Source organism: Methylophaga sp. (assembly GCF_048266885.1).
Lineage (GTDB): Bacteria > Pseudomonadota > Gammaproteobacteria > Nitrosococcales > Methylophagaceae > Methylophaga.
The window spans coordinates 1-115,343 of sequence record NZ_JBLWYR010000007.1; the positions used below are offsets into that span (position 1 = coordinate 1).

The 115,343-nt window shown below is 44.3% G+C and carries 117 protein-coding genes, 2 tRNA genes and 1 riboswitch (1 of these 120 running past the window's edge); of the genes, 80 read left to right on the plus strand and 39 right to left on the minus strand.

Features of this window, described 5'->3' with window-relative positions; translation table 11 throughout:
* The 4 genes from ACN0V2_RS04600 to ACN0V2_RS04615 form a co-directional block, all read left to right on the plus strand.
* Positions 1 to 281, plus strand: a 281-nt coding sequence (locus ACN0V2_RS04600) for an undecaprenyl-diphosphate phosphatase (protein ID WP_417549618.1), incomplete at its 5' end; no start/stop codon positions are given.
* An 86-nt stretch (positions 282 to 367) separates the two neighbouring features.
* Entirely contained in the window at positions 368 to 796 is a 429-nt protein-coding gene (rplM, locus tag ACN0V2_RS04605) for a 50S ribosomal protein L13 (RefSeq protein WP_014705973.1), read from the plus strand.
* Positions 797 to 808: 12 nt separating this feature from the next.
* On the plus strand, positions 809 to 1,198 hold the full coding sequence (gene rpsI, locus ACN0V2_RS04610) for a 30S ribosomal protein S9 (RefSeq protein WP_014705972.1): 390 nt from the start codon (positions 809 to 811) through the stop codon (positions 1,196 to 1,198).
* 126 nt (positions 1,199 to 1,324) lie between these two features.
* Positions 1,325 to 1,813: an acyloxyacyl hydrolase gene (locus ACN0V2_RS04615; RefSeq protein WP_417549619.1), complete on the plus strand. Its 489-nt coding sequence runs from the start codon at positions 1,325 to 1,327 to the stop codon at positions 1,811 to 1,813.
* On the opposite strand, the gene lpxL is transcribed toward ACN0V2_RS04615, so the two are convergent.
* Complete coding sequence (lpxL, locus tag ACN0V2_RS04620) at positions 1,803 to 2,657, minus strand: LpxL/LpxP family Kdo(2)-lipid IV(A) lauroyl/palmitoleoyl acyltransferase (RefSeq protein ID WP_417549620.1); 855 nt, start codon at positions 2,655 to 2,657, stop codon at positions 1,803 to 1,805. The two genes, ACN0V2_RS04615 and lpxL, sit on opposite strands and share 11 nt — an antisense overlap.
* A 201-nt stretch (positions 2,658 to 2,858) precedes the next feature.
* Here lpxL and waaA point away from each other — a divergent pair, with 201 nt between their 5' ends.
* The 3 genes from waaA to mltF all read left to right on the plus strand — a co-directional run bounded on the left by waaA (position 2,859) and on the right by mltF (position 6,015).
* Positions 2,859 to 4,082 carry a lipid IV(A) 3-deoxy-D-manno-octulosonic acid transferase gene (waaA, locus tag ACN0V2_RS04625; RefSeq protein ID WP_417549725.1) on the plus strand — a complete coding sequence of 408 codons (1,224 nt, stop codon included), beginning with the start codon at positions 2,859 to 2,861 and terminating at the stop codon, positions 4,080 to 4,082.
* Complete coding sequence (gene tadA, locus ACN0V2_RS04630; RefSeq protein WP_417549621.1) at positions 4,069 to 4,518, plus strand: tRNA adenosine(34) deaminase TadA; 450 nt, start codon at positions 4,069 to 4,071, stop codon at positions 4,516 to 4,518. The genes waaA and tadA overlap by 14 nt, the downstream gene beginning before the upstream one ends.
* A gap of 102 nt (positions 4,519 to 4,620) precedes the next feature.
* Entirely contained in the window at positions 4,621 to 6,015 is a 1,395-nt protein-coding gene (gene mltF / locus ACN0V2_RS04635) for a membrane-bound lytic murein transglycosylase MltF (RefSeq protein ID WP_417549622.1), read from the plus strand.
* A 57-nt stretch (positions 6,016 to 6,072) separates the two neighbouring features.
* Here the strand turns inward: mltF and ACN0V2_RS04640 are convergent, their stop codons facing one another.
* From ACN0V2_RS04640 to ACN0V2_RS04655, 4 genes are all read right to left on the minus strand, one after another.
* On the minus strand, positions 6,073 to 6,714 hold the full coding sequence (locus ACN0V2_RS04640; protein ID WP_417549623.1) for a thiol:disulfide interchange protein DsbA/DsbL: 642 nt from the start codon (positions 6,712 to 6,714) through the stop codon (positions 6,073 to 6,075).
* 21 nt (positions 6,715 to 6,735) lie between these two features.
* Positions 6,736 to 7,884, minus strand: a complete 1,149-nt coding sequence (gene ccsB, locus ACN0V2_RS04645; protein WP_417549624.1) for a c-type cytochrome biogenesis protein CcsB — start codon at positions 7,882 to 7,884, stop codon at positions 6,736 to 6,738.
* Positions 7,885 to 7,927: 43 nt separating this feature from the next.
* Positions 7,928 to 9,934, minus strand: a complete 2,007-nt coding sequence (locus ACN0V2_RS04650; RefSeq protein WP_417549625.1) for a cytochrome c biogenesis protein ResB — start codon at positions 9,932 to 9,934, stop codon at positions 7,928 to 7,930.
* Positions 9,935 to 10,004: 70 nt separating this feature from the next.
* A complete protein-coding gene (locus ACN0V2_RS04655) occupies positions 10,005 to 10,613 on the minus strand; it encodes a c-type cytochrome (protein ID WP_417549626.1) in 609 nt (202 codons plus the stop codon).
* An 85-nt stretch (positions 10,614 to 10,698) separates the two neighbouring features.
* Here ACN0V2_RS04655 and yihA point away from each other — a divergent pair, with 85 nt between their 5' ends.
* From yihA to ACN0V2_RS04670, 3 genes are all read left to right on the plus strand, one after another.
* The gene (yihA, locus tag ACN0V2_RS04660; RefSeq protein ID WP_417549627.1) at positions 10,699 to 11,310 is read left to right on the plus strand and encodes a ribosome biogenesis GTP-binding protein YihA/YsxC; all 612 of its coding nucleotides are present in this window, start codon (positions 10,699 to 10,701) and stop codon (positions 11,308 to 11,310) included.
* A gap of 209 nt (positions 11,311 to 11,519) precedes the next feature.
* Positions 11,520 to 14,027: a glycogen/starch/alpha-glucan phosphorylase gene (locus ACN0V2_RS04665; RefSeq protein WP_417549628.1), complete on the plus strand. Its 2,508-nt coding sequence runs from the start codon at positions 11,520 to 11,522 to the stop codon at positions 14,025 to 14,027.
* A gap of 120 nt (positions 14,028 to 14,147) precedes the next feature.
* A tRNA-Arg gene (locus tag ACN0V2_RS04670) sits at positions 14,148 to 14,224 on the plus strand.
* Positions 14,225 to 14,254: 30 nt separating this feature from the next.
* Here the strand turns inward: ACN0V2_RS04670 and ACN0V2_RS04675 are convergent.
* From ACN0V2_RS04675 to ACN0V2_RS04705, 7 genes are all read right to left on the minus strand, one after another.
* Positions 14,255 to 15,604, minus strand: coding sequence for a sigma-54 interaction domain-containing protein (locus ACN0V2_RS04675; protein ID WP_417549629.1), 1,350 nt, complete (start codon positions 15,602 to 15,604; stop codon positions 14,255 to 14,257).
* A 123-nt stretch (positions 15,605 to 15,727) separates the two neighbouring features.
* Complete coding sequence (locus tag ACN0V2_RS04680) at positions 15,728 to 16,189, minus strand: hypothetical protein (RefSeq protein ID WP_417549630.1); 462 nt, start codon at positions 16,187 to 16,189, stop codon at positions 15,728 to 15,730.
* A gap of 7 nt (positions 16,190 to 16,196) precedes the next feature.
* The gene (locus tag ACN0V2_RS04685; protein WP_417549631.1) at positions 16,197 to 16,760 is read right to left on the minus strand and encodes a BON domain-containing protein; all 564 of its coding nucleotides are present in this window, start codon (positions 16,758 to 16,760) and stop codon (positions 16,197 to 16,199) included.
* 255 nt (positions 16,761 to 17,015) lie between these two features.
* Positions 17,016 to 17,207, minus strand: coding sequence for a CsbD family protein (locus ACN0V2_RS04690; RefSeq protein ID WP_417549632.1), 192 nt, complete (start codon positions 17,205 to 17,207; stop codon positions 17,016 to 17,018).
* Between the two features lie 410 nt (positions 17,208 to 17,617).
* Complete coding sequence (locus ACN0V2_RS04695) at positions 17,618 to 18,466, minus strand: OmpA family protein (protein ID WP_417549633.1); 849 nt, start codon at positions 18,464 to 18,466, stop codon at positions 17,618 to 17,620.
* Between the two features lie 170 nt (positions 18,467 to 18,636).
* Positions 18,637 to 19,779, minus strand: a complete 1,143-nt coding sequence (locus ACN0V2_RS04700) for a PilT/PilU family type 4a pilus ATPase (protein ID WP_417549726.1) — start codon at positions 19,777 to 19,779, stop codon at positions 18,637 to 18,639.
* Between the two features lie 9 nt (positions 19,780 to 19,788).
* A complete protein-coding gene (locus ACN0V2_RS04705) occupies positions 19,789 to 20,826 on the minus strand; it encodes a type IV pilus twitching motility protein PilT (protein WP_417549634.1) in 1,038 nt (345 codons plus the stop codon).
* A gap of 90 nt (positions 20,827 to 20,916) precedes the next feature.
* On the opposite strand from ACN0V2_RS04705, the gene ACN0V2_RS04710 reads away from it, so the two are divergent.
* Genes ACN0V2_RS04710 through pyrE form a run of 6 tightly spaced genes read left to right on the plus strand, consistent with a single transcriptional unit; the run spans position 20,917 to position 25,480 of the window.
* Complete coding sequence (locus ACN0V2_RS04710; protein ID WP_417549635.1) at positions 20,917 to 21,615, plus strand: YggS family pyridoxal phosphate-dependent enzyme; 699 nt, start codon at positions 20,917 to 20,919, stop codon at positions 21,613 to 21,615.
* Positions 21,616 to 21,662: 47 nt separating this feature from the next.
* On the plus strand, positions 21,663 to 22,502 hold the full coding sequence (proC, locus tag ACN0V2_RS04715) for a pyrroline-5-carboxylate reductase (RefSeq protein ID WP_417549636.1): 840 nt from the start codon (positions 21,663 to 21,665) through the stop codon (positions 22,500 to 22,502).
* Positions 22,492 to 23,067: a YggT family protein gene (locus ACN0V2_RS04720; protein ID WP_417549637.1), complete on the plus strand. Its 576-nt coding sequence runs from the start codon at positions 22,492 to 22,494 to the stop codon at positions 23,065 to 23,067. The genes proC and ACN0V2_RS04720 overlap by 11 nt, the downstream gene beginning before the upstream one ends.
* 24 nt (positions 23,068 to 23,091) lie before the next feature.
* On the plus strand, positions 23,092 to 24,240 hold the full coding sequence (gene metX / locus ACN0V2_RS04725; protein WP_417549638.1) for a homoserine O-succinyltransferase MetX: 1,149 nt from the start codon (positions 23,092 to 23,094) through the stop codon (positions 24,238 to 24,240).
* Complete coding sequence (gene metW / locus ACN0V2_RS04730) at positions 24,240 to 24,842, plus strand: methionine biosynthesis protein MetW (RefSeq protein WP_417549639.1); 603 nt, start codon at positions 24,240 to 24,242, stop codon at positions 24,840 to 24,842. The genes metX and metW overlap by 1 nt, the downstream gene beginning before the upstream one ends.
* On the plus strand, positions 24,839 to 25,480 hold the full coding sequence (gene pyrE / locus ACN0V2_RS04735) for an orotate phosphoribosyltransferase (protein ID WP_417549640.1): 642 nt from the start codon (positions 24,839 to 24,841) through the stop codon (positions 25,478 to 25,480). Before metW ends, pyrE begins: the two co-directional genes overlap by 4 nt.
* 262 nt (positions 25,481 to 25,742) lie before the next feature.
* Here the strand turns inward: pyrE and ACN0V2_RS04740 are convergent, their stop codons facing one another.
* Positions 25,743 to 26,501, minus strand: a complete 759-nt coding sequence (locus ACN0V2_RS04740) for a sulfite exporter TauE/SafE family protein (RefSeq protein ID WP_417549641.1) — start codon at positions 26,499 to 26,501, stop codon at positions 25,743 to 25,745.
* 26 nt (positions 26,502 to 26,527) lie between these two features.
* On the opposite strand from ACN0V2_RS04740, the gene ACN0V2_RS04745 reads away from it, so the two are divergent.
* The gene (locus ACN0V2_RS04745) at positions 26,528 to 27,196 is read left to right on the plus strand and encodes a DUF4124 domain-containing protein (RefSeq protein WP_417549642.1); all 669 of its coding nucleotides are present in this window, start codon (positions 26,528 to 26,530) and stop codon (positions 27,194 to 27,196) included.
* Here ACN0V2_RS04745 and hisC read toward each other — a convergent pair.
* The 10 genes from hisC to ACN0V2_RS04795 are packed head-to-tail and all read right to left on the minus strand — an operon-like array spanning position 27,193 to position 34,716.
* Positions 27,193 to 28,248: a histidinol-phosphate transaminase gene (gene hisC, locus ACN0V2_RS04750; RefSeq protein ID WP_417549643.1), complete on the minus strand. Its 1,056-nt coding sequence runs from the start codon at positions 28,246 to 28,248 to the stop codon at positions 27,193 to 27,195. The two genes, ACN0V2_RS04745 and hisC, sit on opposite strands and share 4 nt — an antisense overlap.
* Positions 28,248 to 29,552 (minus strand): histidinol dehydrogenase, encoded by a 1,305-nt coding sequence (gene hisD, locus ACN0V2_RS04755; RefSeq protein ID WP_417549644.1) that lies wholly within the window; start codon positions 29,550 to 29,552, stop codon positions 28,248 to 28,250. Before hisD ends, hisC begins: the two co-directional genes overlap by 1 nt.
* The gene (gene hisG / locus ACN0V2_RS04760; protein ID WP_417549727.1) at positions 29,549 to 30,181 is read right to left on the minus strand and encodes an ATP phosphoribosyltransferase; all 633 of its coding nucleotides are present in this window, start codon (positions 30,179 to 30,181) and stop codon (positions 29,549 to 29,551) included. The genes hisD and hisG overlap by 4 nt, the downstream gene beginning before the upstream one ends.
* A 1-nt stretch (position 30,182) precedes the next feature.
* Positions 30,183 to 31,469 carry a UDP-N-acetylglucosamine 1-carboxyvinyltransferase gene (gene murA / locus ACN0V2_RS04765; protein WP_417549645.1) on the minus strand — a complete coding sequence of 429 codons (1,287 nt, stop codon included), beginning with the start codon at positions 31,467 to 31,469 and terminating at the stop codon, positions 30,183 to 30,185.
* Positions 31,470 to 31,499: 30 nt separating this feature from the next.
* Positions 31,500 to 31,724: a BolA family protein gene (locus ACN0V2_RS04770; RefSeq protein ID WP_417549646.1), complete on the minus strand. Its 225-nt coding sequence runs from the start codon at positions 31,722 to 31,724 to the stop codon at positions 31,500 to 31,502.
* Positions 31,725 to 31,744: 20 nt separating this feature from the next.
* A complete protein-coding gene (locus ACN0V2_RS04775; protein WP_417549647.1) occupies positions 31,745 to 32,041 on the minus strand; it encodes an STAS domain-containing protein in 297 nt (98 codons plus the stop codon).
* Positions 32,038 to 32,664, minus strand: coding sequence for an MlaC/ttg2D family ABC transporter substrate-binding protein (locus ACN0V2_RS04780; RefSeq protein WP_417549648.1), 627 nt, complete (start codon positions 32,662 to 32,664; stop codon positions 32,038 to 32,040). Before ACN0V2_RS04780 ends, ACN0V2_RS04775 begins: the two co-directional genes overlap by 4 nt.
* 1 nt (position 32,665) lies before the next feature.
* Positions 32,666 to 33,130, minus strand: a complete 465-nt coding sequence (gene mlaD / locus ACN0V2_RS04785; RefSeq protein WP_417549649.1) for an outer membrane lipid asymmetry maintenance protein MlaD — start codon at positions 33,128 to 33,130, stop codon at positions 32,666 to 32,668.
* Positions 33,131 to 33,913, minus strand: coding sequence for a lipid asymmetry maintenance ABC transporter permease subunit MlaE (gene mlaE, locus ACN0V2_RS04790; protein WP_417549650.1), 783 nt, complete (start codon positions 33,911 to 33,913; stop codon positions 33,131 to 33,133).
* Entirely contained in the window at positions 33,910 to 34,716 is an 807-nt protein-coding gene (locus ACN0V2_RS04795; protein WP_417549651.1) for an ABC transporter ATP-binding protein, read from the minus strand. The genes mlaE and ACN0V2_RS04795 overlap by 4 nt, the downstream gene beginning before the upstream one ends.
* A gap of 203 nt (positions 34,717 to 34,919) precedes the next feature.
* Here ACN0V2_RS04795 and ACN0V2_RS04800 point away from each other — a divergent pair, with 203 nt between their 5' ends.
* From ACN0V2_RS04800 to ACN0V2_RS04810, 3 genes are read left to right on the plus strand one after another with little or no spacing between them, the layout of a single operon-like run.
* Positions 34,920 to 35,483, plus strand: a complete 564-nt coding sequence (locus ACN0V2_RS04800; RefSeq protein WP_417549652.1) for an SRPBCC family protein — start codon at positions 34,920 to 34,922, stop codon at positions 35,481 to 35,483.
* Entirely contained in the window at positions 35,483 to 36,475 is a 993-nt protein-coding gene (locus tag ACN0V2_RS04805) for a beta-propeller fold lactonase family protein (protein ID WP_417549653.1), read from the plus strand. Before ACN0V2_RS04800 ends, ACN0V2_RS04805 begins: the two co-directional genes overlap by 1 nt.
* Before the next feature lie 6 nt (positions 36,476 to 36,481).
* The gene (locus tag ACN0V2_RS04810) at positions 36,482 to 37,237 is read left to right on the plus strand and encodes a class I SAM-dependent methyltransferase (protein WP_417549654.1); all 756 of its coding nucleotides are present in this window, start codon (positions 36,482 to 36,484) and stop codon (positions 37,235 to 37,237) included.
* 6 nt (positions 37,238 to 37,243) lie between these two features.
* Here ACN0V2_RS04810 and ACN0V2_RS04815 read toward each other — a convergent pair whose 3' ends face one another.
* Genes ACN0V2_RS04815 through ACN0V2_RS04825 form a run of 3 tightly spaced genes read right to left on the minus strand, consistent with a single transcriptional unit; the run spans position 37,244 to position 41,562 of the window.
* Positions 37,244 to 38,566, minus strand: coding sequence for a replication-associated recombination protein A (locus tag ACN0V2_RS04815; RefSeq protein ID WP_417549655.1), 1,323 nt, complete (start codon positions 38,564 to 38,566; stop codon positions 37,244 to 37,246).
* Positions 38,566 to 39,198 carry an outer membrane lipoprotein chaperone LolA gene (gene lolA, locus ACN0V2_RS04820; RefSeq protein ID WP_417549656.1) on the minus strand — a complete coding sequence of 211 codons (633 nt, stop codon included), beginning with the start codon at positions 39,196 to 39,198 and terminating at the stop codon, positions 38,566 to 38,568. Before lolA ends, ACN0V2_RS04815 begins: the two co-directional genes overlap by 1 nt.
* Positions 39,199 to 39,258: 60 nt before the next feature.
* Entirely contained in the window at positions 39,259 to 41,562 is a 2,304-nt protein-coding gene (locus tag ACN0V2_RS04825) for a DNA translocase FtsK (protein WP_417549657.1), read from the minus strand.
* 134 nt (positions 41,563 to 41,696) lie between these two features.
* On the opposite strand from ACN0V2_RS04825, the gene trxB reads away from it, so the two are divergent.
* The 4 genes from trxB to ACN0V2_RS04845 are packed head-to-tail and all read left to right on the plus strand — an operon-like array spanning position 41,697 to position 45,461.
* Positions 41,697 to 42,635, plus strand: a complete 939-nt coding sequence (trxB, locus tag ACN0V2_RS04830) for a thioredoxin-disulfide reductase (protein ID WP_417549658.1) — start codon at positions 41,697 to 41,699, stop codon at positions 42,633 to 42,635.
* 54 nt (positions 42,636 to 42,689) lie between these two features.
* Positions 42,690 to 43,136 (plus strand): universal stress protein, encoded by a 447-nt coding sequence (locus ACN0V2_RS04835; protein WP_417549659.1) that lies wholly within the window; start codon positions 42,690 to 42,692, stop codon positions 43,134 to 43,136.
* Between the two features lie 7 nt (positions 43,137 to 43,143).
* On the plus strand, positions 43,144 to 44,397 hold the full coding sequence (locus ACN0V2_RS04840; RefSeq protein WP_417549660.1) for an MFS transporter: 1,254 nt from the start codon (positions 43,144 to 43,146) through the stop codon (positions 44,395 to 44,397).
* 26 nt (positions 44,398 to 44,423) lie between these two features.
* Positions 44,424 to 45,461, plus strand: coding sequence for a GGDEF domain-containing protein (locus ACN0V2_RS04845; RefSeq protein ID WP_417549661.1), 1,038 nt, complete (start codon positions 44,424 to 44,426; stop codon positions 45,459 to 45,461).
* Here ACN0V2_RS04845 and ACN0V2_RS04850 read toward each other — a convergent pair whose 3' ends face one another.
* Positions 45,462 to 45,737, minus strand: a complete 276-nt coding sequence (locus ACN0V2_RS04850; protein WP_417549662.1) for a hypothetical protein — start codon at positions 45,735 to 45,737, stop codon at positions 45,462 to 45,464.
* A 3-nt stretch (positions 45,738 to 45,740) separates the two neighbouring features.
* A complete protein-coding gene (locus tag ACN0V2_RS04855; protein ID WP_417549663.1) occupies positions 45,741 to 46,988 on the minus strand; it encodes a M48 family metallopeptidase in 1,248 nt (415 codons plus the stop codon).
* 109 nt (positions 46,989 to 47,097) lie between these two features.
* Between ACN0V2_RS04855 and orn the strand changes: the two genes are divergently transcribed.
* The 6 genes from orn to ACN0V2_RS04885 all read left to right on the plus strand — a co-directional run bounded on the left by orn (position 47,098) and on the right by ACN0V2_RS04885 (position 52,674).
* Positions 47,098 to 47,649: an oligoribonuclease gene (gene orn, locus ACN0V2_RS04860; protein WP_417549664.1), complete on the plus strand. Its 552-nt coding sequence runs from the start codon at positions 47,098 to 47,100 to the stop codon at positions 47,647 to 47,649.
* Positions 47,650 to 47,734: 85 nt separating this feature from the next.
* Positions 47,735 to 47,887 (plus strand): DUF2256 domain-containing protein, encoded by a 153-nt coding sequence (locus ACN0V2_RS04865; protein WP_417549665.1) that lies wholly within the window; start codon positions 47,735 to 47,737, stop codon positions 47,885 to 47,887.
* A complete protein-coding gene (locus ACN0V2_RS04870; protein WP_417549666.1) occupies positions 47,884 to 49,332 on the plus strand; it encodes an exonuclease domain-containing protein in 1,449 nt (482 codons plus the stop codon). The genes ACN0V2_RS04865 and ACN0V2_RS04870 overlap by 4 nt, the downstream gene beginning before the upstream one ends.
* Positions 49,329 to 49,742: a DUF3429 domain-containing protein gene (locus tag ACN0V2_RS04875; RefSeq protein ID WP_417549667.1), complete on the plus strand. Its 414-nt coding sequence runs from the start codon at positions 49,329 to 49,331 to the stop codon at positions 49,740 to 49,742. Before ACN0V2_RS04870 ends, ACN0V2_RS04875 begins: the two co-directional genes overlap by 4 nt.
* On the plus strand, positions 49,735 to 51,267 hold the full coding sequence (locus tag ACN0V2_RS04880; RefSeq protein ID WP_417549668.1) for a cryptochrome/photolyase family protein: 1,533 nt from the start codon (positions 49,735 to 49,737) through the stop codon (positions 51,265 to 51,267). The genes ACN0V2_RS04875 and ACN0V2_RS04880 overlap by 8 nt, the downstream gene beginning before the upstream one ends.
* 9 nt (positions 51,268 to 51,276) lie before the next feature.
* Positions 51,277 to 52,674, plus strand: a complete 1,398-nt coding sequence (locus tag ACN0V2_RS04885) for a cryptochrome/photolyase family protein (RefSeq protein WP_417549670.1) — start codon at positions 51,277 to 51,279, stop codon at positions 52,672 to 52,674.
* 163 nt (positions 52,675 to 52,837) lie between these two features.
* Here ACN0V2_RS04885 and ACN0V2_RS04890 read toward each other — a convergent pair whose 3' ends face one another.
* The 3 genes from ACN0V2_RS04890 to queG are packed head-to-tail and all read right to left on the minus strand — an operon-like array spanning position 52,838 to position 57,819.
* Positions 52,838 to 54,721, minus strand: a complete 1,884-nt coding sequence (locus ACN0V2_RS04890) for a PhoX family protein (RefSeq protein WP_417549671.1) — start codon at positions 54,719 to 54,721, stop codon at positions 52,838 to 52,840.
* A 28-nt stretch (positions 54,722 to 54,749) separates the two neighbouring features.
* Positions 54,750 to 56,687, minus strand: coding sequence for a methyl-accepting chemotaxis protein (locus ACN0V2_RS04895; RefSeq protein ID WP_417549672.1), 1,938 nt, complete (start codon positions 56,685 to 56,687; stop codon positions 54,750 to 54,752).
* 58 nt (positions 56,688 to 56,745) lie between these two features.
* Positions 56,746 to 57,819: a tRNA epoxyqueuosine(34) reductase QueG gene (queG, locus tag ACN0V2_RS04900; RefSeq protein ID WP_417549728.1), complete on the minus strand. Its 1,074-nt coding sequence runs from the start codon at positions 57,817 to 57,819 to the stop codon at positions 56,746 to 56,748.
* 48 nt (positions 57,820 to 57,867) lie between these two features.
* Between queG and ACN0V2_RS04905 the strand changes: the two genes are divergently transcribed.
* The 5 genes from ACN0V2_RS04905 to ACN0V2_RS04925 all read left to right on the plus strand — a co-directional run bounded on the left by ACN0V2_RS04905 (position 57,868) and on the right by ACN0V2_RS04925 (position 64,186).
* Positions 57,868 to 59,358: an NAD(P)H-hydrate dehydratase gene (locus ACN0V2_RS04905; protein ID WP_417549673.1), complete on the plus strand. Its 1,491-nt coding sequence runs from the start codon at positions 57,868 to 57,870 to the stop codon at positions 59,356 to 59,358.
* Positions 59,354 to 59,812: a tRNA (adenosine(37)-N6)-threonylcarbamoyltransferase complex ATPase subunit type 1 TsaE gene (tsaE, locus tag ACN0V2_RS04910; RefSeq protein WP_417549729.1), complete on the plus strand. Its 459-nt coding sequence runs from the start codon at positions 59,354 to 59,356 to the stop codon at positions 59,810 to 59,812. The genes ACN0V2_RS04905 and tsaE overlap by 5 nt, the downstream gene beginning before the upstream one ends.
* 101 nt (positions 59,813 to 59,913) lie before the next feature.
* Entirely contained in the window at positions 59,914 to 61,320 is a 1,407-nt protein-coding gene (locus ACN0V2_RS04915; protein ID WP_417549674.1) for an N-acetylmuramoyl-L-alanine amidase, read from the plus strand.
* 46 nt (positions 61,321 to 61,366) lie between these two features.
* Complete coding sequence (gene mutL / locus ACN0V2_RS04920) at positions 61,367 to 63,043, plus strand: DNA mismatch repair endonuclease MutL (RefSeq protein ID WP_417549730.1); 1,677 nt, start codon at positions 61,367 to 61,369, stop codon at positions 63,041 to 63,043.
* Between the two features lie 27 nt (positions 63,044 to 63,070).
* Positions 63,071 to 64,186, plus strand: a complete 1,116-nt coding sequence (locus ACN0V2_RS04925; RefSeq protein WP_417549675.1) for a hypothetical protein — start codon at positions 63,071 to 63,073, stop codon at positions 64,184 to 64,186.
* 39 nt (positions 64,187 to 64,225) lie between these two features.
* Here the strand turns inward: ACN0V2_RS04925 and ACN0V2_RS04930 are convergent, their stop codons facing one another.
* A complete protein-coding gene (locus tag ACN0V2_RS04930) occupies positions 64,226 to 67,348 on the minus strand; it encodes an efflux RND transporter permease subunit (RefSeq protein ID WP_417549676.1) in 3,123 nt (1,040 codons plus the stop codon).
* 45 nt (positions 67,349 to 67,393) lie between these two features.
* On the minus strand, positions 67,394 to 68,467 hold the full coding sequence (locus ACN0V2_RS04935) for a hypothetical protein (RefSeq protein WP_417549677.1): 1,074 nt from the start codon (positions 68,465 to 68,467) through the stop codon (positions 67,394 to 67,396).
* A 135-nt stretch (positions 68,468 to 68,602) separates the two neighbouring features.
* Here ACN0V2_RS04935 and ACN0V2_RS04940 point away from each other — a divergent pair.
* The 9 genes from ACN0V2_RS04940 to dhaL all read left to right on the plus strand — a co-directional run bounded on the left by ACN0V2_RS04940 (position 68,603) and on the right by dhaL (position 77,221).
* Positions 68,603 to 68,678, plus strand: a tRNA-Phe gene (locus ACN0V2_RS04940).
* Positions 68,679 to 69,153: 475 nt separating this feature from the next.
* Positions 69,154 to 70,356 (plus strand): porin, encoded by a 1,203-nt coding sequence (locus tag ACN0V2_RS04945; protein ID WP_417549678.1) that lies wholly within the window; start codon positions 69,154 to 69,156, stop codon positions 70,354 to 70,356.
* A 434-nt stretch (positions 70,357 to 70,790) separates the two neighbouring features.
* Entirely contained in the window at positions 70,791 to 71,756 is a 966-nt protein-coding gene (locus ACN0V2_RS04950; RefSeq protein WP_417549679.1) for an ABC transporter substrate-binding protein, read from the plus strand.
* Between the two features lie 118 nt (positions 71,757 to 71,874).
* Complete coding sequence (locus tag ACN0V2_RS04955) at positions 71,875 to 72,819, plus strand: ABC transporter permease (protein WP_417549680.1); 945 nt, start codon at positions 71,875 to 71,877, stop codon at positions 72,817 to 72,819.
* A 9-nt stretch (positions 72,820 to 72,828) separates the two neighbouring features.
* On the plus strand, positions 72,829 to 73,737 hold the full coding sequence (locus ACN0V2_RS04960; protein ID WP_417549681.1) for an ABC transporter ATP-binding protein: 909 nt from the start codon (positions 72,829 to 72,831) through the stop codon (positions 73,735 to 73,737).
* Positions 73,738 to 74,502, plus strand: a complete 765-nt coding sequence (locus ACN0V2_RS04965) for a creatininase family protein (protein ID WP_417549682.1) — start codon at positions 73,738 to 73,740, stop codon at positions 74,500 to 74,502.
* 26 nt (positions 74,503 to 74,528) lie between these two features.
* On the plus strand, positions 74,529 to 75,899 hold the full coding sequence (gene glnT / locus ACN0V2_RS04970) for a type III glutamate--ammonia ligase (RefSeq protein ID WP_417549683.1): 1,371 nt from the start codon (positions 74,529 to 74,531) through the stop codon (positions 75,897 to 75,899).
* Between the two features lie 115 nt (positions 75,900 to 76,014).
* Complete coding sequence (nikR, locus tag ACN0V2_RS04975; protein ID WP_417549684.1) at positions 76,015 to 76,464, plus strand: nickel-responsive transcriptional regulator NikR; 450 nt, start codon at positions 76,015 to 76,017, stop codon at positions 76,462 to 76,464.
* A 127-nt stretch (positions 76,465 to 76,591) separates the two neighbouring features.
* Positions 76,592 to 77,221 (plus strand): dihydroxyacetone kinase subunit DhaL, encoded by a 630-nt coding sequence (dhaL, locus tag ACN0V2_RS04980; RefSeq protein ID WP_417549685.1) that lies wholly within the window; start codon positions 76,592 to 76,594, stop codon positions 77,219 to 77,221.
* Here dhaL and dhaK read toward each other — a convergent pair.
* Together dhaK and ACN0V2_RS04990 are read right to left on the minus strand one after the other, a co-directional pair.
* Positions 77,218 to 78,207: a dihydroxyacetone kinase subunit DhaK gene (gene dhaK / locus ACN0V2_RS04985; protein ID WP_417549686.1), complete on the minus strand. Its 990-nt coding sequence runs from the start codon at positions 78,205 to 78,207 to the stop codon at positions 77,218 to 77,220. The two genes, dhaL and dhaK, sit on opposite strands and share 4 nt — an antisense overlap.
* An 18-nt stretch (positions 78,208 to 78,225) precedes the next feature.
* Positions 78,226 to 79,059 (minus strand): HAD-IIA family hydrolase, encoded by an 834-nt coding sequence (locus ACN0V2_RS04990; RefSeq protein ID WP_417549687.1) that lies wholly within the window; start codon positions 79,057 to 79,059, stop codon positions 78,226 to 78,228.
* 205 nt (positions 79,060 to 79,264) lie between these two features.
* On the opposite strand from ACN0V2_RS04990, the gene hxlA (ACN0V2_RS04995) reads away from it, so the two are divergent.
* The 7 genes from hxlA (ACN0V2_RS04995) to prmB all read left to right on the plus strand — a co-directional run bounded on the left by hxlA (ACN0V2_RS04995) (position 79,265) and on the right by prmB (position 85,419).
* Complete coding sequence (gene hxlA / locus ACN0V2_RS04995; protein WP_417549688.1) at positions 79,265 to 79,906, plus strand: 3-hexulose-6-phosphate synthase; 642 nt, start codon at positions 79,265 to 79,267, stop codon at positions 79,904 to 79,906.
* Between the two features lie 274 nt (positions 79,907 to 80,180).
* The gene (locus ACN0V2_RS05000; protein WP_417549689.1) at positions 80,181 to 80,498 is read left to right on the plus strand and encodes a hypothetical protein; all 318 of its coding nucleotides are present in this window, start codon (positions 80,181 to 80,183) and stop codon (positions 80,496 to 80,498) included.
* Positions 80,499 to 80,632: 134 nt separating this feature from the next.
* Entirely contained in the window at positions 80,633 to 81,616 is a 984-nt protein-coding gene (locus tag ACN0V2_RS05005) for a transaldolase (RefSeq protein ID WP_417549690.1), read from the plus strand.
* Between the two features lie 158 nt (positions 81,617 to 81,774).
* On the plus strand, positions 81,775 to 82,410 hold the full coding sequence (gene hxlA / locus ACN0V2_RS05010) for a 3-hexulose-6-phosphate synthase (protein ID WP_417549691.1): 636 nt from the start codon (positions 81,775 to 81,777) through the stop codon (positions 82,408 to 82,410).
* Between the two features lie 11 nt (positions 82,411 to 82,421).
* Positions 82,422 to 82,961, plus strand: coding sequence for a 6-phospho-3-hexuloisomerase (hxlB, locus tag ACN0V2_RS05015; RefSeq protein ID WP_417549692.1), 540 nt, complete (start codon positions 82,422 to 82,424; stop codon positions 82,959 to 82,961).
* Positions 82,962 to 83,086: 125 nt separating this feature from the next.
* The gene (gene leuC, locus ACN0V2_RS05020; protein WP_417549693.1) at positions 83,087 to 84,490 is read left to right on the plus strand and encodes a 3-isopropylmalate dehydratase large subunit; all 1,404 of its coding nucleotides are present in this window, start codon (positions 83,087 to 83,089) and stop codon (positions 84,488 to 84,490) included.
* On the plus strand, positions 84,490 to 85,419 hold the full coding sequence (gene prmB, locus ACN0V2_RS05025; protein WP_417549694.1) for a 50S ribosomal protein L3 N(5)-glutamine methyltransferase: 930 nt from the start codon (positions 84,490 to 84,492) through the stop codon (positions 85,417 to 85,419). Before leuC ends, prmB begins: the two co-directional genes overlap by 1 nt.
* On the opposite strand, the gene ACN0V2_RS05030 is transcribed toward prmB, so the two are convergent.
* Positions 85,410 to 86,729, minus strand: a complete 1,320-nt coding sequence (locus tag ACN0V2_RS05030) for a diguanylate cyclase (protein ID WP_417549695.1) — start codon at positions 86,727 to 86,729, stop codon at positions 85,410 to 85,412. The genes prmB and ACN0V2_RS05030 overlap by 10 nt on opposite strands.
* 46 nt (positions 86,730 to 86,775) lie before the next feature.
* Entirely contained in the window at positions 86,776 to 87,468 is a 693-nt protein-coding gene (gene mutH, locus ACN0V2_RS05035; protein WP_417549696.1) for a DNA mismatch repair endonuclease MutH, read from the minus strand.
* 45 nt (positions 87,469 to 87,513) lie between these two features.
* Here mutH and ACN0V2_RS05040 point away from each other — a divergent pair, with 45 nt between their 5' ends.
* Together ACN0V2_RS05040 and ACN0V2_RS05045 are read left to right on the plus strand one after the other, a co-directional pair.
* Positions 87,514 to 88,440 (plus strand): ABC transporter ATP-binding protein, encoded by a 927-nt coding sequence (locus ACN0V2_RS05040; RefSeq protein ID WP_417549731.1) that lies wholly within the window; start codon positions 87,514 to 87,516, stop codon positions 88,438 to 88,440.
* On the plus strand, positions 88,437 to 89,216 hold the full coding sequence (locus ACN0V2_RS05045) for an ABC transporter permease (protein ID WP_417549697.1): 780 nt from the start codon (positions 88,437 to 88,439) through the stop codon (positions 89,214 to 89,216). Before ACN0V2_RS05040 ends, ACN0V2_RS05045 begins: the two co-directional genes overlap by 4 nt.
* 221 nt (positions 89,217 to 89,437) lie before the next feature.
* Here the strand turns inward: ACN0V2_RS05045 and dusA are convergent, their stop codons facing one another.
* Positions 89,438 to 90,427, minus strand: a complete 990-nt coding sequence (dusA, locus tag ACN0V2_RS05050) for a tRNA dihydrouridine(20/20a) synthase DusA (RefSeq protein WP_417549698.1) — start codon at positions 90,425 to 90,427, stop codon at positions 89,438 to 89,440.
* Between the two features lie 77 nt (positions 90,428 to 90,504).
* On the opposite strand from dusA, the gene ACN0V2_RS05055 reads away from it, so the two are divergent.
* From ACN0V2_RS05055 to cysK, 25 genes are all read left to right on the plus strand, one after another.
* Positions 90,505 to 91,206, plus strand: a complete 702-nt coding sequence (locus ACN0V2_RS05055; protein WP_417549699.1) for a M48 family metallopeptidase — start codon at positions 90,505 to 90,507, stop codon at positions 91,204 to 91,206.
* Between the two features lie 47 nt (positions 91,207 to 91,253).
* Positions 91,254 to 91,330: riboswitch (S-adenosyl-L-homocysteine riboswitch) on the plus strand.
* A 92-nt stretch (positions 91,331 to 91,422) separates the two neighbouring features.
* Positions 91,423 to 92,586, plus strand: coding sequence for a methionine adenosyltransferase (gene metK / locus ACN0V2_RS05060; protein WP_417549700.1), 1,164 nt, complete (start codon positions 91,423 to 91,425; stop codon positions 92,584 to 92,586).
* A gap of 15 nt (positions 92,587 to 92,601) precedes the next feature.
* The gene (ahcY, locus tag ACN0V2_RS05065) at positions 92,602 to 93,912 is read left to right on the plus strand and encodes an adenosylhomocysteinase (protein ID WP_417549701.1); all 1,311 of its coding nucleotides are present in this window, start codon (positions 92,602 to 92,604) and stop codon (positions 93,910 to 93,912) included.
* Positions 93,913 to 93,974: 62 nt separating this feature from the next.
* On the plus strand, positions 93,975 to 94,826 hold the full coding sequence (gene metF, locus ACN0V2_RS05070) for a methylenetetrahydrofolate reductase [NAD(P)H] (protein WP_417549702.1): 852 nt from the start codon (positions 93,975 to 93,977) through the stop codon (positions 94,824 to 94,826).
* 19 nt (positions 94,827 to 94,845) lie between these two features.
* Positions 94,846 to 95,538, plus strand: coding sequence for an ABC transporter permease (locus ACN0V2_RS05075; protein ID WP_417549703.1), 693 nt, complete (start codon positions 94,846 to 94,848; stop codon positions 95,536 to 95,538).
* Positions 95,535 to 96,524 (plus strand): ABC transporter ATP-binding protein, encoded by a 990-nt coding sequence (locus ACN0V2_RS05080; protein ID WP_417549704.1) that lies wholly within the window; start codon positions 95,535 to 95,537, stop codon positions 96,522 to 96,524. The genes ACN0V2_RS05075 and ACN0V2_RS05080 overlap by 4 nt, the downstream gene beginning before the upstream one ends.
* Positions 96,525 to 96,611: 87 nt before the next feature.
* Positions 96,612 to 98,066, plus strand: a complete 1,455-nt coding sequence (locus tag ACN0V2_RS05085) for an RNA polymerase factor sigma-54 (protein WP_417549705.1) — start codon at positions 96,612 to 96,614, stop codon at positions 98,064 to 98,066.
* A gap of 35 nt (positions 98,067 to 98,101) precedes the next feature.
* Positions 98,102 to 98,428, plus strand: a complete 327-nt coding sequence (hpf, locus tag ACN0V2_RS05090) for a ribosome hibernation-promoting factor, HPF/YfiA family (protein ID WP_417549706.1) — start codon at positions 98,102 to 98,104, stop codon at positions 98,426 to 98,428.
* Positions 98,429 to 98,443: 15 nt separating this feature from the next.
* On the plus strand, positions 98,444 to 98,905 hold the full coding sequence (locus ACN0V2_RS05095; RefSeq protein WP_417549707.1) for a PTS sugar transporter subunit IIA: 462 nt from the start codon (positions 98,444 to 98,446) through the stop codon (positions 98,903 to 98,905).
* A 6-nt stretch (positions 98,906 to 98,911) separates the two neighbouring features.
* Positions 98,912 to 99,430, plus strand: coding sequence for an HPr kinase/phosphorylase (locus ACN0V2_RS05100; RefSeq protein ID WP_417549708.1), 519 nt, complete (start codon positions 98,912 to 98,914; stop codon positions 99,428 to 99,430).
* Between the two features lie 97 nt (positions 99,431 to 99,527).
* Positions 99,528 to 99,932, plus strand: a complete 405-nt coding sequence (locus ACN0V2_RS05105) for a PTS sugar transporter subunit IIA (RefSeq protein WP_226071461.1) — start codon at positions 99,528 to 99,530, stop codon at positions 99,930 to 99,932.
* Positions 99,929 to 100,201 carry an HPr family phosphocarrier protein gene (locus ACN0V2_RS05110; RefSeq protein ID WP_417549709.1) on the plus strand — a complete coding sequence of 91 codons (273 nt, stop codon included), beginning with the start codon at positions 99,929 to 99,931 and terminating at the stop codon, positions 100,199 to 100,201. Before ACN0V2_RS05105 ends, ACN0V2_RS05110 begins: the two co-directional genes overlap by 4 nt.
* Positions 100,198 to 101,949 carry a phosphoenolpyruvate--protein phosphotransferase gene (gene ptsP / locus ACN0V2_RS05115; protein ID WP_417549710.1) on the plus strand — a complete coding sequence of 584 codons (1,752 nt, stop codon included), beginning with the start codon at positions 100,198 to 100,200 and terminating at the stop codon, positions 101,947 to 101,949. Before ACN0V2_RS05110 ends, ptsP begins: the two co-directional genes overlap by 4 nt.
* A gap of 89 nt (positions 101,950 to 102,038) precedes the next feature.
* Entirely contained in the window at positions 102,039 to 103,397 is a 1,359-nt protein-coding gene (gene mgtE, locus ACN0V2_RS05120) for a magnesium transporter (RefSeq protein ID WP_417549711.1), read from the plus strand.
* Between the two features lie 13 nt (positions 103,398 to 103,410).
* Positions 103,411 to 104,508 carry a chorismate synthase gene (gene aroC, locus ACN0V2_RS05125; RefSeq protein ID WP_417549712.1) on the plus strand — a complete coding sequence of 366 codons (1,098 nt, stop codon included), beginning with the start codon at positions 103,411 to 103,413 and terminating at the stop codon, positions 104,506 to 104,508.
* A gap of 11 nt (positions 104,509 to 104,519) precedes the next feature.
* The gene (locus ACN0V2_RS05130) at positions 104,520 to 105,683 is read left to right on the plus strand and encodes an MFS transporter (protein WP_417549713.1); all 1,164 of its coding nucleotides are present in this window, start codon (positions 104,520 to 104,522) and stop codon (positions 105,681 to 105,683) included.
* A 112-nt stretch (positions 105,684 to 105,795) separates the two neighbouring features.
* A complete protein-coding gene (locus tag ACN0V2_RS05135) occupies positions 105,796 to 107,145 on the plus strand; it encodes a Na(+)-translocating NADH-quinone reductase subunit A (RefSeq protein ID WP_417549714.1) in 1,350 nt (449 codons plus the stop codon).
* A 2-nt stretch (positions 107,146 to 107,147) separates the two neighbouring features.
* Positions 107,148 to 108,356, plus strand: coding sequence for an NADH:ubiquinone reductase (Na(+)-transporting) subunit B (locus ACN0V2_RS05140; protein WP_417549715.1), 1,209 nt, complete (start codon positions 107,148 to 107,150; stop codon positions 108,354 to 108,356).
* A 2-nt stretch (positions 108,357 to 108,358) separates the two neighbouring features.
* On the plus strand, positions 108,359 to 109,186 hold the full coding sequence (locus ACN0V2_RS05145) for a Na(+)-translocating NADH-quinone reductase subunit C (RefSeq protein ID WP_417549716.1): 828 nt from the start codon (positions 108,359 to 108,361) through the stop codon (positions 109,184 to 109,186).
* Complete coding sequence (locus tag ACN0V2_RS05150; protein WP_417549717.1) at positions 109,186 to 109,848, plus strand: NADH:ubiquinone reductase (Na(+)-transporting) subunit D; 663 nt, start codon at positions 109,186 to 109,188, stop codon at positions 109,846 to 109,848. Before ACN0V2_RS05145 ends, ACN0V2_RS05150 begins: the two co-directional genes overlap by 1 nt.
* Positions 109,849 to 110,457 (plus strand): NADH:ubiquinone reductase (Na(+)-transporting) subunit E, encoded by a 609-nt coding sequence (gene nqrE / locus ACN0V2_RS05155; protein WP_417549718.1) that lies wholly within the window; start codon positions 109,849 to 109,851, stop codon positions 110,455 to 110,457.
* Positions 110,457 to 111,674, plus strand: a complete 1,218-nt coding sequence (gene nqrF / locus ACN0V2_RS05160; RefSeq protein WP_417549719.1) for an NADH:ubiquinone reductase (Na(+)-transporting) subunit F — start codon at positions 110,457 to 110,459, stop codon at positions 111,672 to 111,674. Before nqrE ends, nqrF begins: the two co-directional genes overlap by 1 nt.
* A gap of 1 nt (position 111,675) precedes the next feature.
* On the plus strand, positions 111,676 to 111,879 hold the full coding sequence (gene nqrM / locus ACN0V2_RS05165; protein ID WP_417549720.1) for a (Na+)-NQR maturation NqrM: 204 nt from the start codon (positions 111,676 to 111,678) through the stop codon (positions 111,877 to 111,879).
* A gap of 20 nt (positions 111,880 to 111,899) precedes the next feature.
* Positions 111,900 to 112,364: a CBS domain-containing protein gene (locus ACN0V2_RS05170; RefSeq protein WP_292356702.1), complete on the plus strand. Its 465-nt coding sequence runs from the start codon at positions 111,900 to 111,902 to the stop codon at positions 112,362 to 112,364.
* Positions 112,365 to 112,503: 139 nt separating this feature from the next.
* Entirely contained in the window at positions 112,504 to 113,460 is a 957-nt protein-coding gene (gene cysK / locus ACN0V2_RS05175) for a cysteine synthase A (protein ID WP_417549721.1), read from the plus strand.
* Between the two features lie 15 nt (positions 113,461 to 113,475).
* On the opposite strand, the gene ACN0V2_RS05180 is transcribed toward cysK, so the two are convergent.
* Positions 113,476 to 114,201, minus strand: a complete 726-nt coding sequence (locus tag ACN0V2_RS05180; RefSeq protein ID WP_417549722.1) for an alpha/beta hydrolase — start codon at positions 114,199 to 114,201, stop codon at positions 113,476 to 113,478.
* A gap of 126 nt (positions 114,202 to 114,327) precedes the next feature.
* On the opposite strand from ACN0V2_RS05180, the gene ACN0V2_RS05185 reads away from it, so the two are divergent.
* On the plus strand, positions 114,328 to 114,696 hold the full coding sequence (locus ACN0V2_RS05185) for a cupin domain-containing protein (RefSeq protein WP_417549723.1): 369 nt from the start codon (positions 114,328 to 114,330) through the stop codon (positions 114,694 to 114,696).
* A gap of 124 nt (positions 114,697 to 114,820) precedes the next feature.
* On the plus strand, positions 114,821 to 115,343 hold the 5' end (the start) of the coding sequence (locus ACN0V2_RS05190) for a diguanylate cyclase (RefSeq protein ID WP_417549724.1). 983 nt of this gene lie beyond the right edge of the window; only the first 523 of its 1,506 coding nucleotides appear in the window; its start codon is at positions 114,821 to 114,823; its stop codon lies beyond the right edge, outside the window.

Below are 115,343 nucleotides of genomic sequence, written 5' to 3' on the forward strand. Positions count from 1 at the left end.
CAGCCCTCATGTTAGGTTTAACACGTGAAGCCGCTGCTCGGTTTTCCTTTTTACTTTCGATACCCGTTATTTTTTTAGCTGGTGGCTTAGAAACAATTAAACTAATAAAAGCCGATCAAGCAACAGACTGGTTTGCCCTGACAGCCGGAGCAATTTTCTCAGCGATTAGCGCTTATATCTGTATATTTTTGTTTCTTAAATTACTCGAACGCATAGGCATGTGGCCTTTTGTAATTTACCGCCTAGTACTAGGCGCCATGCTGCTGTTTATATTTAGTTAATTGCAGTTGACATATATCGCGTGAATCCGTAACATTCCACCTCTTTATTTGACCGCATGCGTATATTTTCAGGAGCACCCCGCGGAATGAAAACCTTAAGTGCAAAACCAGCAGAAGTTCGTCGCGACTGGTTCGTTATTGATGCCGATGGCAAAACACTGGGCCGTATGGCAACAGAAATCGCTCGCCGTCTGCGCGGCAAACACAAAGCTATTTATACTCCTCATGTTGATACCGGCGATTACATCGTTGTTGTTAATGCTGAGAAACTGCGTGTTTCTGGCAACAAAATGAAAGATAAAATTTACTACCACCACACAGGCCACATTGGCGGTATTAAATCTATCTCGCTGGAAAAACAATTGGATAAAGCGCCTGAGCGTGTTATTCAAACAGCAGTGAAAGGCATGTTGCCTAAAAATCCTCTGGGCCGTGCAATGTTTAGCAAGCTGAAAGTTTATGCTGGTACTGAACATCCACACGCAGCTCAACAACCTAAAATGCTGGAAATTTAATCGGATATCGTCATGGCAGATTCTTACTACGCTACAGGCCGTCGCAAAAGTTCAACCGCTCGTGTATTCATGAAGCCAGGCAGCGGCAACATCACCATCAACACACGCAGCCTTGAAGATTACTTCGGTCGTGAAACATCTCGCATGGTTGTTCGTCAGCCACTTGAACTGGTTGAAATGCTTGACAAAGTTGACTTAAAAATCACCGTTCGTGGTGGTGGTAACAACGGCCAAGCCGGTGCGATTCGTCACGGTATCAGCCGCGCGTTAGTTGAATATAACAGTGAACTGAAAACTGACCTACGTAGCGCAGGCTTCATCACTCGTGATGCACGTGCTGTTGAACGTAAGAAAATTGGTCTGCATAAAGCACGTAAGAAACCACAGTTCTCAAAACGTTAATACGACGTTTTTATCGAACACAATAAACCACCTTCGGGTGGTTTTTTTGTTTTTAACCTTCTCAAACTGCTTGAAACATGTTATCTAATAAACTGATTTTGATAAGTTTAAAAAGGATAATAAAAAATGAAAAAACAGGGCATTGTCGGACTTTTAGGATTGCTGGCCTGCTTTAGCGTTGAAGCACAATCTCCGGAAGTGGCTATCTCTGCAGGCAGTTTTGAAGTTTTTGAGAGTGATAATTCACTCGAGCTGGGCGTTGAATATAGATTTGCCTCACAGGACTCATTCTTTAATCTCATTCCAGCCGTTGGGATCAGTGCCAATTCTGACGGCGGCTACTGGGTACATGCTGGCGCTCGCTACGATATAAACATGGGAGAAAAATGGGTGTTAACACCTCAGTTGGCCGGTGTAGCGTATGAAGATGGTGGTGGTCAGGATTTAGGTAGTGGCTTTTTATTTCGCACAGGCATTGAACTGGGTTATCGAATTAGTCCATCTTCACGTTTAGCTTTAAGCCTTTACCATATGTCAAATGCTGATCTGGCAAAAAATAATCCTGGATCTGAATCATTAATGGTCAGTTATAGTTTTTCGCCATTTAATCGCTAAGCTTTTTATAGAATAACCCCTTACCTTCTGGTTGGGTTTTAAATCGCCGATGTACCCATAAATACTGCATCGGCGATTTTCTTATCTCCGATTCGACCCAATCATTGACTATCTGAGCATCTGCCAATTCATCACCTGATGGATAATTTTCCCATGCAGGCCCAATATCGATTGAATAATTACCATTGGCTAAGCGTCTTGGCACATATGGCACAATGCTGGTTCCACTCATTTTTGCTAAACGGGCAGTGGCTGGAATTGTCGCGGCGTTTATACCAAAGAATTTGGCAAAGACGCTCGTTCTACGACCAAAATCTTGATCCGGTGCGTACCACACCACTTTATTCTTTTTTAATGCCCGTAACATGCCTCGCATATCTGCCTGCAATATCGTGCCTTCACTATGTCGTTGCCGTTGATGCATCATGACAGCATTAAATAAAGGACTTTTAAGCTCACGGAACATGACATAACACGGTTGTTTCAGCATGATTAACCGGCCACCTAATTCCATACTGGTAAAGTGTCCAGTTAGCAATAAAACCCCTTTGCCTTTAGCCAGCGCATTTTGTATATGTTCAAGCCCACGGTATTCGACACGTTTCTCAAGACTTTTATCGCTGGCCCACCAGCTTATAGCTGTTTCAATCGGCATCATGCCCATTGTCAGCATATTTTCACTTAGCAAGTTTTTACGTGCTTGAGGAGTCATGTCAGGGAAACATAATTCAAGGTTTCGCTTTGCGACACGCTCGCGATCCTTCATAAACAATCGCATCAAACGACCTAAACTGTGGCCAGCAAACAATTGCCAGGATTTGGGCAAATAAACTGAGATGCGCATTAGCCCCAAGCCAAGCCAATTAGGCCAAAAGCGTGGGTGAAGGAATTTTTTACTGAGAATTTTCATCTGTTCAATAACAATACAAAACAGCGTCTATGCTATCATCCCAACTCGATTTAAGCTTAAAAAACTGCCTCCGGTGAGTCCAATTTGAAAGTCTTTTACTCAACATTATTTTATCTGGCATTGCCCCTCATATTGATGAGACTGATTTGGCGAGGCTTTAAAGCTCCAGATTATTTCAAACGCTGGAATGAGCGTTTTGGAAATATATCTCCCCGTACATCTAACCAAAAACTTATCTGGGTGCACGCTGTTTCAGTGGGTGAAGCAGAAGCCTGTAGACCATTAATTAAAGGTTTGCAGCAACGTTATCCCGAGCATCAAATCCTGATCACCACCATGACGCCGACCGGTAGCGCCCGGGTGAAAAGTTTATTCGCTGATACTGTTTTGCATGTTTATTTGCCTTACGATTTACCGTTCGCAATTAAACGTTTCTTAAAAGCGATGCGACCAGAATTTGGCATTATTATGGAGACCGAGCTGTGGCCAAACCTGATTCTTATCTGCGCAGAACAATCCATCCCAATTATTATTGCCAATGCAAGACTATCGGCTCGAAGTGCGCGTGGTTATCAGAAAGCCAGCAAATTGACTCATCAGATGCTACAAAGTATTCCACTCATCGCTGCACAAACTCATAGTGATCGGGACCGCTTTGTTCAACTTGGTGCACATAAAGAAAAAGTACATGCTGTAGGGAATCTAAAATATGAGATTACCTTGCCTGCCAGCTCTATGGAGCGTGCAGAAGCAATACGTGCTTTATGGGGAAATCGTCCAGTATTTATTGCGGCAAGTACCCATGAAGGTGAAGAAGAGAAAATCATTGATGCAGCTCGTAAAATCCGTGGCCAATTTCGTGATCTATTATTAATTATTGTGCCTCGTCACCCGGAACGTTTTGATCGGGTGGCCGCATTATGTCGCCGGGCTGGATTGAATACACTTCGCAGGAGTGAAGGTAAACCTTGTAGCAGCCAAATTCAGGCCTTGGTTGTAGATAGCATGGGTGAATTATCCATTTTTTACGGTACAGCTGATGTGGCATTTGTTGGCGGTAGCCTTATCCCACATGGTGGACATAATTTACTAGAACCTGCCGCACTTTCAAGACCGGTGATTACCGGGCCGTATTATTTCAATTTTCTCGAAGTCACAAAGCAGTTCCTCGAACACCAAGCTGCAATTGAAGTAAAAAATCCTGAACAATTAGCGGATACCGTCATTGAATTATTAAAAGCCCCACAGCGTCGCGCGTTAATGGGTGATGCCGGTAAACAGTTAATAGAACAAAGTAAGGGAGCCAGCCAACGTTTGCTCAACCTTATTGATATTCATATTACGCATGTTAAACGATGAATACTGGATGCGTCAGGCATTGATGCTGGCGCAACAAGCTGAACACAATGGCGAAGTACCAGTAGGTGCAGTCATTGTATTAAATGACCAACTCATTGGATCTGGCTGGAATCAACCTATTAGCCAGAATGATCCAACAGCACATGCTGAGGTTGTGGCCTTACGCGCTGCGTGCTTGCAACAACAGAACTATCGACTACCTAACTCCACGATGTATATCACTCTTGAGCCCTGCATCATGTGTGCGGGTGCAATTGTTCATGCCAGAATTGAGCGAGTTGTTTTTGCCGCCACTGAGCCAAAAACTGGTGCCGCCGGTAGTTGCTTTGATATTTTTAACACCACCCAACTAAATCATCGTGTTAACTGTGACCAAGGAGTACTCGCCGAGGAAAGCAGCATACTGCTAAGAGATTTCTTTCGCTCAAAGCGATAGATATCACATTTTCCAGCTTTTTAAATGTAAGTTTTGGGAAATTTGATGTGCAAACTATTCCTTATGTTGCATAATTTGCTGTCCGACTGACAGAGTGAAGTTTTGAAAAAACCACCTTTCCTCATTCTCATGCTCTGCGTGTTAAGTTCTTGTAACACTCCCAGCAATCAACTTGAGCAGATTCTGGAACGGGGTGAACTTCGCGTAGTAAGCCGCTATGGTTTGACCAGCTATTATAATAATGGTGATGAGCTGGCTGGTTTTGAATACGAGTTGGCACAACGTTTTGCCGATTATCTTGGTGTGACACTCAAAGTGACTGTTCCCGAGAATCTCAGTAAAACGCTAGACATGATTGAGAATGGTCAGGCAGACATTGCTGCTGCAGGGCTAACTATCACCCGGGCCAGACAAAACAGGTTGCGTTTCGGGCCTATTTATCATGAAGTTACCCAACAGCTTATTTACCGTCATGGCAGCAGCCCTCCCCGAGATATCACCGAAATTAGTAGTGGGCAGTTAGAAATTGTGGCGAATAGCAGTCATGCTGAGCAACTTGCCGTATTACAACAGGAAATCCCCCTACTATCCTGGATAGAAAACCCGAATATAGATACCAGTGGTTTGTTAGAGCTGGTTCAGCTTGAATTAATCGATTACACCGTCGTTGATTCCAACGAAATGGCTGCCAGTCATAGCCTTTACCCCGAATTACGAGTCGCTTTTGATGTGTCGGATCCTCAACCACTGGCCTGGGGAATGCGGCGAAGCGATGATATGAGTTTACAAGTAGCGGTAAATACCTTTTTTGAAGACATCGAAAATTCCGGCTATCTGGATCAATTAATCGAGAAGTATTTTGGGCATATTCGACGCTTTGATTATGTTGATTCTCGTGCCATTCACCGCCGCATCCAAACCCATCTTCCACAATACCAATCGATTCTTAAAGCTGCTGCGTTAGCCTATGATTACGATTGGCGATTACTGGCAGCTATAGCCTATCAAGAGTCACATTGGAATCCAGAAGCTGTTTCCAGCACTGGGGTTCGCGGTTTGATGATGCTGACTCAGGGTACTGCAAATGAAATGGGCGTCATTGACCGGGAAGATCCAGAGCAAAGTATTTTTGCAGGCACGGCTTATCTGACCATGATGAAAAATCGTTTACCTGAGCGTATTGATGAACCCGATCGAACTTGGCTTGCATTAGCCGCCTATAATATTGGGCTTGGTCATCTAGAAGACGCAAGAGTTCTCACCGAAAAAAATGGCGGAAACCCAGACCGCTGGGCCGATGTTCGAGAAAATTTGCCGTTGCTGGCAAAACAACAGTGGTTCAGCCAAACGCGTCACGGTTATGCGCGTGGGGCGGAACCAGTACGTTATGTCGGGAATATTCGTCGTTATTACGATATTATGTTGCACCACGATGAAGTCAATCAAACTTCAACACCGCCAGCTGAAGTTAATCAGACTCTTCCCGCCGCCTTGTAACAGGCAAAAAAAAGCCGGTTAAATTTGCTAACCGGCTTTGATGATTAAATATATGCTTTATTTTTCTGCTTCAACTTTTTCAATCAAATATTCAACCACATTTAGCATTTCTGTCATGCCACCAGCCTTAGGTGCATCAGTATGATAGCGACCATCAACAATGATTGAAGGTACACCACTGACACCAGATGTCTGACTAATTACCAAGGCTTTTTTCACGTTGGTTTTGACTGTAAATGAATTCATCGTTTCGGCAAATTTATCACGATCAATGCCCTGCTCTTCGACAAAATCGAGTAACCGTTCTTCGGTATCTAGACGACGCTTATCGATATGAATGGCATTAAATAATGCTTTATGCAGTTTTTCAGAATCTCCAGTCACTTGAGCTGCATAAAAAACTCTTGCCAGTTGTAACCAACTATCACGGAAGACCGCTGGTACCTGAGTAAATTTTACATTTTCAGGCAACGTTTCTTTCCACTGCATGATTTGCGAATCTAGGTTAAAGCAATGAGGACAGGAATAGGAAAACAATTCCATCACCTCAATCTGTTCGCCAGAAGTATTTTTGGCCATACGCTGAGAGGTCGCTTCATAATGCTCTCCCTCTTTATAATTAACTGAATCAGCTGACACAGAAAATGGTATGAGTGCTACCGCTGTAGTCAGTAATAAAGCGCGTATTGATCTTGTCATTTCGATATCCTTAATTTTTATTTACAAAGTGCCGTAAGAGTGAAGACCGGACAGAAACATATTGACACCCAGAAAGGCAAATAAAGTCACAAATAACCCAACAATTGCCCACCAAGCCATTGGTGCACCAGTCCAGCCTTTTGTCATTCGCATATGCAACCAGGCGGCGTAATTTAACCAGACAATTAATGCCCATGTTTCTTTTGGATCCCATGACCAATATCCACCCCAGGCTTCCGCAGCCCATAAAGCGCCCAGAATAGTTGCCACTGTAAAAAAGGCAAAGCCCAAAGCAATGCTTTTGTACATTAAATCATCCATCATCGTCAGTGGTGGCATAGCTTTCACCAAACCACTGTTGGGATTCTTTTCAGCACGCCAATTGACCAGCACATAAGCAATACCAATCATGGCTGCCATGGCAAACGAACCATAGCCAATGAAGTTTGCCGGTACGTGAATTTTCATCCAGTAACTTTGTAATGCAGGCACCAAGGGCTGAATTTCATGCGCATTGCGTTCAAAGGCATACCAAAGTTGGAAGATAACAGCAGCAGAAATAACTAATAAAACAAAGCCTCCCAAACTGCGGACTTGATAGCGACGTTCGTAAAATAAATAAATCAGTGCTGTTACAACGGCAAACAGAATAAATACTTCATATAGATTGCTGACCGGAATATAACCAATATCAGCCCCCATCATATGCGTCTCGCGCCAACGCACCATCAGCCCGGTCATACCAAATGTCGTGGCGATCCAGGTAAATGCGCTGCCAAGCTTTTCGGTGTAAGCAGAACGGAAAATCAAGCCACCAAAATAAGTGAATGTTGCCGCGATAAAAAACACACTCATCCACATAATCGCAGACTGACTGGCCAACATGTATTTCAGCAAACCATTGGTTTCAGCAGCGCCCAAATCTGACCCATAAAGTTGCAACGCTATTAAGCTTAAAATCGCGACAGCAATAGAATGTCCACGAAATCCAGGCCATTGATTACCGACCAATGCCATGCTTATAGCGGTAAAAATCAGAATGGACACTTCATATACATCCAGCACTTCACGGTAAATCGTCAAAATACCGATGGTTGCCAGTAATAAAAGGCCATACCACCACCACGTATGTGCGGCCGGTTTTGTCATTATTTCAGTATTTGTTGTCATTGGTCTCTCATACTCATTATTGCGCTTTCAATTAAGAACCTAGCTACAGGTTGGAGTTCCCCGTTTTAGCCGCTAACACTGTTTGTTGTTCATTGAAAAATGTATCAAATTCACGTGCATTTCGATTGGTTGAGCCTGCCAGAATAATGTGCGTCTGATCAGTACCTTGCTCAATCCATGCCCAAAGACGTCTTTGCGGTAGATAGAACAATAAAAACACACCGATAATCAACAAAGCACAACCGAAATACACCACATTTTTACCGGGTGCTTTAGCTATTTGCAGACCTGTTGATTGTATATGGTCAAAATCTGTTAAATGTAAAAATACCGGTGAGCCATAACGTGACAGCGTTCCAATGGCGTCTACCGTATCTTGTAAAAACAATAACTGATCGTTCGTGACGGTTTGCGGATCAATACCGTCCATACTGAAATAAATCCGCGCCAACATTTCCCGTAACATGCCTAGATAGGCCGGAGCTAAGTTATCACGCTCAGCATCAGGTAGATTGTTGTCAATAAAATCTCTGACTTCATCAAAGCCTCCCCTAACAAACATTTTGATCAATGTTTCCAGCGTCTGTTGCAAGCTTCCTTCCAATGCTTCATCACGTTCAGGCATCACCGCAAGTGCTTCTTTCATCATTGAGTTAGCAATACTAGAAATCAGTTGCTCATCACGCAACAAGGCTGAATATTGCAAAAACTGCTGCAAGCCACCCTCTTCATCAACCGGTAAATAAAGATAGGCAAAGGACTCTGCTGGACTATTACGTACACCACTCAAAAAATATTCCCGTCCATCGCGCTCCACCGGAAACATATAGTTTTCATATTCTCGAGCTTCGCCAGTCTCGGTTCGCAATTTAAAGGTAAAGTTGGGGCCAAAATCACGTAAGTTTCGCGGATCAGCTTCCGTCGGATCCGGATTAATATTAAACGGGCGGAAACTGGTCATTTCCAATTGCATGCTTTCCTGACCCCAAAGCATTTGCCGATTTTCAAATACTTTAGTTTGGATAGATACAGGCTCCGTTCCAGCGCGACTATCCAACGGCCATGCATCTAAACTTAATTCTGAGCCGCCATCACTAAAACTGGCCTGATAAATAGCGTGTCCTCGATAAATCAACGGATGATTTACCGCAATAGTAGCTTCAAAGGGAGCTTCTAATTGATCATCGTGAATCACTAAATCGGACTCAAAAGATTTCGGTTGTCCGTTGGGGTAATGTTCAATACGAAAATCTTTTACTTCAATACGAAAGGGTAAAGCTTGTAACAAGTAACCATCACGAACCGGTAAAAAAACCACTTCAGAGGCCTTGCCTTCAGGAATACTAACAGTGCCTCTAAACCCTTGATTACCTTCAGACAATCTACTTTCTGCGGGGATCTCACGAATAGAAAGATCGCGCGTTTCAATTTTGATATCGCCCCGCCATTCTGCAAGCTTAAGCGGCATATTGCTGTCAAATAAACCGCCTACACAAATCACGACAATTGCGATATGAGTGAATAAATAGCCTAAGCGATTCATACCGCCACGCATTGCAGAAATTAATACTGCATCGTCTTGTTTGAGCGTTTGTCGACTACGAAAACCCAGTTTTTTGAATTCCTGCTGCAGGTTATTGGCAACAGTCTGTAGAGTGTCATTTGATTGCCATTGTGCATTGTGATGCATGGCTCTTAATGATTTTTTCTGTACGTTGGTTCGCAGTTGCCACATTTCTTTAAGCATGGCGGGGAAATGGCGGATCACACAAACAGAGGTAGAGATCACTAATAACGCAAGGATAGCGATAAACCATAATGCGCTATAAACATCATAGAGTCCCAACTGATCAAACACTTCGAACCAGTATGGGCCGAACTTAATGACATAATCGGCATACGGTTGATTCTGTTGCAAAACCGTGCCGATAACAGAAGCTACCGCCAACGTCAGCAATAAGGTTATTGCCAGCTCCATGGAACCGATAAATAAAAATAAGCGGCGGGAAAAGCTGTGGTTAGAATGACCTTTAGTGGTAGCTTCAGACATTAAATTGCTCAAACAGGAGCCGATTTCAATCCGGCGACAACTTTCATTGTCGCCGAAGCATTATCAGCAATTAGTGCAGGCCGGATACATAAGCGGAAACCGCTTTAATCTCATCTTCCGTCAGCTTAGAAGCAATATCACGCATCATCCCATTCGGGTCGTTATGACGTTCGCCCTTAGCAAAAGCGTGTAATTGCGCTTCAGTATAGGCACGATATTGTGCAGATAGTTTCGGCCATTTCGCCGCAGGCATACCGCTGCCATTTGGACCATGACATGCCATACAAGCCGGCACACCAGACTCGCTATTGCCACCACGATAAATTTGTTTACCAAGTTCTAACAAGTCTTCACTTACCGCACCTGGAGTAGCTTCTTTACTAGCGAAATAAGCCGCTAAGTCGGCCATATCTTCTTCAGATAAATTCGCAACCATTGGGGCCATAAAGGCATTTTCACGTTTACCGCTTTTAAATTCGACAAGCTGTTTGTAAATATAACTGGCATGTTGTCCAGCCAGCTTTGGATACATGTCAGAAGGACTGTTGCCATCTGCACCATGACAAGCTGCACAAACCGCTGATTTTGCTTTACCGGCAGAAACATCACCCGCAGCAAAAACGTGTGGTGAACTAGTTGCTCCCAAACCCAACACCACTGCAAAAATAAATTTTTTCATTGTAGTTCCTAGTCACTAACTTTCGGATACAAAACTTCCGGTATGCTACTCTTATTGGCACTTTTTTGCACCTGGAAAGACTGTCATGTCAGAGTTATACCGTAGCGCGCATTATACTGTCAGCGCGACACAATTGTCCCAACTGCCACCTGACTTAGGTTATGAGGTTGCTTTTGCGGGTCGTTCAAATGCCGGAAAATCCAGTGCAATCAATACGATCACCGGAATCAAAGCATTAGCACGCATCAGTAAGACACCAGGACGAACACAAATGATCAATTTTTTTCACCTGGATGATGAAAGAGCTTTAGTCGATCTTCCTGGTTATGGTTATGCCAAAGTCCCGGAAAAAATGAAGCTGAAATGGCAGGCAACCTTGAGTAAATATTTAGAAACGCGCCAATCCTTACGTGGATTAATGTTGATGATGGATATTCGTCATCCGTTAAAAAACTTTGATTTGCAAATGTTAGGTTGGGCTAAACAGGCAGAACTTCCTATTCATATACTGCTGACAAAATCTGACAAATTAGGTCGTGGCGCAGGAGGAAATGCCCTGCAACAGGTTCGTAAAGAATTAAAAGAGGCTGGTTTGGAAGCTTCGGTACAATTGTTTTCGTCTTTAAATCATCAAGGTCGTGATGAAGCGATACAGGTTCTGGATGAATGGTTTGAACTTTCAACGCCTGCTCAATAATAGAAATTTCTGCTAATTACATTTATTTAAAAATTTATGCTTCAGGTGATGGCAGATGTCGTCACTCTCTGCTAACGTTAACCGCAATGGGTGAGGTCTTACCAAACCATATTCAGTTTCAATGCTGAGAGCCGTTTCGTGGCAACGCAGCCAAAGCCCCTCACCTACACCTGTTTTTTCCATAACGATGCCCATTCAAGGATTCCGCTATGACGCCAAGATATACTGCGATTACTACCCCTTTGCCTGAACTTTATCAGACGTCAAAACTGGGAATGAACACCCTCGCTTTAACTGAAGATTTTAAACGCTATTTCGGCATTTATCTGGGACAAGACAAAGGTTGTGCCTCTGGTCATTACTTGTACTCAGCCATGGCTCACACGCTTCGTGATCGGTTGTTTGAAAGAATGAAAAATACCAAACATACCTATGCTGAATCAGGTTGCAAACAAGCCTATTACCTTTCTATGGAATTTTTGATGGGCCGTGCCACAGGTAATGCCGCATTAAATCTAGGTATTGAAGAACCATTGAAAAAAGCCTTGGTTAACCTGGGTCTTGAATATGAAGAGCTCGCAGAGTTTGAGCACGACGCGGGCTTAGGTAACGGCGGTCTTGGCCGCTTGGCAGCGTGTTTTATCGATAGTTGTGCCACTTTACAGCTGCCCGTTACTGGATATGGTCTTCGCTATGAATACGGCATGTTCCAACAAAAAATACAAAATGGCCATCAACAGGAAATGCCCGATCATTGGTTACGGGATGGTAACCCTTGGGAACTGGAGCGTCCTGAGTTCACTCAGCGGGTGAAATTTGGCGGACATACTGAATTACGTCGTAACGTCAGTGGGCAAATGGAAATCCAATGGGTGGATACCAATGATGTGCTGGCAGTGCCATACGACTTACCAGTCCCCGGTTACCAGAACGGCACCGTGAACCGCTTACGTTTGTGGAAAGCAGCTGCCACTGATGAATTTAATCTTGAAGATTTTAATGCCGGTTCTTATACCGAAGCGGTGGCCGCTAAAAATGAAGCTGAAAATATCAGTATGGTGCTTTATCCTAACGATGCCAGTGAAAATGGAAAAGAGCTTCGGTTACGCCAACAATATTTTCTGGCATCAGCCAGCTTGCAAGACATTCTAGATTATTGGGTTAACACCCATGGCGAAAATTTTGAACTGTTTGCTGATAAGAATGTATTTCAGTTGAACGATACCCATCCGACCGTTGCCGTTGCAGAATTAATGCGCTTACTGATGGATGAACATCAATTGGGTTGGGATAAGGCTTGGCAAATCACCACTAAAACGATGGCTTACACCAACCACACTTTGTTACCTGAAGCCCTTGAACGTTGGCCGGCAAATCTGTTTGGTCGTTTATTACCGCGCATTCTGGAAATTATCTATGAGATAAATGCACGCTTCTTGCGTGAAGTGGCTAATCATTGGCCCGGCGATAAAGATCGTTTGGCTCGTATGTCGATCATTGAAGAAGGTGCTCAACAGCAAGTTCGCATGGCCCATTTAGCGATTGTTGGCAGTTTTTCAGTTAACGGCGTTGCCGCGTTGCATTCCGAGTTATTGAAGAAAGGCTTGTTTGAAGATTTCTATCAATTGTGGCCGAACAAATTTAATAATAAAACCAACGGCGTCACTCAACGGCGTTGGATGGCCTGGTGCAACCCGATTTTGAGTCAGCTAATTACAGAAACCATTGGTGATAAATGGATAACCCGGCTGACTGAGCTGGAAAATCTCGCTCCACTCGCTCATGACAAAGATTTTCAAAAATCTTGGCATGAAGCGAAATATGAAAACAAAAAACGTTTGGCTGCTTTGGTCGAAAAAAATTGTGGCGTAACGTTTAATCCTGATGCCATGTTTGATATTCAGGTCAAACGCATCCACGAATATAAACGTCAACTGCTCAATGTATTACATGTTATTCATTTATATGATCAGATCAAACGTGGTCATACCGATGGTCTGCCCAAACGCTGTGTCTTATTTGGCGGTAAAGCGGCTCCAGGTTATTTGATGGCCAAACAAATCATTAAACTTATTAATAACGTCGCAGATGTGGTTAATAACGATCCTGATGTGAATGACTGGCTTAAGGTAGTCTTTTTCCCTAATTATCAAGTATCTGCCATGGAAGTCATCTGTCCTGCAGCCGACCTATCTGAGCAAATTTCTACCGCTGGTAAAGAAGCGTCTGGTACCGGCAATATGAAATTTATGATGAATGGTGCCATTACGATTGGCACGCTGGATGGGGCTAATATAGAAATACGTGAAGAAGTGGGTGATGACAACTTTTTCCTGTTTGGTTTATCCGAAGAAGAAGTCGCCGAAAAACGTGCAAGCTATAACCCTCAGGCTATCATTGAAAATGATGCTGATCTAAAACGTGTAGTAGAGCTGTTAAGTGGTGGGCATTTCAACCAATTTGAACCCGGTTGTTTTGACAACATTATTCATGCATTTACTAGCCCAAATGATCCTTGGATGACCGTTGCTGATTTCCGTAGTTACATTGATGCACAGCATCTGGCTGGACAAGCGTATTTAGATAAAGAACGCTGGACGGCAATGAGCATTACTAATGCGGCGCAAAGCGGTAAGTTTTCAACTGATCGGACCATGGATGAATACAATCAAGATATTTGGAAACTTGAAAAAATAGCGCCACATCCTGATAGCTAATATCACGTAATAAAATCCCATTGTCAGTCTAGTTATGCTTAGGCTGACAATGGTTTCAGTTTTTCCGGTGGTTTAAGACTATTAAAGTCCGTATAATTCGCGCTGTTAGAAAGTATCAAAGCGCCTGTAGCTCAGTTGGATAGAGTATCGGTTTCCGAAACCGAGGGTCACAGGTTCAATTCCTGTCAGGCGCACCACTTCTCCCACCTCATCTGTACATTAAGCTACTAATTGACTTCTGAGCCAATATGCAGTGTTGGCTCTATTTGGCCGTATTGTTCAAGTTTGTTATATAACGTTTTAACCGTAATTCCAAGTTGCTTGGCAGCTTGAGTTTTATTTTGCTTACATGCATCAAGCGTTGACAGTATCAAGCTTTTTTCTGCTTCTTTTATTGATGTACCCGGCCCTATTTCCCCTATTGAGGCTAGCTGAATAGTTGAAAAATCGGGCAAGTCCGATACCGTAATGACCTCTTCTGCCAAAATATGTGCCCGTTCAACACAATGTTTAAGCTCTCTGACATTGCCTGGCCAAGAGTATTGGGCAAAAATTTCCAATACTTCATCTGCGAACACTTTCCCTGTATTAGTGGCTTCATTACGATAAGCAAGAAAATGTTTGGCTAACTCAATAACATCATTATCACGATGACGTAAAGGAGGAAGTTTTATTGGAAAATGTGCAAGGCGAAAATAAAGATCTTCACGCAAAAATCCCGCTTCAATAGCCTCTTCAGGTTCGCGATTTGTTGCAGCAATCACTCTGACTTTAGATTGACGTACCACATCGCTACCCACTCGACGAAACTCTCCACTTTCTAACACTCTGAGCAATTTGCTTTGTAAAGCCAGGGGCATTTCAGTGATTTCGTCTAACAATAACGTACCATTACCACCTTGTTCAAAAAAACCAATATGTTGATTTACCGCGCCGGTGAAAGCGCCTTTTTCATGGCCAAATAATTCACTTTCGACCAGATCTGCTGCCAAAGCGGCACAATTAACAGAAACCATGGGTTCATTGGCTCGTTCACTTTGTTCATGGATAGTTCTGGCTGCAACTTCCTTCCCACAACCACTTTCACCAATCAGAAATACATTTGCATCTGTTTGGCTAACCCGTCGTATCAATCGATATAATTTGTGCATCACCGCAGAAGAACCAAGCAATGAGCCATATTGGTCAAGGCTGGAGGAAAGTGTTGCGGTCTGTCGGTTTTTTCTCAGCTGTTTAAACTCTTCCGCAAATTCCTGAGCTATCTCAACCAGCGGGGAAAAGTCTTTCATCTGGCGAAAATGATAAGCAATGCCTTGAGTCATCATCATGTCTAACCACTTATTGGGTAGACCATCGCTTAATAAAATCCAGTCGGCAGTACTTTGTAATGGATGGGTTTCAAACAATTTATATTCTGTTTCAGAAGTTTGCTTGGGTGCAAAAATAACCAAGTCAGCCTGATGACTATGATCGGTTAGATCTGCAGCCTGAATCATACTAAATTCGCAGGCCGCGAGGAGCTTGCTCAATTTCTCTGCAAGATTGTCATCCGTGGTAATCAATAATAATTTTGGCATAAGACTCGCTATCAAATAATGGTTGATTTTGAGTCTAACATGGGGGATTTATGGATTTCTTAACATAGATAAAGAGGATAGAACTAATGTTCTACCCTCTTTAATTTGATGGCTAGGAATGTATTAACTTACTCGGCGATGTTGTTGTCGATCATTTTTCAATCTTTGTAAACGATCCTGACTTAATTGAATATTAGCCAAATGCCCAGCTAAATAAGATGACATTCGTCGATTGCTCATTCTTCTCACACAGATTTTAAAAATCTCTAATGAACGCATTTCCATTGCTTCTAAATCAGCAAGACACTCTTTATCAATTATGTCGTTACACATTCCATATGTAAGCTTGTAAATCGCCCGTACAGTTATGGCTAACTCTGTGTCACAGGGCTCTATATTCTTCAGCCCGGTAAAACGCTTGTTAATATCATTAACAATTTCTGCCCGCACCTGAGCCATCTCACGAAACAACATTCTTATTTCACTACTGACCGCCTTTCTTGCAGTCATATTATAGAAGCTGTGCCCATCGGCACAAATACTCTTCAATTCGTGAATAATTTGTTGATCTCTGCTATTTAACATATGAAACTCAATTTGTTACAACAAGTTCGTCTTTCACATCAACTACTTTGTCGTAACCTTTAGCCATTTCAATAGCAAGGTCTCGCTCGGTTTCATTTTTTACTTTTCCCTTCAAGGTCACAACACCATTGTCAGTTGATACGTTAATAGAGGTTGCTTCAAGCTCATCATGCGCCGCAAGCTCCATTTTGAGTCCAGCAGTGACCGTCATATCGTGCCATGCACGGCTAAAAGATTTATCATCGTTATCAGCAGTATCTTCATTCCGATAGTTTTCATCAACTGTCAGATTATTTTTTACGTTCGTTATACCTTTGATATTTTTAGCGATTTCACCTGCTAATTCTTTTTGGGTTTCATTGTTAACTTCACCACTTAAAACAGCAACACCATTCTCAATGTCGGTATCAATTTTAAAATTATTTAATTCCGTATTTAGCAACAGGGACGTTTCCAATTTACCATCCAACCACGCATCACTTGCTTCCCCTTGCCAATCATTCGCTAAAACTGGAGTTGCGATTAAGGTTGATGCTGTCAAAATAGCTAAACTTTTCATTTTAAATTTCATATTTATCTCCATATTATTTCTAGATGTCACAAATCACCTGTTGCCATAACTGTGCCAACTATAAAAAATAATAAAAATCATACACTTATATATAACAAACTATTAGTAAGTGTTGAATATCATGAATAAATTACAAACATTAACGGGAAAAAGTTCATGTTTGTTAATACAACAATAAAAAAGGAGCCTTACGGCGCCTTCTATTAATTGCGTCAGAACTAAGCGATCTACATCGCTAAATCACACACATGAAAGCTATTTGTTAAGCGCTTCAACTTGCTTCTCAGCCTCGTCTTTCGCAAGGCCATAGCGCTCTTGCAATAAGCCTGCTAGCTGTTGAGCATTACCTTTAGTTTCTTCAATCTCATCATCAGTCAACTTACCCCAATTCTCTCTCATCTGACCTTTGAACTTAGTCCATTTACCCTCTGCAATATCTTTATTCATAACTTTCTCCTCACTTAATACCAAGATCAATCTGATATTCACTTACATACCAAAACTTATCTTTTGAAAACAGAAAATACTTTCTGCATTATCAATTCAGACAACACTCCTTGATGATGAATTATTCAAAGAGAGATGACTCAGTATAGTTGTTTACAGAAATCATGCCAAAACCATAAGCATTTGATTTTATTTAAATATATTTACAAAACGAGATAGTGCAAAAAATAAATTCTGGTAGAAATAACATGGTGAGATGTAATTTTTTCAAGAAGCAAAAGGTTATAAAATAAGGCTCACGGATAGGCCATCTAGCAATACTCAATTCTATAGTTATTGATTATTTCAACATCAATAGATACAAAAAAGGCCCAATTAAGGGCCTTTTCTGAAACAACTATAGCGGGTTGTTATTGTGTGTTAACAATAAAATCAACACGACGGTTCAACGCGCGACCTGCATCAGTAGAGTTGGTTGCAATCGGTGAAGTTTCACCCATACCAACTGGGATGAGGTTATTACCATTTACACCTTTAGAAACAAGGTATTCAACAACTGATTCTGAACGTTCTTGAGAAAGTTTTTGGTTGTACTCTTCAGTACCGATGCTGTCAGTATGACCTTCAACACGTACTTCAACAACTTCATCAGAATTTAACAGAGCTTCTACTGCTTCATCCAAAGTATCTTGAGCTTCGGTAGTCAGTGTAGATTTATCAAATTCAAAGTTAACGCCAGTCAGAGATAAAATAGTTTGACCAGCAATAGGGCAACCATCTTCATCAACAATTACACCTTCTGGAGTATTAGGGCACAGATCTTTGTAATCGGCTACGCCATCTCTGTCTGAATCAATTGGGCAACCAACATCATCAACAGTTACACCAGCTGGAGTGTTGGCACACATATCAATGCCATCAACAACGCCATCGCCATCTGAATCCATTGCACAGCCATTGGCATCAAGCAAAGCACCTGGAACTGGTTCATGTTCACACATGGTTTTTTCTGCTACTTTTTCTTCTGCTTGTACATCATCGTTAGAGCAAAGTAATAATGCTAATGCGGCACCAACTGCTGCACCACCGATGGCACCTGAACCACCACTAGCTGCTGCACCAACTGCTGCACCACCCACTGCACCACCAAGTGCCGAACATAAAGTATAGTCTTGATACGCACGTTGATTTGGGCCTGCACAACCAGCCAGCAAACCAATCGTCAGCAGTGCTGCGGTTAATTTTACTGAAATATTCATAGATATAGTTCCTTTAGATTTATTGCTTAGTTTTGGTAATCGTTCGTTAATGATTTGGCTGACACCGTAGATAATCCATGTGTTCAGACTCAGGCATCATAATAATACGATTTACATTTCAAGTGTAACATATTAAAAAATTGGTATATTTACCTTTTAAAACCCTAGCTCTAAAAACGTGACCCCATCGGCTCATTTTCCATTTCTAAGGATAAAGCTTGGGCACCAGCTTCAGCGGGGAGTTCACCAGTTTCCGATCCTAACTTGATCATCAACCTGACTTCATTACTTGAATCTGCATTTCGTAATGCATCTTCGTAAGATATTTCACCAGCTTTATACAAGTCATACAAAGATTGATCGAAAGTTTGCATGCCCAGTTCACGTGAACGTTTCATAACGTCCTTAATTTCTGCTACTTTTCCTTTTTCGATCAAATCGCCAACCAGCGGCGTATTGAGTAAAACTTCAACAGCAACCGCTCGTCCAGATCCATCTTTTTTTGGAATTAACCGTTGCGCTACAACCGCTTTCAGATTTAAAGACAAATCTAGAAACAATTGTTGGTGTCGGTCTTCCGGGAAAAAGTTAATCACCCGCTCCATAGCCTGGTTAGCATTATTAGCATGGAGGGTGGAAAGACACAAATGACCGGTTTCAGCAAAAGAAATACCGTAATCCATAGTATCTCGACTACGGATTTCACCGATCATAATGACATCAGGTGCTTGCCGCAATGAATTTTTCAAGGCAATTTCATATGAGTCTGTGTCGACACCAACTTCACGCTGTGTCACCACACATCCAGCGTGTTTATGATCAAATTCGATCGGATCTTCAATGGTTAAAATGTGACCCGTACTATTTTGATTACGATAACCAATCATTGCCGCCAAGGTGGTGGATTTACCACTACCTGTAGCACCTACAAACATCACCAAGCCGCGTTTGGTCATGGCAAGTTCTTTAATGATCTCCGGAACATGGAGTTCTTCAATGGTGGGGATTTCGCCTTTGACCAAACGTAAAACCATGGCAATACGACTACGCTGATAAAGCGCGCTGACCCGAAAGCGGCCTGCTCCTTTGGTATCAATAGCGTAATTACACTCTTTATCCCGTTCAAAAGTCCGTTTTTGTTCATCGTTCATGGTGCTCAACACCAACTCTCGTGCTTCTTCCTCCGTTAACGGCTCCTGAGAAAGTGTTGCCATACGTCCGTTAACTTTCAATGTGGCTGGACGGCCCGAGGTAATAAAGATATCCGAAGCTTCGTGTTTTACCGCCGCTTTTAATATAGTGACAATTTCCATCATATTCTCCTAACGGAACAAATCCTTGTTCACAGCGCGTGGCAATGCTTCGTGTTTGGTTATTTGTTGTCTACGCAGTAAATCCTGCAAACATTGATCTAATGTCTGCATACCCAATGCGCCACCTGTTTGGATAGAAGAGTACATCTGCGGTACTTTGTCTTCGCGAATCAAATTACGAATAGCCGGAGTACCAATCATGATCTCATGTGCGGCAATTCGGCCGCCGCCAACTTTCTTCAATAATGTTTGTGAGATAACTGCACGTAACGATTCTGACAACATCGAACGTACCATATCTTTTTCCGCTGCCGGGAATACGTCGATAATACGGTCGATGGTTTTTGCCGCTGAGGAAGTATGCAACGTACCAAAGACCAAATGACCCGTTTCAGCGGCAGTCAATGCCAGACGAATCGTTTCCAAATCACGTAACTCACCGACCAGGATAATGTCGGGATCTTCACGTAAGGCACTGCGAAGGGCTTCACTGAACCCATGGGTATCGCGATGTACTTCACGCTGATTAATTAGGCATTTCTTGCTGCGATGAACAAATTCAATAGGATCTTCAATAGTCAGAATATGTTCATTATCTTTTTCATTACGATAATTGATCATCGCCGCCAAAGTCGTTGATTTACCTGAGCCAGTGGGCCCGGTTACTAAAACAATGCCTCGATTATTATCAGAAATTTGTTTGAAAATTTCGGGAGCGCCTAACTCTTCAAGTGTCAAAACAGTTGAAGGAATGGTCCGAAAAACAGCTGCCGCCCCTCTATTCTGATTAAACACATTGACCCGAAAACGTGCCAAGTTAGGAATCTCGAATGAAAAATCCGCTTCCAAAAATTCCTCAAAGTCCTTGCGCTGTCGATCATTCATGATGTCATACACCATGGCATGAACTTCTTTGTGCTCCATAGACGGCAAGTTAATACGTTTTATATCGCCATCAACACGTATCATCGGTGGCTCACCAGCCGAAATGTGCAAATCCGACGCATTGTTTTTTGCACTAAAGGTCAGCAATTCAGTAATATCCATGCACATTCCTTATTCGATAACTACGGCTACCTGTCACTGACAACATAGCGGATACCGCTAAAGGTAGCGCGCTCCACACTGGCTTGCAACATGACAAATTCAAAAACACGCCTGCAATCTGTGATGAACTTCATCAAATTGGCAGAACAACAGGCTAATCGCCCTCAAGACTCCGTTCAATTATTGGCGGTCAGTAAAACCTGGCCAGCATTTAGACTTCGTGAGTTAGCCGAAGCGGGACAAACCCGTTTTGGTGAAAATTACTTGCAGGAAGCATTGGAAAAAATTGCGGCATTAACGGACTTAGCTTTGGAGTGGCATTTTATCGGCCCAGTTCAATCCAATAAAACCCGTGAAATTGCGGCTCATTTTGATTGGGTAGAAAGTGTCGATCGATTAAAAATTGCCCAGCGTTTATCTGACCAACGTCCAGCAAATCTGCCACCACTGAATATTTGTTTGCAGGTTAATATCGATAATGAATCCAGCAAGTCTGGTGTTCAGCCCGATAAGTTAATGGAACTCGCTGCGGCCGTAAGTCAGCTGGATACTATTCGCTTGCGAGGCTTAATGGTCATACCAGCCATTGCAGAAACTATTGAACAACAACTGGATGCTTTTGGCCGAGCGCAACAGCTTTTTTCACAACTAAAAACAGCACATCCCGACGTCGATACATTATCAATGGGTATGTCAGCAGATATGCAAGCGGCTATTACTCAGGGCAGCACAATGGTGAGAATAGGTACCGCTTTGTTTGGTGAGAGGCATACACCCGATAAACAATAACCAGTACACTACACCGATAAGAAGATGTCTCAATGGAGAATGATTAAATGATACCTTGTAAGCTCGCCTTTATCGGCGGTGGAAATATGGCGCGTAGTCTGATTGGCGGTTTAATTGCCAATGGAATGTCTGCTGACAATATCCATGTAGCTGATAAGCAGCCGGACACGCTCAATTCTCTTACCAGTCGCTATCCAGTGCAGACATTCACTGACAATCGCAAAGCCATTGAAGGCGCCGACGTGATTATTGTTGCTGTGAAACCTCAGCAATTACAGGATGTAGTAAAACAACTCAATCCTTACTGGCAAGAACAGCAATTACTGATTTCGATTGCTGCCGGTATTCGCATTGATGACATCAGTCGCTGGTTAGGAAAATCAAATTCTTCCATCGTACGCGCTATGCCAAACACTCCCGCATTAGTCGAAGCGGGTGCTACCGCTCTATTCGCCAATCAATATGTTACTCATCAACAACATGAACTAGCAGAATCCATTTTACGTGCCTGTGGCTTGGCCATCTGGTTGCAAGACGAAAAACATATGGATGCTGTAACTGCTTTATCTGGCAGTGGACCTGCCTATTTCTTTTTGGTGATGGAAGCAATGGAAAAGGCTGCTATTGAACTGGGCCTACCGGAAGAAACGGCCCGATTATTATGTTTGGAAACAGCTTTTGGTGCCGCTAAAATGGCGCTCGAAAGTGGTGAATCTGCGAGAACTTTGCGAAAACAGGTCACTTCCCCTGGCGGCACTACCGAAAGAGCCATTCATGAACTTGAAGATGGGGGGCTGCCCGGCTTATTTGAAAATGCATTAGTGGCGGCAGCATTACGCGCTCGTGAACTGGCCAATGAATTGGGACAAGACCATCATGCCGAATAGTTATTTTTCCAATCCGTTAATGTTTCTGATTGAAACATTATTTCAGCTCTATATGTATATCGTGGCGATTCGTTTACTTTTACCGCTGATTAGAACACCGTTTACGCATCCATTAATACAAACCATTATTCGTATTACCGAACCCTTATGCGCGCCACTTCGCAGTTTTATGCCAAGCTCACGCAAATTTGATTCTGCTGTTTTATTGTTATTAATTCTGGTTACCGTAATCAAACTGACTTTATTGCTTAGTCTGGCAGGAGCCTGGCCGGCATTGACGGGATTAATCTTGTTGACTGTTGCAGAGTTGTTTTCGCTGTTTATCGGTTTATTTACCGTCACCATTATTATTGAAGTTCTGCTCAGCTGGCTAGCGCCTCAAGGTTACAATCCAGTGGCGAGTTTGATTCAGGCAATTAATGCTCCGTTGTTGGATCCAGTGCGCAAAAGAATGCCGTTATTAGGGGGGATTGATTTGTCACCGTTAGTCGTCATATTGGGGCTGCAGGTTCTGTCGATGCTAGTGATGCCCTTATTGCTCGGCCCCGCGTACCCCCAGTATTAATTTTGTTATAGGACACAGTACATTATGTCGGACTCCCTGCCAGCTGACTCTGTCGGATTGGTAATCCCCTCCCATTTGCACATTGATACGCCTTTAGCCTTGGATTGCGGGCGGACGCTGCCACAGTTTGATTTAATTTATGAAACCTATGGCACGTTAAATAGCGATAAAAGTAATGCCATTCTTATTTGCCATGCTCTATCTGGAGATCATCATGCGGCTGGTTTTAATTCTCTAGAAGAACGTAAACCGGGTTGGTGGGATAGCGCTATAGGGCCGGGTAAAGCAATTGATACCAACCATTTTTTTGTGGTGTGTCCGAATAATCTGGGAGGCTGTAAAGGCTCTACTGGCCCAAATACGATTAATCCCGATACGGGTAAATTATATGGGCCTGACTTTCCGATTGTGACAGTTGCGGATTGGGTTAAAAGTCAGGCAATTCTGGCCGACTCATTAGGCATTCACAAATGGGCAGCAGTTGTCGGCGGCAGTTTGGGCGGCATGCAAGCTTTATATTGGGCTATTTCATTGCCGGACCGGGTTGGTCATGCACTAATAATAGCCGCCGCCCCAAAGTTATCTGCTCAGAATATTGCGTTTAATGAAGTGGCGCGCACGGCGATTAAATCGGACCCTGAATTTCACGATGGCCGTTACCAGGAATTTAATACTGTTCCAAGACAAGGATTAGGCCTCGCCAGAATGTTGGGACATATTACCTATCTATCCGATGAGGCGATGGGTGAAAAATTTGGTCGTGAACTACGTAGTGGCAAAATCCAATATGGTTACGATGTTGAATTCCAGATAGAGAGTTATCTGCGTTATCAAAGCTCCAGCTTTGTTGAACGGTTTGATGCCAACACTTATTTGTTAATGACCAAGGCCTTGGATTATTTTGATCCAGCTAAGGAATTTAATGACGATTTAACACAAGCTGCGAAAGCGATTCAGGCTAAATCATTGATCATTTCATTTACTAGTGACTGGCGTTTTTCACCTTTGCGCTCACTAGAAATCGTTGATGCATTGCTCAGTGCAGGAAAGTCCGTAAGTTACGCTGAAATTGAAGCCACCCAAGGTCATGATGCCTTTTTAATGCCGATACCACGCTATATGGAAATCTTTGCCAGCTATATGCAGCAAGTTGCAAAAGAGGTGAAGGGCTGATGACTTTACGTGTTGATTTACAAATAATCAGTGACTGGATTCCCGATAATGCGCATGTTTTAGATCTGGGCTGTGGCAATGGTGCATTGTTGAAACATCTGCAACAACGGAGCGTTACCGGCTACGGACTGGAAATTGATAACAGTAAATTTGCTGAATGCATCAACAGCGGCGTTAACGTAATACAGGCCGATCTGGATGAAGGACTTACGCAATTTTCTGATCAAAGTTTTGATTTCGTCATTCTGTCCCAGACCTTACAGGCGGTAAAAAGACCAGACTTTCTGCTCAGAGAAATTATGCGGGTCGGCAAGCAAGGTATTATCGGTTTTCCTAACTTTGGTCATTGGCAATGCCGATTTCAACTAGGCCTCGGCGGCATGATGCCAGTCTCCAAGAATTTACCGAATGCTTGGTTTGATACCCCGAACATTCATTTATGTACCTTGAAAGATTTTGAAAAGCTCTGTGATCAATATGGTTTTAGTGTGATAAACCGCAGCGTGGTTAATCACGAACATAAAGATACCCTTGGAATCCGCTTGTTACCGAACCTGTTTGGCCAGATTGCTGTTTATTTGATTCATAACGGAAACCCATGAAAGATTACCAACACGCTTTTATCGAATTTGCTTTAGAGACTGGCGTTTTACGCTTCGGCGAGTTCACTTTAAAATCCGGCAGACTCAGTCCATATTTTTTTAATAGTGGTTTATTTAAGAGTGGTGCAACACTGGCGCGTTTAGGCCGTTTTTACGCTCAGGCGATTAGTGAATCGGATCTTGATTATGACGTGTTGTTTGGTCCGGCCTATAAAGGTATTCCATTAGCCTCAACCACGGTTGTCGCACTGGCCGATCAGCACAATCGCGACGTGCCCTATGTGTTTAACCGCAAAGAGAAAAAGGATCATGGCGAGGGCGGACAATTAGTGGGTGCCGAGCTTAAAGGCAAGGTCTTGATTATTGACGATGTGATTTCCGCCGGAACCTCTGTAGGTGAGTCCGTCGATATTATTCTCGCTGCAGGGGCAGAACCAGCAGGTGTCATCATTGCTCTGGATCGTCAGGAACGTGGACAGGGGGAGTTATCCGCTATTCAACAGGTAGAACAAACTCATGGTATTCCTGTTGTGAGCATTATCTGTCTGAACGACTTACTCAGTTATCTGCAGGACAACGCCGAATTAAAACAATACTTACCTTCGGTAAAAGCTTACCGGGAACAATATGGGGTCTAGGGTCTGTTGATCTTTCATATCCGCCTCTGTTGTGACTGAAAATGCACCAATCAAGGCGCGAGGAATGCAGTTTAGTTGTTCTAAATAAATAACTAGTAACGCTGAGTGGTGCATTTTCAGCCACAACCCGAAGGGCTGGGACTATTTTTCCGCCCCACAGAGTTGGAAATGACTTATGTAGAACAACTACATCGCATCATTTCCGCCTTGTGAGACAAAAAAATAGCCTCCAGCAGTGATGGCTCTGAAAGATCAACAGACCCTAGGGCCCCCAAATCAATCTAACAGCAATTAATAAGGTGACAATTTCAAAGCTACGTTTGATCCAGCGGTTGCCCCAGCGTAGTGCTAAATGGGATCCCAGATAACCACCTAGTAACGACCCTAACAATAATGCCGGTAGCCAGTCCCAACGAATTTCACCCAGAATTCCCAAGGTAACAGCACCGGCACCGTTCCAGAATATTCCAACCAGAATCAGCGTATAAGCTACTGCGCGTTGATAATCCATACCAAACCATAGTATCAGCCATATGGTTACAAATAATCCGGTTCCTGACGTCAATGAACCATTAAGAATTCCTAGAAGAAATAACACCGCTGCGCCAATTAGATAGCCACGGCGCTCACGATGAACTGGTAGATAGGTTTGTCCTAAAGCAGGTTTGAATAACGAATAAATACCCAGCGAACCGGTCAATAAGCCCAATGCAATTTCTGCTATTCGGTCTGGAACAAGCAAAATCACACTGCCACCAATAACAACGCCGGGCAAACCAGCCACTAGTATCAATATTACAAAATGACGTTCCAAACGGCTGGTCGACATATAACGCAAGGCCGCACCTAAACCCAGAGCAACACTGGCTACCTTGTGAGTGGCTAAGGCCACTGAAAAGGTTAAGCCAAGAAAGATCAGCACCGGAAACTGGATGAGTCCTGCACCGCCACCACTTAATGCCGAAAAAGTATTTGCCAGCAAAGAAATGACAAACAGAATAAAATGTTCAACAAGGCTCAAATTAACAAGGCTCTCTGGGAAATATAATGATTTCAATACGTTTTGTTGTGATGCTTCTACTTAGCACAACTGTATTTATTGCGACTTCCGTTTCATCGGCACAACTTTACCGCTTTACCGATGAAAACGGTATTCCGACGTTGAGCAAAACATTACCACCAGAAGTTGCCCAGCAAGGTTACGATATTCTGGATGAGAAATCGATGCGAGTGATTGAACGGGTGCCGCCAGCTCCAACAGAAGCTGAGATTGTTGAACGGGAAATACAAAAAAAACTGGATTTAGAATTACAAAAACAGGCTGAAGAAGACGCCAGAAAACAAGCCGAAAAACGTCGTAAACAGGCTATTTACGATCATAATCTGTTATCAGCATATAACACAGAACAAGATTTGCTCGATAAACGTGACAAAGATCTGCAATATCGTGAGAAGCGTATCGATATATTAAAAGCGAAACGTAAAGGATTGCAGCAACGATTGCAGCAAGTGCAAAAACAAGCAGCAGATAATGAATTAAGTGGTGTGGGTCTTAGTGAAAATCTAAAAAGTCGTCTGCAAGCTGCACAACAAGAATTGGACAACAATCAATCTAATATTGAACAGCTACGCACTGAAGTTGAAACACTCAAGATGCAATATGAACTGGATCAACAGCGCCTGCGTGAATTACTGGGAACGACTACGTCTAATTAAACCAACAAATCCAACTGACTCATTAACAATTGGTTCTCGGTACGATTACCAACGCTAATGCGCAAAAACTGATCGATTCTGGGCTTTTTAAAATGACGCACAATGACGCCTTTTTCCCGTAAACCAGCAGCTAGAATAGCTGCATCCTGTTGAGGATGACGGGTAAAGACAAAATTTGCAGCTGAGGGTAAAACTTCAAAACCAAGTTCTATCAACGATTGTGTTAACCACTCACGTTCAGAAATGACTTGTTGCTGACATTGCTTAAAGTAAGCCTCATCTTTATATGCAGCAATGCCTGCTGCAATCGCCAAACTGTCTAGTGGATAAGAATTAAAGCTGTCTTTTACTCTGATCAACGCTTCAATCAAGTCCGGATGCCCTACGGCAAAGCCAATGCGCATTCCAGCTAATGAACGAGACTTCGATAACGTTTGAGTAACCAATAAATTTGGGAAGCGCTGCGTTAATGGAATAGCTGTCTCACCACCAAAATCAATATAGGCCTCATCAATGACCACCACTGAGTCGCGGTTAAACTCAACTAATCGGCGAATATCGTCTAGAGATAATAAACAGCCAGTTGGCGCGTTTGGATTAGGCAAAATAATGCCGCCGTTATCACGCTCGTAATCAGTAATATCAATTTGGAAATCAGCATTCAGCGGTACTAAAACCGAATCTATGTCGTATAGCTGACAATACACAGGATAAAAACTATAGGTAATATCCGGAAACAACACCGGCTTGCCATGTTTGAACAAGGCATTGAACACATGCGCCAATACTTCATCTGAACCATTGCCAACAAACACACATTCTGCCGGCACATTATGATAATCAGCAATCGCCTGCTTTAATGGCCCACCGTCCGGTACCGGATACAACCGTAACTGATCTGTGGTGGCCATACGGATCGCTTCCAACACCTTAGGCGACGGACCAAAGGGATTTTCATTGGTATTGAGCTTAACCAGATTATGGCCACGCGGTTGTTCACCAGGCACATACGGTTGTAACGAATGAACAAAATCACTCCAGAAGCGGCTCATTATTTTTCCTGTAACCGATACTCAGCACTGCGAGCATGTGCCGTGAGACTCTCACCACGCGCCAATACCGATGCAATTTGTCCCAAACTTTGGGCACCTTGTGGAGATACCTGTATTAAGCTTGAACGTTTTTGAAAGTCGTAAACACCCAAAGGTGAACTGAAACGCGCAGTACGCGAAGTCGGCAACACGTGATTTGGTCCAGCACAATAATCACCTAATGCTTCAGGCGTATAACGACCCATGAAAATCGCACCAGCGTGACGTATTTGCTTGGCCATTTCCATTGGTTCGTCGACAGATAGTTCCAAATGCTCTGGGGCAATGTAATTACATACTTCTACTGCCTGTTGCATATCATCAACCAGAATCATTGCACCACGGTTTTTTAGTGACGTTTCAATAATCGCTTTACGTTCCATGGTCGGCAGCAAACGAGCAACTGATTCTTTCACTTGCTGAAGAAATTCAGCATCAGGTGAAATCAGAATAGATTGGGCGTCTTCATCATGTTCGGCCTGTGAGAACAGATCCATGGCAATCCAGTCTGGATCGGTCTTACCATCACAAATCACCAAAATTTCTGATGGCCCGGCAATCATATCGATACCAACAGTACCAAATACCATGCCCTTGGCCGTGGCAACAAAGATATTGCCCGGTCCAACAATCTTATCAACCTGCGGAATGGTTTCAGTACCATATGCCATAGCAGCAACAGCTTGTGCACCACCAATCGCGAAAATACGATCTACACCAGCAATGGCAGCAGCAGCTAGTACTAAATCATTCACTTCATCATCAGGTGTTGGTACCACCATGATTAATTCCTGCACCCCCGCCACTTTGGCTGGAATAGCATTCATCAAAACTGAGGAAGGATAAGCAGCTTTGCCACCTGGTACATATAACCCGGCGCGATCCAGTGGTGTGACTTGCTGGCCCAACAAAGTGCCATCGGCCTCCACGTAATGCCAGGATTCCTGCTTCTGATGTTCGTGATATTGACGTACACGTTCAGCAGCTTTTTCAAGCGCCTGACGCTGTGCAGCAGGGATAGATTCCAGGGCAGCAGCAGCTCGAGACAATGGAATTTCCAGTTCAGCCATCGCAGTTGCTTTAACGCGATCAAATCGTTGACTGTATTCAACTACGGCCTGATCACCACGCTGTTTTACATCTGCCAAAATATTTCGAACTGTATCGGTAATCGCTGCATCAGATACACCTTCCCACGCCAATAGCTCGGATAGCTTGGGCCAGAAGTCAGCTTGCTGAAAATTCAATTCACTAATTTGGGTCATTTTTGCTGCTCTTTTACTGCTTTGCGGATCTGTTCAATAAACTGCTGAATCCGCGCATGCTTGGTTTTCATGGATGCCTTATTGACCACCAAACGCGAACTTATATCCGCGATATGTTCCATGGGAATCAAACCATTCGCGCGCAACGTATTACCGGTATCAACAACATCAACAATACGGTCAGCCATACCCACCAGCGGTGCCAACTCCATGGAGCCATAGAGTTTGATGATCTCGACTTGCTGGCCTTGCTCTGCGTAAAAACGTTTAGTGCTTTCGACAAACTTGGTTGCCACTTTCAACCGGCCTTGCGGTTGTTCTGCATCTACTTTTCCGGCTGTCATCAACTTGCAGCAGGCAATCTTCAGATCCACCGGTTCATAGAGCTCGGCTTCTGGATGTTCCATCAACACATCTTTACCCGCCACACCCATGTCAGCACCACCGTATTCCACATAGGTAGGTACGTCTGAGGCACGTACGATAATGAGTCTGACATCTGGCAAATTGGTTTCCAGAATCAGTTTGCGGCTTTTTTCAGGATCGTCCAATGGCTCAATACCAGCCGCCTTTAATAACGGTAAAGTTTCCTCAAAGATTCGACCTTTGGATAATGCCAGCGTTAACATTTCAGCCATTCGAGGCTACCCTCGCCTGCGTCGGAATACGACGAATGCGTGCGCCTAACTGCTGCAGTTTTTCTTCAATACATTCGTAACCACGGTCGATATGGTAGATACGTTCGACTTGGGTTTCTCCTTCAGCCACCAAAGCTGCCAAAACCAGACAAGCCGACGCCCGTAAATCGGTCGCCATCACTGGAGCTGCAGTCAGTTTTTCCTGGCCTTTGCAGACTACGGTATTACCTTCGATCTGCAAATTAGCGCCCATTCGCTGCATTTCTTGCACATGCATAAAGCGGTTTTCGAATACCGTTTCGACGATGGTTGCCTGACCTTCAGCAATACTATTCAGCGCAGTAAACTGGGCTTGCATATCCGTTGGGAAAGCGGGATAAGGGGCAGTACGAATATTGACGGCTTTCGGACGTCTACCTTCCATATCTAAGGTGATCCAATCCTCACCTACTTCAATTTTTGCACCCGCCTCTTCCAACTTCAGTAACACAGCTTCTAATTGGTTGGCATCAGTATCTTTTAGTTTGACTCGGCCCCGAGTAATCGCGGCAGCAACCAGATAAGTTCCAGTTTCAATACGATCCGGCAGAATCGCGTAATGAGTGCCATTAAGTTTTTCGACACCTTCAATCTGAATCGTTGTTGAACCGGCGCCAGTAATTTTTGCACCCATTTGATTCAGGTATTTAGCCAAATCGACTACTTCGGGTTCACGGGCAGCATTTTCAATAATTGTTGTGCCAGAGGCCAATGTTGCTGCCATCATCAGGTTTTCAGTACCGGTCACGGTAACTTGATCCATAAAGATGTGTGCGCCTTTTAAACCTTTACCGCTGGTAGCACGGATATAACCGTTTTCCACTTTGATTTCTGCACCCATTTGCTCTAGACCACGCAGATGCAGATCCACTGGACGCGAACCAATCGCACAGCCACCAGGCAAAGAGACATCAGCTTTACCAAATTTGGCTAATAAAGGCCCCAAAACCAAGATTGAAGCACGCATGGTTTTGACCAAATCATAAGCTGCTTCGGTAATAGTCAACGTTGAGGGGTCAATCAACACTCCGGAGCGTTCATCTACCGTCAGCGTCACGCCCATGCGGCCTAACAACTCTAGCGTGGTGGTTATGTCATGTAAATGCGGAACATTGCCAATACGCACTGGTGAATCCGCTAACAAGGCGCCCATCAAAATAGGTAACGCTGCGTTCTTTGCACCAGAAATACGGATCTCGCCATCCAGCGCGACACCACCTTTAATAATTAATTTGTCCATGAATTTGCTCTGGAAGAATAAGGGAGTGGATTAGCGAGAGACACCTGTTTTAAGCGATAAGGCATGAACAGCACCACTACTAAAACTGTCGCCTAAAGTCGCTTTAACCATACGGTGTTGTTCAATCAGGGTTTTTCCAGAGAATGACGGACTAAAAACCCGTGCATCAAAATGCTGGCCATCTTCACCAAACACTTCTACATCAGCATCAGGTAAGCCTGCTTCAATCATTACTTTGATATCTGCTGCTTTCATGTTTCACCACTTATATAAATTTATTGCAGAGGAAGAAGTTCTTCCAATCCGCTTGCTTCGGCCATCGCTAACATTTGAGAGGGCATATTAAAATAACGAATCGGCTTGTTTAACTTCTCGGCCTGACGTATCCATTCAATTAATAACGCCAAACCGGCACTATCACTACGAGTTACTTCGCTGAGATCCATATCAAGATTTGCGGTTTCAGCAAATAACTCTTCGGTCATATCAATACCGCTAGCTGCTGTCTTAAAAGTCAGCTCACCCGATACCAGGATGCGTTTAGCTACATCATCAAAAATCAGATTCATCATCTGGCTTTATCGTTGCGTTTTGAAAGGCTTTCAATCAAGGCGTCCATTCCGCTGGTTCTGATATCACGATTGAAAGATGAACGATAATTGGTCACTAGGCTAATGCCTTCAATCTTAACGTCATAAACTTTCCATTCATTGTTTTTATTTTTATAAAGCGCTAATGACATAGGGACAGATGGACCATTAGGCTGAACCACTTCCATCGGTACACTTACCCGGCCTTTTTCGACATCATCACGAAACGGCAGAAAGCGGATTTCTTCATTGGTATATTCCAACATCGCTGTTGCATAAGTTCTAACCAACAACAAACGGAACTCTTCAACAAATTTAGTTTGTTGTTCAGCAGAAGCATCTCTCCAACTCCGCCCTAACGCCAGTCTTGCCATACGTTCAAAATCAAAATGTGGAAACAGAATTTCCTGCACCAGGGTATAAATTTTCTGCGGATCAGTTTCTAATTCGGCTTCATGATCTTTAAGTGCCTTAAGCATATTATCTGATGCTTCTTTCACTAAAGCCTGAGGTTCGGGCATCGCTTGAGCTGACGCACTAAAGGCCAAAAAGCTCAGCATCATTACTGCGAATAACTGGATAACGTTTTGTTTAAGCTTAATCATACTATTCACCTTCTGCAGTACTGTATAAGAACTGACCAATCACCTGTTCCAACACCACCGCCGGTTGAGTTAAATCAATCACATCGCCGTCTTCTAAGAAGAAATCATCCGCGCCTGGTGACAAACTGATGTATTGCTCACCTAAAAGGCCAGCAGTAAAGACACTAGCTGAGGTATCTACCGGTATGTTGTCATACTGTGGATAAATATTAATGGTGACTCTGGCATCATAGGTATCCGGATCCAGTGATATTGATGTCACACGACCAACCCGCACACCAGCCATTGTCACTGGAGAACGTGGTTTTAAACCACCGATATTCTGAAAGTTAGCAACAACTTCATAGCCTTTTTCATCAGTAATATCACCGAGATTACTCACCTTCATCGCCAAGACAAATAAAGCAGCCATACCCGCAGCAACAAACAAACCGACCAGGATCTCGGTACTTCTTTTCGAATTCATTTAAATATCTCCAAACATCAACGCAGTCAGAACAAAGTCCAGGCCTAAAATAGCAAAAGCGGAATGGACAACTGTCCGCGTTGTGGCACGCCCCACTCCTTCAGAAGTTGGTGAAGCATCATAACCTTCAAACAAAGCAATCCATGTAACAACAAAGCCAAAGACAATACTTTTAATAACACCGTTCAGAATATCTTCATACCAGTCGGTTTTAGCCTGCATCTGAGACCAAAAAGCACCATCATCGACACCAAGCAAACCATGACCAACCAGAAATCCGCCTAAAATACCGACAGCACTAAAAATAGCTGCCAGTAATGGCATTGAGATCAGACCAGCCAAAAATCTTGGTGCAATAATGCGACGCATGGGATCAACTGCCATCATCTCCATACCAGACAACTGTTCCGTACTTTTCATTAAACCTATTTCAGCAGTCAGTGCTGATCCTGCTCGCCCAGCAAACAACAAAGCACTCACGACCGGACCAAGCTCTCTTACCAGCGATAATGAAACCAGCACCCCTAGGGATTCTTCGGCACCGAAATCAACCAGCGTATTATACCCCTGCAGGCCTAACACCATGCCGACAAATAAACCGGATATCAAAATAATTAGAATCGATAAAACACCGACGTAAAATAACTGCTGAACAACCAGAGAAAAACGAAATACTGAGCTTGGAATACCTGCCAGCATCTGTATCAGGAACATATGGCCCCGACCAAGTCGCTGAAAGGTATTCAATCCCCAGCGACCAAGGCTACGTAGCAGCTCAATCATTGTTTTTCCTCTGAATTCAACAGGTCTTTTTTAAAGTCATTACCTGGATAATGGAATGGAACGGGGCCATCAGGCAAACCTTGTAAAAACTGTTTCACCCAGTCTGAACCAGAGGTTTTAAGTGTTTCCGGAGTCCCTTTTTCAACCACTTTCCCGCCAGACAATAAGTAAATCTCATCTGCTATTTTGGTGGTTTCAGCCACATCATGTGAGACGATAATACTGGTTAGCCCCATTGCATCATTAAGTCTGCGGATAAGATTAACCAGCGTCCCCATCGAAATGGGATCCTGTCCGGTAAACGGCTCGTCATACATAATCATCATGGGATCCAGCGTAACTGCACGTGCTAAAGCTACCCTTCGAGCCATACCTCCAGACAATTCAGCTGGCATCATATCCCGAGCATTTCGCAAACCAACGGCCTGTAACTTCATTAACACTAAATCACGAATCATCGATTCAGGTAATTTGGTGTGTTCACGTAACGGAAAAGCCACATTTTCGAAAACATTGATATCGGTTAGCAGAGCGCCACTTTGAAACAACATTCCTATGCGCTTGCGCAATTCATATAGTTTTGAGTGGGAAAGTTTATGCACATCCTGACCATCAACTTCAATAGTGCCACGATCCGGTTTAAGCTGGCCGCCGATCAATTTAAGCAGTGTGGTTTTGCCGGTGCCGCTCGGCCCCATGATTGCAGTTACCTTGCCTTGGTAGATATCAATATCCACGCCACTGAAGATAACTTTGTCGCCACGGTTAAAATGCAAATCCCTGATTTTGATCAGTGGTGCCATTATTTTTTGCCGATATCAAATATAAAGACCGCTAATTTTCTTGAATCGCTGATGCTAAGTCAAATCGCTGTGTGGAAAAACCGACGGGTATCGGCTAAAGTGTTGTCGCCATGTTCAATTTCAGGAACTTGTTCAGCCATTGTTGGTTCAAACTTCCTGCAAATGCTTTGGTTAATAACCGAATTAAACGGAGACTTTTAAGAATGAAGAAATTTTTGCAAATTGTTGCGGCTACCGTTATTGCTCTGCCTTTGGTAGCAACTGCTCACGGCCCAACTCGCCAAGAAGTTGATGAGAAAATTATTATTAACGCTGCTCCCGATAAAGTATGGGGTATGCTCAAAGACTTCAGTGCTATTGATAAATGGCATCCAGCAGTAGAAAGCGTTGAAATGAAGGATGATAAGGTTCGTGTTTTAACCTTGAAAAGTGAAGGCAACCCGACCATCACTGAAGAGTTAGAAAAACTGGATGACGAAAAAATGTCTTTGATTTATAAAATCACTGATATGAGTGTTGTCAAAACCATTACGTTCAACAGCAAAGATACTCCTTATTACACCCTGCCAGTTTCTACTTATAAATCTTGGATGTTTGTAAAAGAAGTCGATGGCGGTACAGAAGTAAGATGGCGTGCTAAGTTTTATCGTTCTTTCATGGACAATCCTCCAGTACCAGAAGGTCAATCTGATGCTGAAGCCGTAGAAGCAGTTACCGCTGTTTACAAAAGTGGCTTGGAAAACCTGAAAAACATTATGGAGAAATAATGCGATTTTCTGTAAACGAAAACGCATTTCTGAAAGCGGCCCTTAATCGGGTCGCTTTTTTTGTGCTCACTACTTTTAGCCTGATAGCGTGTGCAGAGCCTGCCAATTATGCGTTTATTACTAATCAACTCAGTAACGATATCAGTGTCATTGATATCGATAAACAAGTCGTTGTCACTACAATTGCCGCAGGTAAAGCCCCTGCAGGGATTGCCCTAAGTCAAGATGGACAAAGAGCCATTGTGACCAACCCCGACAGTCAGAATATTTCCGTATTGGACGCGAGACAATTTACTGAGATCAGTCAGATCCCGGTCGGCCAAGGACCAGTTGGTGTCGCGACAAACCATGATGGCAGTATTGCCTATGTTGCCGATTGGTATGAACATAAAATCAGTGTGGTGGATGTTGATAAGCAACAGATTCGGCAACGCATTGATGTGGGAAAATCTCCGGCTGGCATAATTTACGATGAACCAAGAAATCGTCTTTACGTTGCCAACCGTGATGATAATACGGTGAGCATCATTGATTCGGTTACTGAACAAGTATTGGCAACAGTCAACGTGGGTAAATCACCATTTGGCCTTGCATTGACAGCGGATGGAAAACGACTTTTCAGTGTTAACGTTCAAGATAGCAGTGTAACGATGATTGATACTGAAAGTTTGACCGCTGCAGCAACTATTGAGGTCGGTGAATGGCCGTATTGTGCCGTCAGCAGTCCCGATGGTAAATTTCTTTATGTGACCAATCAGGATGAAAACAGTGTATCTGTTGTGGATATTGCTGCGGGAAAGAGCATCAATACCATCGAGGTTGAAGACAGTCCCGAAGGCATAGATATCACCGCCAATGGTAAGCATTTATATGTATCTAACTGGGGTGATGATAGCGTTTCAGTTATCGACACCACCACCGGGGAACGAATTACCGATATTAAAACTGGGAAAGGTAGCCGCTCTTTTGGTGATTTTATTATCAGCCAATAATCTGCCATGGCAATTCAGATAAATACGCTGGCAGTCACTGATGCTAAATTGAGCGATGAGGCCAGTTTAATCGCTGAAAAATATCAGCTTGAATTGAATATTCTGGATTCTGAGAAAGCACAATTGGTCCTTACTGCTTCCCGGTTGGAAATTCGAGTGCCCCAGCTCGGTGGGCCGGTTTTTATTGATTTTACTGCTGGTAAAAATCAACATCGCCGTCAATTCGGCGGTGGCCGCGGCCAACCGATAGCAAAAGCCGTTGGACTGAAAAAAGGCGCAAATCCCAGTATTATCGATGCAACGGCCGGTTTAGGCAGAGATGCTTTCGTATTTGCCAGTCTTGGTTGTCAGGTCACCTTAGTTGAACAACAACCATTAGTCGCTGCCTTATTGGCTGATGCGATGAAACGAGCACAGACCGATGCAGAGACTGCTGAAATTATTGCGCGCATGCAATTACATCATGGCAATGCTATGGATTATTTAGCCAGCCTCAGCGAAGCAGAAAAGCCAGATGTGGTTTATCTGGATCCAATGTATCCGGCAAGAGAAAAATCGGCTTTGGTGAAAAAGGAAATGCAGCTTTTACATCAGCTGGTTGGGCCTGATAGCAACAGTGAAGATTTACTCAACCTCGCGCGTAAAGTTGCTTTAAAACGGGTGACTGTAAAAAGACCGAAAGGCGCTGATTATTTCGCCAATCAAAAACCACATGTAAGTATTGAAAGTAAAAACACCCGTTACGATATTTATACTGGTTGATTTCTATTAGCGGCGTTGTTTATCCAGCTCTCTCAAATGCGCCAGTTTCTCGGCGATTTTAATTTCCAACCCGCGATTGACCGGCTGATAATATTGCCGTTGCGGCATAGTTTCCGGGAAATAATTTTCTCCCGCCGCATAGGCATCCTGTTCGTCATGGGCGTAGCGGTATTCTTTGCCATAATCTAGTTCTTTCATCAGTTTGGTCGGTGCATTTCGCAGATGTAATGGCACCTCGGCTGAACCAAAGTTTTTGGCATCCTGCATTGCCGCTTTAAAGGCAGTGTAAACAGCATTACTTTTCGGGGCGCAAGCTAAATAAACCACAGCTTGAGCAATCGCTAGCTCGCCTTCCGGGCGGCCCAATTTATCAAAGCTTTCCCACGCATCCAAAGCGATACGTAATCCTCGTGGATCAGCATTACCGATATCTTCCACCGCCATGCGAACAATGCGGCGCATCAGATAAACCGGATCACAGCCACCATCCAACATCCGGCACAGCCAATACAAAGCTCCGTCCGGTGACGAGCCACGGACTGATTTGTGTAACGCCGATATCTGATCGTAAAACGCTTCGCCACCTTTATCAAAGCGTCTCAAGGTGCCGGATAACACCTCAGCCAGATCAGTTTCATCAACTTCGGTTTGCTGTTTACTATCAGCTAGGTCTATGGCGATTTCCAGCAGATTCAATACCCGCCGCCCATCGCCATCAGCAGCTTGTGCTAATTGCTCTCGCAACCTGTCATCCAGTTTGATATCACGTCCTGCCAAACCACGAATACCATCCTGCATTGCACGATCAATGATTAACTTTAAATCGTTGACCTCCAGTGATTTGAGTACGTAAACCCGTGCTCGAGATAACAAGGCATTGTTCAATTCAAAGGAAGGATTTTCAGTGGTGGCACCGATAAAGGTAAAAGTACCATCTTCAACGTAAGGCAAAAAAGCATCTTGCTGAGACTTGTTAAAACGATGCACTTCATCAACAAATAACATGGTGCGTCGACCACGTTCTTGTTGCAGTTGCTTGGCTCGAGTAACAGCTTCACGAACTTCTTTAACGCCAGCTAATACAGCAGAAATACTGATAAATTCTGCATCACAATATCCGGCGATCAGCCGTGCTAAAGTCGTTTTACCGGTACCGGGTGGTCCCCAGAAGATCATTGAGTGTGGCTGACCAGTGGCAATCGCCTGCCTTAAGGGTTTACCTTCGGCCAGTAAATGCTGTTGCCCGATGTATTCATCCAGTGTTTGTGGCCGCATCCGATCAGCCAATGGACGGCCGACTTGTGGATGCAGATTATCAAACAGGCTCATTAGGGAACGTCACCCACCACATCAACACCTTCTGGCGCCGTAAACTGAAATCGTGAAGCAGGCAAATCCGCATTAATTTTGATATTGCTAAAGACCAAACGGGTGCGTTGATCAAAACTATCTACCATCAACATTTCTCGAATGCCATTATCATCAAAAGCCAATGCCACTGTTTGATAATTATTATCAGACTCTTTTGGCACCAATCGAACCCACTGAAGTTGATCTTCTGATTCCAGTTCACGAATATGATATTCCGCTTCCGGCAGTGTATTTCCTGACAATAAGCCCGCAGGCGTTTCGGCTAAAGCTTCATCTTGTAATTTGACAGTGATTTGTTCTAAATCGACATCATAAAACCAAATTCGCTCACCATCAGCAACGATTTGCTGAGGAAAAGGCGTGTCATAATCCCAACGAAATTTCCCAGGCCTGGATAATAAAAACTGACCAGTCGCTTCTTCTAACACCTGACCATCGGTATCGATTACGGTTTGTTGGAAGTCGGCTTCTAACTGAGAGACCTCTTGCACAAACGCATTAAGCTTATCAACCGCCGATTCTGCAAACGCCATTGGTGGCAAAATTAACCATCCAAGCAGCAACCACTGTGTTGCACAGCGTTTAATCATTTTTATACTCCAAATCGTTTTAGGAACAACTAAGACATCAACTGTTACAAACTAATTGCATCAATTGCGTGGTGGTGGAGCTAATACTTCACGACTACCGTTCGTTTGCATCGCCGAAACCACGCCTGCAGCCTCCATAGCTTCCACAATACGGGCCGCACGGTTATAACCAATTTTCAAACGTCGTTGTACGCCAGAAACTGATGCCCGACGGCTTTCGGTGACAATCTGCACTGCCTGGTCATAGAGTGGATCTGATTCGCCATCACTAGCATCACCGATGCCGCTACCACCTTCGCTATCATCATCGGAATTATCCTGGGTAATTTCTTCCAGATAGTTCGGGCCGCCCTGAGTTTTTAAGAAATTGACTACAGCATGTACTTCATGATCATCGACAAAGGCGCCATGTACCCGCTCAGGCAATCCACTGCCAGGTGGCAGATACAACATATCGCCCTGCCCTAATAACTGCTCTGCGCCCATCTGATCAAGAATAGTGCGCGAATCAATTCGCGACGATACCTGAAAAGCCATGCGCGTCGGGATATTGGCTTTAATCAAACCGGTAATAACATCCACCGATGGTCTTTGAGTTGCCAGAATTAAATGAATACCGGCAGCACGAGCTTTTTGTGCCAGTCGAGCAATCAGTTCTTCAACCTGTTTACCGACTACCATCATCATATCGGCTAATTCATCGATGATGACTACGATAAATGGCAGGGTTTCTAAAGTAGGAATCGGTTCACCGGGCAATACTTCAGCCATTGGGTCTGGAATTGGTTCGCCACTATCAATGGCGTCCTGCACTTTCTTGTTATAACCAGCAATATTACGCACGCCTAATGCCGCCATAAGCGGATAGCGTCTTTCCATTTCCGCGACACACCACCGCAACGCATTGGCGGCTTCTTTCATATCGGTAACGACAGGTGTCAACAAATGCGGAATATCTTCGTAAATCGATAATTCCAGCATTTTCGGGTCGACCATGATCAGGCGAACTTCTTTAGGTGTGGCTTTGTATAACAAGCTCAAAATCATCGCATTTACTGCGACTGATTTACCCGAACCGGTGGTACCGGCCACCAACAGATGTGGCATTTTTTCAAGGTTGGCCACCACAGGTCTGCCAGCAATATCTTTACCCAAGGCCATGACCAATGGTGATTTGCTGTTTTCATAATCACTACAGGCCAGAATTTCTCGTAACCGAACCACTTCACGAATTTCATTGGGGATTTCCAAACCAACAAACGGTTTGCCTGGAATAATTTCAACAATACGTACACTGGTAATCGATAAAGCTCGGGCCAAATCTTTTGCCAGACCACTGATGCGACTGACTTTAATACCGGCGGCAGGTTGTAATTCAAAGCGAGTAACCACAGGGCCTGGTTGAACTTCGACCACCTGTACTTCCACACCGAAATCTTTTAACTTCAACTCGACCAAACGCGATAATGCCTGCAACACTTCTTCGCTATATCCAGCAGTGACCGCTTTAGGCAAATCAAGGAGAGATAACGTCGGCATTCCCGGCGCATCAGGCGTTTCAAATAAGGGTTGTTGACGTTCTTTTTCTTCTCGTTTGCTCGGTTCTTTCACTTGCAATTGAGGCTCAACACGCACTTTGGCTTTATGCTGCATTTTTTCTTTCTGCGCGATAAAGGTTTCTTCACGTTGCTGGCGGGTGCGGCGAACTTGCAGATTTCCCTGTAACTCACGGCTCCAACGGGCAACATGGATTAATACCACCATCGCCATAGCACCCAATCGGTCAATCACCATCAACCAAGATAAGCCGGTAAATAACGTCACCCCGGTCAACAACAGCGCCAATAACAATAAACTGGTGCCGGAAGCGCCAAATACCGATTCAAATCCATGACCAACTACTTCGCCCAATACACCACCAGCACCCAAAGGCAACAATCCGGCGTAATCAACCAAACTTAATGATGACAACCCGCTGGCAGCGGCTAATGCCATCACCAAACCAACTGATTTCAATACCCAGAAATGTAACGCATCATCACCATCAGCGCGCTTGCCCCAACTAAATAAAAGCCAACCACTAAAGCCCAACATTAAGGGCGCAAGATAGGCAGGAAAACCAAACCCATACAACAATGCATCCGCAAGCCATGCGCCAACGATGCCGCCACTGTTGGCAATCAGGTCATCCGTTCCGGTGGTGGACCAGCCGGGGTCAGTAGGTTCGTAAGTTACTAAAGACAGTAATAAATAAGCAGCTAATGCCAGCGCCAAGATCAGTGCTGCTTCGCGAAGTCGGAATCCGACTGCGCCAGCGGTGACTTCCGCTTTATTTTTGTCGTTTGCCCGTGTCGCTTGTGCCAATGTGATAATTCCAATGAAGCCAATTGATTAAGCGCAGATTCTAACACAGGTTTTAGCAGCTGATGCTTGTCCAAAGGCAAAGCAATGGGTACTCTAATCGCCTGCTTTTTTATTTGATACTGGGAGATACTCATATGGCGGACAGCAAACACTGCCGACTACTGATTTTAGGTTCTGGCCCTGCGGGTTACACAGCCGCAGTATATGCTGCTCGAGCTGCTTTAGAGCCCGTATTAATCACCGGTATTGAACAAGGTGGTCAGTTAACCACCACAACAGATGTCGATAACTGGCCTGGTGATGCTGATGGTGTTCAAGGTCCAGAATTAATGCAGCGTATGCAAAAACATGCAGAACGTTTTGGCACTGACATTATTTTTGACCATATTCATACTGCAGATTTAACGCAGCGTCCGTTCAAATTAACTGGTGATGCGGGTGAATACACTGCTGATGCATTGATTATTGCGACCGGTGCTTCAGCAAAATATCTGGGCATGGATTCTGAAGATGCCTTCAAAGGTCGCGGTGTGTCGGCTTGTGCAACATGTGATGGTTTTTTCTATAAAAATCAGCCTGTCGCCGTGATTGGTGGCGGTAATACTGCCGTAGAAGAAGCATTGTATTTATCCAATATCGCTTCCAAAGTCACGATCATCCATCGTCGTGACAGCTTTCGTAGCGAAAAGATCCTCAGTAATCAGTTACTGAAAAAAGCCGAAACCGGCAATGTGGAAATCCTGTGGAATCACACACTGGATGAGGTGCTAGGTGATAATGCAGGTGTGACGGGTATTCGAGTTAAAAGCACCGAAACCGGTGATACTCAAGAAGTTCCGGTGCAGGGTGTGTTTATCGCCATCGGTCACCAACCCAACACTTCTATGTTCAAAGGTCAGCTGGAAATGCAACATGATTACATTATCCTGAAAAAAGGCACACAAACCAGTATTCCTGGCGTGTTTGCAGCTGGTGATGTATCTGATCCTATTTACCGCCAGGCGATTACTTCAGCTGGAGCAGGCTGTATGGCAGCGCTGGATGCAGAGCGTTTTCTGGAAAGCGAAAAATAAGACTTATTAAGGCAGGGTCTCCCCTGCCTTTTTTTATTCAGAGGAGAGACTCTAATGGCCCTTTATCAACATATTCTGATTGCAGCGGATTTTTCCAACCATACGGATATGGTGATTCATCGTGCCAAAGCACTGGCTGTAGCTAACAATACTCGTTTGAGCTTATGCCATATCGTAGAGGATTTCCCGCTCACCGATTTTGCTTATGAGCCAATGATTAGTGTTGATGCGGACATGCGTGAAGCTTTACTTGATGCAGGCAAAAAACAACTGTCTGCTTTAGGAGAAAAATTTGATATTGAGCCAAACAGTCAATGGATTGAGTTTGGCAGCCCAGGCCGCGATATCGTGCGAATTGCTGAAGAAAAAAATGTGGACCTGATTGTCGTAGGCTCACATGGGCGTAAAGGCATCAAAATGTTATTAGGTTCGACTGCAAACGCCATATTGCACCATGCCCTTTGTGATGTACTGGCGGTCCGACTTCAGGATAAAAGTTAACTTACAGATGACTTTACGCTTCTCGGCTCTAGGCCCTTTTCTCGCTGTGGCCTTTATCAACGCCATGGTCGATCTGGGCCATAAAATTATTGTGCAAAATACTATCTTCAAGATTTATGATGATGCAGCGCAAGTTGGTCTGACGGCGATTGTTAACGCCTTAATATTATTACCTTTTATTTTATTGTTTACTCCAGCAGGCTATCTTTCAGATCGGTTTGCTAAACCCGGCATAATGCGATGGTCAGCGTTTTCTGCCGTTATTGTCACTCTGCTGATAACACTCTCTTATTATCAAGGCTGGTTTATCTTTGCCTTTGTCTTGACCTTCGTTTTAGCGGCACAAAGTGCGATCTATTCACCTGCCAAATACGGTTATATTCGTGAATTAGCTGGCAAAAGTGAAATTGCCCCCGCCAACGGTTTCCTCCAAGCCACCAGTATTGTGGCTATTCTCAGTGGAATCATTGTGTTCACCATCCTGTTTGAATGGCTATTAAGTGGTCAGACTTATCAGAATGAAGCCGATATTATTCGACTGATAGCCCCGTTAGGTTGGTGTCTGGTTGGTTTATCATTATTGGAGTTATGGTTAGCATGGCGTCTGCCAGTAAAACTTTCAGGTCAAACAGATAGGAATTTCAACTGGAAGGCCTATGGTCAGGGAAAACAATTAAAAACCAACGTTAAACTAGTCACAAGCAATCCCATCATCTGGTTTTCGATATTAGGGTTGTCGTTATTTTGGGCCTTATCACAAACCATGCTGGCGGTATTTCCTGCGTTTGCCAAAATCGTGCTGAATGAAGACAACACCATCGTGATTCAAGGATTACTTGCCTGCTCAGGGCTGGGGATTATTAGTGGTTCATTACTGGCAGGAAAGCTGTGCCGGCAACAGATTCACTTTTCTATCATTTTGGTCGGTGCAATAGGGATGATAGCCATGCTATTTATCATTCCTTATCTCAGTTCAGTTTGGCCGTTTGCCTTGGCAATAATTGGCTTTGGTTTTTTTGGCGGTTTATTTATTATTCCACTCAATGCACTAATTCAGATGCATGCTGATATCACCCAATTAGGCAGTGTATTGGCTGCAAATAATTGGGTACAAAACCTGGCGATGATTAGCTTTTTAATCCTGACCTATCTGGTAGCAAAAGCGAATACACCAAGCGCATTATTTTTACAGTATCTTCCTTGGTTGGCCGTGCTTTTGATTGTTCCCGTGCTGTTTAAATTAAAACGCAAATTTGCTTGAGCAAGCCTCTTCAAGAAGGATATTTTGTGTCAACACCATCCTCGTTCCCACCTGTTTACACTGAGCCTTTTCATCAGGCATCCGAAAACCTACGCCGCACGTTACCCTTTATCAATCAACACCAAACCCCTGTTAATCCTGTTAACTATGCCGTCTGGTACGAATATGTCGCTGGCTCAAATCAGGCATTAAAAAAAGCTATCGACAGTCGCTTGCAACAGCAACAGAAAATTAGCCCTGAACTCACTCAACAGCTATATGAAAAATATATCTTAATGGGTATGCCGGAAAAGCTTGAGGCAACTAACAATGGGTTAAGGCTGGTTGTCGACAACACAATGAATCAGCTCAACAAGGTTGAATTAGCTGCTGGTGATTTCTCTGATGATCTAGTCCTCCAGCAAACCAAACTGGAACAATCCGAAGACATTACAGAAATTAAAGGTGTACTTTCTGAGATATTGGAAAACACTCGTAAATTGGGTCAATCCAGCAGTGATTTGAAACAGGAGTTAGCAGCCACCACACAAGAAATACTTCGATTGAGAGCTGAGTTAGAGATCGTTAAACAACAAGCAAAAACAGATGGTTTAACCGGCTTGCTAAATCGTAGCTGCTTGAACAAAAAATTAAGTGATCTTTGCCAAAATGGCAATAAGACCTTCACGTTAGGCTTATTCGATATTGATCACTTTAAACTGGTTAACGACAGGTTTGGACATCTATTAGGCGATCGTGTCTTACAGTTTTTTGCCAGCTTGTTGAAAAAACATTGTGAGGATAAGTTACATATTGCAGCTCGTTTTGGCGGCGAAGAGATGGCAATCATCTTTATCGACACCCCAGCCCACAAAGCGGTACAAATAGCTGATCTGATTCGGCAGCAGCTTGCTAGCAGCAACTTGAAGAAAAAAGACAGTGAAGAAACAATTGGGACCGTGACCGTCTCCGTTGGTCTGAGCCAGTATCAACCGGGCGATACAACATTGAATATCATTGAACGTGCTGATGTTGCTTTGTATGAATCAAAAGCTGCTGGTAGAAATTGCCTTACGTTGCGTTAGTCAGAACTTATAAAACTGACTGTTAAGATAATCCACTACTTGTTTTTGCTGTGTTGCAGTCCAATTCACATCCGCAGCAATCGCACAATTAGCCACCCGTTTTCCTAAGCCATCCAACGTTTTTACACCACGATCAGCACGTGAATAAATTGAATTCGGTTGCCCATCGGTTAGTGAAGCATGACATTGCATGCAATTGGCATCGTGTAATTGTTTTCCCTGTGCCAGCGCTGTAGCGCTGACACTGAGGAAAACCATAGCTACTAAATAACGCATCGATTAGACAACCGCTCGTGTTTGCAAAGCGGCAATACGTAGCGATGCGGGTGGATGTGAATCATAAATTGCTGAAACTAATGGATCAGGCGTCAACGTACTGGCATTTTCTTTATATAACGCCACCAGTGCCGTAATCAAATCATCGGCATTGGAAACCGATGCCGCATACGCATCTGCTTCAAACTCGTATTTGCGTGACATAGATGTCATCAACGGATGCAGGAAGAAACTGAATACCGGAATAACCAGCATAAACAGAATCAGTGCAATCGCATTGTTTTGTGTCTCGACACCCAGACCAGTGTAGAACCAGGTTTGTGTTGAAGCCCAGCCTAACAATGCCAGGCCAACTAAGCTCATCACAGCCATCATCAGCATATTTTTAACGACATGTTTGCGACGGAAATGACCCAATTCATGTGCCAGTACCGCTTCAATCTGGTCTTCATTAAGGGTATTAAGCAACGTATCAAAAAATACGATGCGTTTGTTATTACCCAAGCCAGTGAAATAGGCATTGCCATGTCCACTGCGACGTGAGCCATCCATTACATAAATACCTTGGCTTTTGAAACCACAACGTTGCAATAAACTTTCAACTTTTTCTTTCAGATTGGCATCATCTAATGGCGTAAATTTGTTAAACAACGGTGCAATAAAGGCTGGATAGGCCCACATCATCACTACGGCAAAAACCATCCAAGCCGCCCATAAATATAACCACCAGAATTCACCGGTGCTATTCATCAACCATAATGTTACCCAAGCAATTGGAGCGCCCAGCACCAACATCAGCAACAATTGCTTGCCAAAGTCACCTAGAAACAAGGCCGGTGTATTTCGGTTAAAGCCGAATTTCTCTTCCATCACGAAAGTGCGATACCAGGACAACGGTAATTCCAGCAATGAACCAATCACTAGAAAGCTTAAAATCAATACCACACCGGTTGTCATGGCTGACCAACCTAATGCTTCCCAAGCTCCAGACAATAACGCCAAACCACCGCCCAAAGTCCAAAGGATTAACACAACTGCACCAAACCAGCTTTCGCGACGCATTTGAGCGCCTTTGGCAACGGTATAATCAGCGGCTTTCTGATGTGCAGATAAACCGATTTGCTCACGAAATGCGGCAGGCACTTCATCGCGATTCGCCAGCACATGGCGACGTTGACGCAATGACAACCAAATCTCTATCCCTGTCATCAGGGCCAGTGCAATTAAAAATATCCAGCTAAATTCGTTCATAATTTTTTAAACCAGTTAGAATCGTATAAGGTGTCGTGTACATTAGCCTTTGATACAATCAATGGCAACATAGTTCACCTAAATCTGTAGTAATAAAAAGACGGAGCCCATGGCCAAAAGCAAACATAACCTGATCTGGATTGACCTGGAAATGACCGGTCTTGATACCAATAACGACTATATTATCGAAATCGCCACCATTGTCACTGACAGCGAACTGAACATTTTGGCTGAAGGCCCCATCATTGCGATTCATCAACCCGATAGTATTCTGTCTGGTATGGATGACTGGAACACCAAACAACACGGTGGCTCTGGACTGGCTGACCGCGTTCGGAACAGCATTGTTACCGTCGAGCAGGCCGAACAAGAAACCCTGGAATTTTTGAAAAAACACGTACCTGCAGGTATCTCCCCTATGTGTGGCAATAGTATCTGTCAGGATCGCCGCTTTATGGCGCGTTTGATGCCGGAACTGGAAGCCTATTTCCATTACCGTAATCTTGATGTGAGTAGCTTTAAGGAAATTGCGCGACGTTGGGCACCCAAAGTCGAAAAATCCTTCAAGAAAAAATCATCACATCTGGCGATGGACGATATCAAAGACTCTATTCGCGAACTGCAACACTATCGCGAACATATGATTAAAGCACCTGAGTAAATTTAAAATTTATAACAATTTCAATTCACGGTAATTTCACGACAACCGCAGGATGATCATCACACTCAATTAAATTGTGATTGTAATGGCGCATCTCAAACCAAACTTACCAACAAAGCAGTGCCTTATCTGCAACCGTCCGTTTAGCTGGCGAAAGAAATGGTGTGAGAGCTGGGAGCAGGTGCTTTACTGTTCGGAGCGGTGCCGTCGTCAGCGTAAGCAGGTCAATCACGTATGAAACCCTTAGTAGGGTTCCCGGAAAAAATGATATTGCTCGATTGTGAGACCACGGGTGGTAATTCAATTCGTGATCGTCTTACTGAGATTGCTTTGATTGAAATCACTAATGGGGTGGAAACCGATCGCTGGCAAACCTTGATCAATCCGGGTATCGGCATTCCACCTTGGATCAGCAAACTCACTGGCATTACCGATTCAATGGTGTTAAATCAACCGTCCTTTTCCGACATTGCTGAAGAATTGCAGCAACGTCTAGCTGGCAAAGTGTTTGTTGCCCATCATGTGCGCTTTGATTATGGTTTTATCCGCGAATCGTTTCGTCGCATTGGTATAACCTTTTCTGCCAAAACGTTATGTTCAGTCAAAATCAGCCGTTTGTTATACCCTGAGCAACGCCGTCATGGTATTGATGCGATTGTTGCCCGGCTCGGCCTGACCATTCATCAACGGCATCGGGCAATGGATGATGCCCAAGTTATTCTTGAACTATTCCAGCAGACTCAACAAGATTTTGATGAATTAACTATTCAGCAAACCTGTAAGCAATTATCACAACAAACCCGCTTGCCCAGCCATCTGGATATTGCTGAAATCAATAAACTGCCCGAACGTCCCGGCATCTATCAATTTTTTGATGAACAAGGCGCACTGTTATATATCGGCAAATCGGTCAATATCAAACAACGTGTGCTCAGTCATTTTGTTCAGAATGGCAAACTACGCAACACGGAAATGCAGCAACAACTGCAGCATATCGATTTTATCGAAACCCCTTCTGATTTTGGTGCCCAGCTACTGGAAAACCACTTAATCAAAAGCAAAACCCCTCGCTATAACCGTCGTCAGACCAAAGCCAAACGACTTTATCAAATCGCATTAACCGTTGATGATAAGGGTTACCATCGAACCACTATCGAAATGGCTGACTTACATCAACCACCAGATATAAGTCAGCGTTATGGATTGTTTCGCAGTCAGAAACAGGCAGAAAAAAAACTGCTTGATTTGATTACTGAACATCAGCTGTGTCAGAAACTTTGCGGCCTGGAAAAAACTAAAAATGGCTGTTTTGGTTATCAATTAAAAAAATGTTTGGGTGCCTGCTGCGGTGAAGAACCGACAATACGGTACAACCTGCGATTGCAAACTGCGTTATCGGGTATTAAAAATCAGGTCTGGCCCTGGAAAGGACCGGTTGTCATTACCGAACTGCCGGCAGATGGGGATTATGAAGCGGCGCACTTTCATCTGGTCGATCAATGGCTGTATCTTGGTACTATCAAAAATCAGCATGATGCTTATGAAAAGCTGCAACAGCGATATGCTGAACCACAATATTTTGATCTGGATGCCTACAAAATCCAGCTACGATTTTTGTTAAAACTTCGCCCCAAACAATTATTGATTGAAACCTTACGTTTACCAGCAGAGGAGGCTTCATGATCTCCAATACACAAAGAATTTTAGGCTATGCCGGACTGTTGCCTTTTTTAGGATTGGCGATTATGAGCTGGCTAGGCTATCTATATGCTATCGACTGGCTGCTCAGTTATGCGGCATTAATTTTCAGTTTTCTGGGTGGCCTGCTCTGGTATGCCAGCAGCGGTGAAAAGCTGCCCCAACATGTAGTGATTGTCAGTGTTTCCACCATGCTATGGGCCTGGTGCTGGTTGTTATCTCCCACACATTACTGGCTATGGCTGGCGGCATTATCATTTATCGGCTTGCACTTATATGAACGACAGCAACTCAGCGAAATCTATTCTGCGGAGCTGATGCAGCTGCGTGGACATCTATCTTACGGCGCTGCGTTTTTTTTGTGGCTGGCGGCACTGTCGACATTAAATGCCTAAACTGCGTTATCTCAATCTTATTCTCGGTGATCAACTTGATGCCGAGAGTCTATTGTTCGATGAATTTGATTCTCAGCGTGATCGACTGTGGATGGCTGAAGTGTCGGCTGAGTCCACAGAGTATTTATCGAGTAAACAGCGCACGGTTTTATTTTTATCAGCGATGCGGCACTTTGCTGAAAAACTCAAAACCGATAACTATCCGCTGAATTATTGGACGTTAAAAGATAAAAAAACCAGTTTTTATGACGCTTTATCTGCCACGTTAAAACACGATTCATTTGAAAAAATTCGCTGCGTATTGCCTGGTGATGTCCGGGTGATGAATGAAATACAGCAGTGCGCCAATGATGTTGATATCGAGATTGAATGGCTGGCCGATCAGCATTTCATCAGTGAAAAAGGCGAATTCAAAGCCTGGTTAGCCAATCGCAAACAACCGCGAATGGAATTCTGGTATCGCCAACTGCGTAAAAGCCGGCAAATCCTGATGGAAGATGATCAGCCGATTGGCGGTCAATGGAATTTTGATAAGGACAACCGCAAAAGGTTTGGCAAAAAAGGACCATCCAAATTGCCTGCGCCTTTATTGTTTGGAGCGGATGACATCACCAGACAAGTCATAACGGATGTTGAGAAATTTCTGCCGGATCTCTACGGCAATATTGAAACCTTTAACTGGCCGGTCACTCGTCAACAAGCACTAGAGGCACTAAAGGATTTTATCCAGCATCGACTGAAACATTTCGGCGATTATCAGGATGCGATGTGGACTGATGAACCGTGGCTTTATCATTCACGCTTATCGACCTGCCTGAATCTCAAACTACTGTCCCCCGCAGAAGTGATTGCAGCGGCTGAAAAAGCGCACACCGACAATAAAGCACCATTAAACGCGGTGGAAGGTTTTATCCGGCAAATTCTCGGTTGGCGTGAATATGTTCGTGGTTTGTACTGGACCTATCGCGATGACTGGCTGCAGATGAATGCACTCAATGCCCGGCGCAATCTGCCAGCATTGTATTGGACTGCCGAAACCGAAATGACCTGCCTGCATCACAGCGTCAAACAGGTGTTGGATCATGGATACGGTCACCATATTCAACGGCTGATGGTGACGGGGTTATTTGCCTTGTTATGGGGCGTTAAACCCAATGCCATTCATGAGTGGTATCTGGCGATGTACGTCGATGCCGTTGCCTGGGTGGAGATCCCGAATACATTGGGTATGAGCCAATACGCCGATGGCGGCATCGTCGGTTCCAAACCCTATATTGCCAGCGGTGCTTATATTGATCGCATGTCCAATTATTGCAAGTCTTGCCCATTTAATCCCAAGCAAGCCAGTGGCGATAACGCTTGTCCATTTACCACGCTGTACTGGCATTTTGTCGACCGACATCAGGACTTGCTGAGTAAAAACCCTCGTCTCGGTATGCAGGTCAAAAACTGGCACAACAAATCTCAAGATGAACAACAGGCCATCAGCCAGCGTGCTGAATATCTGTTCAGAAATTTACCGTAAGGAAACACTATGCAAGCAACGCAACTGGTCTGGTTACGCAATGATTTACGCCTTGATGATCATCCTGCATTGGCCCTGGCAGCCGAACAAGGGCCAATCCAGGTAGTGTTCTGTGCGACTCCGAAGCAATGGCAGCAACATCATGAGTCTCCTGCTAGATTAGGCTTTCGCGCAGCAGTGTTGCAGGATCTTGCTGATCGGCTTGCTCGTCTCGGTATTGAATTTCATATACTTGAAGTGGATTATTTTGCCGATGTTCCTGCTGAGTTGCTTCGATTCTGCCAGCAACGCTCTATCCACGATATCTGGTTTCAAGCCGAAACACCGCTGGATGAACAACGTCGCGATCGGGCCGTTAATGATGCATTAACTAAAGCCAATATTAACGTGCATCTGCTTGCCGAAGATTTACTGGTCTCCTTACCGGTAAAAACTCAGCAGGATGATCCTTTTAAAGTATTCACGCCCTATTACCGTCGCTGGCTGCAAATCCTCAAAGATATTCAGCAAGCACCTTATGCCGAGCCAAAATCACAGGGTAAAGCCTTAAAGCTGGAATTATTAAAATGTGATTGGGCCGGAGAATTTCGTGATGACTTATGGCCCGGCAACGAACAAAAAGCCTTGGAACGACTTTCGGCTTTTTGTGAAATCAAACTGGATGATTACAAAAACCAACGTGATTTTCCCAGCAAACCGGCCACCAGCACTTTGTCACCCTATCTGGCCAACGGCCAGTTAGGCCCAAGAAGATTACTGGCCACCATTCAGTTTTATTGCGGTGAAGCCAATCGGGACTGGCGTCATGATGACTGGCTTCGCGAACTCGCCTGGCGGGATTTTTACAAACAGTTATTGCTGTATTTTCCACGCCTGAGCATGGGTAAAGCATTCAAACCAGAAACCGAAAAAGTTATCTGGCTCGATGATGACGCCGGATTTAAAGCCTGGTGCGAAGGCAAAACCGGCTTCCCGATTGTTGATGCAGCGATGCGCCAACTCAACCAAACTGGTTGGATGCATAACCGTCTCAGAATGATTACTGCAAGCTTTCTCAGCAAACTGCTACTGCTCGACTGGCGACGTGGTGAACAGTATTTCTTGCAGACTTTAATTGACGGTGAATTCGCCGCTAATAACGGCGGCTGGCAATGGAGTGCTTCAACCGGCGTCGACGCTGCACCCTACTTTCGGGTATTCAACCCCACCCTGCAATCCGAACGTTACGACCCGCAGGGATTATTTATCAAACGCTTTGTTCCGGAGTTAAAAGACATACCAATCAAACAAATCCATAATCCACCAGCAGAACTTCGCGAGCAATGCGGCTATCCGCAACCGGTAGTGGATTACAAACAAGCCAGAAGAGATGCCATCGCGGCGTTTAAGGATCTGCCGAAGGATTAGCTTTCAATTGAATCTGAAGTTTTTGGTGCCGGCACTGTAAAGCTTTAATCCACAAATTTCGCAGATGAACGCAGACTTTTTGGCTTAACCACAGGGGCACGGAGCGGATAAATATTTTTCAAACCTCAGTGCTCTCCGGGTATCTGTGGTTAATTACCAAGATTCAAGTCCCAATCACCCCACCATCTTCTTTGGTAATAAGCACTGTGGCAGAACGTGGTCTGCCATTAGGTTGATGATCAGGCCAGTTGCTGGCAGCAGCAGGGTTTTGAGGAGACTTAACGATGCCACGATTTTCCAAAACTTCAGGCATTTCACCGGGATGTTGAATATTGACCCACATGGTTTTCATATCCGGCGTCATGATAACGCCGGTGACTTCACAACCAATTGGTCCCGTCAGAAAACGGCGTATTTCGCCAGTATCGGGATCAGCCGCCAGCATTTGGTTATTACCAAAATATTTGAACGGTCCATCATTCATCACACTGGAACTGACATCGGTCTGAATCCACAATACACCGCGGTCATCTATATATAAGCCATCCGGATTGGCAAACTGTTCGGCTTCACCTTCACCACCCAGTACAAACACCTGCCAGTTGAACTCAGTTGCTGTGGCATCGGTTTCACTGAATTTAATGATATGACCAAATAGATTCTGATTACGCGGATTGGCCTCATCTTTAGCAGGTTTGCCTTCACTACCCCGATCGCTGTTATTGGTCAGCGACACAAACACATCATCGGTGTGTGGATGTACGGTGATCCATTCAGGTCGATCCATTTTGGTGGCGCCAACGATATCTGCTGCTGCGCGGGCATGAATCAATACATTGGCTTGATCGACAAAACCATTTTCAGCAGTTAAGCCATTTTCACCAAATACCAACGGTAACCAACGAGCACTGCCATCTTCTTCAAAACGAGCAGCATAGAGAATTCCGTCATCCAACAGACGTCCATGATGTGCTCCCAGAGTGCCATCCCAAGCATCGCGGGTTATGAATTTATAGATGTATTCAAATTTAGAATCATCACCCGAGTAAAACGCCAGACGACCATCTTTACCGATTTTGTGAGCCACATTTTCATGGGCAAACCGGCCCAGAGCTGTGCGTTTTACCGGAATGCTTTGTGGATCATAAGGATCAAACTCGACGACCCAGCCAAAACGATTGGCTTCATTGGGTTCTTTATCCAGATCAAACCGAGGGTCAAACTGCTGCCAACCGTAATAACTGAAGCCTAATTTGTAACGCTGCCAACGGCGTTCGGTATCAGCGTCTCTAGGCTGTTTTGCATCATAAACAAAGTAGTAATGAAAATTCTCTTCGCAGGTCAGATAAGTGCCCCACGGTGTTTTGCCATTCGCACAATTATTAAATGTACCCAATACTTTTTTACCTTCAGGATCGGCTTGAGTTTTCATCAACTCATGTCCTGCTGCCGGGCCACTAACAGTCATTTCAGTATTTGCAGTCAGCCGTCTTGCATAACTTGATGGCCGGACAATTTGCCATTGACCATCAACCTGCTTGACTTCAATCAGTGAAACGCCGTGCGCATTTTGCTCTTTGGCGACTTTGTCGGCGTTATAGGTTTCCGGTGAATGGTCATGGCTGCCATCGGTATGAATGACATCAAGATCGAGATATTCATGATTCATCACCAACAAGCCGTGATCATTACTGTTTGAGCCTTTGGGTAGTGGGAAATACTGCAAAGCATCATGGTGCATACCGGCTTGCTGCAATTGATCGGCAGCGCTGTTGCTGGCATCCATGTTAAATGCTGGTCCATCTGAAATCGGATCACCCCAGCGGTAAAACACCTCCGCCCTATAGCCTTCTGGTACCACGACTTCATCCAGTAAATCAGCTGCCTGAATCGGCTTAAAGCCAAGCATTTGAACATGATTGCGAAGCATCGTGGCAGCTGAAGACAATGGCATCGCTGACGCCAGCATCGCGCCCAGACTAAACTGCAACACCGAGCGGCGTGACAATTGCTTTTGCAGAAGCTGATCAAAATGGTTATTCATCATGTTTTACCCTGACTTACTGTGTATCAATTTATTGTTTTAGCTGTCCGACCAATTGATTCAGGCTGTGGCTGACTTGATTGAGACTGTGGCCAGCCTGGTCTATTTCTGTGATCTGCTGGTTAACCGTATCGGAACGCAGTTTAATTTGCTCAGTACTTCTGGCGATATCATCCACTACAGCGGTTTGTTGTTGGGTTGCCGTAGCAATAGAAGCATTTATCTGATGAATATTCTGCACCGCGGTTATCACCGGACTCATTGATGTTTTTGCTTTTAAGCCTTGTTCAGCACAGTGTTCGGCAGACAAACTTTGAGATCGAACTGTTTCAGCGGCTTCGCTGCTACTTTTCACCAGTTCGACAATTATGGTCTGAATTTCTTCCGTTGATTGTTTGGTACGGTTTGCCAACTGCCGAACCTCATCGGCCACTACAGTAAAACCCCGACCATGCTCGCCAGCTCTCGCTGCTTCAATAGCCGCATTCAAAGCCAACAGATTGGTTTGTTCGGCCACACTTTGAATCACCACCAACACCTGGCTGATATCTTTACCGCGTTGTTCCAATGTATTCATCGTGGTTTCAAATGCCAACAAATCTTCAGCAAGTTGCTGGCTAGCTTGGGCGGCGCTGCTTAACTGTAGACCGGCTTGCTCCGTTGCTTGTGTTGCCTGTTGCGTAGATTCAGCTGCATTTGATGCGCTTTGTGCCACTTCTTTAAAAGAATACGATAATTCGTTCACTGCCGCTGAAACTTCCTCGGTGGCAGCAATCTGTTGTTTATTGACTGTGACCGCTTGCATAGAGGCCGCCTGCAATTCGCTACTCGCCGCCAGCACATTTTGAGATTGTTGAGTCAGCTTATCAATTAACTGAGCAAAATAACGTTGCAGTTGCAATGCCGATTGCTCAACCGATCGTGATTCGATAAACGGCAGATCGGATACCAGACTTTGTTGAAAATTGCCTTTAATCATTTGGCTGAAATAATGCTCCAGCTGTAACAGGAATCTGATAATCCTTTGCTGTAAAAAGTACAACAGCAGGATGGCAATAATAATGAGGGTAACAACGACCGTCATAATCCATTGCACTTGCTGAATAATGCTTGCTTTGATGTCTTGTATTTTTAACTGAAACTGATCCAGCGTGTTGGCAAACGTAGAAATCTCGCCACCCAAAGCAACGCGCTTTTCTTGCAGCTGCTGATCAAATTGCAATGTGTTGCTCAATTCTTTTTCATAGCGCCGGCTCAATGAGAACAAAGAGTCAATGCCGCGCTGCCCAAGCTCTTCCGGTTGCTGTGGGATTAATGCTTCGCTATTTACTTCTGAGTAAATACCAAATTTTGGTAGGGTGTTTAATTCTTCTAACTTATTGATAAATGAAGCATTGGCCGCCAATAGAGCTGATTGAATTTCATCGGTTTGCAATTCGATATAACGTTGTCGCAGACGGCCAATATTATTTAGTTGGCGACTTAATTCTGCTAATAGTGCGGTAAAAGCTTGCTGATAAGGATGGCCTTCAGCTTCAACATTGTTGGCATAGTCGATCAAAAGACCAATTTCACCATCTCGTTCCCGTTCGTTTTGAATCAGTAAAGCTTGTGGGTTACCGGCCAATTTCCCAGCTTCACGCACTTCAAATACTTTTTCCTGTAGCACACTGATGGCAGATTGAATCGTTTGATTCTCCTGCTCATCAAGCCAAGTTTGTTCAACTGCAGACAATTCAATAAGCTGTGTTTCAGCTTGTTGAAGCAAATCCGCATCACCGGAAGCCAGATAACGGGCCAGTAAAACCCGCACTTCGATATCAAATCGGGATTTGAATTGCTGAAACTGTTGGGCTATCTGATAGGGCTTATCTAATTGTTGCCATCCCCAGATACCTGCCAACACCGCAATCATTAAACTGGCAGCCATAAAAAACGCTAGCCATTTTGATACCAGACTTAATCTCACACCCACTCCAGTTTAAGAACCTACAGGCACGAGACTCTATCGGGAGTTAATGACAGCTTTATGACTGACTGGAATGTTGCTGCAAGGCCCAGATCACATGTTCACGGACCAGCTCTGAAGGGTGTTCTACCCGACTGTTTAATGCGACTATCACTGGCTCTGAAGTTTCGGCATTACCCAAGGCAATCGCAATGTTGCGAAGCCAACACTCATAGCCAATACGGCGAATCGGACTGCCTTCAAGGCGTTGCAGAAATTCCTGTTCTGTCCAAGCAAATAAATCCACCAGCTTGGGTGCATCCAGCCCTTCACGAGGTAAATAGGCGGACTCAGTGGTCATCTGGGCAAATTTGTTCCATGGACAGACCAGCTGGCAATCATCACAACCATAGATTCGATTCCCCATCATGGATCGAAATTCCAGCGGAATGCTGCCTCGCAGCTCAATGGTCAGGTATGAAATACACCGGCGAGCATCCAGCTCATAAGGTGCAACAATCGCCTGGGTCGGACAGATATCAATGCAGGCGGAACAACTGCCGCAATGTTCAGTAACCGGCTCAGTTAATGGCAAAGGCAGGTCGGTGTATATTTCGCCCAAAAAGAAATACGATCCGTTTTGGCGGTTTAACACATTGGTATGTTTGCCAATCCAGCCCAACCCGGATTTTTGGGCCAGCGCTTTTTCCATTACCGGTGCGCTGTCGGTAAATACTCGATAGCCCATAGCACCTACAGCCTCTTCAATCCGCTGCGATAGCCGAAGTAAACGCTTACGTATCAGTTTGTGATAATCGCGGCCAAGCGCATAACGGGAAACAAAAGCAAGTTCACTGTCGCCAATCACCTGCCAGGCATCGGCAGCGGTTTCGGGCCAATAATCCATTCGGGCAGTAATAACACGGATAGTGCCCGGCACCAGTTGTTCGGGATGCGTCCGCAAACTGCCATGACGCTCCATAAACGCCATTTCTCCATGAAAGCCACGCGCCAGCCATTGCTGTAATTGTTCTTCTGCTGCAGACAAGTCAATATCACTGACCCCGAGCTGTTGAAAGCCCAGAGAACGCGCCCATATTTGTATGTTTTCAAGAAGCGCACGGGAGAACTGCACTGTATTTGGATCGGTCATGCGGGCTATTATAGTGAACTGAATTAATTCATCCGGACTATTATTTTTATGTCGAACTTGCCCCACGATCTCTATACCGCTGAGCAGACTCGTGAACTGGAACGGATCGTCATGGAACAGCAAGCCATTTCTTCAGCAACATTAATGTCTCGTGCAGGTACAGCGGCACTAGAAGCCATCAGAACTCACTGCCCTTTAGCCAGACATATTCTTATCGTTTGCGGTGCAGGCAATAATGGTGGCGACGGCTTCGAGCTGGCAAGACAGGCATTAGCAAATGACTATCGCATCAGCGTATTTCAGCTGGGCGATGAGCGTGGAATGAGTGATGAAACTACTGCTGCCCGCCAAGCCTTACTTGCCACCGGCACAGAGATTCAGGCTTTTACAGACTCATTATCCAATGCAGACATGATTGTTGATGCATTATTTGGCATCGGTCTTAATCGTGAAGTAAGTGGTGACTACGCTTTAGCTATTGATGCTATCAATCAACAATCTAAAAGCACTCCCGTTTTGGCGTTAGATATCCCTTCAGGTATTCATGCCGATAGCGGTCGGGCGTTGGGCAAGCCTGTTCAGGCTTCTATCACACTAAGTTTTCTGGGATTGAATACAGGCTTATTTACCGGTGACGGCCCAAGTTTTTGCGGCAAAGTCATTTTTGATTCATTAAATGTTCCCTCCTCTATTTATAGCGTTTTAACACCAGCTGCACGGCGAATCAGTCTGGAACATGTTGGAACTGCCCTGGCACCGCGTGAGCGGACAGCTCATAAAGGATTGTATGGTCATTTATTAATTATCGGCGGTGATCACGGTATGTCTGGTGCAGCCAGAATGGCTGCTGAAGCTGGTGGTCGCGTTGGTGCAGGTTTAATCAGCGTTGCTACACGCCGTGCCCACAGCGCTTTTTTCAATCTGACTCGCCCTGAACTGATGTGTCACGGGGTGGAAGATGTCGGTGAGATGGAAGTTTTATTAAGCTCAGCCAACGCATTAGTGGTGGGTCCAGGTCTGGGACAAAGTGAGTGGGGAGCGGCCTTATTTCAGAAAACGCTCGAAGCAAACAAGCCTATGGTTGTTGATGCTGATGCACTGAATCTGTTGAGTAAAAACCCTCAGCATCGTGATAACTGGGTGCTCACTCCACATCCTGGTGAAGCAGCACGTTTATTGGGTTGCAGCTCAAAAGATATTCAGTCAGATCGTTTTGCTGCGGTGGATGAATTACAAAAACGTTATGGCGGTGTCGTAGTGTTGAAAGGTTCAGGCACATTAATTTCCAATGGTGAAGCACCTATCCGCCTCTCTACCGCGGGAAATCCGGGTATGGCTAGTGGTGGTATGGGTGATGTTTTGACCGGGGTGATTGGCGGTTTGCTGGCTCAACATTTCCCCATAATGGATGCGGCTTGTGTAGGTGTCACATTGCACGGCATGGCTGCGGATAAAACTGCCGAACAGGATGGAGAGCGTGGCACACTGGCAATGGATTTAATGCCGCACCTTCGAAAATTAGCTAACCTCGATTATTAATATGATTTTTCTCGCTGACGAACAAGCAACTTTGGATATGGCTGTTAAACTGGCGGTCCTATTACCTGTATCGGCCTTTTCTATTCATTTAAAAGGTGATCTGGGGGCCGGCAAAACAACTTTTGTTCGTGGTCTACTGCAGGCGCTGGGGCACACTGGCAAAGTCAAAAGTCCTACTTATACTTTGGTCGAGCATTATCAGCTCAACGAGCGGGATGTTTATCATTTTGATCTATATCGCTTAGCCGATCCGGAAGAGTTGCTTTATCTGGGCATTGAAGATTATTTTTCCACGAATTCCCTATCGTTAATTGAATGGCCTGAGCAAGGTAAAGGGGTGTTACCAGAACCTGACCTGCTTATCTCATTGAATTATCAACCTTCTGGAAGGCAAATAACTTTCCAAGCTTTTTCTGAAGCCGCATCCATTATCTGCGATAAACTTCACAATTAATTCAGCATTACACGCTATCTTATTTAAAAATATAGAAAAAAGTCTTGATTTTTTATTCCTTCAATCACAAACTAAGGCTGTGTAAATTGTAGGAAGTGACTATGTCTCGTTTGTTATTGGGATTGATAATGCTGATATTAACTGCCACTGCGCATGCCGCATCGGTTGAGAATATCCGTGTATCCCAAAATGCAAACCTAACTCGGGTTGTGCTGGATTTAGATAAAGCGCTGGAATTTCAGAGCTTTACGCTGACCAATCCGCATCGTTTAGTAGTTGATATCAAAGCGGCCAAAGTCAATAAAGCCTTGATTGCACCAACCTTCAATAGCGCTGTGGTCGAAAAAATTCGCCATGCTCAACACGATCAAGATACTTATCGACTCGTTTTTGATCTAAAACAAGCCACAGACTATGAGATTCAGCCGTTAGGACCAGAAGGTGAATACTCCCATCGTCTATTAGTTGATTTCAAACATGGTCCAGCAACGGCGGTCGCCAGCAATAAACCTGCTCAATCATCTAACAAATCTGCAGAAAATTCGGCTGATAAACCTACACCTAACCAAACAATTGTTGAAAATACTTCACCAGCTCAAACCACCACTCCGGCTGACCTGCCACAGGCGACGGCAACAACGGTGCGCAGTAGACCGGTTTTACCGCGTCGCGATATCGTTGTAGCGATTGATCCAGGTCATGGCGGTCGCGATCCTGGGGCCATTGGTAGAAAAGGCACACGCGAAAAAGATGTGGTGCTGGCCATTTCGCGACGTTTAGCAAAGCTAGTCGATAATGAACCCGGTATGCGTGCCTATATGACGCGAGATCGTGATGAATTTATAACTTTGAGACAACGCATTCAGCGCGCCAAACAAAATGGTGCCGATATGTTTATCTCTATTCATGCCGATGCATTCCAACGCACCAGTGCCAAAGGTTCTTCTGTATATGTGTTATCACCACGAGGCGCAAGTAGTGAGGCCGCTCAAATCTTGGCAGATCGTGAAAATGCTGCTGACTTGGCGGGTGGTATCAGCCTTGAAGACAAAGACGATTTATTGGCATCCGTGTTACTCGACTTATCTCAGACAGCTAGCCTTGAAGCCAGTTTAGAAGTTGGTAACAGCGTATTAAGTGGCTTGAAGCGGGTTGGCCCGGTACACAAAAAACAAGTCGAATCAGCGGCTTTCGTTGTATTGAAGTCACCGGATATTCCGTCGGTTCTGGTTGAAACTGCGTTTATTTCCAACCCGGAAGAAGAACGCAAACTTAATGATGTAAATCATCAAAACAAACTTGCTCAATCGATGTTGGCAGGCATTCGCAGCTATTTCCAACGAAATCCGATAACCCAGCAAGTCAAACCACAACAACATATTGTCAGCAGTGGGGACACATTAAGTACCATTGCCCAGCGCTATCGGGTCAATATGTCGGAACTCAAATCCACCAACAATCTGCAGACCAGCAGACTTATGGTTGGCGACGTACTGAAGATTCCTTGATTGATTTTGACGGCTGATTTCTAGTTCGAGCTGTTAAACTGTGTCGATGTTGACACCAAAACGCATCCACCCCCTCCCCTTACAACTTGCCAATCAGATTGCGGCTGGCGAGGTCATTGAACGTCCTGCTTCTGTGATTAAGGAGTTGGTGGAAAATAGTCTGGATGCCTCCGCGACTGATATTGAAATTACCGTTGATGGATCTGGCAGTCAATTGATTCAAGTGCGCGATGATGGTTCAGGTATCCATCCTGACGATCTCTGTTTAGCGCTCAGCCGCCATGCCACCAGCAAAATTTCTTCCAGTGACCAGTTAAGTCAGATTTCCAGTTTAGGGTTTCGTGGTGAAGCCTTGCCCAGCATTAGCTCGGTTTCCAATCTGAGTTTGATTTCCAGACAGACCGAGAGTGAATGCGGTTGGCAAATTCATAGTGAAACCGATCAGCCAGAACCCATTCCACATCCTTTTGGCACTACCGTAGCGGTACGCGATCTGTTTTTTAATCTTCCTGCACGAAGACGTTTTCTACGTAGTGCGCGCACGGAACAGCAACAGATCCTCACGACAGTGCAACGTCTGGCGTTAAGCCGTTTTGATATTCGTTTTCAATGTGAATTAAATGGTCAGCTCAAACTGAACCTCCCCATTGCTCAGTCCGAGTCGCAGCAGTTAGCGAGAATTGGCAAAATCTGTGGGCAAACCTTTGTCAAACAGGCTTTGTCCATTGAACAACAATTTGATCTCATTAGCATAAAAGGCTGGCTGGGTCATACTGATGCTCACCGACCACAAGCCGATCAGCAATACTTTTTTATTAATGGTCGGGTTATACGAGATCGGTTAATCAGCCAGGTAATTCGTCAGGCTTATGCTGATTTAATTCCTGCAGGCCGACATCCAGCTTATGTTTTATATATGACCATTCCTTTGGATCGCGTTGACGTCAATGTGCATCCCACCAAACATGAAGTACGCTTTCGCGAAACTCGGCTGATTCATGGGCTGATTCACCGAGCAGTCAGTGATGAATTACATCAGCACATCAATACTATCCAACCACAGGCATTATCAGAGCCTGCTTTACAACGGATTGCAGAATCCGCCTCTAGCTATCAGCGGCATGCTCTATCACCATTACAGAATGAATCGCCGAGTCAGGTAGCCCTACCGGTAAATTTATCGAGTTCAAAAGACAGTTTTCAGCTATTGCAGCTTTTGCATAAACATTTTGCCTGGGTGATTTTTCAGCAAAAGCATTATCTGATTGATTTAACCAAAGCTATCCCCAGTTCGCGCAAACAACATTTCGCTAAACTACTGGAACAACTGCCATTAAAAAGCCGACCGATATTAGTGCCACTGAGTCTTTCATCTACTGCAGAACAACAATATGCAGTTGCTGAACACCAAGCGTTATTAAACTCTTTTGGCTTTAATTTGCAGCGAAATGGTGAGCTACTGACCATCAAAAGTATTCCTATTGTGCTGGCACAGCTGGATCTTAAGACAATGATTGGGAGTGTTATAGATGCTGTCAGCAGCCAAACTATTGATGCCAACCTGCTTAGTCAGCACTTACTGGATTTGCTGCAAACCACTGATAGCATTCAGTCCCAACAGGTTGAGGAATGGTTGCGAAACGCCTCTCCACAACAATGTATTCATCAGCCATGGTGTCAGGAACTTGATTTGGTCACACTTGGTAGCTTATTCTCGGACTGATTCAACATGCACTGAGGCGGTTTTCAAATGGATCGAGCCCGTACAGGTTCTACAATAGTCGCGGCGATACTCGCTGTTATCGTGTTATTACTGTTTGGTTATTTGTTATGGAGCGACGCGCCACCAAATCGCAGTGAACTGACAGTCGATCCACCAATTGAAGTGATTGAGCCTGATTTACCCCTGGAAATTATTCGCTCCGCCGAAGAAGTGCCTGACAGTGATGCTATCCGTGAACAAGAAGCTGAAGAGTTTGTAGATAACTTAGCTGACTCCAACTCAGAGTCGATTATTGTCAATGAATACAGTGATCTGTTTGTTCGGCCAGAAAGCATTATTGCCCTGCCTGAATTAGAAGAACGTGTCACCACCTTAAAAAGCTTGAAGGATGACAAATCTCTAAACGACGATACTCCGCTGACACTACGTTATACCGAAGAAATCCGCGAAAACACTACCTTGCAAGAGCTGGAAACGGCAGAAGAAGATCATATCGCTCCCATTACCATTGTCACCGAACAAGGCGAAACCATTACCGCACCACTCGTTGAATTGTTAAAACGTGAAGATATTGATCATGCTGCGCCCGTTACTCAGGTCCGCAAACAAAAACAGGTCAAACAAATTAAAGCCAGTGAGCTAGAAAAAGCCAATATACCCGACGATCAGGAAATTTCCGTCACCATCAGCCGCGGCGTACAAAAACTGGATATTGCTGAATTAATCGATAGTGATTCGGCGGAAATGCAAGACAGTTTGTTTTATCTGCACCGGGTAACAGAGGAAGATATTCAAGGCTTATGGGGCATCATTCAAACGGGTTTGATTAGTAATTTTCGTCAAGGTATTCGATTGCAACGTGATGGTGCTGAGCAAAATGTGAGTGTAGTAATTCCGGCTGATGCCGATGAACCATTGCCCACAGGGTTAAGTTCTTTTTTAGGCAAAATACTGCATCAAAAAGTGTCGACCAGTTATGTGTATAACTTTAATACACATACCATGGGATACGACGCTAACTTGATTAAACCGGGTCAAGAACTGATTTTGATTCGCTTTTCGGGCAAAGAATTAAGAGATATCTACCAATTCTTTGCCGAACAACGCAGTAATTCGACAGAAACGTTCGCGATTGGTCGTTAATGATTGTTGAAATCATTTTGATCGTATTTGTACTTGGCATTATTGCCTTTGCGTGGTGGTTTCCATTTGAGTAACTCGGCGCTTCTTGAACTCACCATAACGCAACATCACACTGGGTAAAACTAATAACGTCAGCAAGGTCGACGAAATCAGTCCCCCAATAATAATCGCTGCCATCGGTCCCATGATTTCACGTCCCGGACTGTCTGCATTAATAGCGATCGGCAACATCGCCAAAGCGGTTACCAGCGCGGTGATCAAAATAGATGGCAAACGCTCAAGAGCACCTTGGATCGCTGTTTCCATTACCCAAGCTTTACCTTCCTGTTCGATAAGGTGCTGATAGTGTGAAACCAACATGATTGCATTACGTAACGTAATACCAAACAGCGTAACAAACCCCACCAGCGAACCGATTGATAACACGCCACCAGTCAACCAGGCGGCCATCACACCACCCAATAATGAAAATGGTAAGTTCAGCAACACCAACCAAGTATTACGCACACTACGCAGTGCCATATACAGCAAAATTAAGACTACCAGTCCTATTAGAATTGAATGTATCAACAAATCCTTGCGTGACTCAGCCTCAGCCACAGCGGTTCCAGTAAATTCCGGATAAGTATCAGCATCGAACTGCACATCCTGATGCACACGCTGTTGAAGTTCGTTGAAAAAAGAACGTAAATCACGTCCTGTGACATTACAGGTGATGGTCTGCAAACGTTGAGCACCATGATGCAAAATCGCATGTCGGCCAGAAACTTGTTGTAGCTCAGCAACATCACCAAGTGTCAGCATCCGATTATCTTGAGTACGCAATGGTAAGCTTAATAAGTGATGTGGTTGTTCGCGCAAATGGGGTGGCAATACCACATGAATATCAAATAAACGGTTTCCTTCGGCTATTTGTCCAACTTTAATGCCATCAAATGCTGCTTTAATATTTTGCATCACCGTCGCCGGTTGCAAACCCCATTGTGGTAACTCATCGAGTTTAATACGAACTTGCATTTGTGGTTCGCCCGGAGGTGCGCGTAATTGGATATCCGTCGCGCCGTCAATCTCAGCCATGACCTCAGCAACTTCACGCGCTTTATAGTCTAGGGCATCCAGGTTATTCCCATAAATATTCACGACCACTGGTGAGGTATAACCTGAGATGGTTTCATCAATGCGTTCAGTCAAGAAGGTATTAACCTCAGAACTAATGCCCGGAAAGGCTTCCAGAATGTCACGAATTTCATCCAGGATGGCTTGTTGCTCTGCACCGGAAAGTGGATCCAAATCCACTTCATATTCACTGTAATGTGTACCGAACGTATCGGCACCGCGTTCCGCACGCCCAGCCCATTGGGAAGTTGCTCGCACGCCCGGGATAGCGGCTACTTGTTGTTCAATCAAACCACCTATTCGTAAGGATTCTTGCAACGATGTTCCGGGCACACTGGCGGTGTGAATGATGTAATGCCCCTCCCGCAGTTCCGGTAAAAACCGCCCACCAAAGAACGGTAATAAACTAGCACCCGCCACGCACAAGATCAGCACAGTCATCATCATCAGTTTAGGAAACTGGCAGGTAACCTTTAATATTCGACCATAATAAATTTGTAGCCAGTGAATCAATGGCGGTTCAGTAGAGCGTGTAACACCAAGCCGGCTTAATAAGGTATGGCAAAGTGCCGGTGTGACGGTTAACGCCACCAGTAATGATGCCAAAATGGCCAGAATATAAGCCTGGCCTAATGGCTCAAACATTCTTCCAGCAACTCCGCCCAAGGTTAATAGCGGCACAAACACTAGCATTACAATCAAACTGGCATACACCACTGAGCCACGGACTTCCATTGAGGCTTCATAGACAATCTGAATAACAGGTCTGGGCTCTTTTAAAGCAGCGTTTTCGCGCAGCCGGCGGAAGATATTCTCGGTATCAATAATCGCGTCATCAACCACTTCGCCTAGGGCTATAGCTAAACCACCCAACACCATAATATTGATATTGACACCGAATTCGAGTAGCACGATCAAAGCAGCAAACAACGACAACGGAATCGCTGTCATTGAAATGATTGCCGTGCGTAAATTGAACAAGAATAAGAACAACACCAATAACACCAAACCGCCGCCCACCAGTAAATGATGTTGAATATTTGCTAGTGAGGTTTGAATGTAGTTCGCGGGACGAAACAAATCCGCATGCAATTCAATGCCATCCACCTCAAAGCCATCACGAAACTCGTTCAAAGCTGTTTCAATACCCTGTGTTACCGCTAGGGTATTGGCTTGGTATTGTCCTATAACCATCAATACAATGCCTGGCTTACCACTAATGGCAGCACCGCCAATGGCTGGCGCAGCACCGTAATTAATGGTGGCAACATCACCAAGGTGTAATACCGACTGTCCTTGCTGACGAATCACCACTTTTTCCATGGTTTCAGCACTAACCGGTTGTCCGATGACCTGGAGCATCATGCGTTGGTTACTATTTTCGATAAAACCACTGCCTTGAAGCACAGTAGCTTCCCGGGCGGCTGCAACAATATCGAGTGCTGATAAGTGATACATCGCGAGTTTTTCGGGGTCGAGCTGTATCTGCATCTGCTTTTCAGCACCGCCGAATACATTGATGTCCGCTACTCCATCAACAGCCAGTAATCTCGGCGTTAAGGTCCAATCGACCATTTCCCGCAAACGCATCAGACTTTGGGTCTCAGACGTCAAACCGATGGTCATGATGGTGCCCGATGAAGATTCAAGTGGCACCATCAAAGCAGGCCCAACACCTTGGGGTAACTGACCTTGGGCCGGCATCAATCGCTCAGAGACTAATTGGCGATTGAGATAGATATCCGTTCGATCTTCAAAGGTAATGATGACAACAGATAAACCCGGAGTTGAAGCTGATCGCACAAACATGACATCCGGCAAGCCACCTAATGCATTTTCAATGGGTTGAGTGACCAACGTTTCCACTTGTTCAGCAGTAAAACCTGACGCTTCGGTCTGAATAATAACTTGCTTGGGCGCGAATTCAGGAAACACATCAAGGCTGGCTTTATAGAGTTGGTAGCCACCATAACCGAGCATCAATAAGGCAAGAGCCAGTACCACACCGCGAGAACGAACCGAAAAGGCAACCAAGTGAGAAAGCATCCGTCTTCCTGTTAATTATCGAATAAGGGATTGCTGATGATATGACTAGTCATCATCATCGTCTTCATCATGGATTTGCCATTTGAATTCTTCCGATAACAATGTCTGAGCACCTGAAGTGACGACAGCATCGCCAGGATAGATTCCTTGCTGCAAATAAATGCCTTCAACAGAGTTGATACCAGACGTTAACGACATCCGTTGAAAATGCTCTTCATCCATCCGCAGATAAGCCCATGGCTGCCCCGCATACCAGACAATTGATTGATAAGGGATCATCACACCAGATAATGTGCTGTCAGAGCTTGGCACCCAGACCTGCAATTGAGCGCCTTCTCGCAGTGGAGATGATTTATTCAGGAAATACCAGGTTTCGCCACTTAACACTGAATCAGCTGTTAGCGCAGCCGATAGCAATTGTGCCTGCCCGACATTTTCGGGTTGGTTGTTTTGGCGCCAGCGTAAGGTAGTCACTTTTTGATTTAAGGTTTGATTGGTCGGTAAGGTCACTTTGATAAGAGAGTGTTCCCGCGCCATCAACATGTCGAATGCTTCTTCACCATTGATAACCCAGTTAGCTATCGGCTGGGGCCATTGTTGACGAACTTCAGCGTGGCAATTGCTGACCAGTTGCTGTTTTAACTGTGACTCTGCTTGAGCCTGCGATAAATTGGTTTGTGCGTAGTTCACTTCTTTAGACGCCACACTTCCAGTCGCTTGTTGCAGCGTTTTCAGCCGCGTTAGTTCTTTACTTATTCCCTGTTGGTTCACCTGGGCCAAGCGCAGATTCATTTCAGCCTCTACACACCGAGAACGGGCTAAGCGTAAATCTTGCGTTGGCATGACCACGGCAACGGCACGCATTTCCGGGGTAAAGAAACTTTCCATCAAGGTCTGGCTTTTAATAGAAGCCATTTCCTGAGCGGCTTCATTTAACTCTACTGAAAGCGCAAATTGATGATTTGATACTGAATCATCATCGTCGTCATCGTGAATATTTTCAGCAGCTTGGCCATCTGACTGAGCCTGTGAGACAAAGATTGGCGAAAGAAAATAAAGCAATAAAACTATCGCTAAAAGACTGACAATCCACAATAAAATGCGTTGGCTGGTATTCATTTTCTATTCGCTGCCCCAGTGCAAAACTGCCGGTCATTACAGCATGGCTGCTTAAATGCTACAAGGATAACTTCCCAAGCTGCTTTACATGACTTGACAGCAGTCACGCGGACAGGTTTAATACCGCACCTTGTTGGCTCGATAGCTCAGTTGGTAGAGCAAGGGATTGAAAATCCCTGTGTCCCTGGTTCGATTCCAGGTCGAGCCACCATCGAATTTAAAAGCCCGATATGTTTCTCATATCGGGCTTTTTTCGTTTTAGTACTCAAACTTTTTCTACCACTCGCATGTGCTTGAGCGAAAAAAGATCTCGTTCATCTATATAGTAGGAAACTACACCAGAGCAAAGCTGAATCATCGCGAAAACCTCTACACTCGGGTTAATTAGCAAAACTTTACATATCAACCAACTAATTGTTGCGATTTTAACCTTCAACACCCTAGCAGGAATAACCTCAATATTATCAATGGGCTTCAGTGATATATATTATTGAAGACACTCATTCCTGGAAAAGATTGTTGTAAAAAAAACACACATTTAGGTAAAAATGACCAAAGTCACATTTTTTTGTTGTAAAAGTGTTGCAAAGGTTTTGTAGATGTGGAAAATACACACTTAACCGAGCACGTCTCTGGTTACGAGAGAAACTTAAAGTAATCTGTTAACAACTAGAAGGTGAACAGACATGAAAAAAACTACACTAGCTACATTAGTCGGCGCAGCAGCATTTGCAGCAGCCGGCGCAGCCAACGCAACAATCGTTGTTGGCGGCGAAAACGGATATGAATTCAGCGTTGACGGTAACATCAACCAATTCTTTATTGCTACAGACCAAGATAGCGCGAATGGCGGCTACGACCAAAACAACCAAGGCGTTGCTAATGGTTTGTTACCAACATTCTTCGGCTTTAACGTTAAAGCACCGGAAATTAATGGTTTGACCATTGGTGCACGTGTATCTATTTCTCCATCTACAAACAATGGCAGCTACGTTAGTAGCAGTGAAGCAATGGAACAACGTGAAGCGTTTGCTACAGTTGACGGTGCTTTCGGCCAGATCATGCTCGGTAAAGGCTTAGGTCTTTATGCAGCAAACAACATTTTGTTAGATCAAACTTTATACGGTGTTGGTGCAACTAGCGTTATTGCTGCCGGTGACCAAAACACTGGTACTACCTCTCTGGGTCGTATTGGTTGGGGTTATGATTATGCCAACTGGCGCTCACAAATTCGCTGGACTTCAGTCGATATGGCTGGTTTCAAAGTTGCTTTAGCTGTTGCTGATGGTGATGATTTCTTAGAAGTAAATAATGCCACTACTGGTGGTTATGAGAAAGATGCACGTTATGAAGCTTCTTTAAGCTATGCTTCTGCATTTGATGGCGGTTCAGTTAAATTGTGGCTGGATGGCATGACTCAAAAAGTTAGTTTTAATAATGTCGATAGCCTTAAAGGTAATGCTTATACCGTTGGTGGTCAGTTAGTACTGGGTGGCTTCGAAGCCGTTGCCTCTTACTACGATGGTAAAGCTCAAGGTATTGGTGGTCTGGGTCTGGGTGCAATCACAGCTAATGGTAATGAACGTGATGGTGATGGTTATTATGCACAGTTAGGTTACCGTTTCGGTGGTCAAACATTTGTAGCAGCCTCTTACGGTGAGTCTACACTTGACCGCGACGGTGCAAATACTTTTGCTGGCACATCAAACACAAACAATGCCTTTGCTGACTTAGATTCAAACAGCATGGCTACAATCGGTATCTATCATGACGTTACAGCTAACCTGAAATTGGTTGCTGAATACTCACGCATGGAAACTGAATATCACATTCAATCTGATGAAGATGAAGTTGATGTTTTGGCTATCGGTGGTTTCATCAGCTGGTAAGCAGTTATTTTCTAAACCCTCGGGTTTAGTTTAAAACTGATAAAAAGCCTCAACCTTCGGGTTGGGGCTTTTTTTTAGTTTGAGATCCTAAATAAAAGTACTAGCTTTTTAATCGTATAAAGTCATCGTACTCCTCCGCTTTTTTTTCACATTCAACTATTTATAACGCGCCCTTTTGGAGCTTATTCACCCAAAAAAGTGACTTTTTAGTGCATTGGTACAAATTTTTCTTCTGGCTCAAGAATCACTAAAGAAGATTCAAGAATGATTCTCTTCATCTTGCGAAGTCCTGCTAGATGGTAATCTAACGCCAATAATTTACCCAACCTACATTCAATAAAGCTGAAGCTTTGCGCTTCCACTCGCTATGGCATGCAAACTGCTTTATCAGTATTACCATAATTGTAAATCGTAATAATGACGAGGTATCTCAGATGAAAAAAAGATTTCTAATTTCACTTATTGCTGGTCTTTTACTAGCAGGTAATGCCAATGCAGAACCACTAAAAATTGGCTATAGCGACTGGCCTGGCTGGGTAGCGTGGGAAATAGCAATTGAAAAAAACATGTTTGAAGAAGTCGGTGTTGATGTTCAGTTTGAATGGTTTGACTACGTCGCTAGCATGGATGCGTTTGCTGCAGGCCAATTAGATGCTGTAACCATGACAAATGGTGATGCACTCGTTACAGGAGCCACCGGTGCTCAAAACGTGATGATCTTGATTAATGACTATAGCAATGGCAATGACATGATCGTCGGTGCCCCAGGCATTAATTCCATCAGCGATTTAAAAGGCAAAAAGGTTGGGGTTGAATTAGGCTTTGTGGTGCATTTGTTATTAATGAATGGTCTTGAAAAAGCCGGAATGTCTGAAAGTGATGTAAATCTAGTGAATGTACCCACCAATGAAACCCCACAAGTCTTAGCATCTGGTCAAGTTGATGCCATCGGTGCTTGGCAGCCTAATTCAGGACAAGCATTAAAGTTGGTTCCCAATTCTAAACCAATTTATACCAGTGCTGATGAACCCGGTCTTATCTATGACGTTCTGGCCGTCTCTCCTTCCAGCCTTGCAGCACGTAGGGATGAATGGAAAAAAGTCATTGATGCCTGGTATATGGCGGTTGATTACTTGAACGATCCAGAAACACGTGATGATGCTATCAGTATTATGGCGGCCAGAGTCGGTATTGAGCCGGCAGAGTATGAAGCCTTTATTGAGGGCACCAAAATCCTGACTAAACAAGAAGCTCAGGCTTTTATGAAAAAAGCGGATGGGTTTGGCTCTTTATATGGTTCAACAGCCATTGCGGATCAGTTTAATGTCGACAATAAAGTCTATGCCGATAAACAGCCTGTTGATAACTATATCGATCCGTCACTCCTGTTAGACGAATAAAGCGAATAAATCTGTAATCAGGTACCGCTAAGTATCGGTACCTGATTTCTCTCAAGGTATTTTTTGGCCATTAACTGGCAACAGATCGTTTTGTCTGGAAATTGTAAAGGTACTGACTATGTCACTTTTTTCAGTGAACAAACCGCTTACCCCACGTACTCGAAAGACGGTGACTGTCTGTAGTTTTATCTTGCCGATATTGCTGTGGTGCGTTGTTAGTTATGTGCCTTTTATCTGGCATCCCATGGTGGAAATTACCCAGCCAGGATCGGTGAGTTATTTCCGTGAAAACATGCTGGTTGATAAAGCGCTGTTTAAAACAGAATCAATAAACGCAGCAAAAAAGGGGACTGAACTGCCTGTAGGCATTCCAGCTAACCCCGTTTATCTGCCAGCGCCGCATGAAGTCGTAAAAGCTTTTTACGCTTCGTTTACAACACCGCCAAAAAGAAGTAGCGAACTGTGGCTGCACGAAAGTCTGTGGAGCAGTCTCCAGGTTATCTTTTATGGCTTTTTACTTTCATCAATTATCGGTATTCCATTAGGTATTCTCGCCGGAACCTATGCTTTTTTTTCTCGTTTATTTGAACCCTTTATTGAGTTTTTCCGGTATTTACCGGCGCCAGCTTTCGGTGCATTGGCTGTCGCCATATTGGGTATTTACCAAGCCCCTAAAATAGCCATTATTTTTATTGGTACGTTTTTTCAGCAAGTTTTAATTGTGGCAAACACCACCAGAAAACTTGATCCCGCTTTGCTTGAAGCAGGGCAAACATTAGGTGCCGGTAATCGTTCGATGCTGTTTCGGATTGTTTTACCCGGCATTCTTCCTGATCTGTATCGCGACACCCGGATCCTGCTGGGCTGGGCTTGGACATACTTAATTGTGGCCGAATTAATTGGTACCAGCTCTGGGATAACGTGGTTTATCACCCAGCAAGCCCGTTATAAAAACTTCGACAATGTGTTTGCCGCCATCATCATCGGCATTTTAGGGTTAACCATTGATCTGTTATTGGCCTGGCTGGGTCGACGTCTTTTTCCATGGCAAACCACTAATTAGGAGCACGATGTGAGCGATTTAATATTACCGGATTATCGTGTGCAAACAGAGGCTGTTAGTGATCGTTTTGCTCGCATTAAAAAACGTCCCGTTACTATGGAAGTTAAAGGATTGAGCAAATATTTCCACAGCCAGCACGGCACGGTAACGGCATTAAAAGATATCAACCTAACAATACACAAACGGGAATTTGTGTGTGTGATTGGCCCATCAGGTTGTGGTAAATCAACATTGATTCGGATCTTGGCAGGTCTGGAGCAAGCTTCCGAAGGTGAAGTCAAACTGGATGGAAAACCGGTTGATAAACCTGGTCCAGAACGCGGCATGGTCTTCCAGGGCTATACCTTATTTCCCTGGCTCACTGTCAAACAAAACATCATGTTTGGCTTACGCGAATCAGGTTTAAACAAAGGCAGCGCTGAAGCAGAAGCACGGCAGTGGATTGAATTGATTGGGTTATCTCGGTTTGAGAACAGCTACCCACATCAATTATCTGGCGGGATGAAACAACGGGTTGCCATTGCCAGAGCTCTCGCGAATAAACCCAAAGTCTTATTGATGGACGAGCCTTTCGGCGCACTCGATGCGCAAACTCGAAGCAAAATGCAATCGTATTTGATGGAAATCTGGAAAAATATTGATGTCACGGTGTTTTTTATTACCCATGATTTGGACGAAGCTATTTATCTGGCTGACCGCATTCTGGTGCTGAAGTCCAACCCCGGCGAAGTACAAGAGATTATCGAAGTCCCCGTTGCCCAGCCTCGTCATCCAGAGCAGTTTCTAACAGCTGAATTTTTAGCCACCAAAAGACATTTGGAACACCTTATCCATCCGGCAAATAAGGGTGATGACGATGAACAACTCAATATCGTTCGGATGGTACCGGTAAATGATGAAGTTGGGAGTGTTTTTTAAATGTATGAATTGAATCAAATGACTTGGGAAGAAGTGGCCGATGCTGTCAAAAATGGTGTCGATACAGCGCTGCTTCCTGTTGGCGCAACGGAGCAACATGGTCCACATATGGGTTGTGGCATGGATTCAGCTATCGCGGACAGCTTATGTCGTGAAGTGGCTAAAAATACGCCTGTATTTTTATTACCTACCCAGCCCTATGGATGTTCGATTGGTCATTCAAAACGTTGGCCCGGCACACTTGCACTCAATCCGAAAACACTGATTGATGTTATTTCTGATCTCGGTGATTGGGTTGTGTCATCCGGTATTAAAAAGCTGTTATTGATTAATGGCCATGTCACTAATGCTGCGCCACTGCGTTGTGCTCTGGAAATGCTACGAGCTCGTCATGATGACTTGATGATCGGGCTAATAAACACCGCACAACTCTCTGGTCGTGTGCGAAAAGCTCATCACGATGATGCTGAAGACTGGCATGCCAATCAGGCCGAAACCGCCTTGATGATGGCCTTACATCCTGAGTTAGTTCGTGAAGATAAATTAGCGGACGCCGACGATCCAGATCGAACAGATGGCTGTGTTTTCAGCCACCCGGTTAATCGCACCAGTCTAAATGGTGTCACTGGAAAACCCTCTGCTGCAACCAAAGCCGATGGTGAAATGCTTTTCAGCTGGATGTGCGAAGACTTAACAGATTTGGTGAAAAAAGCGATTGATGAACATCCGCCACTCAATCACAGCTATCACCAGTCTCTCGTATAAAACTATTAACAAAGAAAGGTAAAATCATGATTAACATCAAATCAGATGACGAAATCAAAAAAATTCAAGAAGATCTGAAAAGCAAAGGCGTGAAATATTGCATGGGAACCTATGTCGATATACACGGCATTCCTAAAGGCAAAGTGGTTCCTCTCTCGCATTTACACCATATGGCTCACGGTTCAGAACTGTATACAGGCTATGCAGTTGATGGTTTGGGTCAGCAACCAAATGATGACGAGATCGCTTCCGTTCCAGACTTAGACCATATTATCCAAATGCCATGGCAACCTGAAATCGCCTGGATGCCAGCAGATAATACTTTGTATAAAAAACCTTATATGCTCAGCACACGCGTGTTACTCAAATCAGTTTTGGAGCAGGCAAAAGCATTGGGGTTTGGAATGAATCTGGGCATTGAAGCCGAAGTTTATCTTGTTAAGAAAAATGCAGATGGCAGCCTATCGGTCCCTGACCCAGATGATAAATTGAAAAAGCCTTGTTATGACACGCGTGCCTTTTTAAGTAATTTCACCTGGTTAGATAAAATGGCGACCAGTATTGATGATCTTGGCTGGGGACTTTATTCATTCGACCATGAAGATGCCAATGCCCAGTTTGAATTTGACTTTAATTATGCTGATGCTGTCACCAGTTGCGACCGTTTCACCTTTTTGAAAATGATGGCAAAAGAATATGCCAAACAAGAAGACTTATTGGCGACATTTATGCCTAAACCGTTTTCTAACAAAACCGGTACGGGCGCTCACTTTAATATGTCGTTATATGACTTAGAAACAGGTGTTAACCTATTCCAGTGTAAACCTGAAGAAGATGAAAATGGTTTAGGGCTCACTAAACTGGGATACCAGTTCATTGCCGGTATTCTCAAACATGGTCCCGCTTTATGTGCCGTGTTTGCACCAACGGTAAACTCATACAAACGTCTGGTTCGTCAGGGTGATATGCCTTATTTCACCTGGGCTCCGGTATTTAATTCATTTGGTTCAAACAACCGCACCAACTCTGTTCGAGTGCCTATGGGCGGTGGTCGTTGTGAATCTCGAAACGCCGATGGTGCTGTTAATCCCTATCTGGCTGCTGCATTAGCTTTGGCCGCCGGATTGGAAGGCATAAAAGAGGGTCTGGATCCTGGTAAACCTCAAGAAGGTAACTTATACGAATTAAGCGAAGTTGAACGCGAAAAATTAGGTATTCAGTTTTTACCACGAACATTGGATGAAGCCATTCAAGCCTTTTCGGCCGATCCTTTTGTCGAAGAAGTGTTGGGCACCGAGTTAAGAAACGAATTTATTCGTTACAAACAAGCTGAGTGGAATGAATATCATACAGTGGTCAGTGCCTGGGAAATAGAACGCTATAGCCACCTGTTTTAGGCGAAAATCATATCCTCACCCCAGTTGAAAACTGGGGTGAGGGTTTTCTCCACGCAAGGTATAAACTAAAATAAATCGGTCTTAATAAATTTATACCAAGGCTCAGGGAGCAATGATGAGTAAGGAAAAAGTCTGTCGTATTAGCATTTCGATGCCAGAAGCCCTCTTGGATGAACTGGACGAAATGGTTAGCAAACGGGGCTTTGACAGTCGGTCTCAGGCAATCTGCGATATGATTAATTTACAAATCAATGAACACCGAGCCCAGCAGGGTGACTCGGTAATGACTGGTACCGTAAATCTGGTTTATAACCATTCCATTCCTGGCTTACAAAAACGGCTTCATGATCTTCAATTCGAATACATTGATGAAGTCATTAGTAGCCTGAATGTCAATTTGACGCATACCAATACGTTATCGGTCATTCTGGTGCAGGGCCCAGCCAATCGATTAAATATGATTGCCGACCAAATGATTACTCTTCGTGGTGTGGTATGTGGGCGTTTATTACTTAATGCTGAAATTATCCCCCCTATTCATCCATTGCCACCCAAACAAAAATAGAGATCGTTCATATCAGGTGTTGAGAAAACTTTTTCACCCTAAAGCATTCTTTCATTACCCTGCCAGTTGACCTGTCGATACTGATTCAGTAATTTGGCTCTCAATAACGAAACTACTGGCAATATTAATGACTGAAACCAACATCTTGCCCCATTTAATTCAGGCAATTCAATCTGAAATTCTCAATAATGAAGAAGAAATCTCTGCTCTGGACAGAGCAATAGGTGATGGTGATCATCTCACCAATCTTTTACGAGGATTGGATGCAGTTGCCAAGCTCAATAATGAGTTAATTCAGCTAGATTGGTCTGCAGCACTAATGAAAATTGGTATGACATTGATGTCAACTATGGGCGGGGCGTCTGGTTCATTGCTTGGCTCCATGTTTGTCAGTATGGGTAAAACAGCCAAAGAGCATCAGCTGGATCTTGCCGGTGTAACGGCTATTTATACGGCTGGCGTTGAATCCATTAAGGCCAGAGGCAAATCTGACTTCGGTGAAAAAACCATGCTCGATACCCTGATTCCAGTTATGGAGAGTTTACAAACCGCCGTTTTAGAGTCGCAAGATAAATCCATCGTATTGGAAAATATCAAAACCACAGCCATTGCCGGAATGCTGTCCACCAAAGAAATGCTGGCGACTAAGGGACGCGCCTCATTTCTAGGTGAACGTGCCCGAGGACACATTGATGCTGGCGCCCGCACTTGCCAATTAATCTTATGTGTTATCGCTGATGAGTTGGGTAAAAATTAACAGCCCCAACGAAGTGCTGCGGTATGAACAGGAGCATCCCATAACTGGATAATTTCTTCATCTAGCATGGTCATTGTCACAGAACAGCCAGCCATATCCAGTGACGTTGTGAAGTTACCCACCAACGAGCGTTTGATTTCAATACCCTTTTCTTCCCAGAATTTAGCAGCCAGATCAAACACAAGGTAAAGCTCCATCAGCGGCGTAGCACCGAAACCATTTACGTGGAGAAGAACTTGTTGGCCCGGCTGAGGATTTAATTCTTTATGGATTGCAGCGGTAACATGCTTTACTAATTCTTCAGCGGAGGTCATGGTCATCGGTTCCCGGCCTCTTTCACCGTGAATGCCGACGCCCATTTCGATTTCGTTTTCACTCAGTTCAAATGTTGGACGCCCTGCCGCAGGAACAGTACAACTAGTTAATGCAAATCCCATTGATGCCGTATTTTTTGCCACACGATCACCAAGGGTTTTGCACTCGCTTAGATCTTTGCCTTGTTCTGCAGCTGCGCCAACAATTTTCTCAACAATAAGTGTTCCCGCCACGCCTCTACGGCCAGTGCTATGTGCTTCAGGCAGTGAAACATCATCTTTTATCAGCACTGTTTCATGTTGGCATTCCAACATCTCAGCGGCGATTTCAAAGTTCATCACATCGCCCGCGTAGTTTTTGACGATAAATAACACGCCAGCACCATTTTCAACAGCTTCCGCAGCCGCCAGCATTTGATCCGGTGTTGGAGAAGTAAAAATTTGTCCAGGGCAGGCAGCATCTAACATTCCTTTGCCAACCAGTCCTGTATGAAGAGGTTCATGTCCTGAACCACCGCCAGATATAAGGGCAACCTTTGGTTGTTCAGATAACGTTAAACGGCGAAGGAAAGTTGGTTGCTGTTCAAGAGAAACAATATCCCGATGAGCTTTAACAAAGCCATTAAGGCTTTCATCAAGCAAAGTATCAACGTGATTTATAATTTTTTTCATGTTCTCTCTCCTACTTAATTAATATTGTTTTAACAACGTGGTTATTTCCTGAATATCTTTGAATATCCAGTCAGGAGCATAATCAATATCTGCCAAATCCGCTTCTGATGACACTCCTGTTAACACCATAATACTGCGCATACCGGCATTAACGGCTCCTAAAATATCGGTATTCAGTCTGTCACCGATGGCGATTGTGTTGTGTTTATCGGTACCCAGAATCTCAAATGCCTGCTGATACAAAATAGGCTCAGGTTTACCAATAACAATCGGCTCAACTCCCGTCGCCGCCGTTAAAGCGGCGAGCACTCCTCCATTCCCCATAACTTCGCCCAGCTCAGTAGGTAATGTGGTGTCTGCATTGGTCGCATAAAAATCAGCTCCTGCTCGGATATTTAACGTTGCTGTGGCGAGTTTGTTCCAATTCAAATCACGATCTAATCCTGAAACCACCACATCTGCCCACACATCATCAGTATTAGCCTGAGGATCAGAAGGATAATAAGTCGATGTAATTTCAAAGCCTTGCTGTTGTAGTGGCTCGATTAATCCGGATTCGCCAATCACATAAACGCGTCTTTTTGAGGTTGGTAATGTCTCTTTGAGATACTGCGCAGTTGCCATACTGGAGGTTAAGATTTCATTTGCGTTAACCTCTACCCCCATATCTGCTAGTTTTTTAATATATTGTTGTTGAGTTAGACTCGCATTATTTGTCGCGAGAACAAAAGGGATCTTGGCCTTGCGTAGAGAAGAAAAAAATTCCGTCAATCCCGACAGCGGCTTATTACCGTGCCATAACACACCATCCATATCGATGATGAATCCACCCAGGTTATTGATTGTTTGCATGATTACCCGCTTATCAAATAGTTTAGGTTAAGTGAAACTGCAAAAAGCGTCGCACAGAACAAAATAGACTGTCCAGTTATAAACGCACGCGAAAATCGTTAAAAAACCGGAAAAATTGACAGAAATGAACCTTGTGCTTTATAGTCTGCGAGCGTATTTTCAACGTAAAACTACAAATTAAATCAATTATTAGGAGCATGTCAGCATGGCAAAAGCACTTATCCAAATGGCTCTGGATTCTCTGGACTTCGATCAAACAATCGCATTGGCAGAACAAGTTGCCCCTTATGTAGATATCTTGGAAGTCGGTACACCTTGCATTAAATATAATGGCTTGGAAATCGTCACTGCCCTGAAAACTAAATTCCCTAACAACCTGATTCTGGTTGACCTGAAAACAATGGATGCTGGTGAGTATGAATCAACTCCATTCTACGAAGCAGGCGCTGATATTTGTACTGTTCTGGGTGTTTCTGATAAAGCCACAATGGGCGGCGTTATCAAAGCAGCCAACGCAAACAATGCAGAAGCTCAAATCGACTTAATCAGCGTTAAAGATAAAAAAGCTGTTGCAACTGAAGCCGCTAAAAACGGTGCGCAAATCATCGGTGTTCACACTGGTTTGGACGCACAAGCTGCAGGTCAAACTCCATTTGCTGATTTGCAAGCAATTGCATCTCTGAACTTGGGTGTTCGTATTTCTGTTGCTGGTGGCTTGAACAAAGACACCATTCAGAAAACTGTTCAAGCTGGCGCAACAATCGTTGTTGTTGGTGCGGCTATCTATGGTGCGCCTTCTCCAGCAGAATCTGCTAAAGAACTGCGTGCATTAGTTGATGCTGCATAAGCAGATCAAACAGTAGCATGAATAAAAACGAGTGGCCCAGTGCCACTCGTTTTTTTTAAGCTTAACTGACTCATCCAGATTCCAATGTGCCAGTTATGCCAGCATAACTTATTGACCATGCAGATAAATTGGTCAAAAACAACAGAGCATGATTATAATCCATAGTCTGCAGACCTGCTGGCTTGCCACACAGAATCTAAAATAGTAATTTACCCGTTGCACCAACCTCATCATGTTGGGCAGATGGGGTTAAGAATGTAACAGGGGTATACTCATGAGTGATAAAGGTTTTTTTGCTTCAATCTGCAGCTTTTTTAAAGGTTTGTTTTCTTCTGACAGTGATAGTTGCTGTAAACCAGAAACCAAAACTGCTGCACCAGCTACAAAAAAAGCGAATGACGGTTTAACTGGTGTAGAACGTTACATCCGTGCCCAATCAAATGGCGGCTCAAAATTAACGAGCGTCGAAAAATATATTCGCGGTCAATTGTCTTCAACTAAGTCAATGACAGGCGTTGAAAAATATATTCGTAGTAAAGCTAGTGCTGCACCATTGACTGGTGTGGAACGTTACATCCGTAGTAAGGCTTAAAACTACTCCGACGAGCAGACCCTATTTATATAAATGGGGAATGATTACGGTAAGGAATTTATTTCCAGCCGTGCATCGCATACGAATTTACTTAAGCTCAACAGCTTTGCAAACTAACTCAAAAAGGTAAAAAAATGGCGAATTTACTTGATCAATTAAAGCAAATGACCGTCGTTGTTGCTGATACTGGTGATATTCAAGCAATTGAAAAGTACACTCCTCGTGATGCAACAACTAATCCATCATTGATTACTGCAGCGGCGCAAATGCCGCAATATCAAGGTATCGTTGATGATACTTTGAAAGCAGCTCGTCAATCTCTTGGTGCCGATGCACCAGCTTCTGAGGTTGTTTCTTTAGCGTTTGACCGTTTGGCCGTTTCTTTTGGTCTGAAAATTCTGGAAATCATTCCAGGTCGTGTTTCTACTGAAGTAGACGCGCGTCTTTCATATGACACTGAAGCAACAATTGCCAAAGGTCGTGACCTGATTGCTCAATATGAAGCAGCGGGCGTTTCTCGTGATCGTATTTTGATCAAAATTGCGGCAACTTGGGAAGGTATTCAAGCGGCAGCGGTTCTTGAGAAAGAAGGTATTCACACCAACCTGACATTATTGTTCGGTCTGCACCAAGCCGTTGCTTGTGCTGAAAATGGTATTACGCTGATTTCACCATTTGTCGGTCGTATTCTTGATTGGTACAAAAAAGATTCAGGTCGTGACTCTTACCCAGCAAACGAAGATCCTGGCGTATTGTCAGTAACTGAAATCTACAGCTACTATAAAAAATTTGGTTACAACACTGAAGTTATGGGCGCAAGCTTCCGTAATGTTGGTGAAATTACTGAATTGGCAGGCGTTGATTTATTAACAATTTCTCCAAGCCTGTTGGATGAATTGCAAAAAACTGAAGGCACGTTGGAACGTAAATTGTCGCCTGAAGTTGCTGCAAAAGCAGATGTTGCAAAATTGAATTTAGACAAAGCTACCTTTGATGCGATGCATGCTGAAAATCGCATGGCGGCAGAAAAACTGTCTGAAGGCATTGATGGTTTTGCTAAAGCACTGGAATCACTGGAAGAACTGCTGGCTACACGTCTGGCAAATCTGGAAAGCTAATTTCTTGATTAGCAATCTACAGTCAGGTTGCGGTTAAACCCGCGACCTGATTAAACAGTTTTTGGCTCAATTGACTTATCGCCAAATTCTGAACTATAGTCCCGCTCGCACTAATGCAGCGTGACAATAATTTTTTTAAATCTTAGGAGTAAAATAACATGGCTGAAATTCAAATGGCTCTGGATTCATTGGATTTTGACGCAACTATGGCGCTGGCTGAACAAGTCGCACCTTACGTCGATATTCTGGAAATCGGTACACCTTGCATCAAGTACAACGGTCTGAAATTAGTTAAAGCTTTGAAAGCTGCTCACCCAGACAAAAAAATCCTGGTTGACCTGAAAACTATGGATGCTGGTGAATACGAAGCAACTCCTTTCTTTGAAGCTGGTGGTGATATCACTACTGTATTGGGTGCTTCTGATGAAGCGACCATGAAAGGTGTTATCAAAGCTGCAAACGCTAACAATGCAGAAGCTCAAATCGATTTGATCGGTGTTGAAGATAAATCTGCTGTTGCTAAACAAGCAGCTGCTAACGGCGCGCACATCATCGGTGTTCACACTGGTCTTGACGCACAAGCTGCTGGTCAAACTCCATTCGAAGATCTGAAAACCATCGCTGGTTTGGGTCTGAATGTTAAAATTTCTGTTGCTGGTGGTATTAACAAAGACACTATCCAAAGCACTGTTCGTGCTGGTGCGGATATCGTTGTTGTTGGTGCTGCAATCTATGGCGCACCTTCTCCAGCAGAATCAGCTAAAGAACTGCGTGCATTGGTTGACGCAGCATAAGGATTAGTAAAATGACAATGCATCGTGATCTAGTTGTAAACAAAATCACTGATATCCTGAAATCAACTGACAGTTCACTTGAAGCTGAATTTGTTGCTATGTGTGATGATGCCAAGCGCATCTTTATCACAGGCGCGGGTCGTTCAAAACTGGTAGGTAATTTCTTGGGTATGAGGCTGATGCATAGTGGTTATACTGTCTATGTTCAAGGTGAAATCAGCACTCCAAGTATCCGCGAAGGCGATTTGTTAATCGTTATTTCGGGTTCTGGTGAAACAACACAGCTGGTTTCATTTGCGAATAAAGCTAAATCTGAGAACGCTAAAGTGGTTTTGATTTGTTCAAAATCCAGTTCAACGATTGGCGATATCGCAGATAAAACGATTCAAATTGGTACTGATAATAGTTTTGCCCCAACAAAGGGCATGCCCATGGGTACTATGTTTGAGTTGTCTACTTTGATTTTCTTGGAATCAATCGTTTCTCATTTAATTCATGAGAAAGGTATTCCAGAAGAAGAAATGAAATATAGACACGCTAATATGGAATAACCACTTTCCTTAGCAGTAAAATAAAAACGGGCAATCTTCGGGTTGCCCGTTTTTTTATGTCTGTCGTTCTTGTATCTCAAAACGTATAATGATTGGCTATTTAAATTAAACCGGTTTTGAGATTTATGTCCGCCAAAACACTTTACGACAAATTATGGGATCAACACGTTGTTCGCAGTGAACAGGATGGTACTGCGTTAATTTATATTGATCGTCATCTGGTTCACGAAGTCACTTCCCCTCAAGCATTTGAAGGTTTACGCTTGGCGGGACGTATTCCTTATCGACTTAATTCGATCCTGGCAACACCGGATCATAATGTGCCGACCAATCATCGTGAACTAGGTATCGCCGATCCCATCTCACGGTTACAAGTCGAAACGCTGGATCAAAATTGCGCGCAATTTGGTATTACTGAATTTGGCCTCAATGATTTACGTCAGGGCATTGTGCATGTTGTGGGTCCTGAACAAGGCGCTACCCTTCCAGGTATGACTGTCGTATGTGGTGACTCTCATACCTCAACTCATGGCGCTTTTGGCGCTTTAGCGTTTGGTATTGGCACATCCGAAGTTGAGCACGTCATGGCAACGCAATGCCTGATTCAGCGTAAATCCAAAAATATGCTGGTGAAAGTAGAAGGTCACGTCAATCCGGGAATCACTGCAAAAGACATTGTCTTGGCCATTATTGGTGAAATTGGCACGGCTGGTGGTACTGGTTATGCCATTGAATTCGCCGGAGAAGCTATTCAGGATTTGTCCATGGAAGGACGGATGACCGTTTGTAATATGACGATCGAAGCTGGCGCCCGCGCAGGCATGATTGCTGTTGACGACACCACTATCAATTATCTCAAAGATCGACCTTTTGCACCGAAAGGTGAAAACTGGGATAAGGCAGTCGCTTCATGGAAAGAATTGCATAGTGATGCAGATGCGCATTTCGATAATGTAGTGACGCTTGATGCTAGCCAAATTAAGCCCCAAGTCACCTGGGGCACTTCGCCTGAAATGGTAGTGCCTGTAGATGCAAATATTCCTGACCCAAGTGCAGAAGTGGATGCCGTAAAACGTAATGGCATGCTCAAAGCATTGAAATACATGGGCTTAAATGCAAATCAGCCCATTCAAGAAATTCGCTTAGACAGAGTTTTTATAGGTTCGTGTACCAACTCACGTATTGAAGATTTACGGGAAGCCGCAGCAGCAATTAAAGGCGGTAAAGTAGCCTCTTCAGTCAAACAAGCGATGGTGGTTCCGGGCTCGGGTTTAGTGAAACAACAAGCTGAGTTGGAAGGCTTGGACAAGATTTTTGTTGAAGCCGGATTTGAATGGCGCGATCCAGGTTGCTCCATGTGCTTGGCGATGAATGCCGATCGCCTGGAAGCCGGCGAGCATTGTGCATCGACTTCGAACCGTAATTTTGAAGGTCGTCAAGGTCAAGGTGGACGTACCCACTTAGTCAGTCCTGCAATGGCAGCTGCTGCCGCAATTGCCGGTCATTTTGTTGATATCACTGCTCATTAATGGCAACAAATTATCAAGCTGCTGAGGCAGAACTCAGCACCTTACGTGATTTTCTGCGTTGGACTACCTCACGGTTTGAAGAAGCGAGGTTATTTTTTGGCCACGGTAATAACGATGCGTTTAATGAAGCAACCCAACTTATCCTGCACAGCCTGAAACTTCCGGTAACAGAGTTACCGGAACTGTTTCTTGATGCCCGGCTATGTAGTGCTGAAAAACAGGCTTTACTCCAGTTAGTCAAACGGCGAATTGAAGAACGTGTACCGGTGCCTTATCTCACACATGAAGCCTGGTTTGCTGGCCTGCCATTCTATGTAGATGAACGTGTACTCATTCCGCGTTCTCCTTTTGCGGAATTAATTGATAGCCAATTTGCCCCTTGGTTGCAGGATGCCGAGTCAGTAGAACGTATTCTAGATATGTGTACTGGCAGTGCCTGTATTGCAATTGCATTAGCAATGGCGTTTGAAGGTGCAGAAGTTGATGCAGTAGATATTAGTCAGGAAGCACTAAGTGTCGCGCAGATCAATAAAAACAAACATCAGTTGGGTGATGAGTTAACACTCTTCAAATCAGATTTATGGGCAGAACTGAATACTCAGCGCCAATATGATTTGATTGTTAGCAATCCGCCCTATGTGGGTGATATTGAAATGGCTAGCCTGCCTGCTGAATATCATCACGAACCCGTGCATGCGCTACAGGCTGAAGATAATGGCCTTGCATTGGTTGAACAGATCATTATTGGTGCAGCGCAGTTCCTAACCCCACATGGCCTATTATTTGTTGAGGTGGGCAATAGTGATTTAGCTGTAGATGAGAGATGGCCGGAAACCCATTTTTTATGGCTCGATATGGAACAAGGCGGTCATGGGATCTTTATGCTGACTCAACAACAATGTGCTGAATTTGTTGCCACCTATTCTTGAGTTTCACTAACGGGCAGCTCTGACTCTGCCCGATAAACCCTCACACAGTTTCGCCCGGCCATTTTAGCCTGATACATCGCACGATCGGCCATCTCAAAAAGACTATTCAATGTATCTTGTTTGTCGTGTCGTAAGTTGGCTACTCCCACACTTATCGTAATGTTGATACTCGCGGGTTTAAATCTTGTTAATCGCTTCTGCATACGCTGCATCAATGTTGTAGCAGCTTGCTCATCGCATCCAGGTAACAACAAAACAAATTCTTCGCCCGACCAACGGGCAATCATATCGACATCACGAACATGACGTTTCAGCCAGTTACCTAGTTCGGCTAATAAATTATCACCACGAACAAAGCCATGCTGTTCATTAATTGCTCGGAAATGGTCCAGATCGATGACGGCCATCGCTAAATCACGCTTGAAACGATAAGCTTCGCTTAAATATTTACCGGCAAATTCACGTAATGCATGACGATTAAATAATTGCGTCAGTTCATCCAGCATTGCCAGACTGCATAATGAATTTTGCTGCGCCCGTAACTCCCGAAAATTTTGGTAGCTGGTAATGTGATTAAACACCCGTTGACGCAGCTCTTCACGAACAATCGGTTTAGATACAAAATCATTGACGCCGAGATGAAATAACTCAATTTTGCGTGACACATTATCAAAGCCAGAAGTCGCGATGATGGGCACATTGCCATAGTCTTCACGCAAACGACGGATCTTTCTCACCAGCGTAATACCGCTCATGCTGCCTTCCAACATGATATCGGTAATAACCAAATCATAATCGCCGCCACTGAACGCATCCCATGCTTCTTCTGCAAAGGTATAGGCATCGACATCCAGCCCCATGTCGGTCAGTAAATCGATAATGATGGTCTGTAATACGCGGGAGTCTTCGATGAATAATACCCTACCAGATAATTGGCGGGTTTCACGTTGGGCAAGACGTTGCACATAAATACCCAATTCAGATTCATCATGTTTGCTAAAAATATCGGTGGCGCCAGCCAATAATGCTTGTTTAAGAATTCTGGAATTATCACTCTCTGTCATGATCAACACGGCAGCATAATCATAACCGTTGATTGCACGTAATTGACCACAGAACTCACTGCCAGCGATGTCGGGTAGGTCGTCACTGCAACAGACTAATCGGTATCGGGTTTGCTGAGCATATTCCAGCCCTTGATAACCCGTATCAGCGATGTCTACTTCAAATCCGGCTGCCGACAATAGCGCGCGGGCTTTATTTCTAAATTCTGTAGATGCGTCTACTACTAATGCATTGAGTTTTTGCACTAAACCAATCCTTTTTACTTATGTGCATTCTGCCTGTTGCTGAACATTAACAGCAAGCTTTCCCTGACAGAATTTGTTGCGTAAAACTTGTACGAAGGTAAAAACCGCATGGATGATGTAATTCAACCTCACCATCATGACCAATTTGGCGGTTAGTCACTCGACTATGTGCTGCCTTGGGCCTTATCTGTAAATAACGTCCTAATCGGGCTGTAACAGCACCATCAGCGATCATTATTTCCATCAATTCTTCCCAATCTTGTTGCAGAATCATCTCCTGCTGTTTTGAAGGTTGCCACAAAATGGCCTGTCCAACATAGCGATCTTGCAACGATATTGCATTATCAGCTTCAATGGGTAACCACAAAACTTTGCTCAGTTTACGACGCAACCAGCATGTATGCCAATGAGTTTCTGCCACAGCTCTAGGAGTAACAGTACAAACATAAGTAGATTCTTTTGGTTCAGCACGAGTATTCAGAGGAATCGTTTTTAACTCAATGCCGAGGGCAACAAAATCTGGTTCTGCTTGAGTACCAGCATCTGCGCCAAGTACGCGCTCCAACAAATTGCCTAACCAGCCTTTATGCCGTCGCAGGTCCGCTGGAACAGGCATATGACATTGCTGCGCCAGCTGACCTACCGTTTTACCGGCTATTTGCTGACAGCGTTGCATCAGTTCCGCTTCAGAAGCAGGTGGAGATACCGGGATTAATGTTGGGATAATATGATCAGACATAGGTGGCATGATAATCTAGTACGTTTAAATCTGCTTAAGGCGATTCTGGTGAAAGCGCTTACCATCGAACAACTCAACAAAACCTATCGCAATGGCTTAGAAGCTCTGAAAGACATCAATCTGACGGTAGATGAAGGGGATTTTTTTGCCTTGTTAGGACCTAATGGTGCGGGAAAGTCCACAACCATCAGCATACTCACCTCACTGGTTACCAAAACCAGTGGTTCGGTAAAAATCTTTGATGCCGATTTAGACAGCCAGACCGAATTAGCGAAAAGTTATATCGGTTTGGTGCCGCAGGAATTTAATTTTAATGGTTTTGAGCAGGTTAAACATATTCTGGTGACTCAGGCCGGTTATTACGGTGTGCCGGCCAAGCAAGCTGAACCTCGTGCAGATGCCTTGCTGAAACAACTGGGCTTATGGGAAAAACGTCATACCGCATCTCGTTCATTATCCGGTGGTATGAAACGACGACTAATGATTGCCCGAGCACTGGTGCACAATCCCCGACTGCTGATATTAGATGAACCTACCGCTGGCGTAGATATTGAGTTACGCCGTTCGATGTGGGTGTTTTTACGTGAAATCAATCAACGTGGCACCACCATTATTCTCACCACGCATTATCTGGAAGAAGCAGAAAATCTGTGCCGCAATATTGCCATCATCGATAAAGGTCGCATTGTGGAAAATACCGATATGAAATCGTTATTAAACCGTCTGGATAAAGAAACATTTGTGTTGGATTTACTGGAACCATTGATCGATAACAGCCTGTTAAACGGTATTGCTTATCATCAGGTTGATGCTCATACCATCGAAGTCGAGTTGCAGCGTCAGGAAGGTTTGAATGACCTGTTCAGTGAATTAACCAAACGTGGAATCAAAGTGGGCAGTATGAAAAACAAGGTCAATCGTCTGGAAGAATTATTTTTAACCTTGGTTGAACGTCCGGGGTCTGTTGAATGAATAATCGTAGACAACATCATTGGATTGCCTTTTCAACGTTGGTCACCCGAGAAATCAGACGGTTTCTGCGGATCTGGGCGCAAACCTTATTGCCACCAGCGATTACCATGACCTTGTATTTCATTATCTTCGGTAACTTGATTGGTACCCGGATTGGTGAAATGGATGGCTTCAGTTATATGGAATATATCGCGCCAGGCATCATCATGATGGCAATCATTAATAACGCCTACTCCAATGTGGCCTCGTCGTTTTTTAGTGCCAAATTTCAAAATCATATTGAAGAATTGATGGTGTCCCCTGTTCCCAACTACATTATTCTGGCGGGTTATGTCGTAGGGGGGGTAGTACGTGGATTATGTGTGGGACTGATCGTTACTTTAGTGTCGTTGTTTTTTACCAAACTCACCATACAACATATCGGCATCACCATTTGCATGGTGTTTCTCAGCGCTATCATGTTTGCATTGGGCGGTTTTATTAACGCCCTTTATGCGCGCAGCTTCGATGAGATCTCGATTATTCCGACTTTTATTCTTACCCCACTCACCTATCTGGGTGGTGTGTTTTATTCGATCTCTCTACTCCCTGAATTCTGGCAAAACGTTTCGTTGTTAAACCCTGTTTTGTATATGGTCAATGCGTTCCGTTACGGATTATTGGGTGTCTCGGATATTCCGGTAGTCGCTGCTTTTGCCATCATTCTGCTGTTTATCACTGCGCTGACCGCTTATGCGCTTTACCTGCTCCATAAAGGTACTGGCTTGAGGAATTGATTTTTATTAACCACAGAGGACACGCTGTTTTATAAATATTACGCAGATGGACGCAGATTAAATAAATGGTTTTTAGGATGATGCTGAGATACACAACGTAAAACCTTTCAAGGCTAACTTCGCTTAGACCGACTGGTTAAATCATTCATGAAGCATCTGCATAAATCTGCGGATACATCAATAATAAAAACACTGTGCCCTCTGTGTCTCTGTGGTTACTTTTAATCTCCGCCTATTAACTTGAGCGCATCCCGAACCACTCCAATCCCGGCTCCAGTTAAGTGAGCATTCTCACTTAAGTGCCGTCGCCAGCGACGTGCACCGGGCAAGCCTTGAAATAAACCCAGCATATGGCGGGTAATTGATTTCAAGGGTCTCCCTTCTTTCATACGCATTTCGATATATGGCAGCATCAATTCAACGATTTCATGCTGACCCGGTATTAAGCGATCATCATTAAAAATTCGTTTGTCCGCATCAGCCAAAATATATGGCTGGTGATAAAGCGCTCTTCCCATCATCACCCCATCGACATGTTGCAGATGGTTTTTGGCTTCATCCAGCGTGTGTATGCCGCCATTGATATCCAGATGTAATTCAGGAAACTCCTGCTTTATCTGGTATACCTTTGCGTACTCTAGCGGTGGAATATCCCGATTTTCTTTTGGACTTAAGCCTTTTAACCAGGCTTTTCGGGCGTGCAGAATCACGGCATCGACTTCAACCTGATAAATTGCGTCTACAAAATCTCTGACAAATTCATAGCCGTCGTGCTCATCAATCCCTAATCGAGTTTTAACGGTGATTGGAATATCGGTTGCCTGCTTCATCGCTACCACACATTCAGCCACCAACTGAGGTTCAGCCATTAAACAGGCACCAAAACGGCCATTCTGAACGCGATCGCTGGGGCAGCCGACATTCAGGTTAATTTCCTGATAACCGGCCTCGGCACCTAACTTGGCACAAGTTGCTAATTCTGCCGGTTCACTGCCACCCAATTGCAATGCCATTGGATATTCAATTTCATCATGTGCTAAAAAACGTTGATGATCGCCGTGGAGCAAAGCACCAGTAGTGATCATTTCGGTATACAGCATGGTATGTTTTGAAATAAGTCGGCATAAATAACGGAAATCCCGATCCGTCCAATCCAGCATCGGGGCCAGTGATAAGCGATGGGCAAATTTAATATTTGTGTTCAAAGTCATAATAAGGCCTGTTTAATCCGACATTTTCGCAAATCAACCGCTAAAATGCCCATTTAATACGATTTTTAAGCCCATCGATGAGCATCATCAAGATTAACGATCTCTCTGTTGAAGTTATCCGTAGCGCACGCAGAAAGACTATCGCCATTAAAATACAGAATGGCAACGTCACTGTGCATCTGCCCAAATTAATGCCCTTATGGTTGGCGAAACAATTTGTGCTGCGCAAACATCATTGGATTGATGATAAATTAAAAAAGTATCAGCAGCGCCCACCTGAAAGGCAGTTTATTGAGGGTGAATTACAACCTTTTATGGGCCAACAGTATCCATTACTTATTATTCAGGAGCCTCAGCGCCAGCGACTGCATGTCCAGTTTGATCAACAAAAACTGGTGATTACCGCTCCGGCCCATGTCACTTCGATACAAATAAAACAGTCGTTAACGAGATGGTACAGACATCAGGCAGAATCGTTATTGATAAAAAGAGTGGAACAGCTTGCTGAGCAAACTGGCCTCCAGCCAAATCAGGTTCAGATCAAAAGTTATAAATCCCGTTGGGGCAGCTGCAATCTTAGAGGTGATATTCAACTTAATTGGCAGTTAGTGCAGGCCTCTCAGTTGATTATTGATTACGTCATCATTCATGAACTTTGTCATTTACAACAGCATAATCATTCCAAGGCGTTTTGGGATTTAGTGGAACGATTTGACCCGAATTACCGCGAACATCGAAGTTGGCTGAAAAATCATGGCCATCAACTAGTTATAATGTGACCGACTTAACTTGGTAATTTTTCCATTATGACTTAATATATGCCTCATTGAATGAGGAACGCTGCGACAGAGAGCACTCTGCTAGGCTTATTCAATTTTACATTCCAAACGGCGTTCATTATTAACAGGTCACTGGTAGTAATGGGCGTTTCATCCGAACTTTCCCCATAGTTTAACTATCATTACCTTATTTGAATTTTAATGAGGAAGTTGTCTATGAGTAATGCTTATCTTTTTACCTCTGAATCCGTTTCAGAAGGTCATCCAGATAAAGTAGCAGACCAAATTTCCGACGCTGTGTTAGATGCTATTCTGACTAAAGATCCCCACGCCCGTGTTGCCTGCGAAACATTGATTAAAACCGGTGTGGCGATCGTCGCCGGAGAAATTTCGACTAGCGCTTGGGTCGATTTGGAAGATATTGTTCGTAAAACCATTACGAACATCGGTTATAACAGTTCCGAAGTCGGCTTTGATGGACAAACCTGTGGTGTGATGTCAGTTATCGGTAAACAATCTGGCGATATTGCTATGGGGGTGGATCGTGAAACTGAAGAAGACCAAGGTGCGGGTGATCAAGGCTTAATGTTTGGTTATGCCAGTAATGAAACTGAAGTGCTTATGCCTGCTCCCATTACGTATGCTCACCGCCTGGTGAAACGTCAGGCCGAAGTTCGTAAAAGCGGTGAATTATCTTGGTTACGTCCTGATGCTAAAAGCCAGGTCACGTTTATCTATGATAATGGCGTTCCCGTTGGCATTGATGCCGTGGTGTTATCCACCCAGCACAATCCTGAAATCAGTCAAGCTGATCTGAAAGAAGCGGTAATGGAACTGATTATCAAACAGACGCTCCCTGCTGAATGGCTGACAAAAAATACCCAATACCATATCAATCCAACCGGACAATTCATTATTGGTGGTCCAGTCGGCGATTGCGGTCTGACCGGCCGTAAAATTATTGTTGATACCTATGGCGGTATGGCTCGCCATGGTGGTGGCGCATTTTCGGGTAAAGATCCTTCGAAAGTGGATCGCAGTGCCGCTTATGCAGGTCGTTATGTAGCAAAAAACATCGTGGCAGCAGGGCTTGCTGATCGCTGTGAAATTCAGATTTCTTACGCGATTGGTGTGGCGCAACCCACTTCTATCAGTGTTGAAACCTTTGGTACTGGCAAAATTGCTGAAGACAAACTTGTCGCATTAGTTCGCGAGCATTTTGATCTACGCCCAGTTGGTCTTATCAAAATGTTGGATTTAGTCCGTCCTATTTATCAGCAAACTGCCGCATATGGTCATTTTGGACGTGAAGAAGCTGACTTCAGCTGGGAACGAACTGATCTCGCTCCCGTCTTACGTGAAGCAGCAAAAATCAACTAATTACAGGAATTTATCATGCAATCAGCAGTAGAAAACTTAAAACCAGATTACAAAGTTGCCGACATCAGTCTGGCGAAATGGGGTCATCAAGAAATCAAAATCGCCGAAAGTGAAATGCCTGGTTTGATGGCATTACGCGAAGAATATGCCGGTCAATATCCGCTTAAAGGTGCGCGTATCGCTGGTTGTCTGCATATGACCATTCAAACTGCGGTGTTAATTGAAACACTGGTAGAACTGGGCGCTGAAGTGCGCTGGTCTTCATGCAATATCTTTTCAACCCAGGATCATGCTGCGGCGGCGATTGCCGACCAAGGCATTCCAGTATTTGCTTGGAAAGGTGAAACCGAAGAAGAAGCAATCTGGTGTATTCGTCAAACTATTTTGGGCTCTGATGGCTGGCGTCCAAATATGATCCTGGATGATGGTGGCGATTTAACCACGATGATGCATCAGGACTACCCTGAATTGCTGGCCGATGTAAAAGGTCTGTCGGAAGAAACCACCACAGGTGTTCATCGTTTGTATGAAATGATGAAAGCAGGTGCCTTGAAAGTGCCTGCAATTAACGTTAACGACTCGGTCACTAAATCTAAATTCGATAATCTGTATGGTTGCCGTGAGTCGTTACTCGACGGTATTAAGCGTGCAACCGATGTCATGGTTGCGGGCAAAATCTGCGTTGTATTGGGTTACGGCGATGTCGGTAAAGGCTGTGCTCAAGCTTTCCGTGGTATGGGTGCCACCGTCATGGTAACCGAAATTGATCCAATTTGTGCCCTGCAGGCAGCAATGGAAGGTTACCGTATTGTCACCATGGATGACGTTGCTGATAAAGCCGATATCTTTGTTACTGCTACCGGTAATATCAATGTCATTAATCATGATCATATGGCAGCGATGCGTAACGAAGCTATCGTTTGTAACATCGGTCACTTTGATAATGAAATTGATGTTGCTTCAATTCGTAAATATCAGTGGGAAAATATCAAACCTCAGGTAGATCACGTTATTTTCCCAGACGGTAAGCGTATTATTCTGCTGGCTGAGGGTCGTCTGGTAAACTTGGGTTGTGCCACCGGCCATCCGAGCTTTGTCATGTCAGCTTCTTTCACCAATCAGGTGATGGCGCAAATTGAGTTATGGCATAACAGTGCCAACTATGAGAATAAGGTTTATGTGTTGCCTAAACGTCTGGATGAAAAAGTGGCCAGACTGCATTTAGGCCGGATCGGTGCTAATCTGACCGAATTAAATGCTGAACAATCCAAGTATTTGGGCCTTGAACAAAATGGTCCATACAAACCGGAACATTACCGTTATTAAGCTTAAATGTAGGGCTAACTTTTTAAGTTAGCCCTTTTTCTTTTACCCCTGAAGTAAACATCATGGCTAAACAACCTATTATTAGTTGCGAGTTCTTTCCGCCAAAGACGGAAAAAGGCGCACAGAATCTTTTATTGGTACAAGAAAAATTGTCCGTATTAAAGCCTGAATTTTATTCAGTGACTTTTGGTGCAGGAGGATCGACTCAGGACAACACGCTTGAAGCCGTTGTAGAGATTCAGCAACGGGCCAAACAAACAGGAATTGGCGCAGCGCCGCATTTATCCTGTGTGGGGTCATCAAAAGAACGTATTCGCACTATTTTACAAACCTATATTGATAACGATATTTCCCGTGTGGTGGCATTAAGAGGTGATTTACCCTCCGGCATGCGCGATCCAGGTGATTTTCGCTATGCCAATGAACTGGTAGATTTTATCCGCAAGGAAACCGGCGATCATTTCACCATCGAAGTTGCCGCTTATCCGGAAGTGCATCCGCAGGCACAAGACGCCAACAGCGATTTTGAAAACTTCAAACGCAAAGTTGATGCAGGCGCTGACAGCGCTATCACCCAGTATTTTTATAATATTGATGCCTACCTGTATTTTGCAGATCGCTGTATGCAGGCCGGCATTGAAATTCCGATTATTCCCGGCATTATGCCGATCAATAATTATTCACAACTAGCCCGTTTTTCTTCCGGCTGTGGTGCTGAAATTCCGCGCTGGCTACGAAAAAAACTGGAAGCTTATTACGACGACATTCCGTCCATGCAGGCATTTACCACTGATTTTCTGACCGACTTCACCGAACAATTGATGGAAATCGAGGTGCCTGGCCTGCATTTTTACAGTATGAATAAATCCGAGCCGGTATTAACCGTTTGTGAGCGGCTGGGATTAATTCGCTGACGCCTGGACTGAATTAGCCGTGGATTTTTTCGGTGCATCAGTCGTCGCAGCACTCAAACTGCTGATAGCATTTGATGCCACTGTCTGGGAGATCATTCAGACATCCGTCGGCATTTCGGTTGCGGCAGCATTTATAGCTGCATTGCTGGCGATCCCGGCAGGAGTCTTTACCGCCTTAACCGAATTTTCCGGGAAAGCGGCTCTACAACATATTCTCAATACCTTAATGGCCATGCCCACCGTCGTTATTGGCTTATTACTTTACGGGCTGTTCAGCCGAATGGGGCCATTGGGTGAGTTGGGACTGCTTTACACCCAATCTGCCATGATCATCGCCCAAAGTATTTTGACCTTTCCAATCATGATGAATCTGACCTTAGTAACCGTTAATGCGGCTGATCCCCGATTGATTCTGACCTTAAAAAGTCTCGGTGCCAATAAATGGCAACAATGCTTTCAAGTATTAAAAGCAGTTCGATTAGCGGTATTAGTGGCTATCCTGACAGGCTTTGGCCGAGCAATTGGAGAAGTAGGCGCCGCGATGATGCTGGGCGGCAATATTGAAGGCTATACCCGGACCATGACCACCGCCATCGCGTTAGAAACCAGTAAGGGTGAATTTGAATTAGCCTTGGCACTGGGCATTGTGTTGCTGCTGATAGCATTTATCTTAAACTTTGCATTGTCTTGGATAAACCGACGATTGACATGAACTACGCCTACCAACTTAACAAAGTCAAAGTTCACTATGGAGATCAGTTAGCGCTGGATATTGAACAGCTCAATATTCCTGCCAATGAATGTCTCGCCGTGTTAGGTGAAAATGGTGCTGGCAAGTCTACTTTGTTTCATCTATTGGCATTGCTACAGCGACCTGAGGCTGGTGATATCTATGTTTTTAATGAGAATATTGCGGAGTCGAAAACTCAATATCGGCAACGAATAGGCTTGGTTGATCAACATCCTTATATGCTCCCCGGCACCGTAGCAGACAATATTCGCCTGGCATTAAAACTGCAAAAAGTCGATAAGTCACAGCATCAATCTCGCTTAGAGCAAGTATTGAAAACCGTCAATTTAACCCGGTTAGCTAACCAATCCGCCAGCACTTTATCCGGTGGAGAACAACGACGTGTAGCTATCGCCAGGGTGTTAGCATTTGAACCAGAAATTTTGTTGTTGGACGAACCTTTTGCGAATCTCGACAGCTTTCATCAACAGCAGCTGGAAGATGTAATCAACGGCTTAAGTTCCAGCGGGAATCGTACGGTATTGTTTTCAACTCATGATCGACTTCAAGCCCTGGCAATAACCCCGCACGCCCTCCAGTTAGTCAGAGGAAAACTGGTTTCCGCTCCACTGCTGAATTTATTTCATGGGCACTATGATGGTGAAATATTTCACACCAACGCGCTCAAAATCTTTGCAGCAGAAGGTTTGCCTTCCGCACGACATATAGCCATTGATCCCTTAGCAATCACCATTAGCACTGAAACACATTCCGATAGCAGTGCCCGCAATCAATTGCCTGGCCGACTTATCAGTATCAGTGAATCTGGTAAAGCGATTCGATTGACTGTTGATTGTGGAGACAAATTTGAAGTCATTATCAGTCATCAGGCATTGTCCGCTTTAGAACTCTCTCTGGGTGATTCAGTGTGGATTAGTTTTAAAGCAACTGCAGTAACCGTGTTGTGATTTTTTATTTTAGAAACACGTATAGGCAATGGCGCGAGGATTGCGGTAACATAAACTCATGGTCACAACATTAAAACAAAAAACTAAGTGAAACCCTCATTACAGCTACGCATTGGTCAAAGCCTGTCTATGACGCCGCAGTTGCAACAAGCAATCCGTTTGTTGCAATTATCGTCGTTAGAATTGCAGACAGAAATTCAAGAAGCACTTGAAACCAATCCCCTTCTAGAAGTCGAGGAAGATTATGACTACGATGAGCCTGGCGTTGCTCGTCGTGACGAAGATAACGGTAGCCGTGAAATCAGTGAATTAGAAAACACTGACATTCCTGAAGACCTGCCGGTCGATAGCAAATGGGAAGACACATACGACAACACCCAGAGTATGAGCAGTTCAGGTCCTTCTGCTGACAGCGATTTTGAACGCGATAATCAGGATGAAAGCAGCGATAGCCTACAACAACATTTGCTTTGGCAAATGCGTCTCACCCCATTTACTGAAACAGAACAAGCCATCGCCACTACCATCATTGACTCTATTGAAGATGATGGTTATCTCAAAACCACATTGGAAGAAATTCAACAAAGTCTCGGTGAAGAATTCGCAGAAGTAGAGCTTGATGAAATTGAAACGGTATTACACCGAATTCATCACTTTGATCCGGTTGGCGTTGGAGCCCGTGATCTTCGTGAGTGCCTGCTGATCCAATTGCGACTTTATGAATCGACTGTCGCTTTAAAGCATGTCGAGTTGCTCACTGAGCTGATTGATAAACATCTGGATACACTGGCTAAACGTGATTACGCTCAGATAAAACGCGCTTTGAAAGTCAGTGATGATGAATTAACCGATCTGGTTCGTTCAATTCAGTTGCTTAACCCGCGTCCCGGCAGTAGTATCCAAACTGACAAAACGGAATACATCGTACCGGATGTCTACGCAATAAAAGTGAATGGTAGATGGCAGTTATCGCTCAATCCAGACAATGCGCCAAAACTGCAAATCGCTGAACATTACGCCTCTTTAATTAACCGGGCTGATAGCAGCGAAGAAAATACCTATCTAAAAAACAATCTGCAGGAAGCTCGCTGGTTCCTGAAAAGTTTACAAAGTCGTAATGAGACCTTGCTAAAAGTCACCCAAGCAATTGTTGAACGGCAACGGGACTTTCTTGACCATGGCGAAGAAGCTATGAAACCTCTGGTGTTAGCCGATATCGCCGAGACAGTGGAAATGCACGAATCCACCATATCTCGGGTAACCACACGCAAATATCTGCATACACCACGCGGCATATTTGAACTGAAGTTCTTTTTCTCCAGTCATGTTGGTACTGAAAGTGGTGGGGAATGTTCAGCTACAGCTATTCGCGCGATCATCAAAAAATTGGTCGCCGCAGAAAACCCAAGAAAACCCCTGAGTGACAGCAAAATTGCTGATATTCTTGGAGAACAGGGCATTAATGTCGCTCGTCGTACGATTGCAAAGTACCGCGAAACCCTAGCGATAGCGCCCTCAAATGAGCGTAAGCGACTGGTGTAAAACCAGTTTTAGTCCACCAACAGGAGTGATGCATTATGCAATTAAATCTAAGCGGACAACATGTTGATATCACAGACAGCCTACGGGATCATGTTAATAAAAAATTCGAGAAACTGACTCGCCATTTTGATCATATGACCAACGTGCATGTAGTGTTATCTGTTGAAAAACTTCGGCAAAAAGCTGAAGCCACCGTGCATGCCAGTGGAGCAGACTTATTTGCTTCTGACGAGCAGGAAAATATGTACTCCGCTATTGAAAATCTGGTTGCCAAACTAGATCGACAAATTATCAAACACAAAGATAAAATTACCAACCACCATCAAGCCGATGGTGCGATTCAGAAACACAACGCTAGTTAAGGAGCGGGATTTTTCATGCTTATTGCTGCACTGCTCGTAAATGCGGACAACATCAGTTTCCACGATGAAGCTACCAGTAAAAAACGGGTGATTGAAAATCTCAGTCGTATGCTGGGAGCCAATACCAGTGCAGCGACTGCTGAAAAAATATTTCAAGTTCTGCTTGAACGGGAACGTTTAGGCAGTACCGGCTTAGGCAAGGGCGTGGCAATTCCCCACGCCCGTGTCCCGGATCTCACGCATACCGTGGCTGCCATGCTGACGTTAGAAAACCCAGTTGAATTTGAAGCAGCAGATAGTAAACCGATAGATATTGCCTTTGGTTTATTGGTTCCGGAGGATGATACTGAACATCACTTACAACATCTGTCACGTCTAGTGACATTATTTCGTGATGAAGATATCTGTAGCCGCATTCGCCAGGCTTCCAGCGCCGAAGCCATTTTTGAATTATTGCTTTCCATCGACGAAGAATAAATTGTCATGTCTTTGCCAGCAGCTATCGATAGCCAACATGGCGTCATGCTTCACTATCAGGGTAAAGGCATATTCATCTTCGGTGAAGCAGCTGTCGGCAAAAGCAGTTTAGCTCTCGAATTAATCCATCATGGTGCAATATTGATTGCCGACGATGTAGTAGATTTTTCCATAGATAATAACCAGCTTAAAGCCTCATGCCCCAAACTGCTTTCCGGTTTATTACATACCCGTGAATTAGGTCTGATGGATATCCGCTCATTATGTGGAAAAGACAGCTGGCGTGACCAGGCCAATGCTGATTTGTGTATTGAACTGAAAAAAGTTCATCATCCGCATGCCAGCGTCAGCACCCCCTCTCATAATAAATTCATTCTTGGTAAACCATTAACTGTACTGACGTTGTCAGTTCAGAATCCGGCATCATTAATGACCCGGATCAATACATGGTTGGCAATGCAGAGCTCACATGCAGACAATCAAGATAAAATGCATTTTTGGCAGCTTGAGAAATTGGCGTTTTAATAAACAGATATTTGCCTAAAAGGCCCATATCCATTACATTCATTGGCGGTAAATTGCCCTTCCAGTCTGACTGTTGCTGGTGACCAAGAGAACCAAAATGACCGTAGGTATTTTAATCGTATCGCACAACCATATCGGCACCGAGTTGATTAACACGGCCCGACAAATGTTGTCCTGTTGTCCGTTGCCCACCAAAGTTATCTCTATCGAAGTTAAAGATAATCCGGATGCCATCCGTAAACAGCTGGATGGTGAACTGATCGGACTTGATCAGGGTAATGGTATTTTAATTTTGACCGATATGTTTGGTTCTACCCCGAGCAATATTGCCTGTGCGGTTTCTGATCGTGAAGATATCAGAATTGTTTCCGGGCTTAATCTTCCTATGCTAATCCGTGTTTTAAACTATCCAACTTTAAGCCTTGATGAACTTGAAAACAAAGCGGTAAGTGGTGGCCAGGAAGGCATTGTACGTTGTCACCACTCAGGGTACCGTCCATGAAACAAGAACAAACTTTCACCATTATTAATCGTCTGGGTTTGCATGCGCGAGCGGCAGCTAAGTTTGTCACTACAGCCTCAGAATTCAGTTCGGACATCCTCGTTTCGCGTGATAACCGCCAGGTAAATGGCAAAAGTATCATGGGCGTCATGATGCTAGCGGCGGCTAAAGGTACCGAAATCCAGGTAACAGCAGAAGGTGATGATGCCGAATCTGCACTACAGGCAATTGGCGAGTTAATTGCCAATTACTTCGGAGAGGGCCAATGACGTTAGAGTTACAAGGCATTGGCGTTTCTCGAGGCATTGCTATCGGCCGTGCCCATATACTGTTTCACAATCAACCAGATGTTCGTGAATATCTGATTCCGGCATTTTCTATTGAACAAGAAGTCGAACGATTGTTGGATGCCCTCGAACAGGCCAAGCAGCAACTTAAGTCAATCCGAGATCACATCCCGGCAAATGCTCCCGCGGACGTAAAATCTTTTATTGATACGCATATTTTGATGCTCAATGATTCATCACTGACCAAAGTGCCAGTCGATATGATCCGCCAGCGACGCTGTAATGCTGAATGGGCGTTGCAATTACAACGTGATGCACTGATAAATGTCTTCAATGAAATGGATGACCCGTATTTGCGTACGCGGCGTGATGATGTCGATCATGTGGTCAATCGTGTTCATCGGATTTTAGCGGATCAGGAAGTAGCCGATCATGAAATCGCCGATGGGCGGCTAAAAGGCCATATCATCATCGCCGAAGACCTGACCCCAGCTGATACTGTGTTAATGCAGCATCAAGGGATTGCCGCCTTTGTTACCGAACATGGTGGTGCGACTTCGCATACTACAATCCTGGCACGTAGTCTGGGTATTCCAGCAATTGTTGGTGTGGAGTCTGTCCGTCGTTATGTACAGGACAATGAACCCCTGATCGTCGATGGTGAGGCCGGCATTATGATTGCCGGTGCGGATGAAGGCACGCTCAAGGAATATCAACAGCGCCGCATTGCTTTTGATGAACATATTTCATCGCTGAGTCGCTATAAATCGCAGCCCACCCGCACCCGAGATGGCAAGACCATTACCCTACTCGCTAATGCTGAACTACCAGAAGATATCACTACGATTAGTAATGCCGGAGCACAGGGTATTGGGTTGTATCGAACAGAATTTCTCTATATGAACCGTTTAGCACCACCCGAAGAGGAAGAACAACTCGCGGCTTATCGCGATGTGGTAGAAGGCATGAATAATCAGCCTGTGACCATTCGTACTTTTGACTTAGGTGCCGATAAAACGGTGGATGGCGGTCGTCATTTAACGCAAACCGTGGTGACCAATCCAGCTTTGGGTTTACGGGCTATTCGGCTTTGTCTTACTCAACCCGCGATGTTCCGAACTCAGTTAAGAGCCATTTTGCGAGCTTCGGCATACGGCAAAATTAAAATCATGTTCCCAATGATTTCTACGATGCATGAGCTACTGCAAGCACGTAATTTACTAGAACAATGCAAAATCGAACTAGACAAAGAAGGCCTGGAATATGATCGTCAGGTGGAGATAGGCGCCATGATCGAAATTCCTGCCAGCGCAGTTTGTGCCGAAATGTTTGCTCGCCATGTCGATTTCCTATCTATCGGCACCAATGATTTGATTCAATACACACTGGCAATTGACCGTATTGATGACACGGTCAACTATCTCTATGACCCGTTGCACCCTGCTGTTTTACGCCTAATTCATATGACGTTAGAAGCTGGCAGAAAATTTAATGTGCCTGTATCAATGTGCGGTGAAATGGCTGGTGATCCACGCTATACGCGTCTATTACTGGCAATGGGGTTGGAACATTTCAGTATGCATCCAAATGCGTTGTTGGAAATAAAACAGATTATCAACGAAACTGATTTAAGTTTATTACCAGCAAACACGCTAAGCATTATGGAAGTTTCCGATGCACTTGAGGCGGATATGTTACTTGAACAAATCAACGCACCGATTCATCACTAGCGATTTAACGCTATCCAGCACAAGGTAAGCAGGCTAAAATAGCCTGCAAAACCTCCCCCTACAAGAACCGACGCCCTCTGGAGCCGGATATGTCTGAGCTGGACAAACACCGCAGTCTCAATCACTCGCTGAATGCATTTTCCGAGGCGCTAAAAAGTGGCCGTTTCGTCAGAATGCGCCGCTTATTAGCTAGCTTACATCCAGCTGAAACGGCTCATCTATTGGAATCCCTGCCACCAGCTGAACGTCAAGTTTGCTGGCCCATTATTAATCCCGAGTTACGGGGTGAAGTACTTTCCTATATTGGTGAAGATGTTCGTACCGGTTTGATGACCGGTATGGATACGGCAGATCTGTTGAGCGCAACAGAAGATCTTGATACCGATGACGTGGCCGATATTCTGCAGGATCTCCCTGGCCATGTGATGCAAGAAGTGTTGCGAGCAATGGACTCACAACGCCGTCGTCGTGTTGAAGCTATCCTGGCATTTGAAGAGGACACGGCCGGTGGCTTGATGAACACCGATGTGGTCACCGTGCGTTCTGACATTACACTAGAGGTGGTATTACGTTATTTGCGTATGTACGGAGAACTACCGGAAAACACGGATAGCTTGTACGTCGTTGATCATCAAGACAAATATCTCGGTACATTGCGCTTGTCGCAAGTCGTCAGTCGCAGTCGTTCTCTTACCGTTCGTGAAGCGATGTCGCATCAGGTCGAGGCTATCCCGGCGAATATGTCGGATCACGATGTGGCACATCGATTTGAAAAACACGATCTGCTTTCCGCGCCGGTAGTCGATAAAGATAATCACCTGCTAGGCCGTATTACTATCGATGACGTGGTAGACGTTATCCGTGATGAAGCCGAACACTCTTTATTGAGTATGGCCGGTTTAAGTGAAGATGAAGATACCTTTGCTCCTGTCAAAAAAAGCATCCATCGCCGTTCCGTTTGGCTGGGAATTAATCTGATCACCGCTTTTTTAGCGGCAGGGGTTATTGGGCTGTTTGATGCCACGATTGAAAAACTGGTGGCATTAGCTGTATTGATGCCTATAGTTGCCAGTATGGGCGGTATTGCTGGCAGTCAGACTTTGACACTGGTCATTCGCTCAATGGCTTTGGGTCAATTGAATGATAAAAACCAACGCTGGTTATTGCGTAAAGAATTTCTGGTCGGCATGGCTAATGGCGTAATTTGGGCTTTTGTCATCGCCTTTATGACCTACGTATGGTTTGGTAATTTTTTACTCGGCGTTATGATCGGTGCGGCCATAATTGTTAATATGACAGCTGCAGCCATCGCAGGTGTCACAATTCCTTTGGCATTAAAACGTATCGGAATTGATCCGGCTTTATCAGGCAGTGTGTTATTAACCACTGTCACCGATGTGGTTGGATTTATGGCTTTTCTTGGATTTGCTACTCTGTTTATCGTTTAACTCGGATTTTATTATGTCAGGCAACAGTTTTGGAAAACTCTTTACCGTCACCACCTTTGGCGAAAGTCACGGCACAGCGCTGGGCTGCATTGTGGATGGCTGTCCTCCAGGACTGGAATTGTCTGAAGCGGATCTGCAAGGTGATCTAGATCGTCGACGTCCTGGCAAAAGTCGCCATGAAACACAGCGCCGCGAACCCGATCAAGTCAAAATTCTCTCCGGCATTTTTGAAGGCAAAACCACCGGCACCCCAATTGGTTTATTGATCGAAAACGTTGATCAGCGCTCTAAAGATTACGGCAATATCGCTGAACAATTTCGCCCCGCTCACGCAGATTATGCCTATCAGCATAAATACGGTTTTCGTGACTATCGTGGAGGTGGACGTTCATCTGCACGTGAAACCGCGATGCGTGTCGCTGCTGGAGGAATTGCCAAAAAATTTCTCAAACAACGTTATGGCATCGAAATCAAGGGTTATTTGAGCCAGCTTGGCCCAATTAAAGCCGAAACGCTGGATTGGGCTCATATTGAAAATAGTTTGTTTTTCAATCCGGATCCTAATATTGAAAGCCAACTGGAAGACTATATGGATGCCTTACGCAAGGAAGGTAATTCTATTGGCGCTCGCATTAATGTGATTGCCCGTCATGTTCCACCTGGTTTGGGCGAGCCAATCTTTGATCGCCTGGATGCCGATATCGCTCATGCGATGATGAGTATCAATGCGGTAAAAGGGGTAGAAATCGGCGCCGGATTTGAATCGGTCACTCAAAAAGGCACTGAGCATCGCGATGAAATGACTCCGGAAGGTTTTTTAAGTAATCATGCGGGTGGCACCTTAGGCGGCATATCCAGTGGACAGGATTTGCTGGTCAGCATGGCGCTCAAACCCACATCTAGCTTGCGTATACCGGGTCGTAGCATTAATACGCGAGGAGAACCTATCGAAGTGGTCACCCATGGTCGACATGATCCCTGTGTCGGCATTCGCGCTACGCCAATTGCTGAAGCGATGCTGGCCTTGGTATTAATGGACCATATGTTGCGTCATCGTGCGCAGAATATGGATGTTACCACTGATACTCCTATCATTCCGGCGCAAGCCTAATCTGATCATTGGTGCCTCTTTTCGGTCTACCCTACTGGCGACTGTCAGGGTTTTATCTTTTTTATTTTGCGACCCTGGGCATTCTGGTGCCTTACTGGGGCCTCTACCTGCAATGGGAAGGTTTTAGCGCTAGGCAAATTGGTGAATTAACTGCCATCCTGTTGGCCACCAGGATAATCGCGCCAAATGTCTGGGGCTGGATTGCCGATCATCGTGGCCAGCGAATGCGTATCGTACGACTGGCAAGTTTTCTCAGTATTTTGGCTTTCTCGGCCATTTTTATCTCGCAAAGTTATTACTGGATCGCCTTCGTGATGATGCTCTTCAGTTTTTTCTGGAATGCCTCACTGCCTCAATTTGAAGTCACTACCCTGCAGCATCTTGGTGAACACAGCCATCACTACAGCAAAATCCGTGTATGGGGTTCCATTGGATTTATTTGTGTGGTGGCCGCTCTTGGCTGGCTCATGGATCGCTATGATGCTGGCATAGTGCCTTATGCTTTGTTGGTATCAATTGGTGGAATCTGGCTGATAAGTCTGACGGTTCCCGAATCAGCCAGTCGTCATCTCAGTCTGAATCATATTCCAATCAGACAAATGCTCAAACAACCTGCAGTGCGTGCTTTTTTGGCAATCTGCTTTTTAATGCTGGTCAGTCATGGACCTTACTATACGTTTTACAGTATTTATCTGGAACAACACGGTTATAGCCGTACGTTGATTGGTCAGCTATGGGCGTTAGGCGTGGTTGCCGAATTGATGGTGTTTTTGGTTATGCATCGCTGGCTCCCTCGTTTTGGCATCAGCAAAGTATTACTTGCTAGCCTTATTCTGGCAGCTTTTCGTTGGTTGCTGATCGCGCTATATGCCGATCATATTTTTATGCTTATTGCCGCACAATCGTTACATGCAGCTAGTTACGGGGCCTACCACGCTGCGGCTATCGCGTGGGTTCATCAACACTTTACCGGGCGTAATCAAGGACGTGGGCAGGCGCTATACAGTAGCATGAGCTTTGGTGCTGGTGGTGCGGTAGGTAGCTTATTAAGTGGTTATCTATGGTTAACGCCAGGCCCAGAAATGACTTTTATGCTGGCAGCATTAACCGCTAGCAGTGCTTTTTTAATTGGGTTTGTCTGGCTTAAACCAGCGAAATCTTCCCAGATAAAATAACCAATCATATAGCGTGCTAAGCTTCCCATTAGTACTGCAAAGCCGCTATACTCCTACGTTGATAATTTCGAAAGCCAACAGTGCTCATGCACTGCTTCTGACTAGGTGGGATATGCATTTCTCAATTAAGAAAGGGCTGACATTGCCCCTTGCTGGTGCTCCGGAACAAAAAATTAGCCAAGCTAATTCGGTGGAAACTGTTGCTGTGTTGGGTCACGAATATGTCGGTATGAAACCGACAATGCTGGTTGAAGAGGGTCAGCGGGTTAAGTTAGGTGAAGCATTATTCACTGATAAAAAAATACCCGGCGTGATGTATACCTCTCCTGGAGCAGGTATTGTTAAAGCGATTAATCGTGGTGCAAAACGCGCATTACAGTCTGTCGTCATTGAGCTAGAAGGTGATGATGAGGTCACTTTTAAACACTATCCTCCAAATGAATTGCCCACACTCAATCGTGATCAAGTGCAGCAGAATCTGGTGGAATCCGGTTTATGGACAGCACTGCGCACTCGCCCCTACAGCAAAACACCAGAACTGAGCAGCGAACCCAAGGCAATTTTTATAACGGCCATTGATACCAATCCCCTAGCTGCCGATCCCAATCTGATTATTAATGAGTATGCTGAGGATTTCCGTAACGGCTTGACGGTACTCAGTCATCTGAGCAGCGGTAAACTCTATCTCTGTCAATCACCTAAGGCTGCTTTACCGACCCCTGATCTTCAAGACCTTGAAACACCTACTTTTTCAGGGCCACACCCAGCAGGCCTAGTTGGTACACATATTCACTTTATTGAACCAGTCAGCGTCAAAAAAACTGTGTGGCATATCGGTTATCAGGACGTAATTGCCATTGGTAAACTGTTTACTACAGGCTTCCTGTGGGTAGAGCGGATTATTTCGCTGGCAGGCCCTATGGTGAATAATCCTCGATTAATCCGCACACGACTTGGCGCGAACACCGAAGATTTAGTTCGCGGTGAAGGGCAAAATGTGCGCTCGCGGGTTATCTCAGGCTCAGTCTACAATGGCCATACAGCCAATAACTGGGCAGCTTTTCTTGGACGTTTTCATAACCAGATCTCAGTTCTTGAAGAAGGTACTCATCGGGAAATCTTGGGTTGGATTCGTCCAGGTGGAGCCAATAAATATTCTGCATTGAATGTGTTTTTCAGCAAACTTTTAGGCAAAAAAGAGTTACCGCTGACCACGGCACAAAATGGCAGTCCACGCGCCATGGTTCCTGTCGGTGTTTTTGAAACCGTAATGCCGTTGGATATTTTGCCTACGCAACTGCTGAGAGCTTTATTGGTCAGAGATACAGATTCTGCTCAGGCATTGGGGTGTCTTGAGTTAGATGAAGAAGACTTGGCCTTATGTTCATATGTTTGTTCAGGCAAATATGATTATGGCCCTGCGCTGAGAGCCAATCTTACACAAATAGAAAAAGAAGGATAACCATGGCGCGTTTAAGACGATTCCTAGACAGGATAGAGCCATCATTCCAAAAAGGCGGACCTTACGAGAAGTACTTTGCCGTCTATGAAATGATCGACACTTTCATATATAGCCCAGGCGATGTAACCCGCGGTTCTCCTCATGTTCGCGATGGTATCGACCTTAAGCGGGTGATGAGTTATGTCGTACTCGCTACCCTGCCAGTGTTAATGTTGATGCTTTGGAACACAGGCTATCAGGCAAATAGCGCCATGGCCCAATTGGGCATGTCGACACTCGAGGGCTGGCGCGGTTGGATTCTGACCAGTTTTGGTGTTGGCTACGATCCCAATAGCATGTTCTCTAACATGTTCCACGGCTTGCTCTATTTTTTACCGATATATCTAACAACGTTAATAGCCGGCGGCACCTTTGAAGTGATTTTTGCTGCCGTTAGAAACCATGAGGTCAATGAAGGCTTTTTGGTGACTTCAATGCTCTACAGTTTGACCTTGCCACCATCAACTCCGCTGTGGCAGGTTGCTTTGGGTATTATTTTTGGTGTAGTTATCGGTAAAGAAGTATTTGGTGGCACAGGCAAAAACTTTTTGAATCCGGCATTAACAGGCCGCGCATTTTTATACTTTGCCTATCCTGCACAAATGTCTGGTGATGCCGTCTGGACAGCCATTGATGGTTATACCGGCGCAACTCCCCTTGCTTTAGCAGCATTAGGTGGTTTGGAGGCAGTTACCGAAGCGGGTTACACTTGGACACAAACTTTTATTGGTCATATGCCAGGTTCGCTTGGTGAAACATCGACTTTGGCCATCTTAATTGGTGCAGCGTTTCTGCTTTATACCCGGATTGCCTCTTTCCGTATTATTTTCGGTGTGTTTATCGGCATGCTCGCGACATCTTGGCTATTTAACATGATAGGTAGTGATACCAATCCGATGTTTGGTTTGCCTTGGTATTGGCATTTATCTCTTGGCGGTTTTGCCTTTGGTATGGTTTTTATGGCAACCGACCCGGTGTCTGCTGCGATGACCAATAAAGGCCGATGGATTTACGGCATATTAATAGGATTTATGACGGTTCTTATACGGGTAGTTAATCCAGCCTTCCCCGAAGGTATTATGCTGGCCATTCTATTCGCCAATATATTTGCCCCTCTTATCGACTATTTTGTCGTTCAGTCGAACATTAAACGAAGACTACAGCGAAGCTAACCATGGCAGAAATCACACAGAAAAAAGGTTTTTTGGGTCAGCTGATGCAGCGGCCCAATGATGACCCTAAAAAAACTATCTTCATTGCCGTTCTGCTTTGCCTAGTGTGTTCGGTGATGGTTTCAACAGCGGCAGTTTCTTTGAAATCACGCCAAGTCGTGAATCAAAAGAACGATATACGACAAAACATTCTGGCGGTTACCGATCAGTATGAACCGGGCATGGATATGGAAGCCGCTTTTGAAAAATTTGAGGTTCGTTTAGTAGATCTGGCCAGCGGTCAATATGCTGAAACAGATCTTGACCCGGCCACTTATGATCAGCGTAAAGCGGCTGGTTCGCCTGATCTAGGTGTAAGACTATCTAATCAGGAAGACGTCGCCGGAATAGGCTCTCGGGCCAAATATGCGCCAGTATATATTCTGCGTGAGGGTGATGAAATTCAGCAATTAGTTATTCCGATCCATGGTTACGGCTTATGGTCGACCATGTATGGCTTTCTCTCCTTGGGTAGCGATTTCAATACCATTCAAGGTTTGCGTTTTTACGAACACGCAGAAACGCCAGGCTTGGGTGGTGAAATAGAAAACCCACGCTGGTTAGCAAAATGGGAAGGCAAAAAAATATACGATGAAAACGGCAACGTACAGTTCAGGGTTGCCCGTGGTTATGTTGATAACGATTCACCACAAGCAGAATACAAGGTTGATGGATTATCTGGCGCCACACTGACCAGTAAAGGTGTTTCTAACATGATTACGTTTTGGTTAGGTGAGGACGGATTTGGCCCTTATTTGCAAAGTATGCGTTCCGAACGGGGGAATAACTAATGGCAAGCCAAGCAAAAAATAATGTTATCGATCCGATAATCGACAATAATCCGATAACGTTACAAGTTTTAGGTATTTGTTCTGCTCTTGCAGTAACAACCAATATGACTGCTGCACTGATCATGTGCATTGCCTTGACGTCCGTAACGGCATTCTCTGGCGCTATTATTAGCTCAATTCGCCATCATATACCTTCCAGTATTCGCATTATTGTGCAGATGACGGTCATCGCTTCGCTGGTAATCATCGTCGATCAGATCCTCAAAGCCTATGCCTATGAAGCCAGTAAACAATTATCGGTATTTGTGGGCTTGATTATCACCAACTGTATCGTTTTAGGTCGTGCAGAAGCGTATGCAATGAAAAACTCTCCTGGCATGAGCTTTCTTGATGGCTTAGGAAATGGCTTGGGTTACAGCGTGGTGTTGTTAGTGGTGGCTTTTTTCCGTGAGTTATTTGGTGCAGGCAAACTGTTTGGACACACTATTATTCCGGTCGCAAATGAAGGCGGTTGGTATGTACCCAATGGGTTGATGCTGTTACCTCCAAGTGCGTTTTTTATTATTGGTTTGATGATATGGGCAATACGTAGCTGGAAACCACGTCAGGTGGAAGCGCCCGATTATCAGATTCATCAAGTACATCGCACGGAGGTATTGTAAATGGAGCACTATCTCAGCCTATTTATCCGCTCAATTTTTATTGAAAATTTGGCGCTCGCCTTCTTTTTAGGCATGTGTACCTTCTTAGCGGTTTCTAAAAAAATTGAAACGGCTTTAGGTCTTGGTATTGCGGTAGTTTTGGTTCAAGCCATCACCGTGCCGACCAACAATTTGATTTATCAATATCTGCTTAAAGAAGGTGCCTTGTCCTGGGCTGGCTTACCAGATGTAGATCTTAGCTTTTTGGGACTTATCAGTTACATCGGTGTTATTGCTGCTATGGTGCAAATCATTGAAATGGCAATGGATAAATATGTACCTGCGTTGTACAACGCCTTGGGTATTTTCTTACCGCTGATCACGGTGAACTGCGCCATTTTAGGTGGCACACTGTTTATGGTTGAACGTGATTACAATTTAGCAGAAAGTGCCGTATATGGCGTGGGCAGTGGCCTTGGTTGGGCATTAGCCATCACAGCAATTGCAGGTATCCGAGAAAAACTTAAATATTCTGATGTTCCTGATGGCTTACAAGGTCTTGGCATTACCTTTATTACTGCTGGATTAATGGCATTAGGGTTCATGGCATTTTCGGGGATTCAACTCTAATGGAAATCATCTTAGGCATTGTTCTCTTCACGCTCATCATCATGGTGCTGGTATTCGTTATTCTTAGTGCCCGCTCTAGATTGGTCGCAACGGGTGACATCGAAATTATCGTTAATGATGAAAAAACCATTAAAACCAAGGCTGGCGGAAAATTATTAGGCGCTTTGGCCGATGCAAATCTTTTTGTTTCTTCTGCCTGCGGCGGCGGTGGTACCTGTGCCCAATGTAAGGTAAAGATTTTTGAAGGTGGTGGTTCAATTCTGCCTACCGAAGAATCACATATCACTAAGCGTGAAGCCGCTGAAGGTGATCGTTTATCATGCCAAGTTGCCGTTAAACAGAACATGCGGATTCAAGTGCCGGAAGAAGTATTCGGTGTTAAGAAGTGGGAATGTACCGTTCGCTCAAATGACAATGTTGCTACATTTATTAAAGAGTTGATTCTTGAGTTACCCGAAGGTGAAAGCGTTAATTTCCGTGCAGGTGGCTTTATCCAGATCGAATGTCCACCTCATACGGTTGAATACAAAAACTTTATCATTGCTGATGAATACCGCCCTGATTGGGATCGCTTTGATTTATGGCGCTACAAATCAGTAGTAAAAGAAAATGTGGTTCGCGCCTACTCTATGGCTAATTATCCGGAAGAAAAAGGCATTGTGATGCTGAATGTGCGGATAGCGTCACCACCGCCAAATGCCGATGATGTACCACCAGGCATCATGTCTTCTTACATTTTTGATTTAAAACAGGGTGATAAAGTCACTATTTCGGGTCCGTTTGGCGAATTTTTTGCCAAAGATACCGATAAAGAAATGGTATTTATCGGTGGTGGTGCTGGTATGGCGCCAATGCGTTCACATATTTTTGATCAGTTACGCCGGCTGAAATCGAAACGTAAAATGACCTTCTGGTATGGCGCTCGTAGTTTACGCGAGATGTTTTACACTGAAGATTTTGACGAGTTAGCGGCTGAGAATGACAACTTCACTTGGCATGTCGCTTTATCTGATGCTTTACCAGAAGACAATTGGACCGGCTACACCGGCTTTATTCACAATGTGATTTATGAAAACTATCTCAAAAATCATCCTGCACCAGAAGATTGTGAATTTTATATGTGCGGTCCACCGATGATGAACTCAGCAGTCATTAAAATGCTTGAAGATTTAGGTGTTGAACCAGAAAACATCATGCTTGATGATTTTGGAGGCTAAGATGAATACTTTCCTTGCCGCATTTGCAATTATTCTTTTAGCTGTTACGGCTATGGCTATTGGTGTAATCTTTGGTCGCTCAGCAATAAAAGGCAGTTGTGGTGGCTTGAATCAAGTTGGCCTATCTGGAAGTTGTGGAGGCGCTTGCTCAATTCAGGAAAAAGAAGAGTGTGAAGCCCGTAAGCGGGTACAACAACAAAACTAAACAGCGTCAGGGAGTAGCCCATGCTTGCATCACTCAAAGTCAAAGATCATATGAACGGCACCAAGATCACTTTCACACCTGAGATGGATGTATTACGTGCCATTCATCAGCTGATTGAGTTTAAAATTTCCGGTGCTCCCGTTATCGATCAACATGGTAATTTGATTGGTTTTCTGTCTGAAAAAGACTGTATGCAAGTAGCGCTAAATGCTGCTTATCAAGGCGAATCAGCGGGTAAAGTTGAAGAGTATATGCATAACCAGGTTGAGACCATTGATTTTGAAGCATCAATCATTGAGGTCGCTGAAAAGTTTTTAAAAACTGCCTATAAATGTTTGCCAGTAATTAAAGAAAATCGTTTGGTCGGATCAATTACTAGACAAAATATTCTTAAAGCATTGGAACTGACATCTAACCCAGACAGCAAGCAACCAGCCAAACAGTCTACAAAACAAAACATTCATGTTAGTAACAGCGTTTCCTAACAGATAAATAATTTGTCATATAAAACAGCCGCTATGCGGCTGTTTTTATTTATGCACCACAATTTTGATGGGGGATTTTTTTGCACCAGCAATTTAGTGTAAGCTTTGGTTTATTCCAATCAAATCAAACTGAGCTTATATGATTTATAACAGCATCCTTGATACTATCGGTAATACCCCTATTGTCCGTTTAAACAATATTGCTCCTAAACACGTCGAAATGTACGTTAAGGTTGAAGCATTCAACCCAATGGCTTCTGTAAAGGATCGATTGGCATTTGCGGTGATTGATGACGCTGAAAAACGTGGTGTATTAAAACCCGGTCAAACTGTTGTTGAAGCCACTTCTGGTAATACCGGGATTGCTTTAGCAATGGTTTGTGCAGCAAAAGGATACCCATTTGTTGCCACCATGGTTGAAACGTTTTCCATTGAACGTCGAAAAATCATGCGGGCCATGGGGGCTAAAGTTATTCTGACTCCGGCAGCTGAAAAAGGCACCGGGATGGTAAAAAAAGCTGAAGAACTTGCTGAAAAACATGGCTGGTTCCTTGCCCGGCAATTTGAAAACCCGGCCAATCCGGCCTTTCATCGCAACACCACCGGCCCGGAAATTCTGCGCGACTTTGCTGGCAAACAACTGGACTATTGGGTCTCAGGTTGGGGCACAGGCGGTACATTAACCGGGGCAGGTGAAATGATAAAACTTGCCAGACCTGACACCAAAATTGTTGCTACAGAGCCTGCGGCAGCTTCAATGTTGGCCGGAGATGATTGGCATCCTCATAAAATTCAGGGCTGGACACCGGATTTTATTCCGGATGTGTTAAATCGTGAGGTTTATGACGAGCTATATCCGGTAACCGATGAAGAATCTAAAAGCTGGGCATTACGTTTAGCCAGTGAAGAAGGTATCTTCTGCGGATTGTCTTGTGGTGCCACTGTCGCTGCAGCAATGAAAGTCGCTGAGAATGCACCAGAGGGTTCAGTTATTCTCGCAATGTTACCTGATACTGGCGAACGCTACCTATCCACTTATTTGTTCGAAGGTATGAACGAAGGTTCAGACGATGAATGGCTGGCCAGCTTAGGCTAGTCAGCCATTATTAATTCATTCCGTTAATACAGCAGCCACAGCCATCGACCAACAGCACGTGTGATCAGCACCGCCTACTAGGTAGCTTTTCACATTGTCACGCGTTTTAAATTTCGACAGATAGGACATTAATACCGATCCGGGCACCACAAAATCATGATCACCTGTCAAATGTACCTGCGGAACTGATTCTAAAGCTGTACTGTAATCTATTGGATTTAAAGATCCATTCAAAGGATCTGTCTCATTAAACTGAGTCCACCATTTATGATCGAGATTACCTGCAACGGTCACTAATAGTGCAACATCGCTCCTTTTTGATGCAATTATTGATGCGATAGCCCCGCCACCAGAATAACCGACTAAACGAACTTGATTCGCGTGATACTGCTTTTTCATTTCAGAAATAGCAATATCCATTGAATCAACTACAGCCTGAGAGTAACGATGTGAAGTCCACAACTCACGATTGCATGAGTTAAATCGGGTTGCTTTAAGATACTGACAGGGACGACCAATATATACACTATCTCCACCAGTTTCCTGCGCCAACCTTAATGCAACACCAGGTTCACCATCCCCTTCAATAAAAATATTGAGTATTTCCGCCTGCTTTAAATCAGGCGGCACAAAGCCTATCATGATATGTGACCCACCAGACAGAATCAGACGATTCCAAGAAGAGATGTCATTAGCATGTACAGCAAATGGCATGACAAACAGAAACATGAATATTTTCATGGAACACCTCCTTAAAGGGTGACATAAAAAATTCTGCATAGAAGATGCCAAATACTTTTTTTGAATTTTTTAAACTAAAAATTTGTTATTTTGCTAAAAGCATTTCACCCTGTTTACAATTAACCCATGAAATCACATATTCAACATTTTCAGGATAGCAATGAGTACTTCTTTAAGGAGGGATGTTTTATCAATGAACTTTCCAACCTACCTGAAGACCCTGAGCTCTCTATTGCTCAGGCCAGAGTTGAATCTGGTGTCACCACCCAATGGCATCAGTTGAGAGAAACCACCGAACGCTACGTCATTATGGAAGGTAGTGGGGTCGTCGAAATTGGTGATTATCCTCCTCAGAAAGTAACACCCGGTGATGTGGTCTTTATTCCGCCTAATACCCGACAGCGAATTACTAATACCGGCTCACAAGATCTCCTTTTCCTTGCTTTATGTACCCCTCGTTTCGTAGCTGACAATTACCAAATCGACTTGACTTAATGTTATGAGCTCGCCATCGTGTAAGGCTTAATTATCATTTATGAATGCCTCAATAAAATAAAAAAATTAATTTATATATAACAGGGGGCCGTTTGTTTTGATTACTACTTTCAATGGATGAATTATGAAACAAGGAAACAGTTCAACAACGGAGTTGAATACTGAAATGAATGAAGTAAACGAACAAACACCGGCTATGACATTGGAAGAAATTAATTTCCAAACACTAGCCGAAGACGCACCGGTGACACTCTGGCTCACTGATATTCATGGCAATGTAATTTTTACTAATAACCAATATAAAAATTTTATCGGTCGCGAAAAAGTCGACAAGCTAGGTGGTAAGGCTTGGTTTAATGCTTTACATCCTGATGACCGAGATTATTGTCTAACAGTTTTTAAAGATGCATTTGAGACATATAAACCGTTCACCATGGAATACCGCTTACGCCGCCGAGATGGTGAATATAGGCACTTTATTGATCATGGTGAACCTTATATTGACGGACAGGGCCGTTTTTCTGGTTTTGTCGGCTCCTCAACAGATATAACTGAACAAAAACTATCAGAAGACGAACTTAAAAAATCTCATCAGGAATTGACTCAATATAACTATGAGATGAATCTGATCAATCAACTCAATTCAT

Excerpts from the sequence above, each read along its gene's own strand:
- nqrF (WP_417549719.1), top strand. The coding sequence starts at position 110,457 with ATGGAAATCATCTTAGGCATTGTTCTCTTCACGCTCATCATCATGGTG.
- ACN0V2_RS05100 (WP_417549708.1), top strand. The coding sequence starts at position 98,912 with ATGTCTTTGCCAGCAGCTATCGATAGCCAACATGGCGTCATGCTTCAC.
- ACN0V2_RS04930 (WP_417549676.1), bottom strand. The coding sequence starts at position 67,348 with ATGCTTTCTCACTTGGTTGCCTTTTCGGTTCGTTCTCGCGGTGTGGTA.
- ACN0V2_RS04870 (WP_417549666.1), top strand. The coding sequence starts at position 47,884 with ATGAAACCCTTAGTAGGGTTCCCGGAAAAAATGATATTGCTCGATTGT.
- ACN0V2_RS04780 (WP_417549648.1), bottom strand. The coding sequence starts at position 32,664 with ATGATTAAGCTTAAACAAAACGTTATCCAGTTATTCGCAGTAATGATG.
- murA (WP_417549645.1), bottom strand. The coding sequence starts at position 31,469 with ATGGACAAATTAATTATTAAAGGTGGTGTCGCGCTGGATGGCGAGATC.
- ACN0V2_RS04990 (WP_417549687.1), bottom strand. The coding sequence starts at position 79,059 with ATGCAAACAATCAATAACCTGGGTGGATTCATCATCGATATGGATGGT.
- dhaL (WP_417549685.1), top strand. The coding sequence starts at position 76,592 with ATGACTGAAACCAACATCTTGCCCCATTTAATTCAGGCAATTCAATCT.
- mutL (WP_417549730.1), top strand. The coding sequence starts at position 61,367 with ATGTTGACACCAAAACGCATCCACCCCCTCCCCTTACAACTTGCCAAT.
- ACN0V2_RS04950 (WP_417549679.1), top strand. The coding sequence starts at position 70,791 with ATGAAAAAAAGATTTCTAATTTCACTTATTGCTGGTCTTTTACTAGCA.
- ACN0V2_RS04640 (WP_417549623.1), bottom strand. The coding sequence starts at position 6,714 with ATGACAAGATCAATACGCGCTTTATTACTGACTACAGCGGTAGCACTC.
- ACN0V2_RS05140 (WP_417549715.1), top strand. The coding sequence starts at position 107,148 with ATGGCGCGTTTAAGACGATTCCTAGACAGGATAGAGCCATCATTCCAA.
- proC (WP_417549636.1), top strand. The coding sequence starts at position 21,663 with ATGATACCTTGTAAGCTCGCCTTTATCGGCGGTGGAAATATGGCGCGT.
- ACN0V2_RS05110 (WP_417549709.1), top strand. The coding sequence starts at position 99,929 with ATGAAACAAGAACAAACTTTCACCATTATTAATCGTCTGGGTTTGCAT.
- ACN0V2_RS04885 (WP_417549670.1), top strand. The coding sequence starts at position 51,277 with ATGCAAGCAACGCAACTGGTCTGGTTACGCAATGATTTACGCCTTGAT.
- ACN0V2_RS04880 (WP_417549668.1), top strand. The coding sequence starts at position 49,735 with ATGCCTAAACTGCGTTATCTCAATCTTATTCTCGGTGATCAACTTGAT.
- lolA (WP_417549656.1), bottom strand. The coding sequence starts at position 39,198 with ATGATTAAACGCTGTGCAACACAGTGGTTGCTGCTTGGATGGTTAATT.
- metF (WP_417549702.1), top strand. The coding sequence starts at position 93,975 with ATGGCTAAACAACCTATTATTAGTTGCGAGTTCTTTCCGCCAAAGACG.
- hxlA (WP_417549688.1), top strand. The coding sequence starts at position 79,265 with ATGGCAAAAGCACTTATCCAAATGGCTCTGGATTCTCTGGACTTCGAT.
- tadA (WP_417549621.1), top strand. The coding sequence starts at position 4,069 with ATGTTAAACGATGAATACTGGATGCGTCAGGCATTGATGCTGGCGCAA.
- rplM (WP_014705973.1), top strand. The coding sequence starts at position 368 with ATGAAAACCTTAAGTGCAAAACCAGCAGAAGTTCGTCGCGACTGGTTC.
- leuC (WP_417549693.1), top strand. The coding sequence starts at position 83,087 with ATGTCCGCCAAAACACTTTACGACAAATTATGGGATCAACACGTTGTT.
- ACN0V2_RS04690 (WP_417549632.1), bottom strand. The coding sequence starts at position 17,207 with ATGAATAAAGATATTGCAGAGGGTAAATGGACTAAGTTCAAAGGTCAG.
- prmB (WP_417549694.1), top strand. The coding sequence starts at position 84,490 with ATGGCAACAAATTATCAAGCTGCTGAGGCAGAACTCAGCACCTTACGT.
- ACN0V2_RS04890 (WP_417549671.1), bottom strand. The coding sequence starts at position 54,721 with ATGATGAATAACCATTTTGATCAGCTTCTGCAAAAGCAATTGTCACGC.
- ACN0V2_RS04680 (WP_417549630.1), bottom strand. The coding sequence starts at position 16,189 with ATGTTAAATAGCAGAGATCAACAAATTATTCACGAATTGAAGAGTATT.
- lpxL (WP_417549620.1), bottom strand. The coding sequence starts at position 2,657 with ATGCGCATCTCAGTTTATTTGCCCAAATCCTGGCAATTGTTTGCTGGC.
- ACN0V2_RS04915 (WP_417549674.1), top strand. The coding sequence starts at position 59,914 with ATGTCTCGTTTGTTATTGGGATTGATAATGCTGATATTAACTGCCACT.
- mgtE (WP_417549711.1), top strand. The coding sequence starts at position 102,039 with ATGTCTGAGCTGGACAAACACCGCAGTCTCAATCACTCGCTGAATGCA.
- ahcY (WP_417549701.1), top strand. The coding sequence starts at position 92,602 with ATGCAATCAGCAGTAGAAAACTTAAAACCAGATTACAAAGTTGCCGAC.
- hpf (WP_417549706.1), top strand. The coding sequence starts at position 98,102 with ATGCAATTAAATCTAAGCGGACAACATGTTGATATCACAGACAGCCTA.
- mlaE (WP_417549650.1), bottom strand. The coding sequence starts at position 33,913 with ATGATTGAGCTGCTACGTAGCCTTGGTCGCTGGGGATTGAATACCTTT.
- ACN0V2_RS04815 (WP_417549655.1), bottom strand. The coding sequence starts at position 38,566 with ATGAGCCTGTTTGATAATCTGCATCCACAAGTCGGCCGTCCATTGGCT.
- ACN0V2_RS04810 (WP_417549654.1), top strand. The coding sequence starts at position 36,482 with ATGGCAATTCAGATAAATACGCTGGCAGTCACTGATGCTAAATTGAGC.
- ACN0V2_RS05170 (WP_292356702.1), top strand. The coding sequence starts at position 111,900 with ATGCTTGCATCACTCAAAGTCAAAGATCATATGAACGGCACCAAGATC.
- ACN0V2_RS05135 (WP_417549714.1), top strand. The coding sequence starts at position 105,796 with ATGCATTTCTCAATTAAGAAAGGGCTGACATTGCCCCTTGCTGGTGCT.
- ACN0V2_RS04770 (WP_417549646.1), bottom strand. The coding sequence starts at position 31,724 with ATGAAAGCAGCAGATATCAAAGTAATGATTGAAGCAGGCTTACCTGAT.
- mutH (WP_417549696.1), bottom strand. The coding sequence starts at position 87,468 with ATGTCTGATCATATTATCCCAACATTAATCCCGGTATCTCCACCTGCT.
- queG (WP_417549728.1), bottom strand. The coding sequence starts at position 57,819 with ATGACCGATCCAAATACAGTGCAGTTCTCCCGTGCGCTTCTTGAAAAC.
- ACN0V2_RS04855 (WP_417549663.1), bottom strand. The coding sequence starts at position 46,988 with ATGAACGAATTTAGCTGGATATTTTTAATTGCACTGGCCCTGATGACA.
- ACN0V2_RS04865 (WP_417549665.1), top strand. The coding sequence starts at position 47,735 with ATGGCGCATCTCAAACCAAACTTACCAACAAAGCAGTGCCTTATCTGC.
- pyrE (WP_417549640.1), top strand. The coding sequence starts at position 24,839 with ATGAAAGATTACCAACACGCTTTTATCGAATTTGCTTTAGAGACTGGC.
- ACN0V2_RS05005 (WP_417549690.1), top strand. The coding sequence starts at position 80,633 with ATGGCGAATTTACTTGATCAATTAAAGCAAATGACCGTCGTTGTTGCT.
- orn (WP_417549664.1), top strand. The coding sequence starts at position 47,098 with ATGGCCAAAAGCAAACATAACCTGATCTGGATTGACCTGGAAATGACC.
- hxlA (WP_417549691.1), top strand. The coding sequence starts at position 81,775 with ATGGCTGAAATTCAAATGGCTCTGGATTCATTGGATTTTGACGCAACT.
- ACN0V2_RS04775 (WP_417549647.1), bottom strand. The coding sequence starts at position 32,041 with ATGATGAATCTGATTTTTGATGATGTAGCTAAACGCATCCTGGTATCG.
- cysK (WP_417549721.1), top strand. The coding sequence starts at position 112,504 with ATGATTTATAACAGCATCCTTGATACTATCGGTAATACCCCTATTGTC.
- mlaD (WP_417549649.1), bottom strand. The coding sequence starts at position 33,130 with ATGAATTCGAAAAGAAGTACCGAGATCCTGGTCGGTTTGTTTGTTGCT.
- ACN0V2_RS04650 (WP_417549625.1), bottom strand. The coding sequence starts at position 9,934 with ATGTCTGAAGCTACCACTAAAGGTCATTCTAACCACAGCTTTTCCCGC.
- ACN0V2_RS04695 (WP_417549633.1), bottom strand. The coding sequence starts at position 18,466 with ATGAATATTTCAGTAAAATTAACCGCAGCACTGCTGACGATTGGTTTG.
- ACN0V2_RS04840 (WP_417549660.1), top strand. The coding sequence starts at position 43,144 with ATGACTTTACGCTTCTCGGCTCTAGGCCCTTTTCTCGCTGTGGCCTTT.
- metX (WP_417549638.1), top strand. The coding sequence starts at position 23,092 with ATGTCGGACTCCCTGCCAGCTGACTCTGTCGGATTGGTAATCCCCTCC.
- ACN0V2_RS05185 (WP_417549723.1), top strand. The coding sequence starts at position 114,328 with ATGAAATCACATATTCAACATTTTCAGGATAGCAATGAGTACTTCTTT.
- ACN0V2_RS04935 (WP_417549677.1), bottom strand. The coding sequence starts at position 68,467 with ATGAATACCAGCCAACGCATTTTATTGTGGATTGTCAGTCTTTTAGCG.
- ACN0V2_RS04705 (WP_417549634.1), bottom strand. The coding sequence starts at position 20,826 with ATGGATATTACTGAATTGCTGACCTTTAGTGCAAAAAACAATGCGTCG.
- nikR (WP_417549684.1), top strand. The coding sequence starts at position 76,015 with ATGAGTAAGGAAAAAGTCTGTCGTATTAGCATTTCGATGCCAGAAGCC.
- ACN0V2_RS05045 (WP_417549697.1), top strand. The coding sequence starts at position 88,437 with ATGAATAATCGTAGACAACATCATTGGATTGCCTTTTCAACGTTGGTC.
- ACN0V2_RS04800 (WP_417549652.1), top strand. The coding sequence starts at position 34,920 with ATGAAGAAATTTTTGCAAATTGTTGCGGCTACCGTTATTGCTCTGCCT.
- ACN0V2_RS04665 (WP_417549628.1), top strand. The coding sequence starts at position 11,520 with ATGACGCCAAGATATACTGCGATTACTACCCCTTTGCCTGAACTTTAT.
- dhaK (WP_417549686.1), bottom strand. The coding sequence starts at position 78,207 with ATGAAAAAAATTATAAATCACGTTGATACTTTGCTTGATGAAAGCCTT.
- nqrE (WP_417549718.1), top strand. The coding sequence starts at position 109,849 with ATGGAGCACTATCTCAGCCTATTTATCCGCTCAATTTTTATTGAAAAT.
- ACN0V2_RS05000 (WP_417549689.1), top strand. The coding sequence starts at position 80,181 with ATGAGTGATAAAGGTTTTTTTGCTTCAATCTGCAGCTTTTTTAAAGGT.
- ACN0V2_RS05150 (WP_417549717.1), top strand. The coding sequence starts at position 109,186 with ATGGCAAGCCAAGCAAAAAATAATGTTATCGATCCGATAATCGACAAT.
- ACN0V2_RS04675 (WP_417549629.1), bottom strand. The coding sequence starts at position 15,604 with ATGCCAAAATTATTATTGATTACCACGGATGACAATCTTGCAGAGAAA.
- ACN0V2_RS04835 (WP_417549659.1), top strand. The coding sequence starts at position 42,690 with ATGGCCCTTTATCAACATATTCTGATTGCAGCGGATTTTTCCAACCAT.
- hxlB (WP_417549692.1), top strand. The coding sequence starts at position 82,422 with ATGACAATGCATCGTGATCTAGTTGTAAACAAAATCACTGATATCCTG.
- ACN0V2_RS04875 (WP_417549667.1), top strand. The coding sequence starts at position 49,329 with ATGATCTCCAATACACAAAGAATTTTAGGCTATGCCGGACTGTTGCCT.
- ACN0V2_RS05095 (WP_417549707.1), top strand. The coding sequence starts at position 98,444 with ATGCTTATTGCTGCACTGCTCGTAAATGCGGACAACATCAGTTTCCAC.
- ACN0V2_RS04655 (WP_417549626.1), bottom strand. The coding sequence starts at position 10,613 with ATGAAAAAATTTATTTTTGCAGTGGTGTTGGGTTTGGGAGCAACTAGT.
- ACN0V2_RS04700 (WP_417549726.1), bottom strand. The coding sequence starts at position 19,779 with ATGGAAATTGTCACTATATTAAAAGCGGCGGTAAAACACGAAGCTTCG.
- ACN0V2_RS04945 (WP_417549678.1), top strand. The coding sequence starts at position 69,154 with ATGAAAAAAACTACACTAGCTACATTAGTCGGCGCAGCAGCATTTGCA.
- ACN0V2_RS05180 (WP_417549722.1), bottom strand. The coding sequence starts at position 114,201 with ATGAAAATATTCATGTTTCTGTTTGTCATGCCATTTGCTGTACATGCT.
- ACN0V2_RS04710 (WP_417549635.1), top strand. The coding sequence starts at position 20,917 with ATGACAAATTCAAAAACACGCCTGCAATCTGTGATGAACTTCATCAAA.
- ACN0V2_RS04955 (WP_417549680.1), top strand. The coding sequence starts at position 71,875 with ATGTCACTTTTTTCAGTGAACAAACCGCTTACCCCACGTACTCGAAAG.
- ACN0V2_RS04925 (WP_417549675.1), top strand. The coding sequence starts at position 63,071 with ATGGATCGAGCCCGTACAGGTTCTACAATAGTCGCGGCGATACTCGCT.
- trxB (WP_417549658.1), top strand. The coding sequence starts at position 41,697 with ATGGCGGACAGCAAACACTGCCGACTACTGATTTTAGGTTCTGGCCCT.
- yihA (WP_417549627.1), top strand. The coding sequence starts at position 10,699 with ATGTCAGAGTTATACCGTAGCGCGCATTATACTGTCAGCGCGACACAA.
- ACN0V2_RS05080 (WP_417549704.1), top strand. The coding sequence starts at position 95,535 with ATGAACTACGCCTACCAACTTAACAAAGTCAAAGTTCACTATGGAGAT.
- ACN0V2_RS04745 (WP_417549642.1), top strand. The coding sequence starts at position 26,528 with ATGATTTCAATACGTTTTGTTGTGATGCTTCTACTTAGCACAACTGTA.
- ACN0V2_RS04720 (WP_417549637.1), top strand. The coding sequence starts at position 22,492 with ATGCCGAATAGTTATTTTTCCAATCCGTTAATGTTTCTGATTGAAACA.
- ACN0V2_RS05145 (WP_417549716.1), top strand. The coding sequence starts at position 108,359 with ATGGCAGAAATCACACAGAAAAAAGGTTTTTTGGGTCAGCTGATGCAG.
- ccsB (WP_417549624.1), bottom strand. The coding sequence starts at position 7,884 with ATGACAACAAATACTGAAATAATGACAAAACCGGCCGCACATACGTGG.
- metK (WP_417549700.1), top strand. The coding sequence starts at position 91,423 with ATGAGTAATGCTTATCTTTTTACCTCTGAATCCGTTTCAGAAGGTCAT.
- aroC (WP_417549712.1), top strand. The coding sequence starts at position 103,411 with ATGTCAGGCAACAGTTTTGGAAAACTCTTTACCGTCACCACCTTTGGC.
- hisG (WP_417549727.1), bottom strand. The coding sequence starts at position 30,181 with ATGTTAACGCTGGCATTATCCAAAGGTCGAATCTTTGAGGAAACTTTA.
- ACN0V2_RS05055 (WP_417549699.1), top strand. The coding sequence starts at position 90,505 with ATGAGCATCATCAAGATTAACGATCTCTCTGTTGAAGTTATCCGTAGC.
- glnT (WP_417549683.1), top strand. The coding sequence starts at position 74,529 with ATGATTAACATCAAATCAGATGACGAAATCAAAAAAATTCAAGAAGAT.
- waaA (WP_417549725.1), top strand. The coding sequence starts at position 2,859 with ATGAGACTGATTTGGCGAGGCTTTAAAGCTCCAGATTATTTCAAACGC.
- ACN0V2_RS04905 (WP_417549673.1), top strand. The coding sequence starts at position 57,868 with ATGTCGAACTTGCCCCACGATCTCTATACCGCTGAGCAGACTCGTGAA.
- ACN0V2_RS05105 (WP_226071461.1), top strand. The coding sequence starts at position 99,528 with ATGACCGTAGGTATTTTAATCGTATCGCACAACCATATCGGCACCGAG.
- dusA (WP_417549698.1), bottom strand. The coding sequence starts at position 90,427 with ATGACTTTGAACACAAATATTAAATTTGCCCATCGCTTATCACTGGCC.
- hisC (WP_417549643.1), bottom strand. The coding sequence starts at position 28,248 with ATGAGCCGCTTCTGGAGTGATTTTGTTCATTCGTTACAACCGTATGTG.
- rpsI (WP_014705972.1), top strand. The coding sequence starts at position 809 with ATGGCAGATTCTTACTACGCTACAGGCCGTCGCAAAAGTTCAACCGCT.
- ACN0V2_RS04965 (WP_417549682.1), top strand. The coding sequence starts at position 73,738 with ATGTATGAATTGAATCAAATGACTTGGGAAGAAGTGGCCGATGCTGTC.
- metW (WP_417549639.1), top strand. The coding sequence starts at position 24,240 with ATGACTTTACGTGTTGATTTACAAATAATCAGTGACTGGATTCCCGAT.
- ACN0V2_RS04615 (WP_417549619.1), top strand. The coding sequence starts at position 1,325 with ATGAAAAAACAGGGCATTGTCGGACTTTTAGGATTGCTGGCCTGCTTT.
- hisD (WP_417549644.1), bottom strand. The coding sequence starts at position 29,552 with ATGACCCAAATTAGTGAATTGAATTTTCAGCAAGCTGACTTCTGGCCC.
- ACN0V2_RS04850 (WP_417549662.1), bottom strand. The coding sequence starts at position 45,737 with ATGCGTTATTTAGTAGCTATGGTTTTCCTCAGTGTCAGCGCTACAGCG.
- ACN0V2_RS04685 (WP_417549631.1), bottom strand. The coding sequence starts at position 16,760 with ATGAAATTTAAAATGAAAAGTTTAGCTATTTTGACAGCATCAACCTTA.
- ptsP (WP_417549710.1), top strand. The coding sequence starts at position 100,198 with ATGACGTTAGAGTTACAAGGCATTGGCGTTTCTCGAGGCATTGCTATC.
- nqrM (WP_417549720.1), top strand. The coding sequence starts at position 111,676 with ATGAATACTTTCCTTGCCGCATTTGCAATTATTCTTTTAGCTGTTACG.
- ACN0V2_RS04795 (WP_417549651.1), bottom strand. The coding sequence starts at position 34,716 with ATGGCACCACTGATCAAAATCAGGGATTTGCATTTTAACCGTGGCGAC.
- ACN0V2_RS04805 (WP_417549653.1), top strand. The coding sequence starts at position 35,483 with ATGCGATTTTCTGTAAACGAAAACGCATTTCTGAAAGCGGCCCTTAAT.